The following is a 114862-nucleotide window of genomic DNA, read 5'->3' as shown; positions in this document are numbered from 1 at the left end:
GCCGGTGATGCACTCGGCCTGTTTGTTGCCGGGCCAATGGTCGACCGCGTTGGAGCCAGGAACTTGCTTTCTTTCATGAACCTCCCTCTCCTTTTGGGGATCGCCTGCTTGGGGCTGTTCGAGGGGAACTGGGCTCTGCTTGCGTTTCTCGGCTTGATGGGAGCATCGTCTGGTGTGGTTCAGACTACTGTATCGGCCGCCTGGGCAGAGGTTTATGGTGTGAACCGGGTGGGCACGATCAGAAGCTTCGTGATCATGCTAACGGTCGGAGGAACGGCGCTCGGTCCCGCATTGGTGGGCCTCATGCTCGACAGCATGCCAATCGCGAGCATCTGCAGCATGCTGATTGCGGCGGGCTTGGCCGCGGCTGCACTTGCGGCTGCGGAGGCTCGCCAAGGACGCCCCGCATAGATCGCGCGGCGATATGCGAATTCAACTTATTTCGCTGAACTCGAAGGCGGCATTTTTCACCTCGTATATTGAGGATTCGACCTGCTGCGCGCTGTCGAGCGCAAAAAGTGCCAGGTTATATCCGTCAGCTGAGAAGGCGCTTTTGTAAATGACACCGTCGTAGCCTTCGGCGCGAAAGACCTCGGCCAGGATTTGGGTGGCGGCATATTCGGCCGTGTTGTCACTGCGGGTGACAGGCTGTGAGAAGGCATAGTCGATATGGGTCCAAACCGCCTTTTCGATGTCCGCTGGCGTCAGGGAGATCGTGGGGGGCATATCCTGCCCGTAGAAGACTGAGCAGTCGACCACAGTCAGTTTACGGCTGGTCTGAAAACGCGCGAGCGAAACCACGGAACCGATCCAGGGTCTTACCTCCGACATCGCCACTTCCTTCGGGGTGGCGACATAGAGGCAGGGGATGCCCTTGGGGTTGACTCGTCCCTCATAAGCGCGGTCCTGCAGGGGCTTCATGCGCATTTCAGGATGCGGACCGCGGATCCGACGCCCCACTTCCGGATCCGCTATCCATTCGTGACCTATTTGTGCCCGCCAAAACACTGCGTCGGCAGGAACTTCCTTAAGACGCGCCTTGCAAGTTTCGGCAACTGCACGGAGAAATTGCTCACCGGCCGCAGAGCGCAAGTATCGCATCGAGAGAGAAACTTCCGATTTGAATTTCTGGAAGGCGCGGGGGTCGGAAAAGCTCAGTCGGTTCAGCGCCGTAGCTCCTCAGGCGAAGAATGGAGGAAAAATCCTACAGATTATAAATTTCAGCCGTGGAGTAGTAGGGCTGAAGATGCACCTTCCAACGATCGTATTGCCTCGACAACTTCCGTCCGGAGACGAAAAGACTGGCCTGAAGGATCACTTCTCTCGCGCACGGCAAAACTGAGCAATGACGCCTCCACACCGTTTGCGCCTTCGGCCTCCGGTGAGAAAGCGAGGACTTCCACAAGCTTCTTCCCAAGCCGTCGGTAGGCCGTGATCACCGCGCTCTCGTCTTTTTCCACGAGACTGGCGAGCTTCGCCACGCTGGCCGAGGCATTCGGACGTCGGCTATGGAGGCGCAGAAGAGCAATGGCAGGTTTCAATCCGGCGCCTTGCAGAGCGACGAAGGCCTCGCCGAATTCCGTGCTGGTCGGAACGCCATTGACCCGTAGCTGGCAGAGGTCCTTGACCCGATCATCAAGAGACAGTTTCAGCGCGGCGATGGCCTCCTCCAGTGTCTCGGCCTCGGCGGCTTGTATGGTTTTCAGTCCCAGATAGGCAATGGCCTTACAGCTCTCCTTTTGAGCTCCTGCGACAATCCGATAGAGGCCATGATCGATTTCAACGCGTCCCTCAACCAGGCGGGGTTTCATTTTCACTGGTGCCAATTTCATTCCTCAAAGCCGCTTAAATCAATTTCCCTGGTCCAAAAGAGGGTCCTAGGCCGACCCGTTTCTCTCTTTCCGATCGCCGCCTGATGCACAGCGAATGCAGTTCGGAATGGTCGGGTCGATTGCCAGCCTTTTGGCGCCGATCTGCTCGTCACAATTGACGCAGAACCCGTATTCCCCCTCATCGATGCGTTTGATGGTCGCTTTGATACGCTCGATTTCCTGCCCCCGCATCCGTTCGGATGCATGGGCCATCGCCTGCATCTGCAGGGCGTCCATTCGGGACAGGCGGCCAACCGACGCCTGATCAAGTTCGACGGGTTTGCGGCTATCGGCCGTGGAATCGATCGTCTGGCGAAGATCGACCAGCCTTTTTTCGAGACCTTCTCGTAGAATCCTTAGATCAGGATCCGACATTGAACTGTCCTCGTGTTTGTCGACCATCCATGCCGAGCCTCGATGCTAATTTCGGCCATTGTGAGCCGTTAACAGGCATACACACTCGACAAGTTAGAAGGGGTATGTTGCTGCCTCCAGAAGATTTTTTCACATTTTTCTCAGTCATCCGACGGACCGGCGGAATTTCTATGCGCGTTGCAGGCGATTCTGCCCGACAGCAAGGGAGAACACCGATCCCGTGGTGTTCTCCATGAACGACCGGCTAAGCCCCGCTTAGCGAAATGCACGATCCTAGCATCAGCGTTCCGGTTTTCGATCACTAGCGGACGAGCAACACCGGTACTTTGCAGGAGCGGACCATCTCGGTTGTTGTTGATCCGATGAACAGGCTGCGAATGCGGGAATGGCTGTATGCGCCCATCACCAGCAGATCGATCCCGTCACGCTCGATCGTCTGAGAGATTATGGCTTCGGGCTGTCCTGGAATGATCTTCGCTTCGACGTCGTAGCTGCCGGCTTTCAGCAGGCGCTCTGCATCTTCGATCTTGCGGCGTTGATCGGTCGTATCACTGCCAACAGTGAGCAGGTGACATTCGAGGCCCGCGAAAAGATCGCTCCGGGCAATGTAATCCACGGCCTTCATCGTCGTTGCGCCGCCATCATAGGCGATGAGAAAGCGCTTGATGGGTCTGAAGGCGCGGGAAGCCACCAGGACCGGCTTGTGGCTCGATCGGACAACCCGCTCGAGATTCGACCCGAGATGGAGCCGTGCAAAATCCGCTGCCTCGCCCCGCTTGCCGATCAGGATGAGGTCGGCGTCGCGTTCCAGTTCCGCGACGGTGTCGAGAAGGTCGCCGTTCCTGAGCTTGGTGGTGATCTGGGTGACACCGTTCTCTGTCATCCTGGCTCTGGCCTCATCGAGGATCATACGCCCTCGCTTCTGCGAGAGCTTGGCGCGCTGAAGATCCAGTTCAGCCAATTCGGAGAGTAGCGCGTCCTTTGTATCGAGGGTCAGGTTGCCTGAATAATCCGCAGGCACACCCTGCCCCTCCCGCCGCCCCAGCACATGGACGAGTTCGATCGTGGCTCCAGTCTGTTTGGACGCCCAGGCGGCGTGGTCGCAGACGCTCTGGGCGTAAAGCGACGCGTCGATCAGTGCCAATAAGCTCTTCATATCCCGTCTCCCTCAATGCCCCATGAGGCGCTCGAGGGCGCCGGGCTTATCGTGGATCGCCAGTCTGTCGACGATCGTTTCGCTCGCTTCATTTAGACCGATGATCTCCACTTCAGCGCCCTCTCTGCGGAACTTGAGGACGACCGTGTCGAGAGCCGCCACACTCGATATATCCCAGATATGGGCCCGGCTGACGTCGATGGTGACTTTTTCCAAGGCTTCCTTGAAGTCGAAGGCGCTCATGAAGTCGTCGGCCGAGGCAAAGAAGACCTGACCTTCGACGACATAGCTCCGCCCGGTTCCGTCGGGGGAGGCGGCGGATGTGACCCGGAACAGCTGCGCGATCTTCCATGCGAAGAAGATGCCCGACAGCAGGACCCCAATGAGCACGCCGATCGCCAGATTGTGGGTGGCGACCACGCCGACCACCGTCGCCACCATGACGATGCTTGAACTGCGCGGGTGGATTGCAAGGTTTTTGAGGGACTCCCAACTGAATGTACCGATCGACACCATGATCATGATGGCGACGAGCGCCGCCATGGGAACCACCCGCACCCAATCCCCCAGAACCCCGATCAGGAACAGGAGAAAGACACCGGCGCAAAAGGTGGAAAGGCGACCGCGGCCGCCGGATTTCACATTGATGATCGACTGCCCGATCATGGCGCATCCGGCCATGCCACCGATAAAGCCTGTCGCCAGGTTGGCCACGCCCTGGCCGACACATTCGCGGTTCTTGTCACTGGGCGTGTCCGTCAATTCGTCGACGATGGACGCCGTCATCAGGGACTCGAGCAGGCCGACGGCGGCAACAGCGGCAGAGTAAGGAAGGACGATCAGGAACGTCTCGAGGGTCCAAGGAACGTCAGGCAACAGGAACATCGGGAGTGTGGATGGAAGCTCGCCCATGTCGCCGACGGTCCTCAAGTCGAGACCAAGGATGATCGTCACCGCCGTGAGCAGTATGATGCAGACCAGAGGCGACGGGATAACCTTCGTCAGCCGCGGCAGCAGATAGATGATGGCAAGTCCGGCCGCCACCATCACATAGGTAAGCACAGGGACGCCGATGAGCTCCGGCAGCTGCGCCATGAAAATCAGGATCGCCAAGGCGTTAACGAAGCCCGTCATCACCGAGCGTGAGACGAATTTCATCACATATCCGAGCCGGAAGAGCCCCGCGAGGATCTGCAGCACCCCTGCCAGGATCGTCGCCACCAGCAGATATTGCAGGCCATGGTCCCGGACCAGGGTGATCATGAGGACGGCGGTGGCCGCCGTTGCAGCCGAGATCATACCGGGGCGGCCGCCGACAATCGCGACGATCACGGAAATCGAGAACGACGCATAGAGCCCGACCTTCGGATCGACGCCGGCAATGATCGAAAAGGCGATGGCTTCGGGAATAAGCGCCAGGGCTACCACGAGGCCGGCCAGAACGTCGCCCCGGATGTTGCCGAGCCAGTCGGAACGAAGGTCGTGAAAGTGAAAAGGAAATCAATACAGGCTCCAGGCCAAGGGCCGCATCGGGGCTCAGATCGATTAAATTCTAAGAGGGAGGAGAAGTCGTGACGTAGAAGAAAGGGGAATACTGCCCGCAGACATGAACGCGTCGCGGCAGAAAGGCGCGAGGCGTCAGTGTCGTCATCGGTGGAGGCAGCTCACATTGGTCAATTCATCCAGTCACGATTGCTGCGATGCAGCATAAGAACGTCTTAACGACTCAATGTGCAGCAGGCAAGTTCATTTTAAACTTCCCGCTCCCGGGCACATCATTTCGGAACGAAAGAGGCAGGCTTCCAGCGAAACTGCATCATCAGGCTACAGCGAAATGTCCTGCAGCTGCAGAGCGCCGCCTATAGCGAAAACAATCATCGTGAGGTTGACGAGGACGGCTCATTATTATGATATTCTAGGATCCGCTGGACCTCGTTTGCTGATCCGAGAATGACCCCTACACGCTGATGGAGCCCCTCAGGCACGATCTCGAGGATGCGTCGACGGCCGTCGATCGCCCTGCCTCCTGCCTGTTCGACCAGGTAGGCGATCGGGTTACCTTCGTACATCAGCCGCAGCTTGCCGTCCTGCATGTTCGGCCGTCCGTCGACCGGATACATGAACACTCCCCCGCGCGTCAGCACTCGATGCACGTCGCCCACCATCGATCCCATCCAGCGCATGTTGAAGTCGCGCCTGCGTGGACCGTCCTTCCCCGCAAGTAACTCCTCGATATAGCGGCTTAGCGGCGGCTCCCAGTGCCTCTGGTAGGCCATGTTGATCGCAAACTCGCCGGTCTCGGCTCGGACTGCCATGTTTTCCGCGGTCTGGACCCACGAGCCCATCTCTCGATCAAGGCTGAATGCGTGAACGCCAGTACCGACTGACAGTACGAGCATAGTCTGCGGTCCATAGATCGCGTAGCCGGCGGCGACCTGCTGCGTTCCCGGCTGCAAGAAGTCCGCTTCGGTCACATCACGACCCGACACACTGTCCGGAGCCTTAAGCACAGAGAAGATCGTGCCGACGACACCGTTGACGTCAATGTGCTGGAACCGTCTATCGGGTCATAGACGAGCAGGTATTCGCCCTTAGGAATCCGATACGGGATGGGATGGATAGCCTCCATCTCTTCGGAAGCGAGCGCCGCGAGATGGCCTCCCCATTCATTGGCTTCCAGAAGGATGTCGTTAGAAATGACATCAAGCTTCTTCTGCACCTCGCCCTGGATGTTTTCCTGATTCAGTGATCCAAGCAGTCCCGTGATCGCGCCCTTACTCACGATATGACCGATGACCTTGCAGGCGCGGGCCACCACTTCGAGTAGGAGCCGAAGCTGTGCCGGCACGACCTCTTCCTGGCGTTGCTGTTCTACCAGAAACTGGGTTAGAGACTTCTTCACGCATGTTCTCCTCATCGTGTAGACGGATTCTCGCGCAGCCGTGGCTACAGCAACAGCGCCTCGATCTAGACAAACCGCTTAGCCGCAGGCGCCCTCTCGTCCAGCTGGTTCCTTCATCAGCCCTTTGCAAACGCAAGTTGTTTCACCGTTAGATAACCTGTCTGGTGCAGTTACCAGGTCCATGCGGGACTCCATCTATGGCATTGCCACTGCGGGCGAAAATCGGACCAAGGTCAGCTCGATCGAACTACGTAGAGCCTAAGCGGGAAAGCAGCGACGGACAGTACGACCGATCCAATCAGGTATGGCGCTGCCTTCAACAGTTCGCCGCGCTCGTAGAGCGACTCGGCTTCCAACGAGAAGGTTGAGAATGTAGTAAAGCCGCCAATAATCCCAGTGGTCAGGAACAACCGGGATAAGTTTGGAGTGCCAGCGTTTGAAAAAGCCATTCAACTGCCGCCGCCATCGTGAATGATCCGATGAAGTTGATCGCCCGTTGTGCCAACGGGGAACGAGGCACCGAATAGCGTCAGCGCCAACACGCCTCCATAGTGCAGCGCCCCACCAATTCCGGAACCGAAGAAGACGAACCGGTATGCCGTCAACGCAATTTTCCATTTATCGGTAGGCGAGGCCAGTCCAACCGCCGCTGCAGCCATGCTCGCCGCTCGACGCCGGCGGACATGGCGTGGCGTGGGTTGTAACCCAGCTCAGCCAGTTCATCGTCGCCCCATGCCGGAACCTCCAGCAAGCCGATCGTAACCTCACTCTGCAACAATTCTAAATCCGGGAAGGCCAGGAAACCGATGAAGAGCGACATTCTGAAGCCCAATGTGCACAGCAATGCAAGGCGTCATCATTATGCATGTTTGGCAGATGACAAGCAGTAGAAGTTCAGCGGCTCCTTCGCCGATCAGGGAATCAATGGACGGATCTCCGGGCCGTGGAGACCCAATGTCGAATATCCGTCAAACGGCTTTTTTTGGGTCGCGATGAGCTCGGCTGAACGGCTACAATTTGGTCGGCAAGAGAACGGCAGCTAACTAATCCTCAATACCAAAACCGGACAGTCCGCGCTCGGCCGATATCCTACCTGATGGCACGGCGCCATCATTCCGGCCGCTTCAGTTGAGTTGGCCAGAGCCTTAACGCGGATGTACGCGGGGTAGTCGCCCGAATGGAGCGCGCGCCGTTGGCTGGAACGGAGTTTATCCCGTCTTCAACGGCAAGGCCGTTGAAGCGATCCATTTGGCGGCCCCCGCGCCTCACGCTCGCGCGCTCGCGAGTTGAACGCTTGCCTCGAATCCGCTCTGACTTTCGGGGCGTGGCGAGCGCAGCATGAGTTTGCTGCCCATGCGGCTTGCGATCGTCGAGACGATCGAAAGCCCGATGCCGCTGCCACGACCACCCGGATTGCCGCGCTCGAATCGATCTGCCAACCTTGCAAGTGTCGCAGCCGGCACGACGGGTCCATCGTTGGACACAGTCATGCGGCCATCGGGGGAAAGCGCGACATCGACGGGCCCTGACTGGATGCCATATCGAAGCGCATTCTCGACCAGGTTGCGGCAGAGAATTCCAACAGCGTCGGGGTCGGCGGTCGACATGACGGGGGTGGCAGGCAGGCTAAGCAGGATGCGGCCGGCGGATTCGGTCCGGCGCATGTCTGCGACTACGACCTCCAGCGTATCGCGCAGGTCGGACGCATGGTCGAGGTCCAGTCGTCCTCCCTCCGCCCGGGCTAACTGCATCAGCCGCTCTGCGCGTGCGGTGAGCCGTTTAAGCGTGGTCTCGATGTCTGCTCCGCGCTGGGCGGTCTGAGGCTCCGCGGTTTCCTTCCGGATCCGTTGGGCCTGGGCGATTGCTCCCGCGAGGGGCGTCCTGAGTTCATGGGCCGTGTTCGCGGCGAGACTCCGTTCTGCCTCGAACGCGGCCCTGAGGCGCTCCATCAAGGCGTTCATGGTAGCCGCCAACGGCGCCACCTCGCTTGGCAGGTCTCCGGACGCGATCTGGGCGAGGTCCTTCTCGCTTCGCGTCTCCAATTGCTCCTTGAACGCGCGCAACGAACGCGTGCTTTGTCGAACCGCGAAAGCAACAGCCGCAAATGCAGCGGGTATTACCAGCAGGACGGGAAGCCCTAACCCCATCTGCATTTCACGAATGACAGCGTCCTGATGTGACAGGGATTTTGCCACTGTAATGCGGATTGTGCCCTGCAGCGCCTCTTCGCTGTAAAGACGATGAGTTGCGGTCCGGCCGAAGCCAGCTCCCCCGTAAGTCGGGAAGTTTGAGAGGTCGGCAGCATGTGACCGAAGGAGAACCTCACCCTTGTCGTCCCGAACAACATAGGTGAAGAGTTCATCATGGCTGCGGATGGCTCCGAGCCTCTGGCTTGCGGTGTCACCATCCTCCCGGCCGACGATGTCAAGGACTGCAAGCGGAAGCAGGCGCTGGGCCGTTTCTTGCAGCGAGGAGTCAAAAACCTTCTCGATTTCGTGCCTCAGTAGGACGGCCGTTGCCCAGGCCGCCCCGATCCAGGAGACGATCAGAACTGCTCCAAGCCATATGAGAAGCCTGCCCTGGAGGCTCTTAGGACCCCTCATGCCTGAGCCAGCCTATAACCAAGGCCCCGCTCAGTTTCGATGAGATTGGTGCCGAGCTTCTTGCGAAGACGGCTGACGTGAACCTCGATGGTGTTGCTCTCGATCTCGGAACCGAAATCGTAGAGCTTCTCCTCCAATTGCGGCTTGGAAAGAAGTTGGCCGGGGCGGGTAAGAAACGCTTTCAGAAGCGCCCACTCGCGTGCAGTCAACTGAATGGCCTTTCCGTCGCGGTGCACGCTTCTGCGCGCAATGTCGATGTCGAGGCCGCGGTGGTGGATGATGGGGTTGGGGTTGCCTGAATAGCGTCGTGCAACCGAACCGATCCGAGCTGAAAGTTCGTCCAGGTCGAATGGCTTTACGAGATAGTCGTCGGCTCCGGCCTTGAGCCCCTCGATCCTGTCCGTAACCTGGTCGAGCGCGGTAAGGATGATAACGGGTGTGACGTCTCCCGAGTTTCTCAAAGCCCTGAGGAAGACGAGGCCCAAACCGTCTGGCAGCATCAGGTCGAGCAAGATCAGATCGTAGCCTGCGGTCGCCATCGCATCGCGAGCGCGGTCAAGCCGAGTGACCCAGTCGACGGAGTGGGCGTCAGCGGCGATCTGAGCGCGCACCGCGTCGCCGAGCACGTCGTCATCCTCAACAAGCAGGATTCGCATTCTGAAACGCCTTCTACGGCCTGACCTGTAAGGTACGAGCAGTTCCTGACAGGTTGCTGAAGGCAAGAATAGTTCGGCTTCAGGATCCCGTAAGGTTGGCCCTGCAGGGTCATTCCCAATTCTTCTAACGGAGCAATGCGCCATGCGGCTCATTCTGACAATTTTCGCACTCGTTGCGGCTTTCCCGGTCGGGGGTGCCATGGCCGATGACGAATGCTTCGTGCCGATGGCCGACTGGAAGCCGAGGGAGGCTGTTGCGGCCTTGGCGACCGAACAAGGCTGGACGGTGCGACGGATCAAGATCGACGACGGCTGTTACGAGCTCGACGGTACGGATGCTCAGGGACAGCGGATCGAAGCGACGATCCATCCCGCTACCCTTGAAATACTGGAGATAGAGCGCGGTGACGACGACGATGGTCAGCATCACGAGAGAAAAGGCGACGAGAAAGGCTGAAAACCAGCGTCTCCCACTAACTCTTTGACTATTCCCAAAACTTCGAAGGCCTCGCCATTGCGGCGGGGCCTTTTGCTTCCTGACGGCAAGCTGAAGCCGAAAGTTCGTTTCCGTCAGGAAGGGATCAGGCGTCGTCCCCAAAAAGGAGCCATCACAAAGGAGATCCCGCTATGAAGACGACATTTGCGATCCTGCTTGCATCGACCGCGCTGACGCTCGGCTTCGCAATTCCAGCCTGGAGCGTGATGCATGACGGACCGCGGCCGCAAGCATCGCGATACGCCACAGAGGATGCCTCTCGTGCGGGCGCGCACCTCCTTATAGCAAGCGATGACGACGACTCGGACGATGATGAGGGGCGTCGCATGAGCCGTGGTGGGGATGACGACGATGATGAAGACAGCGACGACGACGGCGACGAAGAGGACGACGGCTCAACAGGCGCTGCCGCACCCGCGCCGGCGGGCACCGTCGTCCCACCGAACAATGGCCTGTTCGGAAGTGGCGCTGCACCAAAGGTCAAAGTGAACTGAGCCATAGCCCTCTCGCAAACCCTGGAGACTGTCATGACAAAGATACTCGCCGCTTTGGCGCTTACCACTGCGCTGACGCTTCCCGGTATCGCTATGGCGCGGCCGGTGACCCTGACGACCACCCTGAACAGCTACGGTGGCCAAGGCGCCTACCTTGCCATCTATGTAACCGATCCAAAAGGTGCCTATGCCGGGACGCTTTGGATGGCGGGAGGCAAGTCCAAATACTACGAGCATCTGAGCGACTGGTACCGCGCCACGGTCGGCAACAGCGCAGAGATCAATGGGATCACCGGAGCTAGCGTGGGTTCGGGACGGACGCTGGAGATCACGCTCGACCTCGCCGATGCCCTCTTCGACGCGGGCTACACGCTGCATGTCGATGCTGCCGTTGAGGACATGCGCGACAGTCCGAACGAAGTCGCAGTGCCACTGACCGCCGGGAGCGCCGGCCAGACTGCAAAGGGCCGCCGCTACGTCGCCACCTTCGCCTTCGGTATGTGAGGACGATGCCATGATCCGCGCTTTTCACCGCTGGCCTGGTCTCGTGGCTCTGGCCCTGGTCGCCCTTCTCGCGGTGAGCGGAGCCGCGCTCTCGGTCTTCCCGACTGCGGAGCGACTGGGAGCTCCGCAGGCTGACGCGACCCTCCGAGTGGGCGAGCTCGCGACCCGTATTCAGATGGTCTATCCAGGGGTGGAACAGATCAAACGTTCTCCTTCGGGACGTATTACCGCGTACTGGTTCGACAACGGCACCCCCGGTTCGGCGGTGATAGACCCGGCTACAGGCGCTGGCGCTGGCTCCGCAGACCCGAACCCGGTCAAGCGCTGGCTGACCACCCTGCACCGCTCGCTGTTCCTGGATGATGCAGGCCGCATCCTCTCCGCCGCAGGCGCGACAGCGATGCTCCTGCTTTCACTGTCCGGGATCATGCTGGTTTCGCGCCGCACGGGTGGCTGGCGGCGTTGGTTTTCCCCGCTGCGCGGCTCCTTGCCAGGGCGTATCCATGTCGAGGTGGCGCGAATCGCCGTGGCCGGACTACTGTTGTCTTCGGCGACCGCACTCTGGATGACGGCCTCGACCTTCGGATTTCTCCCAAACCAGGCCGTCGTCCCGAATCTGCCGTCCACGGTGAGCGGTAAAACGGGCGCACCCTTGGCCGGCATGCCCATGCTCGCCTCAACACCAGTCTCCGTCCTGCGGGAACTCAGCTTTCCCTATCCGGGCGACGCGACCGACGTCTTCACGCTCAAGACCGACAGCGGCACGGGCTACCTCGACCAGGGTACAGGAGCAACGCTTGGCTGGTCCGACCTGAGCGGCTGGGAGAGTGTCTCCGAGACGATCTACATGCTGCACACCGGACAAGGTGCCGGGTTGCTCGGCCTGATGCTTGGCCTGATGGCGCTCGCGGTTCCCGTGATGGGCGCTACTGGCACCATCATCTGGTATGCAGGAAGCCGTGGGCGGCCGCGCATCCGCGACAACGCTACACCGTCGCGCGCAGAAACCGTCATCCTCGTCGGAAGCGAGGGCGGCAGTACGTGGGGCTTTGCGGCGACCCTGCATTGTGCCCTGACCCTGGCTGGACTTGCGGCCCACGTCGCGCCGATGTCGGCCTTCGATCCTGCGCGGACCCCGACCGCTCGCCGCTACCTGATCCTCGCTGCGACCTATGGCGACGGAAGTGCGCCAGCATCGGCCAAGGGATTCCTGGACCGTGTTGCCGGGCTGTCCATCATGCCGGCGGCGTCACTGGCCGTTCTGGGGTTCGGAGACCGAGCCTTCCCGGCTTTCTGCGCCTATGCCGAAGCCGTCGAGGCTGCCGCAAAGGCGAAGGGATGGACGACGCTTCTGCCGCTCGACACGGTGGACCGTCAATCTCCGCAGGAGTTCGCGCGCTGGGGCCGCGCGCTCGGTGATGCTCTCGGGATCGAACTGGAGCTGGATCACCAGCCCGTCCGTCCGAAGACGGCACCGCTGACGCTTGTTTCTCGCCGTGACTATGGCCAGGACGTCCAGGTCCCGACTGCGATCCTGCGCTTCGCCATTCCGACCCTTTCCTTCGTCCAGCGCCTGGTCGGTCAAGGATTCGCTCGCTTCGAGGCCGGCGACCTTATCGGTATCGTGCCGGAGGGTGCGACTGTTCCGCGCTTCTATTCCCTGGCGTCCGGCAGCAAGGACGGCTTCATCGAGATCGTGGTGCGCAAGCATGTCGGAGGCCTGTGTTCGGGAGCACTGATGGCGCTTGAGCCAGGGGATACGCTTGCCGCCTTTCTCCGCCGCAACCCCGACTTCCATGCCGCTAAGGATCGCGTTCCATTGATATTGGTCGGAGCCGGCACCGGACTCGGACCGCTGGCAGGCTTCGTCAGAGCGAACAGCGGGCGCAGGCCGATCCACCTCTATTTCGGTATGCGCCATCCCGACAGCGACTTTCTCTACCGCGAAGAGCTGGAGGCCTGGTTGTCCGAAGGCCGGCTTGCGGCCCTCACCACCGGACACTCCCGCGGGACGCTGCCGCGCTACGTGCAGGACGCGATCGCCTCACAGCCGCTGGAGGTCGTTCGAGCCATGCGCGAAGGCGCGCGCATAATGGTCTGCGGCGGCCGGGAGATGGCGGCCGGGGTTGCGGAAACGATGGCGCGGATACTGGAACCCCTCGGTATGTCGCCAGCGAAACTGAAGGCGGAGGGACGATATGTCGAGGATGTCTACTGAGTTCGTCCGTCACGCGCTGAACGGTCCGACGATGGGGACACGTTGGTCGGCACTGTTCTTCACGGCCCTCGGCTTCGATGAAGATGCTGCCCGCGAGGCATTGCAGCGGGCCGTCGACGAGATCGATATGCAGATGTCGACATGGAGCCACAACAGCGATCTGATGCGCCTCAACCGCGCGCCCGTGGGTGAAGAGGTGCCCGTTCCTGCCTTGCTGATGGAAGTCCTGCAACTGGCGATCACAGTCGGCAAGTCGTCCGGTGGCGCATTGGAAATCGGAGTTGGCGACGCTGTCTCCGCCTGGGGTTTCGGTCCTGCGGAGGCGGCCCCCGACCTGATCCGCACCGCAATGGAGGCGGGGCGGGTGCCGGCGCATGAAGCGCTTGAGTTGAAAGGCGAGTCGGTATGGAAGCGTGTCCCCATTGTGCTCGACCTTAACGGCATCGCCAAGGGCTTTGGCGTGGATCGGCTGGCGCAGGCGCTCGCGCACCTAGGCGTCCACCACGGGCTGGTCGGCATAGACGGCGAGATGCGCGCCATTGGGCTGAGGCCGGACGGCGAGGCTTGGACGGTCGCCGTGGAACTTCCAGATCCAGACCAGCGCGCGCCGCACTCGGTCTTGTCCCTGCAAGACTGCGCGGTTGCGACCTCCGGTGACTATCGCCACTGGGTAGAAGTGCAGGGAAGGCGGCTCTCGCACACCATGGACCCGTGGAAAGGCACTCCGGTCCTCGATGCCCCGGCCTCCGTCACGGTGATTGCCGCGACCTGCGCGGCTGCCGACGCCTGGGCGACTGCCTTGATGGTGGTGGGCCCCGATAAGGGCGGAAAACTCGCCCGCATAGCTGGGATCAGTGCATTGTTCTTGCTACGCGGCGAAGGAAAAAGCATCCGTGCATGTCGCTTCGGACGGGTATTCAAGGACGAAGAGTCGAATACTGCAGGCGCAGAGGGCTAGAACATGGAGCATTCAGCTGCGGACCGGGTGAAAGTATTCCTTATTGCAGCTGCATTGGGTGGGCTCCTTGGCGGGCTGGCACTCTATTTCAGCGGCAGAGCGGATCTCGCAGCGACGGTTTGGTTCGTCGGTGTAGTTCCCGTCCTGGCAGCCCTGCTCGTGGAGATTCTGCGCAGCCTATGGCGCGGCGAAGTCGGCCTCGACATCGTCGCCGCGCTTTCCATGTCGGCAGCGCTCCTCTTCGGCGAAACGCTGGCTGCTGCCGTCGTTGCGCTTATGTATGCGGGCGGCACATTTCTCGAAAGCTTTGCCGAGGGGCGGGCTCGCCGCGAGATGCGTGCCCTGCTGGAGCGTGTCCCACGAACGGCGACCCGGCATCGGGAAAACGGACTGGAAGACGTTCCGCTCCGCGACATCCGGCCCGGCGACCGCCTGCTCATCCGTCAGGGCGACGTTGTCCCGGTCGATGGCACGGTGGAGTCTGCCTCTGCCTTCCTCGACACCTCCGCCCTGACTGGCGAATCCCTTCCCAGCCGTGCGGAGGTTGGAGGCGACGCGATGAGCGGCTCCACCAATGCAGGCGAGGCCTTCGACCTCGTTGCGACGCGTCTCGCGAAGGACAGCACCTATGCGGGCATCGTTCGGCTTGTGGAGGAGGCACAGAAGTCGAAGGCGCCGATGGCAAGGCTTGCTGACCGTTGGTCTCTTGGCTTCCTGCTCGTCACGATCGTCATCGCTTTCGCCGCATGGTGGTTCACCGGCGATCCTATCCGGGCGGTTGCCGTCCTCGTGGTGGCAACTCCATGCCCCCTGATACTCGCGGTTCCGGTGGCGCTCGTAGCGGGCCTCTCGCGGGCAGCGCATTTCGGTGTGCTGGTCAAGGGCGCTGGCCCACTGGAAGCGATGGCAAGGACGCAGACTCTCATCCTCGACAAGACCGGAACGCTGACAGAGGGCAGACCGCAGATCGTCAAGATCGACAGCCATGACGGCACGGATCCGGATGAGGTTCTGCGGCTGGCTGCGGCGCTCGATCAGGCAACGAAGCACCCGATCGCACAGGCCATCGTGACGGCGGCTCTGGAGCGGGGCCTGTCGCTCTCTGTCCCGACTCATGTAACCGAAGCGCCCGGTGAAGGGCTCACGGGACAGGTTGAAGGAAAAGCCATTGTGGTCGGCGGGCACGGATTTGTGACGGGCCGTGTTGGCAAGTTGGCAGAGGAGTATCCGGAGCTCGCCGCCGGGTCGGTTCTCGTGGCCGTCGGCATCGACGGGCGGATGGCTGGCCATCTGGTGATGGCTGATCCGCTTCGGGATGGCACGCGCGACATGCTTGCCCGGCTTCGCCGTCAAGGCGTCAAGCGGATCCTGTTGGCGACAGGCGACCGCCGGGAGGTAGCCGAACGCGTGACCGAAGGCCTCGGGCTTGATGCAGTCCGCTCGGGACTCACGCCTGACCAGAAGGTGCTGCTTGTGCTCGCCGAACGCGAGCACGGTCCGGTCATGATGGTGGGTGACGGCGTGAACGACGCGCCGGCTCTTGCGGCAGCCGACGTGGGCATTGCCATGGGCGCGCGCGGTGCGGCCGCGTCAGCCGAAGCAGCCGACGTGGTTCTGCTGGTCGACCGTGTGGACAGGCTTGGGCCAGGGATCGAGATAGCCCGTGGCGCACGCCGCATCGCGCTGGAAAGCGTGGTTGCAGGCATCGGCTTGTCAGTGCTGGGCATGATCGCGGCGGCGTTCGGCTACCTCACTCCCGTTCAAGGCGCGCTCCTTCAAGAGGCAATCGACGTCGCCGTCATCCTCAATGCGCTGCGTGCGCTCCGCATCTCTCCAGCAGAGACGTAATCCCCGGACGTGGCGCCCGTTCCGTGATCTCGTCGGCGAATGAGCCGCTCAAGGCGGATCTCATGATGCAAATCAAGGTGCCGAAATCTCATAATGCTATGTTGAAGATCAGCCCGCGCCGTTGGGCGGGCTTACAAAGGGGTGCGTCTTGCTCGAATACAGGATCGAAGCCCGCCGGGTAGACGCTCATGGGGCGATTGCCACGGTCAAGAACGCGCAGATCGAACTCGATACCGATCCTGCTGGTCGCGCCGATGCCTTCAACCCAGCGGAACTGCTTCTCGCGTCGGTCGCGGCTTGCATGATCAAGGGGATTGAGCGCGTCGCTCCGATGCTGCACTTCGAATTCAAGGGTGCCAGCGTCGAAATCCACGGTGTCCGGGAGGACAACCCTCCGAAGATGCTTTGCATCGACTACGTGCTGACGGTCGACACCCGGGAGTCGGACCAGCGTCTCGAACTGCTGCACAAGAATGTCCGAAAATACGGCACAATCTCGAACACCGTCGCCGCCGCAACTGAGCTGAACGGAACCATCCGGAGACAGGCATGAGCAGGTTGCACCGGGAAAACCATCTCGTTTCGCGGATCGGCTGGCTTCGAGCAGCCGTGCTTGGCGCCAATGACGGGATCGTTTCCACTGCAAGCCTCATCGTTGGGGTAGCTTCCGCGACAGCCGGCACTTCGGAGATCCTCGTCGCAGGTGTGGCAGGGCTGGTAGCTGGTGCCATGTCGATGGCGGCCGGAGAGTATGTGTCCGTGAGTTCGCAGTCCGATACCGAGAACGCCGATCTCGACCGCGAGCGGCTGGAACTGGAAACCCATCCTGAATTCGAGAAGGCGGAACTGGCGCAGATCTACGTCAAGCGCGGCTTGACGGAAGAGCTTGCACGGCAGGTCGCGGTCCAGCTGATGGCGAAGGATGCGCTTGGCGCCCACGCCCTGGCTGAGCTCGGCATTTCCGAGATGACAGCGGCGCGGCCGATCCAGGCAGCATTAACGTCAGCGGCGACCTTCGCCGTCGGAGCGGGGATGCCGCTGGCGATGGTACTCGTTGCGCCGACATCGTCGCTGATCTGGGTCGTGTCAGCAGCATCCCTGCTCTTCCTGGCCTTTCTCGGTGCGATCGGCGCGAAGGCAGGAGGGGCAAACGTCATGAAGGCGACGCTGCGCGTCACGTTCTGGGGCGCCTTCGCGATGGCGTTGACCGCTGGGATCGGCGCGCTTGTCGGAACCGTTGTCTGAAAAGAGTTCAGCTTACGGACGTCTGCTTTGATCGTCTGAATTCAGTGCCGCCACGCCGCTAGGAGGTAGGCGCAGGCGAGGTTGACGGCGAGGGCGCCCAGCCCCTTGACCGATAGCGCGAAGGGCTGCGGCGGAACGGGATCGAGGAACTTGTCCCACGCCGTCCAGAGCGTGGCGATGGCTGGAACCAGAAAAATCAGCGCAAGTTCCCATTCGGAGGCGCGACCGGGCGGCTAACCAGCCGAGCGCGAAGAAGTCGAGAAGATTCACCGAGGCTTCTTCGAGCAAGTCGATGCTATCTGCGAAGAGGGAGACCGATCCGATCGATAGGGCGACCGAAAACTCGACGCCAAATAGGCGAGGTTCGCCAGAGCGACAATCAGGACACCCGGCGAAGTAAAAGATCGCACACGCCTTCCACCCGGTCACCCCTTGTAGGCGACGAGCACCGCGCCGAGCGCGATCAGGCAGATGCCGAGCCAGTTCGGCAGGGTCAGCTTCTCGCCGAGGAAGCTGACGGCGAAGATGGCCACCAGCACCACGCTAAGCTTGTCGATCGGCGCGACTTGCGACGCTTCCCCGAGTTTCAGGGCGCGGAAGTAGCAAAGCCATGACGCGCCCGTCGCGAGGCCGGACAGGAATAGGAACACCCAAGTCCGGCCCGGCACGGTGGCGGGCGGCTGCCAGTTGCCCGTAGCCCACAGGATCCCGCCCAGCAACACCACGATCACGCAGGTTCGGACCAACGTAGCGAAGTCCGAATTGACGTTCTCGACGCCCACCTTTGCGAGGATGGCAGTTAACGCAGCGAAGGCAGCCGACAGCAGGGCCCAAGCCTGCCACGGAAGAACATAGTTGCCCATATTGACCGTCTCCCTCAGTTGTTCGCGCGGACGAGCGAGGACAGCCGCCAGGATTGCAACACGACAGATACCGCGACGTAGCCGGCTACCGCATCGATCCGGCCCTCTTCGAAGAGTAGAACCGTTCCAAGCAAGAAGGTGGAAAAGGTTGTGACGCCGCCCGTCAGACCGGTCGTTAGAAACAGCCGCTATGCCTGAGGCCCGCCGCCCCTGAAGGCGAACCAGCCTGCCAAGATGCCCATGGCAATGCCGCCGATGACGTTGGCGGCCAAAGTCGCAACCGGAACCCGGTCCAGCCCAAGCGAAGCACTCCGACGCTAAGCGCGTATCGGAGAACCGACCCTATGACCTCCAAGGCATCGAGGAGCGGATCAGGAGTCTGCTTAAGCGCTGAAACCCTCCTAGGAGAATTGCGAGCGTCAGGAAAACCTGGTCGCGGCGGCGGCTGAGTTTTGAGCTCCCAATGAGGTTCCTGCCATAACAGATTTGTTCGCAGTGCCGCATCGTGGTCCTCTCCTCCTGCCGAACGTGAGCAACTCACTCCAGGGGGCATTTGTCCTTTTCAGAGATGGGTTGGGTCCTGAGCAGGAGCATCCTCGTCAGCGCGAACATCCCATCCTTGGCAATTTGGACTATACTCATCGCCCTAAACTATCGCTAAGTGGATGCTGGCACAGCTGGTGCTGCACTTCGTGCCAGAGTCCAATAACGCAATCGCTGAGATGAGAGGCGGTGTACTGGTCCGCCAAAGAGAGACCCCGCCGGTAAAGGCGGGGCTCAGTCGTATCAAGCTCGGGGAGTAAAGCTTGCCATACTACCGGGGATGGTCCGCCTGCTCAAACAAGTGCCCAGCCCCTCGAAGGTTCCTAAAGAGCGTTTTTATCCGTCGCTTGATGAATTCCGATTGCCAGCCAGTCCAGTAATTTCCCAGAAGGGAGATTATTGGAACCCGCCCATCTCCGTTCTAGGCCCTTAGCCGCTCCACTGTGGCGTCTAGCGCATCACGCTCTGTGCGATATGCGTATTGGATGAGGTCACTGGAGTTCCCCCGCCACAGGATTCGGCGATTAGTGGACGCTGGTGGCATGTTACAGTTCGCGGATCTAAATCTGGGATTTGCCAGGCTTAACTTTACTGCGCTTTGTTGTTGTCATGCTGACCTCGGCTTCTTTGGCCTCTCGTAGGCCGCGCAGACGCTTTGTGTTTGCGTCGCGCGTAGCCGTTTCGCTCTCGATCGTAGCGCGGGCAGTTTTGTTGGTTTGCTCGGCATTGTCGCGTCTTTGGGTCGGGGTCGTCTGTTTAGGCTTAGTTTCCATCGCTCGACCGCCAGCTTAATCTATCAGAATTTCGACCTCGAAGGCCCGACTTACAACGAGAAAAAACCATACCAGAGTTCACCTAACTTGTGTGTTGTTATCAGTTGGCCTCCGGCGGCCGAGAGCCTGAGTGCTCTCGCCCCACCCGGAGCGCAAAGTGACAGACGAGCCTTCCAACGACAATGTCCGAGCTGAAAGCAACCCGGGCCCCCTCGATGCCCCTGGTCAGGCTGCAATACTGCTTGTTGAAAGCCTGCTCCACGCCCTTATCGCACGATCGCTAATCAGCGTGTCAGAGGCGCTGGAAATTGTTGAGATCGCCAGCGAAGTTAAAACAGAGATATGGGAAGAGATGGGCACCCCAGCTTCCACCCTGCGCAAATCGCTTGCCATTCTCCAGGCCATCAGCACGAGCCTGAAGCATGATCTGCCGCCTGCCTAATGCACAAGGTGGCGATCGGGACTAAAAAACACCACAACAAACCGGCACCACAGCCCTTTTTCTCAAAACACTGATCCATGTTGCACTTCACAGTCCAGGCGCTGGATAAGATTTACATTGCATGTACAGCGTGGGCTCAACTTTGAAGCCGTTATCATGGCTGCAGTATTCCAGGTTAGATCTCACTGGATCGAGGACAAAATCATGAAAGAGAAAAAAATATTGGTCCGTCCGGTGGAAGACAGCTGGACGATCGACATTGATGGCCAGAACTACGATCTCTTCTCGACAGAACAAGAGGCAATGGAACGGGCGGCACGCTGGCCGCAAAACGCGGTGAAGCAAGGATATTAATCAACGGTCTTCATAAAGACGCAAAAGGGAGAGATCGCCGTCATTCTTACCCCCGACGAAGATTTGCCAGAGGCCGCAGCATAAATTCTGCGTGAATTCGTGGTCGACTTGCCCTGCCCTGGGCAGATGCGCCGGCGAGATCCAAGGATCCCTCCCCCCTTGTCCTGCATCTCGCCGGGGCGTGCATCTGTGTCGCCTTCTCGAACTCTACTTCGAAATACGATCGGTTATTTCTTGCGATGATAATCCGCTGCGTCAGCTCTGGAACTCGCGGCAGTCGTAAATTCAGATGATCCAGATACACGAAATCAGGGGGCTGATATAGTAAGTTGTCTTGCTGTGAGATGAATTCTCAGCACGGTAAATTCGCCCCGCGAGAGCCGAAACTTTCCAGACATCGCAATTAATTACAGGTGGCGACGCTCGGCCGCAGCCTCTGCGAGTTCAAGTTCATCCATGAGTCCCGGCATGTGCTCGGGGCGAGCGGATCACGGGCCACATCGCGTAAGCCCGCATAAAAGGCCCTCCGGTCTTTCTCCGCATATTCGAAAAAATTGGCTCATAAAGACGGAGTAGATTGATCTGCATCAACGACGACCGCTTGTCTTTCGAATTAATCTTACGAACAACTTAGAATAACCGGTCTTGGCAGGGATGGTAACGATGAAGAAAACTGTATTGGCGGCAAGTGTGGCGATCATAAGTATGGGTTTGCTTATGCCGCAGGCGAACGCACAGGGTGCGCCACAATCAGTTGAAATAGCCAAAGTTGATTTGCAGAGGGTGGCGGCAGGCTATCGAGCATCCAAAGTTATCGGCAGCAGCGTCCTAAACGACCGAAATGAAGCGATTGGGAAAATTGATGATCTCCTGGTGACGCGAGATGGCCAGGAGCCTTATGCAGTTTTGTCCATCGGTGGCTTCTTGGGCATGGGGACCCACATGGTAGTAGTTCGCTACGATAGCCTGAAGTTCGTGGACAAAAAGATTGTATTGCCAGGAGGGACAAAGGACGGGCTCAAGATGTTGCCGGCTTTTCAGTATTCTGAGGAGTAACTGACTGGTCGACTCATCTCCTGTCGGGCACCTCCAGCGAAATGACTACCAAATTTAAGCCTTCAGTAAGCTGAAACGAGTTGAAAGGCGAGGATCATTTTCCTATGCATCCCGCGTCGGAAGCCCGTAAAAGCTGGCGCTCATAGCAGAGATCATTGCGGATGGAGGTGGCAGCCATGGCGGACTGACCTGTCGCGCAGCAGATTTGGTCAAGACCATAAACAACATCACCCGCTGCGTAGAGGCCGGGCATCGAACTTCGCTGACCGTCGTCCACAACAATACATCCATCAGCAGATATGTTGACGCCGAGATCCCGCGCGAGCGAGGACCTGATCTTGGTGCCGAGTGCCGGGTAAAGGCTATCGAAGGCGGCGGTGCCAGATGGGACAGTTAATTCGATCTCGCGACCGCGCAGATGTATGGAGAGACAAGGGCCGGGGATCAAATCAATGCCGCAACGCTTTAGGCGCTCTTGCTGGTCTGAGGAGATCTCATGGTCTCTGTCGGCACTGACCAACGTTACAGAGCTGGTGTAGCTCCGCAAAAACATGGCTTCGTTGACGGCGCCCTCACCGGTTCCAAGCACCGCAATATGCTTGTCCGTGACCTCAAACCCGTCGCAGACCGGGCAATAGCGGACCAGTCCGCGGGAGAGAGCCTGTGCATGATCCTCCTCGCTCATGGTGGGTCGAAGATTCTCAACCCCCGTCGCCATGAGCACAGTGCGGCTCGTCAATGCAGCCAAACTCCCACATTGCGCAGTGAAGAAATCACCACTCCGCGTCAGGCCGACCACCTCTTCCTGTCTGATCGTCGCGCCATTCTTTTGCGCTTGTTCACACAGGCGCGCGAGAAGCTCCTTTCCCGAGATACCGTCGGGAAATCCTGGATAATTGTGTGTGATGGGAAATCCAGCTGGCACGACTTTTACCGTGATCCAGGATCACCGCAGAAAGATGATATCGAGCAAGATAAAGGGCCGCGGTCAGCCCCGCCGCCACCTATGATCAAACAGTCGAAAGGATCCTCTTGCATAAGCTTGGCCCTACAGGTGAATTAATGGAGAAAGCCAAGCGCCGCCGCCTGATAAGTCGGGCTAGCTCGTCGAAGGTCAAGATAAGCAAACTGTTCCCAGAGAAGGCCAGAACAAGGAACTCCCGGGAGGCCAACGGTTGCACACGGAAAAATTGTGGCGTCGCGCTGCGAGAAGCTCGCGCCTTGGGAAAACAGAGAGGCTGCGGCAGGCAACGAGTGCTGGAAGGGCAGAGAGGGAGCATCGATGCTCCGGCACTGTCGCTATCTTGAAGCCTTATACAACTTCGTCGCCATCTCGAACATTTCCTCAGGGGCTTAGTCAAGAGTGACCGCTGAAGGTACTCCAGTCACTTGATGGGTCTTGCCTCTTTCTGACATGCCATCGACTACTTCGAACTCGCCGTTAGGATTTCCAGGAAATGCCATTTCACCGTTACCTCAGATGCCCGACATGGTCCCGATAAGCAGTCTTATCGGAATTACGCGCTGCAGTGACTCGGAGCATCGTCGATGCCGAAGTTCTACGGGCCCCAAGCGTCACCTCCGGTCTCTTCAGTTCGAGTGGTGGTGCACAAGTGGCAACTCCAGAACTCTCACGCTTGAGGCCGCGTTAAGTCTTGTAGGCTAAAGCCCAAGCCTCAGCGCGTAAGCTGACAATGGCCCCAGGGCCATTACGGTTGCTATGGCGATTTCCAATAGTCTTTCGACACCAGAGTAGGAGACCCAGGCTTGAAAGTTTACTCATCGCGGGAGCCGCAAAACACCCCCCAGCTTCGTGCTCAGTCAAGGCGGCAACTCGGCTAGTCGGGTAAGTGGATTGGGAATTCACGCGATTGCTCCATTCATTTCGGGTTGACTGATTTGCCAATCATCGAACCTGCTAACGTTCCGTTATTGCCATCGCGTGCCTACTCTCCGCAACCCTACAGTCAATCTCGGACGGCTGTATTTGAATCTCCCGGGACTATCATCAAGTGTAAATTAAAAGGTCATACGACATGCAGACGCGAGAAGAATGCCGTAGGAAATTGCTTACACATGGCCCAACAATTCTGTAGAACTAGTACGATTCGGTGCAGATAACGGCTTTAAAATTTCCAAAATATAAGACTTTCTCTGCAGAAGAAATTGTCGAATTTGAATGATTAATTATAAAAATTTTGAGTAATATAGATCAGTATTTACATTAACCTCATAATGTATCCACCGTTGATCAATTAATTTATATCTAGACTGAAAAAATGGAATTTCATTGAAGATCCCTGTAAAATTTCTATGGGAAGACATCAGCCGATTTGGATAATTGTTCTCGCAAAATACTACATCGCTCGTTCTCTAGTCAACTTGCCCTCTTCGATAATTGCCTTTCTCACTGACGAAAAGCTTGTCTTTCCCTCCGCCTTCAGCGTCTGGTAAAGGGCCGCATAGCTGGAGCGGTCTAGACCTTTTTGCGTCGCAAGTGCTTCCAGTTGAACCTTCAATTCGTAATTTTGGCGCTGGCGAACACTTGAGTCTACCACATTTCCACTCGCACCAGTGTTAGGTCTGAAAAATTCGAGCTATGACACAGAGTTCCCACTTTGACGAAAAGAATTCGGTCAGTCACCTGCGAGCTCGTCTTTCTGGCAATCATTCAGGGGTCTTGAACTTCATAGCTCCGTAGCCTTGAAATACGAGGGCAACGGTCGTGTCGGGCTCAGTTGATGACTGGATCGCTAGAACAGGAGGTCGCTTCTGCGGTGGAACGGATGAGCAATTTCGCCAACGGAAGGCGACGATTTTCGCCCTCGAGACATGCTTCGGGCAAACATTACTGGGCACGGTGAACGCCGCAAATTGCTGCAGCTTCTCAACAATTTGGCGGAATAACATTACTTATCCTCCCGCACGCCCTTGAACGCCTGAATACCGCAGCAGGCGGTCGATTGGTAACCCGCGATATTCCACCGCTGCCAGCCTCGACAAAGATGGCCCGCTTGCGCGGCAGGACGCCATGCGGCGAGCGATGCCGGGCCGCCGTTTCCCACGGCCACTGGAAGACAACAACCTTCACCGCCGGCCTGCGATTGTCCGGCATGGCGGCGCCGATGCTGCTCGACGGCCCAATGAATGGTCCGGCGTTCCTCGCCCATGCCGAGCAGATTCTCGCACCAGAGCTTCGCCCCGGGACGTCGTGGTCATGGACAATCTGCCCGCTCACAAGATCAGCGGCGTGCGCGAGGCCATCGAGAAGGTCGGAGCGCGCCTCCTGTTCCTGCCACCATACTCGCCCGACTTTAACCCGACCGAGATGGCCTTCTCGAAGCTTAAGGCCCTGCTCAGAAAGGCCGCCGCCAGAACCGTCGACGAACTCTGGTCGAGCGTCGCTGATTGCCTCTCAGCCTTCACGCCAGACACATGTCGGCACTATTTCGATGCCGCCGGATATGACCCGGATTAAATCGATTCTGCTCTAGGCCAGATGGCGATGGGCCTGGATTTCCTTTTCTCCGAGATCACCGAACTGGTGGCCCAGTGCAAGTTTGGAATTGCACGCACTCCCACGAGCTGGGCTGCGCCATCCTAACCGCAACAACGGATAGGGAAAATGACGCCCGGCGCTTCGCACGGTCCCGTAATCGACCGCTGGACCTAAGGGGCGGCTGGCGCCAAACTTACCGGCAAGGACGCCTATAAAGCTGTATTTCAGCTCAAGACATTGCGGTTCAGAACGCCAATCAAAGCTATCCGAGCACATAAGCTCGCAAGCTTGAACGCTTCATCCCCGACCCAAGCGATGACACGGGGGACAAAGCAGATAGATGCTCGAACTCTGCACGCTCAGAACAAAAACACCCACCGAGAAACATTGCATGACCACTACTAACTCGGTCCGCATTAAAGCGCGTTAAGGTGCCGACATGGCCAGGCAATTATTGACAAGCCCGGAGAGAATTTTGTCGCGAGGCGCCAGCATCCAATGCGCGCGACTACGGTATAGTTGTGCGGTTCCATCATTTTTGTGGATGGGATTGAGCGTGAACTGTTTGAAAGGCGGTCCATTGCCAGGAAGGGGGCGTTTAACGCGCCTGGAATGTGTCGAGCAGACTCAAAGCGAGTGCTGCTCGCGGGTCACGGAGCCTTCTGTGAAGCGGGAGAGCCGGAACCTGCTCAGGTCGATAGACGGACTTCCACGCACTATCCATTCGGCGAGCTGCTTTCCAATAGAGGGACCGAGGGCGAAGCCGTGGCCACTGAATCCAACTGCGACGAAGATTGCATGCTCAGACGCCGGCCGGTCGATGATCGGAATGACGTCAGGTGTCAAGTCGATGCGTCCTGCCCATGTCTGGGCGAGTTCAAGCTTAGCGAGATGGGGGAATATGTTCTGAATCTCCTTCATGTTGCGGCTAACCTTCTTCGTATTGGGATGCGGCTCCGGAAGCGGCCGCGCCGCGGCCGCGGCGCTCAGTATGGCTTTGGTTTGGCTTAAGAAGTCCCTGCCGAGCGTCAGACGCAGCAGCCGCCAGTTGTCGCGATAGGCCGGTACAAAATGCCGAATGTTGCGGAATGAGGTTGGGGTGATGATGTAGTCCGCCCCCACGCCCCTATAGCCATTTCCGACTATGAGGCTGCCATCAGCCGCCGGCCGATAGGCGACTTTTGGCCCCCACATGGCTATGCCAGTGAATCGCTGGGCCCGTTGAGTACGGCCCACCGAAGACACAATGATCTGGATTGGAAGATTTAATCCGACCTTGCGCGCAAGCGCGGGAGTGCCTACGCCGCCCGCCAGCACGACCGTTGAGGCGGCGCAGCGTCCCTTGAGCGTGACGACGCCCGCCACTTGTCCGCCCGACATTTCGACTTCGAGCACGGCCTCGTTCTCATGAATCGTTGCGCCTGCCTCCCGCGCAGCGCGAGCTATGGTGCGGGTCGATGCCGCTGGGTCGCCGTATGCATCATCTGGCGTAAACAGGCCGGATCGCCAGTCGCCGCGTAATTCCGGTATCAATTTTTCCATGGCGCGGCGATCCAGAATGCGGGTCTTCATGCTGAATGACTTAGCGAGTTCGTGTCCCCGCTCTACCCGCTCCTGATCGACATCGGTGATTGCCGGAACCAGAATGCCACCCTCTGTGAATTCTGTTGCAGCTTGCCCGTAGCGCTGGGTGAGGTCAGCCCACAGCTGTTTGGCCTCGACAGCCAGCGGGATCTCCGCAGGATTCCTGCCCTGCTGACGGATAAATCCCCATGCGCGGCTGGACTGCTCTGACGCAATTGTCGCCCTTTCGAAAATCGCTACCCTGAGGCCGGCGAGTGCGAGTTGCCAGGCTGTGGAGCATCCGACGACGCCGCCACCGACTATCGCCACATCCACGGGCTCGAAGGTCTTTCGTTCCATTCTTAACCCCAGACCGTCTCAAATACCCGAAGGAAGTTGCCACCGAGCACCTTCCGGATTTCACAAGGGGAAAATCCCCGTCGCGCCAACGCCGAAGGCATTCCGGCAAAGTCGTCGACAACCCCGAAGCCTTCCGCATAGACGGTATCTATCTGGTACTGACCGACGATCTCGGGATAACGACGGCGGAAAAACCGTTCGAATCGTACATAGGATTCGCCTTCGAACATATCGGACCCGATGCCAACATGTTCGATGCCGAACCGTTCCGCCACATAGACGATGTGGTCGATCATGTCGTCGATAGTGGGGGGCCTGCCGCGCTCGTTCTCGCAGAACGGTGCAAAGGCCGTTATGCCGATGACGCCGCCGCGATCGGCGAGCGCCGTCAGCAAATCGTTGGTTGCATTCCGCGGATGGTCGCAGAGACTCCGCACATTGGCGTGACTGATGATTGGAATGCCGCGAGTGAGTTCGATAGCGTCGCGAGCGGTTTTCTGTCCTGCATGGGACATGTCAACGACCATGCCGCAGTCGTTGATCTCGCGTATGCAGATGCGCCCGAACTCGGTAAGCCCATCATCGACCACTTCAAGGCATCCCGACCCCAGAGAACTACGTTCGTTGTACATCAACTGCATGATGCGCTGGCCTAGTCGCGCCATTATAAGAATTAGCGCGGGATCGCCGTTCAGCTTGGTGTCGAGGCCCTGGCAGCCGAAAACGATACCTAGTCGGCCTTCGGCCTTGGCACGGGCGATATCCGCGGCTGATTGCACATGCAGAAGGCGTGGTTCGAGTTCGAAATAGGACAAGTAGCCATGCACGCTGTGGAGATAGGCACGAAAATCATCTGCTCCCTGCGCCACGCCCTTGATGCCCATGGTGACGTTAAGTGCTGTGATACCGGCATCTAGGGCGCGGTCGAGCCAAGTTTTCCCATCGCGCGCGGGCGGAGGTATCTGAGCCGCCGGCAACAGTGCGGAGGAACCCATTCCGTCGATTATTATAAGATCCGAAGTCACAGCTTACACTCCGTTCCTTCAGCAATTCTGAAAGAGCATGCCACTGATGCCCAGTCCTGCTCGGCGACGTTCTCGAAGCAAACCCAGACGGATTCGGCCTTTTGCATCTGCCTCCGTGACCATCGCTTCGGTGGTATCGTTCGCAACGGCTTCTTCGACCTCGATGCGATCCTTGATCAACTCTATATGCATAGATGTCACCGTTCTGTACCTGGCATTGATCTTCGAAAAACATAGGGTTAGGTGGATGGCTACCAACCAAGCGCGTAGGAAGGCCGTCGCGGGTCAGCACCGGCTGTGAGCACGCCCGTGGGCTGATCAAGGCGGATGGCGCAAACACCGCCGGCGCGCCAGTTTAGCTGGGGCCAGCACTGAGCGTCATGCCCGCGGCCGGCAAGCTCCGACGCTACTGCCGCAGCCAGTGGTTCCTCGATCATGAGCAGATCGAGTTGCACCTCGTGGGGTTCAAAGGAGCCGGGAAAGGAGAAAGTTGCGAAGCGAGGTGCCTCTACTGCCGACTGCAGGTCCATACCGAAGACGCGAACGTTGAGGAACGTCTGAAGCATCGCTTGGCTTTGCATGTCGCCGCCCGGTGTGCCGAAGGGCATGATTGATCCGTCCGCCTCGATGGCAATGAACGGATTGGGAGTCAGTCGAGGACGGCAACCCGGCGCAATCGCTGCGGGGTGCCCTGCCACTCCCCAGGATTGGCTACCCCGCGACGAGGGGCACAGGCCAGTGCCAGGGATGACCGGCATATTGTTGGAGGCATCACTGGGAGTCGCGGAGAAAGCGTTGCCGTGCCGGTCGACGACAGCTACGTAGGAGGTGTCAACCGTCGGATCAGCGCCTTCATCGTCGTGGGAGGCAGCCGCGGCCATCCAAACGGACTTTGCGGCGATCCCCGGTCGTGGCAGGCCGGAGATGGCGCGTGTAGGATCGATGGTGGCCACGCGTTCAGCGGCGTAGCTCTTGGAAAGCAGTTTTTCCGACGGAACCCCTACGCGGCGGGGATCGCCGAAAAATGCCTCGCGATCTGCGAAGGCGAGTTTCGTTATTTCCGTAATTATATGCAGGTAATCCGGCGAATTGTAATTCAGCGTCCCTACATTGGCCGCTTCGGCCATGTTGAGGGCCTGCAAAAGCGCGGGTCCCTGGCACCAAAAGCCGCAACTGTGCAGCGTCGTCGTTCCGAATGTGGAAGTAGTTGACGGCGCAATCTCCACCGAGAACTCGTCAAGATCGCGCATAGACAGAAAGCCGGCATGTCTCGTGTGGTAGTCGACAATCGTGCGGCCGATGTCGCCTCGATAAAACGCATTGCGTGCTGCTAGTAGCCCGTTCCTGCGTCCCCCGGACGATGCTGACCGCTCTTCGTCGGCCATATACTGTAGCGAGTGGGCAAGGTCGATTTGGCGAAAGATTTCGCCAACTTTTGGCGGACGGCCTTCCGGCAGATAGACTTGCCGGCTGGATTCCCATCGCGCGTAGCCCGCCTTGTTAGAGGAGATCATCTCTGCCATCAGCGGGTACATGACGAAGCCCTCCCGGGCGAGGCGAATCGCACTGGCGGCGACGTCACCGAAGTTCATCGTGCCGTAGTGTTCGAGCGCCGTTATCCAGGCGTCGGGAGCGGCGGGCACCACGGTCCGCAGAATGCCAGCAGGGATGCTGCCGCCGAAGTTCTTCAGAAAGAAATCCAAGCTCGCAGCTCGGGGCCACCATCCCAGGCCCGAAATACTAACCACACTTCGTCGATTCGCGAGGTAGATCAAAATGGGCGCCACGCCAGCGAAACTGACGAAATCGCTCTGCACGACGGAGAGCGTGATGCCGGCGGCAACGCCCGCGTCCACGGCATTCCCGCCCGCCTCCAGAATCTGGAAGCCTACATTGGCGGCGAGATAATGGCCGGCGGAGATCATGTGCCGTGTGCCGGCTATGACCGGGCGCATGGTGCTCGGGCTCGTTCCCTTCGTGCGATCGGTGACCCCAACGTCAACGCTGCTCATCGTGCGCCCCCTGGAAGAACCATGTCGAGACCTGCAAATCGCTGCGCAACGATTATGATAGCAGAGGAGGCGACCACGACGATTGTCGAAACCGCGAGCATGTCGGGCCGGAAGTCGAACTGCATATCGAGAAATATTTGTACCGGCAGCGTGGTATTGTCGCCGCTGACGAGGAACAGTGCGATTGGCACGTCGCCAAATGATATGATGAAGGCATAGAATATGCCCGCGGCCACGCCTGGCCGCAGTTGCGGAAAGGTCACTCGCCAGAAGGTCGACGAGCGTGTCGCGCCAAGGCTTGCAGCGGCTTCTTCGAGGCTCGGATCGACACGAACAAGCACAGCGGAAACGCACCCGACACAATAGGGAATAGCGACGAACAGATGCGCTAGCGTGATACCGTAGAGAGTGTTGTAAACGTTTATCCCAGTAACAGCGGCTAACTGGTAGTAAAATTGTAGAAATACTGCACCGGTCACCACCAGAGGTATCTGGACAGGCAGCCGAAAGAAGGACTGGAACAAGTCTTTAGGCCACACTCGTCCGCGCACGATGCCGAGCGCCGCGCATGTACCAACGATCGCAGAGAGGATGGACACAAAGACGGCAATCAGGAAGCTAACCCAAGCCGCGTGGAAATATTTGGACGAGATCGCCTCATACCACTGCAGCGATGGCGATCTCGGGGGGAAGGCCGTACGAAATCCATCGCCGGTATCGAAAGACGCCCCAATTACGACCAGGAAAGGGCTGAGCAGGAAAAACGTGGTGAACGCCGAAATGATGATCGAAAGGCGCGGGAGTGGAAGATGCCAAGGACTTCTCATGCAGCTCTCCTCAGCCCACGTCCAATCAACATTCCGACGGCGATATTGATCCCGAAAACGAAAACCATTAGAGTTGTCGCCAGTGCGGATCCCATTCCGTACTCAGTGCTCTGAACAAGCTTTTGCTGGATCAGCACAGGGATGGTCCTGACCCGCCCTCCGCCAAGCAGCACGGCGGAAGTGAAGGCGCCCATGCTCATATTGAAAATAATGAGCGAACCGCCGATGAGGCCCGGCATACACAGCGGTACGATAATGCGACGCCAGAGCGAAAAGCGGCTCGCGCCGTGAATCTCGGCTGCCTCTTCCAGATCAAGGGGGATCGTCTGCATCACGCTGAACAGCATCATTATGAAGATAGGCAGAGTATATTGGACAAGGCCTATAAGGACACCTTGTTCGTTGTTGATTAGCAGGATTGGTGATGAAATAACGCCCATGCCGAGAAGCAGAAAATTAACGATCCCGGACGGGCCCAATATGATGTTGAGGCCCATCAACTTGATCACCACTGTAATGAGAGAGGTCGTGAGGATCAATCCTAGCAGTAGTGTGGCAAGCCAGCGGGGCATCCGAGCCAATGCATACGCGGTGGGAAGCCCTATGAGCGTCCCGACAATAACGGTGCCGACTGAAAGATAGAAGGTCAACCAGATTGACTTGAGATAGAAGCTGTCTGTCAATATCGCACGATAATTCTGGAGGCTGAAGTTGTCGGACACGCTACCGAGGCCCAGATCATCATGGAAGCTCAACCACACAAATCCGATCTGTGGCAGAGCCAGTAGAAGCAGGGACAGCAGAGCAGCCGGCCACAGGAAACGCTCCCACGGTACGCGGAAAGGATCCATGATGCGGACATTCTTGGCGGCGGCGAAGGGACCGGATTCGTTGGCACGGTTGGCCTTCATAAAATCGCTCCGCTCCCCGGGGCTGATCGCTCATTTGGAGAAATCTCTTCGCTGAAGAGGATACCCGCCTCGACCTTCCAGCCGACGCCAACATGTTCGCCTTCACCGACCGAGACCCCGGTCATCGGGTCTTCAACAAGCAGATACGAAGCGTCAGGCAGTCTGACGGAGTAATAAACAACGTTTCCAAGGAAGCGTCGCGCCTCGACTGTGCCCGTCACGACATTGACGCCAGGGGAGGGGGGCAACATGAGTTGCAGGTGTTCCGGCCTCACTGAGATATCGACCATTTGTCCCGGTTGGACATTGCGGACTCGCCGCACCCTGACATCGAAGAACTCCGCCACCCGCACTATGCAGTCTTGTTCCGCAATCTCGGTGATGCGGCCCGGAATCAGATTGTTCTTCCCGATGAAACTCGCAACGAAGCGAGTGCGAGGTTGGGAATAGAGGGTCTCTGGAGTGCCCGCCTGCTCGATGCCGCCGCCGGCCATCACAACGATACGGTCCGCTAGACTCATCGCTTCCTGCTGGTCGTGCGTGACCATGATGGTGGTTATTCCGAGCGAACGCTGGATCCGGTGTAACTCCATCTGCATAGCCTCCCGCATCTTTAGGTCAAGAGCTCCGAGCGGCTCGTCCATTAGGAGAAGCTTGGGATAAAAGGCGAGTGCTCGAGCAAGTGCCACGCGTTGCTGCTGGCCGCCGGAAAGTTGCCCAACAAAAGCGTTTTTGCGCCCCGAAAGCTGTACCATAGCAAGCAGTTCGTCCACGCGGGCGGTGATTTCCGCCCTCGGGAGGCCTCTCTCGCGCAAGCCGAAGCCGACGTTCTCGGCCACGTCCATGTTCGGAAAGAGAGCGTAGTTCTGAAACACCATCCCGATATTGCGCAATCTCGGAGGAAGCGCGGTGACGTCGGAGCCTCCGATCCGTATCTCGCCGGTCGTCGGTTGAGCAAAACCCGCGATCATCCTAAGCGTCGTCGTTTTCCCACAGCCGGAGGGCCCAAGCAGAACGAGGAACTCACTTTCGGCTACATCGAAATCGAGCGGCCTGACGGCGTCGATATCACCATATCGTTTCGAGACCCCACGAAGGGACACGCTCGCCATTGTCGCTCACCTATCGCGGCCTTCGGTTACACCTGGAACGCGGGCGACGCGCGAGGCGCGTCGCCCGCTGACAGTACTGAAGTTTAGCGTTTGATGTCGCGCGCCCAGGTGGATTGCCATGCTTTGATGTCCAGCTTCGACCAGTCGATCTGGTAACAGTTCTGCATCTGCCGATCGCTCAGCATTAGGAGCTCGGCCGAGAGCGGGTCGGCGGCAAGCTCTGTCCGGGCCTTGCCGTCAACAGGCACCGAACCCGTGGCCTTGCCGTGGGTGAACTGGACCTCCGGCGACATCAATTGGTTGACGAAAGCCTCGGCTCCAGCCAGATTCGTTGTCTTCGCTACGATATAGCAGGGGACCGGCCACAAGGCGCCGCGCTTTTCACCGAATGGAGTATACCCCACCGAAACAGGGACGTTGGACCGCCGCAGCCGAGCGGCCCAGCCCGCATGCCAGGCTGCCGCCCAAATGTCTCCGGAACCGAAGCGTGTGGCTAGGTCCGTCGAGGCCGAAAAGAAATAGGCCGGTGAAATTTCGTTTACCATCGACACGGCGCCGCTTAAATTTGACTCTCCGCCGCCGCTTTCATACGCCATGCCGACGATTGCATTCCAATGTTGTGCATTTCCGATGTCCGGAAAGGCAACTTTGCCCTTGAGCTTCGGATTGGCTAGGTCCTTATAGGTCGTGGGCGGCGCGATGCCCGCTTCCTTGAACTTTTCTGTATTGTATACTACGCCGTCCTGGGTAACGACGCTGACGACTTCATATTTTCCCCGCACCCAATCGGGTGCCGCCTTGGCATTGGGCATCTTATCATAATCGAGTTCGTTGATAAGTCCGCCCTCAGACATCGGGCCGGTGATGTATGGGAAGCCCTCCATCACGTCGAACGGGATGGCGCCCTGTCGGGTAGCGGCGATGAGCTTGGCAAGATTGTCCTCAGGATTTCCCAGAGTGTATTCAATTTTGAGGCCTTGATCCTTGAGGCCCTTGCAAACATTTGTGTCTATGGAATCCCGCCAGCTCCCGCCCCAGGTTGCAACGCGTAATTCGGAACCTAGGCCCTGTGCAAGGAGCTGTGCTAAGGGGAGCGATGAAGCCACCGCCGCAAGCGGCGCGGCCAACCCAAGACGTGTAAATTCGCGACGCGTGAACTTGAGCATGTGATATGTCTCCCGAGAAACACCAATATAGGGAAAGTTAGGTTGAGCGACGAAGAGCCTAGCAACCTTCAATGCGGTTGTAACACCTCAATTTTTCAGCATATGAGGTAAAATTCACCTGTCGTACTAGAATGCTTGCTAAAGCCCTCCCACGCATACGTATTTAGTGGTCAGATATTCATCGAGACCCTGGCGCGCGCCTTCTCGGCCGAAGCCCGATTCCTTAACGCCGCCGAATGGAGCGGCCTCGAAGGCGGTAACGCCGACATTCACGCCGACAATTCCCGTCTCCAGCCCCTCGGCGGCGCGCCAGACCCGTCCGTGATCGCTCGTGTAGAAATAGCCGGTAAGGCCGTAGGGCGTATCGTTGGCACGCTGCAATACTTCCGCCTCCTCCCGAAACCGAAGCAACGGCGCGACCGGTCCGAACGTTTCCTCGCGCGCCGCCAGCATGCCGTCATTCACCTCACCGAGAACGGTCGGCTCGAAAAATGTTCCACCCAGCTGGTGTCTCTTGCCGCCACAAAGCACCCGCGCGCCCCCTTCTATCGCCTCAGCGATCTGGAGTTCGACCTTGCGCAAAGCGGCCTCGCTAATTAATGGACCGATCTGCACGCCGGGCGACGTTCCGTGCCCGACCTTCAACGCACCAACCAAACAAACCAGCTTACTCGCAAAGGCGTTATAGATGCTCTCGTGCAGATATATCCGGTTGGCGGCGACGCAGGTTTGTCCGGCATTGCGAAACTTAGCGGCAATCAGCCCTTGAACCGCCATGTCGAGATCCGCATCTGCAAAGACTATGAATGGAGCGTGACCGCCCAGCTCCAGCGAAACACGCTTCACAGTATTGGCACATTGCGCCATTAACAATTTGCCAACGGCGGTCGAGCCGGTGAAGCTAAGCTTGCGGACGGCTGGGTTGCAAGTGAGCTCGCCACCGATCCTCGCCGCGTCGCCGGTTACGATATTGATGACGCCGGCTGGCACTCCTGCGCGCTCGGCTATTGCGGCTAGGGCGAGGGCAGAAAACGGCGTCTGAGGAGCCGGTTTCAAGATGATGGTGCAGCCAGCCGCCAGGGCTGGGGCGCATTTGCGAGCAACCATCGAGCTAGGGAAATTCCAAGGGGTGATGGCGCCCACCACCCCAATGGGCTCCCGGACGACTATGGTGCGGCGGGTTCCGTCCGGCGGCGGAATGACTTCCCCATAGGCGCGCCGTCCCTCTTCGGCGAACCAATCGACGAAACCCGCTGAGCCGGTGACCTCGGCCCGCGCCTCTGCGAGTGGCTTACCCTGCTCGGCGGTGAGAATGCTCGCCAAATCATCGATGTTGACGAGGATGAGTTCGGCCCAGCGCCGCATGACGGCCCCGCGCTGTCGGGGCGTTAGTGTCCGCCATCCACGCGACGCTTCCTGGGCGGCCCGGACGGCTTCGCGGATCTCGCCGGTGGCGAACATCGGCACGCAACCTACTGGCGTGGCGTCGGCGGGACTTAGAATGGCCATGGAATCCCCCGATGCCGCGTCGCACCATACACCACCGATGAAGCCCTTCTGACGCAACAAGTCCGGATCGTTTAAGCGCAACGAGTCGTCTCTAAACTTCATTTCGTAATTTGCCTTCACGTGATGGACTTGAGCAGTCCAGTTGCATCGGCAGTGCATCTATGGCCAGAACCGCAGTCGCAACAAAAGATCGGGGCGGCGTCGTTCGCGAGCCGTGCTTCCATCTCTCCCGCCACGACTGGAATCGCATCAATGTGCGCAGCCGGCCCAATCCACGATGACCGCACCTCTAAGGCGACGGAATTGCTGCTCGTTTAGCGAATCTCGGACCTACGCGCGTCGCGAACAATTCCAGCGAGCGCATAACCCTGGCGTGAGGGGCGCCAAAATTCATATTGAGTTGCAATTGTCCGATGCCGAGTCTGGCATAGTCCTCCAGCCGTTCGGCGCATTCCTCGACCGAGCCGATGATAAGGTTCTTGCCGATCTCAGCTTCCGTCAAATCGGATTCATAAGGCGTGATGGCGCCCCGCACGACCTCGCCCTCGCCACCGAATACATTCAAAAAACGCCTGTGGCGGTTTAGCGCATGGCGGATCATGTCATCGGTCTCCTGCTGGCTCTCGGTCACAAAAAGCATGATCAGCATCGAGAAGTCTTGGTGGAAATCATGCGATTGCACCTTGCCGCGGCCGACCTTGAAGGCATTTGCTTGGGCGACAACATGGTCGAACGAGCTCCGGAGCGGCGTAGTCATAACCGAGAAAGAACGCCCCGCAGCGTATTCAATAGCCCCTGGCGTCGTCGCCGCGAACCATATTCTTGGATGCGGGTCCTGGACGGGACGGGGGGTGATGGTCGTGGGCCCCAACTTGTAGAATTTACTGTCCCAGCTGACGTCCTCTCCGCCGAGTAGAGCGATGAGCAATTCGAGCGAATCATCGAACCGCTCGCGCGCCTCCTCAAAAGGCACCTGTAGCCGGGCGAATTCATAACGATAGGCGCCGCGGCCGACGCCGATCTGGATGCGGCCGCCAGTGAGACAGTCGGCCTGCGCGATCTGTCCCGCAAGTTGAGGAATATTGTGAAACGGCAATACGGTGGTCGCAGTGACAATTGGGATATACTTCGTTTGCGCCGCAACATGGACGGCGCTTAGTAAGGCGTCAGGATGTACCAAAGCATTTGTGAAATGATGTTCCGGAATAGTCAGAGAGTGATATCCGAGCTCTTCAGCGTACTGAGCTTCCCGCACCATTTCTCTGTACATGTGGCGCATGGGGACCGATATATCGGGCCAATAACAGGGAAGATAGTAACCGAAATCCATAATCGTCCTCTTGTTGCTACGCCTCACGCCGTGTAAAGCGTATCGCTGTGAGCGGTATCTATTGAGACAATTGAATGATGTTCGCGCGTAATGTGCCAGTCAATCGAATTATTGTAATATGACAGTGTGGCAACCCTACTTCTCTGGATCCGGTAGGCACTATCGAAGCATCATCGATGCTCTGGCACGGGATATCGCATCGGGGCAGTTGAAGCCGGGGCAGCGCCTTCCGCCCCATCGTGAGTTGGCACTTAAGCTGGGCATCTCGGTCGGAACCGTGACGAAGGCCTATTCTGAAGCGAAGAGGCTCGGCTTCATTCGAAGCAGCATCGGTAGCGGCACCTTCGTCCGCGAGCACCCGCTTCGCGAACGCCGTCGGCTGATGACCGACCGCGAAGACGTCCAGCGAGCAGACTTATCTTTCAACTGCCCTGTACTAACGTCGAATCATTCTGATGTCCTACGACAGAGTCTGGAAGCCCAGGCTCGATCGGAAAACCTCGGCGGACTCTTGTCCTATCACCGACCCTGGTTTGGCCAGGAATCACATCGAGCTGTGGCTGCCCAATGGCTTCGTCAAATAGGCTTCGCGGCCGATCCGGCCGATATAGCGATCGTGTCGGGCGCTCAGCATGCCGTATCGGTAGCACTGCTAACAACCATCCGCGCAGGAGAGGTTGTCCTTACCGAGAAGCTGATCGATCCCTCCACCCGGCTTCTTCTCGGCGCATTAGGCCTCAATATCCGCGGCCTTGGGATGGATGATGAAGGTATACAGCTGAATGAGTTCGTCGATGCCTGTCACAATGAGCCGGTCCGCGCGCTGGTCTGCGTGCCCGACCACCACAGCCCCACACTGTCGGTTTGGTCGACCGAACGTCGCCAGCAGATCGCCGCCGCAGCACGCGAATTTGGTGTCTCCATCATTGAGAATGCGGTTTACCGTCCCTTTCTTGATAAGGCGCCGCCGCCACTGTCGAGCTTCGCCCCGGAGATCAGCCACTTTTGCACGAGCGTCTCGAAGATTGTGGCTCCGGGGGTTCGGGTCGGGTTCCTCGTCGCTCCCCCCGGTAGGGTCGATGAACTGGTGCTGGGTCTCGGCGCCACCTTGTGGATGACTCCGCCCCTCGCTGTCGAGATCGTCTGCGGCTGGATTGAGGCCGGCAAAATGGATGAGTTGGTGCGCTGGCAACGCAACGAACTCGCGGCACGCAACGAGATTGCCGCAGACATCTTCCGGGGGTTCGACTATTCGGCGCTCCCGACCGGCCTCAACATCTGGCTACAAATGCCGGAAAAATGGCGGTCGGGCACCCTAGAGCGCGAGACGCGGGCCGCAGGGGTGCTGATCAGTCCTGCGGAGCTCTTCTCAACAGGTAGTACCGGGGGGGGACGAGACGCGGCACGCATCAGCCTGGGCGGCGGCGCTCGCTCTCGGGAAGAGCTGGCGTCAGGCCTGCGCGTCATCACGTCGATCCTGAACAGAAAATTAGGTAACACTCTAGACTTCTAACGCAGCCGGCATCGCACTCTTCAATTTGCGGCAATGTACCGCCGTGGAGGGACGCGGTTTGGCTTGCGATCAATGTCTCACGGACCGCCAGTCGGCGCAGATTTTCTTGCTCGAAAAGCTCCAGTGCGTCGTTGACTCCCTGACGCAGCGCTGGGTGGTCTAAGCCAACGTGCCAGTCGCTGGGCCTGGAAGTGATATTCGGCTACCTATCGGGCTACACCAGCCGGGGAGCGAACTCGACAGCCGACTGATCGCATTTGACCGGAGCAGGTGCCTTCCGCTAAAAAGCCTACCGTCGCGACAGCGCCAATCGCCAGCAGGTCATGGCTCTCCTCGCTAGCAACGAGTTCACCGTCGTTTCCTGCTCAATGTCCTGCCGCGCGGCTTCCATTGCATCCGTCACTATGGCATGCACGCAGGTGCTTGCCGCAAGGCCAGAGCCGCGACCTTTCTCGTGTCGAGCCGACAATACCGCGAAAATGGAATGCGTGGTAATGGTACTGTTCGGTCGTTTTGTCATAGGCAGGCCCATACCGAGCCTCCGAAATCGTTGATCCAGTTGTTGGATGGACCGCCATCGGCGGCGGGGTCGCACCAGGGATTCCAGTCCCGCCGCAAAGCATCGCGCGACGAGCGGCTCTCGACGAACCAGGGGTGATGGTGGGAGGTGAGGTTGGGACGTAGTCAAGAAGGAGATAAACCCGAGCGCTTGAGCTTGCGCCATTAAATCATCGAATCCGCAAGCATTGCCGAAGCGAGGATCGATGTCGCAATTTTCGGCGACATCATAACCAAAATCGACCATCGGTGACGGGTAGATCGGCGAGATCCAGATCGCATGGATCCCTAGGTCGGCCCGATATCCAAGCCGTGCAGCGATGCTTCTGAGATCGTCTATTCCGTCATGTCGGTGTCTTGGAAGGATCGCGGTTAGATAGGATGGATGACGCCTGTCTGCCGCCATCGGCCATCATCGGGCCAATGGTGCTCAGGATAGGGAAGTCATGCTCTGCACGCGGCCAGATAAATTGGCCATAGGCCAAGCAACTGCCCATCCCACCGCTCCATCTCCTGCAGTAGCGAGGCGCTCCTTATCGTCGCAAAATTGCAGAAGGTTGTCCGCCGTCAGCACCAATGGCACAGATTTGAGGTTGTGAACTGAGGAGGATTTGGGTCTCGTCGCAGTGACGAAGGAACGAAGATGAAGCCCCAAATCCTCAAGTGCCAAAAAGCCTGCCGAGCAGGTGGTGAAGGATATCCGACGTGCGACCCGTCGGCATTTCTCGGCGGAAGACAAGATCCGGATCGTGCTCGATGGCTTGCGCGGCGAGGACAGCATCGCCGAACTGTGCCGCAAGGAGGGCGTCGCCCATAGCCTGTATTACACCTGATCCAAAGAGTTCATGGAGGCGGGCAAGCGCCGGCTGGCCGGTGACACCGCCCGTGCCGCCACCTCCGACGAGGTGAAGGATCTGCGCCGTGAAGCCAGCGCCTTGAAGGAGTGCGTTGCCGATCTGACGCTGAAGAACCGTCTGCTTAAAAAAGCATGATAGCGGGTGGGGGCGACGACGCATGAGGTATCCGGATCCGAGAAGCTTGAGATCAGGATCGTCGAGCAGTCGCACCTGCCAACCAAGCGGACTCTGGATCAGTTGGGTATTGCGCGCCGGACTTTCTATCGCTGGTACGACCGCTACATCGAGGGCGGCCCGGTGGCACTGGAGGCCGGCCCTCGGCACCCAGCCGGGTGTGGAACCGTTTGCCCGGCGAGATCCACAACGGGATCATCGAACTGGCGGTACGCTTCACCGATGAGCTGCGGTAGTTCGTGTCGGAAGCCACGGTCTACCGGTTGCTCAAGGCCCATGATCTGATCACCAGCCCAGCCTATGTCGTAATCAAGGCGGCTGATCGCTTCCATACCCCGACCACGCGGCCAAACGAGTTGTGGCAGACCGACTTCACCTACTTCAAGATTATCGGGTGGGGCTGGATATATCTGTCGACTGTGCTCGACGACTTCTCGCGCTACATCATCGCCTGGAAGCTGTGCAGCACGATGCGCGCCGAGGATGTCACCGACACACTGGAATGGTATTGGCCGCTTCAGGCTACGACCAGTCCCATGTCCGCCACAAGCCCCGGCTGCTCAGCGACAACGGTCCGAGCTACATCGCCGGTCAACCGGCCTAATACATTGAGGCCCAGCGCATGAGCCATGTGGGCGGTGCTCCCTGTCATCCTCAGACCCAAGGCAAGATCGAGCGCTGGCACCAGACCCTCAAAAACCGCATCCTGCTGGAGAACTACTTCCTGCCTGGCGATCTCGAAGCCCAGATCGAGGCGTTCGTCGAGCACTACAACCACCAGCGTTACCACGAGAGCCCGCCGACGCCTACTTCGACTGGGCCCCAGCCATCATCCAGCAGCGTGAAAGGATCAAGGGACAGACCATCGAACGTCGGCGCTTGCAACACCGCAAGCTCGCCGCTTAACATCCACCCTCAAGACGACGCCCGCACCCCGCTAATTTACGCCGCGAGTTGCGCCAAATGTTCCGACGACGGACAGGCTGTTGCCGGGAGATACCAGTGAAACTCGATCACAGTGGAGTGGACGCATTCTTGGTGCTGGAAGCGGCATCGGAAAGCATCTTGGTCACAACCGCCGATCTGGAACCGCCCGGTCCAGCGATCGTCTATGTCAACCCCAACTTCGAGCGCATTACAGGGTGGACAGCCTCCGAGGTTGTCGGCAAGTCGCCGCGCGTCCTTCAAGGAGATAAGACTGATTTATCGGTTTTTCTAGGGATGCGGGAGACTTTGAGACGGGGAGATCGCTGGGAAGGTCAGGCGGTCAACTACCGAAAGGATGGCACCGAATTTGTGATGGAGTGGTCGATTACGCCGCTGCGAGATGCTGCGGGGACCATGACTCATTTCGTCGCGGTTCAGCGTGACGTGAGTGCGCGTATCGAGGCTGAGAAGCGGCTTGCAAAGGCGCAAGCGGCGGCTCGCGAGTCGGATAGGAGGAAGACCAATCTGGCCCGCTACTTCTCACCGGGGATGGTTGAGACGTTGGCACAAAGAGATCGCCCCCTCGGCCCAGTGCGTCGACAGAAAATTGCTGTTCTCTTCGTTGATATCGTCGGATTTGTCGGGCTGAGCGAGAGCCTGCCGCCTGAGCGCGTCGTCGCCCTTCTTCGTTCCTTTTATCGACGCCTGGCAACTGTGATCTTCGTCAAAGGAGGCTCCGTCGCGAGCTTCTCCGGTGATGGGCTGATGGCGCTCTTTGGAGTACCCAACCCGTCACGGTTGGAAGCCACCAATGCATTGCACGCGGCGATCGACATGATGGATGAGATGGAGCGTTGGAACGCGAAGCGACTCAACGCCGGTCGCAGCCGCATTGATTTTGGAATCAGCGTCAATTTCGGCATGGTTGTTCTCGGAGATATCGGAACGCGCGAATCGATGAGTTTTACGGCCATCGGCGACACAGTAAATACTGCAAGCCGAATGCAGGAGCTGTGCCGAAACCTGAACGTGCGGCTTGTGGCTAGCCAGTCTTTGCTGGAACAAGCGTTTGACGAGACCGGCAAACAGCCAATAGGTGTGACAAGACTTTCCGACGCCGGCCGCCACCATCTAAGGGGTGTAAGCTTGCCCGTTCAGGTGTGGACGTGCGCCTGATCCGAGGACCGAGTTTGGAATGCGACACGCGTGCAGCCGGCCGAAAGGGCCAAGAATGCGGCACGGGCGTTGCGCGTCGGGTAACTGAACCACTCAGCCTACGTCATGGCCTGCTGCAGGAGCGTTCGCAAAGCCGGGTTCGGAAAGCGCCTTTCCATCGACACGGCGTAGAAGGTCTCCTTGATCCCCAACGGCTCGTCGCCCTCGACGAGGATGCCCGCCGCCAGCTCGTCTTTGACGACGATAGGCGGCAGGACGGCAAGGCCGACATCTTCGCGGGCGAGAAGTCGCATCATCGCCATGTCCTCGACCTCCGCGACGATCTGCGTGCGCACCCCCAGGCGATCGGCAAGAGCGTCGAAGCCGGCGCGCACGCTGCTCTCCAGCGTCGGCACGATGACGGGATGATCGCGCAAGAGGTCGACCAGGCCCGCTCTGCCAGCGAACCGATCCGGCGTGCCGACGAGGCCGACCGGCTGTTCTGCAATCCGATGAGCGACGAAGGACGTGAGCACATCGCGCGCGGGGGCCTGGTTGATCAGGACGACGTCGAGGTTCAGCGCTTCCAGCGCTCGCAACAGTTCGGCGGCGCCGCCGGAGCGCAAGACGAGCTCGATGTCGGTCCGGCCGAGAACGGGCTGCAGAAACTCCATCTGGAAGTTGCGCGACAAGGTGGCAAGCGCCCCGACCCGCAGGGCCTGGCGCGTCGTACCGGTGTCGCGCAGTGTGCCGAGCAGTTCCTCCCCCGTGGCGAAGATCGCATCGGCATGGTCGAGCGCGATGCGGCCAGCTTCGGTCAGATGAAGCTGTCGCCCGCGCCGATCGAAAAGCGCGTGGCCGAGTTGCTCCTCCAGTTTGCGGATCTGCACCGATAGCGCCGACTGGGTCAGGTTTAAGCGCTCGGCCGTGCGCGTCAGGTTATCGTCATGGGCGACGGCACGGAAGTATCGCAGATGGTGATAGTTGAGCGCTGCCATGACGTTCGATAATAGCGAACGGAATTGAACCAACAATGCATTTTCTTTCGGTCTTCGCCTCGGCTAGCAGCAGGGATGTCGCCACCGCTTCCCAAGGAAACCACCTTTTCGCTCAATCTACTTCCGCTCGCTGCACCCCTTCTGCTGCTCCTGGCCGCGCTGTTTGCGTCTTTTCGTCAGGGTCGCCGGCCGCCGCATGTAGCGGCCGTCGCTGAGAGAGCCGCCATTTCGGCTCTCGCCATCGCGGTGGGGTCGCTGCTTCTTCTGCTGCTCCGAGGGCCGGGCGACAGCGCACTGATCGGCTGGGCTGGTATAGGTTTCTCCGCGCAGCTCGACGCGATCAGCGTGACGATGATGCTGCTGGTCTCCTTCGTCGGGTGGATCGTGCTGCGCTATTCGCGGACCGATCTCGACGGCGAGGCCCGCCAGGGCACCTTCATCGGCTGGCTGTGTGCGGCGCTCGCCGCAGTCCTCCTCCTCGTCCAGGCCGGCAATCTCGTTCAGCTGCTCGGCGCGTGGATCGCCACGAGCTTCGCGCTCTATCGCCTGCTGTTGTTCTATCCAGAGCGCATCCGAGCGCAGCGCGCGGCCCGCAAGAAGCGGCTCTTCGCGGCCCTAGGCGCTCTGTCGCTGGCCGGCTCGGTGCTGCTGATCGGCATGGCCTTCGGCACGACCGACATCGCAGCAATCAACGCCATGGCGCGGGCAGGCGATGCTTCCTGGAAGGCGCTGGCAGCGGCGGGATTGCTGGCGCTCGCGGCGCTGTTGAAGTCGGCGCAGTTTCCCACCCATGGTTGGCTGACCGAGGTGATGGAAGCGCCGACGCCGGTCTCGGCACTGCTCCATGCCGGGGTCATCAATGCGGGCGGCTTCCTCCTCATCCGCTTCGCCGACGTCATGCTGCTCGCGCCGGGCGTGCTGGCAGTGCTGGCGATGGTCGGCGGCTTCACCGCCCTGTTCGGCGCGCTCGTCATGCTGACCCAGCCGGCGGTCAAGACCTCGCTCGCCTGGTCGACGGTGGCGCAGATGGGATTTATGATCCTGCAATGCGGGCTGGCACTGTTCCCGCTGGCGCTGCTCCACATCGTCGCCCATTCGCACTACAAAGCGCATGCCTTCCTGGCCTCGGGCGGCGCCGTGGAGCAGGTCGATTCCATCCGCCGTCCGGGTCCGGTCGCCATACCCAACGGTGGCGCGGTGGCCCGCGCCTTTCTCATTGCGCTCGCGATCTATATTGCGATCGGCGCGGCCTTCGGGCTTGGCTTCGGGTTCGAGCACAAGTCGCCGCAGGCGCTCGCGCTCGGTGCGATCCTCATCTTCGGAGTCGCCTATCTGCTCGCCCAGGGGCTGGCGGATGCCGCGCCCCGCGCCCTGACGATGAGAACGGCGCTTTACGCGACCGCAGCCGCCCTCGGCTATTTCGCGCTCCAGACGGCGGCCGAATGGCTGACGGCGGGCGTGCTGCCCGCGCCGCCCGCGCCGGGCCGGCTCGAATGGACCTTGATGGCCATCGCCATCCTGACCTTCGGCCTGGTCGCGGTCGCGCAGGCGCTGTTCCCGCTCTGGGCGGGCCATCCGGCGGCTGCGGGCCTGCGGGTCCATCTTTCCAACGGGCTTTATGTCAACGCCATGCTCGATCGCATGCTGGGGGGCTGGTCCGTACGCAAGCCTTCGTGACGCTCAAGGATCAGGGAAAACCCACATGCTGATGACTGCACCCAACCCCCAACTTGCCGGCCCCGAAGCGATAATGGCTGCGGCACATGCCGCGTCGCGCGCAATCCCGCCGCTCTGGCCGCTGGCCTCGAGCGTCGCGGTCAATCCGTTTCTCGGCCAGACGAACGAACCGCTGGCCGTCGCCGCAGCGCGTCTGCGGCGGTCGGCCGGAATCCGGCTGACCATGCCGCGCCGCTGGTATCTGGAGTGCCACCAATGTGGCGAACTCACCGACGGCGACCTTGCCGAAGCGCTCGAGGCAGCGCCGGCATCGCAACGCCCGGAGACGGTTGCCGCGCTGAAACAAGCAATGCATGTCGAGCAGGCCGAGGAGCGGGCGTTGCCGACCGTCGCCGAGTTGGCGGGCAAGGCCAGCGGCATCGACTGGAAGGCGGTGGTCGATGAGCGCATCAGCTACTGGGCGGCAGGCTATTTCGATCAGGGGCAGGCGCTCTGGGCCGCTCCCAACGGCCGCAGCGCCTATTCCTCCTGGCGCACCGTCGTCATGCATGACCTGACCCCGGAGATCGTCGGCCTTGCCGGCTTCGCCGGCACCGTAGCCGACACGCCCGATAGCGCCGAGGCCGCCCTGATCGACGCCGTCGAGGCGCTCGGCCTGTCCGAGGCGGCTCTTGAAAACTGCTTCCACCGGCTGCTGACTGGCCTCAGCGGCTGGGGGCAGCTCGCGCGCTACCGCCTCTGGCAGGCCGAGCTGGCAGGCGGAACGGACGCCACGCTGACGGACCTCCTCGTCATTCGTCTCGTCTGGGAATCCGCGCTGCTGCGCCAGTACGAGCAGGAGATCGGGTCAAAGTGGCGCGAGGCCGTGATCGCCCATGCCGAAGCGGTAGCTGCAAGCGCGGAGGATCATGTCGATGCGATCCTCCAGGAGGCCATTGAGCGCGCGGCCCAGCGGCGGCTGCGGGTCTTTTTCGCCGAAGCGGGGCCTGCCACTCCGGCTTCGTCGCGTCCTGTAATGCAGATGGCCTTTTGTATCGACGTGCGCTCGGAGGTCTTTCGCCGTGCGCTGGAAGCGCTGGATGACGGAATCAGCACCCTGGGTTTCGCCGGTTTCTTCGGCATGGGCATCGCGCACCGCCGCTTCGGCTCGGACGTGGTGGAAGCCCGCTTGCCCGTGATGCTCCGACCCGGTCTCTTCACCTACTCGGGAGAGCCGAAGCCTCAGACTTGGCGCGCGGATCGGGCGGCACGGATCGCGGCGCGTGCCAAGCGTTCCTGGGGCCGCTTCAAGCTCGCCGCCATCTCCTCCTTCGCCTTCGTCGAGGCAACGGGGCCGGTCTATATCGGCAAGCTTCTGCGCGACGGGCTGGGGCTCACCGGCAATACCGCACCGAACGATCCGTCGCCGCGGCCAGTCGACACGATCGATCTTGACCAGCGGATCGCAACGGCGGACACCGTACTCAGGGCCATGTCGCTCACCGATTTCTTCGCAAGGCTTGTGCTGATCGCCGGTCACGGCGCCAATGTCGTCAATAACCCGCATGCCAGCGCGCTGCATTGCGGGGCCTGCGGCGGCTATTCGGGTGAGGTCAATGCCCGGCTGCTCGTCTCAATGCTCAACGAACCCGACGTGCGCAATGGCCTTGTCGCGCGCGGCATTGTGGTTCCCGAAGATACGTTGTTTCTGGCGGCCCTCCACGACACGACGACCGACGACGTCACCATCTACGACGCCGATCATCCATCGGCGAACCATGCCGCGGACCTAGCAGCGGCCAAGGGTTGGCTCCAGACCGCGGGCGGGCTCGCCCGGGCCGAACGGGCGAGGCGCTTGCCCCGCGCCGAGACGGAAGCCGATATCGCCCGCCGCGCCCGCGACTGGGCCGAGGTACGGCCCGAATGGGCGCTCGCCGGCTGCAAGGCCTTCGTCGCCGCACCGCGTTGCCGCACCACAGGCCGCGATCTGGCCGGCCGCGCCTTTCTGCACGACTATGACTGGCGGCGGGACGAGGGCTTCGGCGTGCTGGAACTGATCCTGACCGCGCCGGTCGTGGTCGCGAGCTGGATCAGCCTGCAGTATTACGGCTCGACGGTTGCGCCCGAACTCTTCGGCGCAGGCAACAAGCTCCTGCACAACGTCACCGGCGGCATCGGCGTGGTCGAAGGCAATGGTGGCCTCCTGCGCGCAGGGCTGCCTTGGCAATCCGTACATGAAGGCGAGCAGCTGGTGCACGAGCCTCTGCGGATGTCCGTTGTGATCGAAGCACCGCGCGAGGCGATCACCGAGATTCTTGTGCGCCATCCACAGGTCAGCGCACTGTTCGACAATCGCTGGCTGCATCTCTTCGCGCTTGATGAGCGGGGCCGCATGGCCTGGCGTTATGTTGGCGGTCTAAAGTGGACTGAAGCGTCAAGGTATAGGACACAACGGGCCTGCCGACGAGCTTGGCAGCTACATCAGAGGCGGAGTAAGCGCCGCGCGACAGCGCTGCAAGATTGTAGTCGCACATTCCTGGCTGTCTGCCTCCAGCGATTTCACTTCAAGCAAGTCAATACCTCCTCCCCCAGCTCCACTGTGCCACTCAGCGCTAATGAAGCCCAGAGGGTGCCAATCGTCTCCAAACAGTCACGGCGACAAACCTAGGTGGGGCAGCTATTCGCCTCTCGACGCCTAGAAGCCGACTGTCCGCAAACGGCCCCAAGGCTCCCAGTCTGCAGAGCGCCTTCATTTTAGTTGTCCAGGCGGGCTTGGCGATTTCATGAAAGCTGCAGGTCCGGTCAGATCAATGATGGTCTGTAATGGGTGGAAGCGGACTGGCAGGGTTTAGCTTGCGCCCTGAAAGGCTGCGCTTTAGCTGGTCAAAGAGCTTGGTCCAATCAGCGACAGCGCCGGCAATTGATGCACAGCAATCACATAGACGGGACTTTAACGAGTCCCAAAGCGTTTTCCGAACTGTGGCAGAGCGACCGCCAGCGAGCGGCTATCAGCTGGTTCTGACTAACGCCCAAGATAGGAGCACTCTCAGTCGTTCAGAATGGATGCCATCGATGCGCCAATCTGTCCGCCGGCATAAGCATCCCCGTAGTCACGCATTGCTTGTTTCTTCAGCGTCGCTAAGGCGGGGAGAGCAGATATTCGTCGCGACAGCGCATAGGTGTGCGGCGCTGTTTCCGCGAGAAGCGCCTCAATCCTGTTGAAGCGGTCGGCGATGGTGGTCCACAGCGTTGCCGTGATGACATCTGCTATGCCCGGGCCAGCTTCCCCCAGCAGATATCCTTCTCCTTTCGTGAGTCCGTTTCGCTCGCCGAGCTCCTCCCACATCATCATCCATTTGCAAAGGCGCGGTATAAATTGCTGCCACCGCTCTTCCGTCCACATGTCGCGACCACCGTTGAGGCTCAACTCGTCGATCACGTCATTGGCATCATTGACCACCTTCATGGTCAAAGCGCGCAAATGGGCGTTGTCCGGCATGAGATCCAACGTCTCGCCAAGATAGAAAATAATGGCCGGCATTTGGGATATTGCAAAGCCGGTTTCGGTATCGATCAGAACAGGGGGACCCATAAAAGGGACCGGCATTTTGCCGATAGGTCCCTCCATCAGCTCCGATATCAGGCCGTCGTCCCTTTCCGTCCAGTCTTTCCCGGCGAAAGCGAGCACGGCGCGAATAAACTGGCCGCGAAACGGTACGGACCAGTAAAGAAGGTCGTATTGAGCCACAAGGAAACTCCTTTACACTCAACAAAGAACAATCTGCGCAAGAGGCCGTTCCAATACATGAAGGACCGAATGATGAGCCTTGAACGCAACAAGACGAACGCAATCGCCTTCTAAGCACAGAGGTTCAACGACTCTGTCCAAAAGCTGATCGGGAGCTACGTTGGTGCCGTCTATCCGGCACAATCCGCAATGTCGCAACCGGCAAGACCGCCTTTATCGCTTATCGTGAACGCATGGCGCGAGGATGGCCTGGCAAGTGGGTCGGGATAAAAAAGGGCAGTGGCTGAGTACAACCTGGTTGTTCAGCTTTGGTCGAACGGCTCCGACTGCGCCGGGATAGATATTTTTCGAGACCATGAAGGCGGTAAAATCATCAAACTGTGGAATGTTCTTCCGGTCATCGCGGCAGCTCGGCTAAGTCGAATGGCATGTTCCGAAGCCATCAATAGGTGACTATACTCGGCAGTGTGGTCGTCACACCCGTTAACTAACTTCAAGGTGAGCCATGCCAGTTTGCAAGTTTGCTTTCGCCGACGCGATACTGCAACGTTCACCAGGGCAGGATGGTGAAGTCTATGCGGGCAATGTCGTAGACCAGCGCCACGGCGCACCGGTGACCATCGGCTTCGGCCGCTACGGACCCGAGCAAAGTCTGACAGAGACAATGGCCGTAGACGATATCATGGTAATTATCGAGGGGCGGTTGTCCGTCTCCACTGAGGCTGGAACGGTCACGGCTGGCCCTGGCGAAATTATCCACATGCCCAAGGGTGAGAGGGTGATCATCCACTCCCACGAACAAGGCGCAGTTACCGCCTACGTCACTTACCCGCATTGGCAGGAAGCACTGTAGTGAGATGAAAGGCTCGATCGCCAAGGGCGCCTCCATTCACGCGTGAGAGGTCGGACCTTTTCAGTTTTCCTAGAAGCTGCCATCCGGTTTCGGTCGCCCGGTTGTCGATGAATGGTGGGAAGCTGACCGGCGGCCTCCGTGACCTAGCAGTAGCAAGCGGACGTTGGCGGCATCTTGATGTCTGTGCAGTAATAGACAATCAGGCGAAACGCTTTGCTCCGGCGACACACGCGACAATGACCACTGTAGATGCGATCATCGTCCACGCGATCGGCTCGCCCAGAAAGATCGCCGCCAACAGGAACCCGAAAAAGGGTTGCAGGAGCTGCAACTGGCCAACCCCCGCGATACCGCCTAGCGCAAGGCCGCGATACCAGAAGATGAAACCCACCATCATACTGAAGATCGACACATAGGCGAGGCCGGCCCAGGCAGGCACGCCGATCCTCCCCCACGTTTCGGGCAAGGTAAACAAGGCGATCACGGCCATGATGGGAAGCGATAGCAGCAAGGCCCAAGAGATGACCTGCCAGCCGCCGAGGCGGCGTGAGAGCGTCGCTCCTTCCGCGTAGCCGAGCCCGCACACTAGAATCGCGGCGAACATCAGCAGCTCGCCAATCAGCGTTCCCCCCTCGCTTCCGTAGAGCGCGAAGCCAGCGACAGCGGCCGCACCGACGACCGAGAACAGCCAGAAGGCAGGCTTGGGACGCTCGCCTCCGCGTACCACGCCGAAGATGGCCGTTGCGAGCGGCAGCAGGCCGATGAAGACGATGGAATGCGCTGCGGTCATGTGCTGGAGCGCAAACGCCGTCAGCAACGGAAACCCGATGACGCCGCCGATCGCTACCAGTGTCAGCGGAAGGATGTCGTTTCGCTCGGGCCGCATCTGGTGCCGCGCCAAAAGGAAGGTTGCCCCCAGCAGTGCGGCGATCACCGCGCGGGCGGATGTAAGGAACATCGGCGAAAAGTCCGCCACGGCCACGCGGGTGGCCGGTAGCGACCCGCTGAATATGATGACGCCCAGGAGACCGCTGCCCCAACCCGCTGCTGCTCTTTCCATATGTCCTCACTTTCCTGCATCGTCGGAATAGCGGTCCGGGCCTAGCTTGGACAGAAACAGTGGAATACAATTATCCGAATCCGTATGGATAGAGTGAGCCATACAATCGAGCTTTGGATGGATAGCGGGGCGACGGAGAGATGACGCGGACGGAAGCATTGATGAACGCCGTCCGCACCAGAATCGCGAACAGAGCGCTCAATGCTGGGGATCGCTTAACCTCAGTTCGTCGCCTTGCCGAAATCATGGGTGTCTCGCCTTCCACTGTGGTCGAGGCTTACGACCGACTGGAGGCGGAAGGCGTCATTCGCGCGCGGCGCGGCTCGGGCTTCTATGTGACGGGCGCGAATCTGCCGCCGATGGCTTTGGCCGAAATGGGGTCGCCGCGCGAGCGCGCAGTCGATCCCTTCTGGGTTTCCAGACAGTCGCTCGATGCCGACCCATCTGTTCTCAAGCCAGGCTGCGGATGGCTGCCTTCGGACTGGATGCCGAACGCCGCGCTTCGCAAGGGACTGAGGGCGCTTGGCCGTGCTGACGACACGCTGCTGTCCGGCTACGGCAGCACGCGCGGTTCACTGGCCTTGCGCCGCCTACTGCTCGGCCGGTTTGCTGATGAAGGCATCACGGCGACCACGGATCAAATCATCCTGACGGCCTCAGGGACTCAGGCAATCGACCTGATTTGCCGTTTGCTGTTGCGGCCCGGCGACACGGTCCTGGTCGATGATCCCTGCTATTTCAATTTCCATGCGCTGTTGCGTGCCCATCAGGTCAAAATCGTCGGCATCCCATTTACGCCGACGGGTCCAGACGTATCCGCTTTCGAGCAAGGGATCATTCGCGAGAATCCGCGCCTCTACATTACCAACTCAGCCCTTCATAACCCCACCGGTGCAAGCCTTTCGCCGCAAACCGCACATCGCGTGCTGAGCGCCGCTGCGGCTCATGGGCTAACGATCGTGGAAGACGATATTTTCGCGGATTTTGAGCCGGCACTGTCGCCTCGCCTCGCCATTCTCGACGGCCTTAATCGCGTCATCAAGATCGGCAGCTTTTCAAAAACGCTCTCCGCCTCCGTGCGTTGCGGCTATATCGCCGCGCGGTCGGACTGGATTGAAGGACTGATTGACCTTCAGGTCGCAACCAACTTCGGCGGCCCCAGCCCTGTTGCAACGAAGCTGATCGAAGGGGTGCTGGCGGGAGGCTCGTATCGAAAGCACCTGGACGATGTGCGTAAACGCCTCGGCCACGCCAAGGGCAAAGTGGCAGAACGCCTCGCTTCCCTCGGAATTACGCCCTGGATCATGCCGCGCGGCGGCTTCTATCTTTGGTGTCAACTGCCCGACGGACACGATTCGACCGTGATTGCAGGCCGTTGTATGGAGCATGGTGTCGTTCTTGCGCCCGGCAATGTCTTCAGCACATCACAGTCGCACGGGCCATTCCTTCGTTTCAACGTGGCGCAAATGGACGACGGCCGAGTGTTCTCTGCCCTTGAGCAGGCAATGAGAGGCCGAGGCTGCAAATGACCGCTTCTAGGTTCGCGCAGTCAGGTTGGAAGGTATGTAGAGTCGGCTCGTGCCAATTCAACGGTCGCGGATCGAGTCGCCACCCGGATGTTCTCTACATGGTGGGAGAGAGACGGTCGGATTTTGGTGCAGGTCGGGGCGAATAGCCGACGTCATGTGGGGTGTCGTAGGATAGCGAGAATGCGCTCTCTCGTCTCGTCGACGGTCTGCGATACTTCTGTTCTCCGAAGATGTCGATCGTCATCCCTGTCACCAAGATAAGCATCCCGCGCAAGTGAGTGGGTCCGTGCCGCTTGATCGGGCAATCGCGGATCTGCGCAAGCAGCAGCCAGAAGCGGACCTTCAGGCTAGTTCCGACGAATGGCAGCAATGTGCGACTCGTCCATCACGCGAAGTTCTTCCGTTGCCTATCACCTATTGCCTACATTCTGGTTGCTGCCAGCGCCATCCGACGCACGTGCGCAAATCACGTGCATGGCCTCTTGCCACGGCGCGTCAGCATTGAAAGTGTCAGGTACCAACACCGGGAAAAGCCCTCGCCTCCCGGCTTTCGAGAACACGATCGTCCGGGGCATGAACTCCTTGAGCAGCGTTTTGTTCTCAGTGAGGTAGACCTGGCAAAAAGCTCGAAACCGAAGCGAGATGCTCGTCGAAGCGCTCGTCGAGCGACGTCGCGGCGATCGCTCGCTCCTCATCGGTCATCGGCTTATCGTCGTCGTCCAGCTCTTCCCATTACGCGAACAGCGGCGAGTCCAGTACCAAGAACTCAGGGTGAGGCAGCCCTCGCGCATCCAATAGACCGCGTAGGCGACCGAGAACGCGGAATGCAGCAGCGCCTGACGCCGTTGCCGTGGCGGCCGCGAGCCCTAGGCCCTTCCAGAAGCGGCCGCGGCCGGAGTCTTGTAACGTTTGATCTGTTTTGTCTCTGCTAGAATCGCAAAGTCTTTCAACAAGCCGAGGGTTAGAAGGACAACTTATTGCAAACCTGCACTTGACAATTAGTGTCTGCAATTAGACCGTACAGGCCAATCGGAGGCGAAGGAGAGGCGGCTGCAGCAGCAGCCAGAAACTACTCAGAATCCTCGAGGAAATCGTGACATTACCCGACTCGGGCGCTCCGAGCTCAATTCCACGGAGGCCTGTTGTGGTCCGGGCTGGATTAGGCCGGCTGGTCCCAAAGAGTTTCATCCGGGTCGGCGTCGCGAGTACGCTGCCAGGCGTGTTGTTCGACCTCGGCATCCAACCCAATGAAGTGTTCGGAAAAGTCGGAATTTCGGCTAGCGTTTTTTCAGATCCGGACAATACCATTCCCTTCTCCCTATTTGCTGAGCTGATCGCACTTTCTACTCGGGTCACCGGTCGCGACGACCTTGGACTGCTGATCTGCGAACGGACCAGCGCCTCCTCCCTGGGCGTCGTCGGCTTCTATCTTCAACAGGCGCCCGACGTAAGGACAGCCCTCGGCGACCTGGTTCGCTACCTGCATCACCATGATCGTGGCGCCGTGCCGTTCCTGGCGACGGATAATGACACTGTTCGGCTCGGCTATCTGATCTATGAACCCGATGCCGCCGGTTGTGACCAAATCTACGATGGCGCTTTGGCGATCGGCCGCAATATCATGCGTGCGCTGTGCGGGCCCCAATGGGCACCAAGCGAAGTTCTTCTGTCGCGGCCTACACCCCCGGCCCGGGGGCGCTATGAACGATTCTTCAATGCGCCGGTCCGCTTCGAGGCTGAGCAAAGCGCAATCTTATTCGACGAGAAATGGCTGGACATCAAGCTGCCGACTGCGGACGCGGCACTGCGCAAGATGCTGCAAGAGCAGGTTGAGCTGCTGGATATCGAGGATACGGGCAACTGGTCGGAACAGGTGAGGAGGCTGCTTAGGGTGGCGCTTCTGACACATCCGGCTACGATGGGCGAGATAAGCACGATGCTCCGGCTCAAGCGCAGAACCTTGGCGCGTCGCCTCGAATTAGAGGAGGCGACATTTTCTGGATTGGCCGACGAAGTTCAGTTCGAGATCGCACGGCAATTGTTGCGCAATACCTCGCTTTCAGTCACAGAGGTCGGTCTCGCGCTTCACTTCTCCGAGCTCAGCGCATTCAGTCGCGCCTTCACGAAGTGGTCCGGCTCGACACCGATGAAGTGGCGCGCCGATCATCGCGCCAAAAGGTGATCCCTTCGTTCACGTGCCTTGTGCTGGAAACAGCTTTATTGCCAGTCGCTATTTTGCTGACGTCTCTCATCGACCGGCGAAGTCTGGCATAAAAACGAATTTCGGCCAGCAACGTGTATTTTCCATCTCGGAAACCCCATCGAATGAAAATCTTGCAGATTGTGAGGTGTGGCACCTGCGGTCGAATTCTCGTCTTCAACTGTCGAGCCTCGCCACCGAAGATTACTCTACCTGGAGAGTGTCTCTGAAAGGTGCTCGCGCCAGAGTTCGAGGAAATCAATGAAAACATCACGGAGAAGTATTCTCTTAGCAGGAGCTGGCCTTGCGGCTGCTTCTTTGTCGAGCAATTCGGCTTTTGCCCTGGACGGGCCGATCCAAGATCTGGTCGAGGGGTCGGAAGAGTTCTGGATTGCGGTTGAGGCCTATACCTTCGGGTACCCGCTGGTCACCATGGAAATGACGCGCCGAGTGCTGACGAATGTCGCTGCACCGGAGGGGACCAAGGCCCCCATGGGCCAGATCATCAAGCTTCGCCGTTATCCGGACGCCAGTTTTCGGGACGTCACGGCGCCAAATGCCGACACGCTCTACACGACGGCCTTCGTCGATGTCAGCGATGAGCCCTGGGTGTTGAGCATCCCCGACATGAACGATCGTTACGCCTTGTTCCCATTGCTGGACGGCTGGACAAATGTCTTCCAGGTTCCGGGCAAGCGGACGACGGGGACGGCAGCCCAGGTCTATGCGATTACGGGACCGGGCTGGGAGGGAACGCTGCCTGAGGGCGTGACCCAGTACAAGTCCCCCACCAGCATCGTATGGTTCCTAGGGCGCATTTACTGCACCGGGACACCCGAGGACTACCAAGAGGTTCACGAGTTACAAGACAAGTTCAAGCTCGTCCCATTGAGTGCTTACGGCAAGGAATGGGCGCCTCCTCCAGGAAAGGTCGATCCATCTGTCGATATGAAGACGGCGGTTCGGGAGCAAGTGAACCGCATGGATGCGTTGGAGTATTTCACGCTCCTCGCTGATCTCCTGAAGAAAAATCCGCCCGCGGCGGCCGACGCGCCGGTCGTGGAGAAGCTCGCGCAGATCGGAATCGTACCGGGTCAAGATTTCGACAAGAGCAAGCTTGATGCAGTTTTCATCAAACGTATCCCCGAGGTTGCGGTCGCGCGTATCATGCTGCATTTCAAGTTCAGCGATGGGGATCTCAACGACATCAACGGTTGGGCCTATACAACCAAGACCGGCCTGTACGGCACCAATTATCTGCAGAGGGCGCTGATCACCGCGATCGGCCTTGGGGCCAACCGGCCGCAAGACGCGGTTTACCCGACATCGGAAAAGCAGAAGGAAGGCCTGTTCAGCCGGAGCTATGACGGATCGCAGGATTACACGATGACCTTCGCAAAAGGTCAGCTGCCGCCTGTGAAGGGCTTCTGGTCCTTGACCATGTATAATGAGAAATTCTTCTTCGTTGCAAACCCGATCAACCGGTATTCCATCAGCGCACGGCAGGATCTCAAAGCCGAAGCCGACGGCTCCGTTGTTATCCGCATACAGAGCAAATCCCCCGGTCCAGACAAAGAGGCGAATTGGCTGCCATCGCCTCCAGGAAAATTTGTATTGATGTTGCGGCTCTACTGGCCCGATGAAAACAACCCTTCGATCCTGGATGGTTCGTGGGTCATTCCTGCCGTGAAAAAGGCTGGGTAGGCATCACACACCGCGGCTTGCGGCACATCGTTGCCGTGAGGTGCGAGATACCGGCAAGCCCCTCGCGGCGCCGAACGGACAATCTTAAAGGTGATGGGTGAGGACCGTGCGGAAGGGTTGGGTTTTCGTGGTCAAGCAAGACGTTGGCTGGGCGTATAAGTCCTCCAACATCTATTCGCGGAAATACGACACCCGAGCCGAAGCCGTCGCGGCAGCCTTAAGCGCTGCGCAGGTAAATTTCTCGAATGGAAAGCTGACACAAGTGATGTCACAGGCGGACGATGGCACTTGGCAAATTGTATGACGCTGCCGCCAGCTGGTTTCGAACGTTAGTACGAACTTGACGAGCGGGGTGATGATCGGTGGTTTCGGCGCCGGGTCCGAGCTGATCTGGAACCTCCTGGGCGGGCTTGGCTACAAGGTCTTCGATTCCATATCGGCGATCGCCGGCTTACGCGCCGTCAGCATCGACTACTAGAACAATGACTGTGTACTCGCATCGTGCAGCAGGGGCCCATCATAGAGCCGCCTCACAGTTCTGAGGCTCGGCGTCCGGCCCGCGGGTCGAGCAGGCGGGGATCGATACGATTGCGCGCCGTCATGCTTAATCGATCCTCGGCTGTGCTGCTGGGCGGCCTCGCCCTTCTGTCGACGGCCAAGCCTGCGCTAAGTGATCAGCTCGAAGAGCTGCGCGCCGAACTGAGCAGCTTGGAGACGCGGATCATGACCCTTCAGATGGCATCTCCCACGCCTGCGCCGCCGCGTCGCGCGAGCCGCATCTCCATCATCAGCGGTTCGGCGGCCCTTGCCGATTGGCCGACAGACAATCCAAGCGATGCCGTCCCGCCCTCGGCCGGCCTCACCGTGGCCATTGCGCCCTCGGCCGATCTCCCGGTCCCCGTCCACCAGCTGACCATCGCCGGTTACGTCAAGGGCGCGGTCATCTACGATTTCAACCAGAATCTCGGTGACCAGTTCAACTATAACGAGATCGTCGACATCGAAGACCAGCATCACGTCCAGCTGCAGGCCACACGATCCCGATTTGATATCAAGTCCCGATCCCAAACGTCGATCGGCGAGATCCGGACTGTCGTCCAGACCGACTTCTTCACGTCCGATGCCGATCTTCGCCTGCGTTACGCGTGGGGCGAATGGGAGCTGGCGCCGGGCTGGACTTTAGGCGCTGGTCAGTTCGACCGGAATTATCGGTCCAATTTCAACGGAACGCCGAAGGTCGATCCGAAGCCCTCAGCCGGCCTCGTCGAAACCCAGCGCAACGCGCAAGTCAGGGCGAGCTGGCGATCGGGAGCGTCCGAGTTCGCCATTTCCATCGAGGACCCGACGGGTGATACGGGCGATTTGGCAGCCGCCTCCGGCAGCGCGGGAGGTGGGAGTTACCAGACCGGTGCCCAGACGACAGCGGCGGGGGCGTCCGACACGATCCCTGATCTCGCGGCACGCTGGACTTACGCGGACGGAGAAGGCAGCGAATTTCTGCTGTCGGCCATGCTGCGCAATTTTCGCACCGATGGCGACGCGTCCGGCCGCGCTAGGAACGACTGCGCCCTCGGATGGGGCCTCAAGGCCAGCGGAACCTTGAAGCTATCGAGACTGCTCAGTCTCTACGGCTCTGCCCAATACGGATCCGGCCTCGGCAATTATCTGGTGGGAACGAGCTTCGGCGCCTATGTCGATCCGGCGAGCGGAAAAATCGAAACCGTCGATCAACTTGGTCTGTTCGCGGGCATTTCGGTCGCTCTGTCCGACAGCCTGTCAACCAATCTCGGTTGGGGCTATGCCACACAGAAGCGTAACGATGTCGTCGACTCTGGAATCACCGATGCGACGGTCGAGGTCATGGCGCTGCATGCGAATGCGATGTGGCGTCCGGCCAGCCTGCTCCGCTTCGGTTGGGAGGTGATCTGGGGCGAGCGCGAACGCACGATCTCTGTGGCGCCCGACGTGCTGGGCACTGAGACCAATAATAATGTCCGCGCCCATTTTGGCGCCTGGTTTTACTTTTAGTTTATTCAATGCATGTTGATAGAACCCCAGCCCCGCTTTGGTATTGTCATGGAACAGAAGATACGCTGTCGAGCTTCTAAAAACGCGAAGGAGCAGTGGTCAACGAAGCTGTTTTAACCATTTACTTTTTCAATGGTGTGGCGCTTCGCCGACTCGGCGCTCCTGCGATTTCTTGGTGAACTAGTGTCTGATTTCGCAGCTGAAATTTAAGCAGCGGACGGTCAGCTACCGGCCCCCAAGCCGAAAGTCCGATTGGCAAACAAGCCTCCATCTACGCACCTGATTTTCCGAACTGCTTGACACGAACAAGAGCGGCTTCGGCTTCAGCCATAATTCTGCCGATTGTTTCGGAGGCAGATGGCACCGCATCGACAAAACTTGCGCTTTCTCCGGCGTACAGGGCCATAGCCTCAAGGTCGCCTTCGGTTGTTCTTAGTGGCGAGTCAGTCGAATAGCGCAGCAGGGGCCGTCCATCTTCGCTTGCAATCACTTCGTGAGAAAGGTCGGCGGGATCATGTCCGGTAAGATTGTGGCCGAGTGCTTGAATGATGCTGTTTCTAAGGACCCGTACGGGAGCACCCTTTGGCCAGTTCAGTACATACGCGTCTGTGAAGACTGTATCCTCGGCGCTTGCTGCCACAACTCGGTGCTTGTGGTATTCATGAGCATAGGACTCCTGAGTGGCAAGGAAGGCTGTACCGCATTGAATGGCTTGTGCGCCGAGGGCAAGTGCAGCCACCAGGCTGGCGCCTGTGGCGAAGCCGCCGGAGGCTACGACCGGGACCTTGGCTTCTCGTGCAATCAGTTCGGTCAAGACCAGAGCACCGATAGTGCCATGGATATGGCCCCCGGCCCCGACGCCTTGTGCAATGAGCACGTCGGCGCCTGCCGCTTCAGCCAAACGTGCTGCCTCTAATGATCCGACTTGGTGGAGGACGAGAGCCCCTGCCGCCTTGGCGCGGGCGATCTCCCTGGGGATGGGATCCCAGAAAAAGGTGAAGGCGGCAACTTTGAGTGAGAGCGCCACATCCATCTCTGCTTTGAGCAGAGCAGGATCAGTGGCAGCAGGGATAAGATTCACTGCGAAAGGGCGGTCTGTGAGCGCCCTGAGCGCTCTGATCTCCTGCTCGATCAAATCCGCGCTTTCACGGACCATTCCAAGCATTCCGAACCCCCCGGCTTGAGCCACAGCACCGGCGAGTTCATGGCGCGCAGGCCCGCCCATGCCGGCCTGAAGAATAGGAACATCGCAGCCTAGAAGGTCGCAAAGCGGCGTGCGGAGCCCAGCGGTCATAGTCATCTCCCATTGATGTTTGGCGATGATGTTATCGCATTGTTGTCAGCGTGCCAGGAGCGGCGCAGCTCAACAGGTCCGGTGAACGATCAAGACTCTTGAGTTGTAACCATGAGCAGATTACCCACATCGGCGGTCGCATACATCCATCACGGTCAACTGCAATCAGGCGATGAGCTAAACTAAGGTCTTGGACTTCTACTAAAGATGAAATCTGCCGCACCTTGTGAGACGTCCAGCCATTTTTTATGCGATCAGATGGCTGCAAAAAGGACAGCCTACGCGAATAGTTAGAATTTAGCATGAGCATCATCATCCTGTTGCCCATCGCCGTTTCTCATCGGCAAGGATCACTCCCGATATGCCCAGCCCGAATCCTGCCAGAGCTTGTCTATGCGCCGCCCGGCTTCGAAGCCGACGTCGCGTGCAAGGCATTCGGTCGCCGGTCGACGCAGTCGACGCGCAGACGTCGACATGGAAACCTGACAGTGACCAGATGAGGCTCAACGGTGCGCCGGTCGGAGACTGGGTGCCGGTTCCATCCTTGCTGATGGAGGTCTTGCGGCTTGCACAGGCGGTTGGCAGGGCGTAATGGCGCGTTTGAGGATCATCGTGGGCGATGCGGTGACAGCCTGGCGCTTCGGCCAGTCACCGCTGCTCCGGATCTCATCCACACGCAATGACGGCCCGGCGCGTTTCAACGCATGTAGCGCTTGAGTTGAGCCACTCGGAGATACGCAAAGCATGTGCCAATAGCGCTCGACCTCAACGGCCTCGCAAAGGGCTATGGGGTCGAATGCATGGCCCAAGCGCTAGCTGCCTCGGCATCCGCGATTGACTGGTGGTGTAACCGACGAAATGCGGGGGATGGGGTTGCAGCCCAACCGCAAGGCCTGAACGGTTGCCGTGGGGCAGCCGGACCAGACGAGCAGTGCGCCGCACTAGATCCTGTCGTTGCAGGAATGCTCCGTCGCGACCTCGGGCGATTGCCGCCAGTGGGTCGAGGTGCAGGGACGGCGACTCTCGCACACCATCGACACGATCAGAGGCACTCCGCTTTTCAGTGCCCCTGCCTCGGTCACCGTGCTTGCCCCGACGAGGGCCGAAAACTGGCGCGGAAGATCGAGATCAGTGTGCTGTTCCCGCTTCGAGGCGAAGAAGATAGCATCCATGCGTGCCGCGTCGGGCGAATATCCGGGGACTAACAACCGGCAACCAGAAACCCAGAGGGTTGAGTGCATGGAGAATTCGCGTGTAGACCGGCTAAAGGCCGCGCTGTTGCTGGCGGCCCTGGGCGGGCTCCTGGGCGGACTTGCCCTCTTCTTCGGCGGCCGGCCGGAGCTAGCCTCGACGATCTGGCTCATGGGCGTGCTCCCCGTGCTCGCCGCCCTGCTCGTGGAGATCCTGCACAGTCTGTGGCGCGGCGAAGTGGGGCTGGATATCGTCGCCGCGCTTTCCATGTCGGCCGCACTCCTCTTCGGAGAAACTCTGGCGGCGGCTGTTGTCGCGGTCATGTATTCCGGTGGCACGTTTCTCGAAAGCTTCGCTGAAGGGCGGGCGCGCCGCGAGATGCGCGACTTGCTTGCGCGTGTGCCCCGCACTGCGACCCGGCATCTGAACGGCAGCCTGGAAGACGTTCCGCTCGACGACATCATGCCTGGCGACCGCCTGCTTATCCGTCAGGGCGACGTCGTCCCGGTCGACGGCACGGTGGCGTCCGCCTCCGTGTTCCTCGACACGTCCGCGCTAACCGGAGAGTCCCTACCGGTCCGCATCGAGATGGGCGGCGATGCTCTGAGCGGGTCGACGAACGCAGGCGAGGCGTTCGACCTCGTCGCGACGCATCCCGCGAAGGACAGCACATATGCGGGCATCGTAAAGCTCGTGGAAGAAGCGCAGCGGTCAAAGGCGCCCATGTCGCGGCTGGCCGACCGCTGGTCGCTCGGTTTCCTGCTGGTCACGGTCGCCATCGCCTTCGCCGCAGGGTGGTTCACCGGGGACCCCATCCGGGCAGTCGCGGTCCTGGTGGTCGCCACGCCATGCCCGCTGATCCTGGCGGTTCCGGTAGCGCTGGTGGCGGGCCTTTCGCGGGCGGCGCATTTCGGCGTGTTGATCAAGGGCGCGGGTCCTCTGGAGGCCATGGCAAGGACGCAGACCCTCATCCTCGACAAGACCGGTACGCTGACGGACGGCAGGCCGCAGATCGTAACGATCGACAGCCATGACGGAATGGACCCTGACGAGGTCCTCCGGCTCGCCGCGGCGCTCGATCAGGCTACGAAGCACCCGGTGGCGCAGGCGATCGTCGCGGCGGCAAAGGCGCGTGGCCTGTCGCTCTCGGTCCCGACGAACGTGACCGAAGCTCCCGGCGACGGATTGACGGGACAGGTCGAAGGCAGATCCGTCGTGGTCGGCGGGCACGATTTCGTCACCGGCCGTGTCGGCGCAGCTGCAGCTGAGAATCCGGCACTCGCCGCCGGGTCGGTCCTCGTCGCTGTCGGTGTCGACGGGCGGCTGGCGGGCCATCTGGTCATGGCAGACCCGCTCCGCGGGGGGACGCATGACATGCTGGCCGGACTTCGCCGCCAGGGCATCAAGCGGATCCTGCTGGCGACAGGCGACCGCCAGGAGGTGGCCGAGCGCGTGACCGAGGGCCTCGGGCTCGACGGCATCCGGGCAGGTCTCACGCCTGACCAGAAGGTGCTGCTGGTGCTCACCGAGCACAAGCGCGGTCCGGTCATGATGGTGGGAGACGGAGTCAACGACGCGCCCGCACTCGCGGCGGCGGACGTGGGCGTCGCCATGGGCGCGCGCGGCGCGGCTGCTTCGGCCGAGGCCGCCGACGTCGTCCTGCTAGTCGACCGCGTCGACAGGCTGGGTCCCGGCATCGAGATCGCGCGCGGCGCGCGCCGCATCGCGCTGGAAAGCGTGGTCGCGGGCATCGGTCTCTCGGTGCTGGGCATGGTCGCAGCCGCTCTGGGCTACCTCACGCCCGTGCAGGGTGCGCTGATTCAGGAAGCTATCGACGTCGCCGTGATCCTCAACGCGCTCCGCGCGCTCCGCATCTCTCCCGCTGAGACGTCGTCAGCTCGACCCGCAGCCTCGGGGCAACGACAACCAAGCCTTTTGCAAGGAACCCAAACATGAGCCGTCATCCGCAATCCGAAGCCCGCATAGTCCACCGCATCGGCGGGGCTCGTGGCCGACTTCGACTTCAAAGGTGCCCGTGTGGCCATTCATGGCATCCGGAAGGATAGCCCGCCGAAGATGGTTTCGATCGACTGCGTGCTGACGGTCGATACGCAGGAGACGGACCAATGTCTGGAACTGTTGCACAGGCGCATCCGCAAATACGGCACCATCTCGAACACGGTCGCTGCAGCCACCGCGCTGAACGGCATCGTCAGGAGGCCGGCATGAGCAGGCTGCACACGGAGAACAATCTCGTTTCACGGATCGGCTGGCTTCGAGCTGCCGTACTCGGAACCAATGACGGCATCGTCTCCACGGCCAGCCTCATCGTTGGAGTGGCCTCTGCTACCGACGCAACTTCAGAAGTGCTTCTCGCGGGTGTGGCCGGGCTCGTCGCAGGTACCATGTCCATGGCGGCAGGCGAGTATGTCTCGGTGAGTTCGCAGTCAGATACCGAACATGCCGACCTCGAACGCGAGCGGATGGCACTGGAAACACAGCCCGAGTCCGAGAGAGAGGAACTGGCGCAGATCTACGTCAAGCGCGGTTTGACGACTGACCTTGCACATCAGGTCGCGGACCAGCTGATGGCGAAGGATGCGCTTGCCGCCCACGCACATGATGAGCTAGGGATTTCGGAGATTACGACGGCGCGACCGATCCAGGCAGCCCTGACATCGGCAGCGACATTTGCGGTCTGAGCCGCGATGCCGCTGGCGATGGTCCTCGTGGCGCCCACCGCTTGGCTGGTCGGGGTCGTGTCGGCTGCTTCACTGCTGTTCCTGGCGTTTCTGGGCGCGATCTGCGCGAAGGCAGGCGGAGCCAACGTCATGAAGGCAACGCTAGCGAGTCACCTTCTGGGGCGCCTTTGCGATGGCGCTGACCGCGGGCATTGGAGCACTGGTCGGCACGGCCGTCTGAGTGAGGGGGCAACCCGCAGCGACGCTCACCAGCATATAGACGCCGGCGCCAATGGTGACGCCCAGCGCGTAGAGGACGACATGGGTCAGCGCGAGGGATCGGGCGAGCCATCGCGGGGGGATGCCGGGCGATGATCGTCAGGGCTGCCAATGGGAAATCCCGTTGTCCCTCTCGCGGTCCGTTAACACGCCGATCTTCGAGCTCCTCGTCAAAGCCCGTCAACCGCCTGCTTAAGCAACTCCCGCACATCTCCCGCGATCGACGCAAGGCCAGGATTGTCGACCCCTTGCATCGAGGCGGCCGGATCAACGGCGGAGACCTCGACGAGGCCTTCGTCGACCTGCTGCAGGATAACGTTGCATGGCAGCATCGTGCCGATGTGGCTCTCCTGCTGCAGGGCTTTGTAGGCGAATCCCGGGTTGCAGGCGCCGAGGATGACATAGGGGCGAAATTCGACATCCAGCTTCTTCTTCAGCGTCGCCGCAACGTCGATCGTCGTCAGAATGCCGAAGCCCTTGGCAGCGAGAGCTGCAGTAACATGGTCAATCGCCCTCTCCATCGGCAACGCGACGGTCTTGCTGAAGTGGTAGCTCATCGAGATCTCCTGTCGTCCGGTACAAAAGCCTCAGAAGCCACCGCAATCGCCTCCGATCAGATCGTCAGCGATGACCTTCTGCTCATCGGTCAGCCCGGCGTAGAGACGTTCGGTCGCCGGCTTCATCGCCTTCATGGACTCCAGCATGGCTTCCATGCCTGAAATCCGCGCATCCATGCGCTCTATCGCCGTCCCCGTCTGCATGGTCTTTGCCATCCCCTGATGCATGCCCTGCATGAGTTTGACGCGTTCGGTCACCGCCGCGGCATAGGCGTCCCATGCCGCCAGCTGCTCCGCGGTGATGTTCAGCTCGCCCTTAAGATAGGCCAGGCGTCCCTCGACCATGGCGCCCATCTTCGGCTGGCGTCCCCTCATGCCGCCAAACCAGCTGCCGCCGCCCCAGCCGCCCTGGCCCATGCGTCCGTGCCCCATCATGCCAACGGTCGGGCACCCGCCGCCCATCATTCCCATCATGCCTTGGGCATGAGACGGTGAAACAAATGCCGCTCCAAGCGCAATCATGACGGCGATAGAAGTCGAAAACTTTGACATCTTACGTCCTTTCAACCCTCGCTTTCGGGTGTTCAGAAAGAGATTGGGCGCCTTGCAGTGCGAGTTCACTGATCTGGATCAAGGGACCTGAAACAATTGGCCTACGATGGGCATCACCACATAGGACCAAAGGCGCCCGGGAGGACAAATGAGGGAATAACCCTTGATCCTTTGAGCGCCCGAGTTCCAGGTGACGATCTGCGCAAAAGGATCAATTTGGAAAATCGCGTAATCGATCACGGCTCCGAGAACTGCCTGTATTGCGCCTCACTATCCACCTGCCGCCGCCGCGCCTCTTCCCGCTCCGTCATGTCGCTGGTGACCTTGGCGAAAACCGATGAGCTCGCCACTTTCATCGCGCACGGCGTCAATGACCGCCAGCGCCCAGAACCGAGTACCATCCCTCCGGATCCGCCACCACTCGGCTTCAAACCTCCCGCTCTTTCGTGCAGCTTCTAAGGCTCGCTGAGGCACCTGCTGTTCCCGGTCCTCGGGGTGAAGAAACTGGAATGAGGTCGGCCGATAATCTCTGTTGCCTCGTAGCATTTCAGCCGCTTGGCACCGGAGTTCCAACTCACGACGGTTCCGTCCAATGACATCATATAGATGGCGTAGTCGATGACGCTGCCGACAAGGAGCTGGAGCCGACGCGCATTGTCCAAATCTTCTATTTTCTTGGGAGACATGTATCCCCGCAATTCAGGCCAACCTCATCTGAGCTTTACCGCAGGCAACTGAATAAGCCATGAGGGAAACTCCATTAGAGGATCCGAAGTTGCCGAACCTCGTAGTCGCTATCGGCATGAAGCATCCCGTGTGCCGCCGCATATGAAGATGTGGCGCGAAGATGCAGATCTAGCAATATCTCCCTGGTTGAGGGGGAGACAATGCCGTTGCGATCATCAGGGCTGCCGGGCGTCACAAATCAGTTCGGGGTAAGATTCATGATGCTGATTTTAAAGGGAGATGTTACCTGCTCGGTCACAGACGAAGCACTCTCAAAGCTTCAGAGTCCCGATGCTTTCCTCGATTGGCTTACCGCCTTCGCGCAGCATCGGGCGACGATCGAAGCTGCTGCCGTTGCAAGGTTCCGGTCAGGACTGCAGCAGTCAGGCGGCACGATCGTTGTGGATGCCAATGATTCGGTAAAAGCAGCTCCCGCTGCACGTCGCGATCTGCGGCTAGCCTTCCTGTTAACGCCCTTTCTAAAAACTGATCGAGGCGCTGATATGCGAACCGCATGCTGACTTTGGAACCGCATGCTGAAGAACCTCGCTCGCGTAAGTGGACTGATCTATTCCCAGTGCGTCGGCTGGCTTTCATCTCGGGGAGGTGCGCCAAACCTGCGCCGCCCTACTGGAACTAATGGCCACAGCCGACGAACTTCATACGTCGGCGATACGGGCAGCGTTGTGGCTTAAGGCACCAAACGGATGAGTCGGATCAGGAAAAAAGGACCTTCAGCGGCCCATGGCCGGGCCGGCGCTATTCGCAGTTTTCAGCTGTGGGGGTGCTCACCACCCCATCCCGTGAAATGAAGCGCCGCCTTACTCCGCAGCGTCTGTTCTCTATCTTGATACGCTGAGGGCAAAGGCAGGCGGGCCTCGAAATGTTGGCTTCGTCCAAGTCCACCAGAATGCGACTGAACCCGCTCATGCTCCCCAGCCGTGAGAACAGGAGCGCAAAGTTAAGGAAAAGCTCTGTGCCAATTTTGTGCTAATCCATGGCGCGTGTTCTTGCGCCGTTCTACTTTTCCATGCATCAACGCGCACATACCTCCTGCGCGGTTCTGCGGTTTTCCTTACAGACGGAATTGGGACACCCTCCCCCTGAGGGAAGAGGTCGGCCTTACAGGCTGCGATAATCCGGCGGGCCCTCCGCGGCGCTTCCTCGACATCGCCTGACCAATTCCGAGACTCATGAATGTTCGCAGCTTCGATAGTTGTTAGATCTGTCTGACGTGGCCGGGCCGGCTGCCTTCGGTCTTGGGCTGACGACGGCGATCGAGGGATGCCCAGAGCAGACCGATCAGCCGTCCGTCGGTTACCGCCAGCGGATCAACCTTCCAAACATTGTGGGTAGGTGGATGGTGCGCGTAGGGCTGCTGGTGTGCATCCCGAGCGCAGTATCATCGTGGGTGATGACATAGGCGATGTGCTCAGGGGCCTCGGGATGAAGGCCTGAACTGCAGAGCGATGCCAAGGCCATCTTGATGCCCTCGGACGCGCCACCGCCGCCGGTAAAGGAATTGACGATTATTTCCTGCCTCATTCCCCACTTCTAAGAATGGGAGTGGGGTTGCCAATCCGAGAAGAAAGCGTTCGGGATCAACGGGGCTCTTGCGGTTGTAAGAACTGGCAACAGCGTTGATGCGACAATAACTTGATACTCCCCTAGGGAGCGCCAATAATATCAGTCGCTTAGACTATATTTTGGTGAAGTCATCAAATAACCGTAAATTATTACCTCTTCGGACGACATTAGACGTGGCCGATCAATACCCCGAATTGCATCAACATGGCACTCAGGCGATGCAGGTGTTTTGGTCGTTGCTTTTTGTCTGATCTGAAGGGGCGTGCGGGTGACGAACGACATCATTGCTCAAGCTCCTAAAGAAGGCCTCGCCATTCGAGACCGTGGTCCAACGGATCGGCGGCGTAGTCTACGTGAAGGACGCGGCGTCGGCGCGGAGCTCTGGCGGGCTCCGAGGCATGGAGGATGGCGGTGGCATAGAGCCAGACGTCACCGCGCCTTGCCTCACATATTTTTGTGGGTCCCGCGGTGACAATCTCAGGCACATCACCTACAGGGATACGGCCGAGCCGGTGAGAACCGGGCACGATCATCAGCGGCGCGTTGTCTTCGTCGCAATCGTCGAGATGCGCTCGCAAGGTTACCATGCGGTCAATGACGGCAAACGGCGGCTCGACTTGGATTAGACCATCCTTGATGGTCCATGGACCATATCCGGGAGCCGACCGGTGCTCAACTACCACAACTGTGCGATCCTGATGCCAGCCCACGGCCCAATTGATCGCTGCCGTCTTGTCAAACATCACAGCCCGCACCGGGCGCCCCTTCGGTCCCAGCGCCCCCTTGGCGATGCGATCCATGGCCGACCCCTCCCGTAATGATAACGTGAGCGGCCGTGCATCGGTGATACGTGCGCCAGGTCGCGCGCTGAGCAGCGATCCCGATATCGCATCGAGTGAGTCGAGATCGGCAGGCGACAAGGCAGCCGCGAAGAGCTCGGCGCCATCCTTGTCCCAGCACAGGGCCGGCGAGAAGCCAGTGGAAGAATGTTCGGGCATGGAAAACTTTTGAGTTTATCGGCTGATGGCAACCTTAGCCGACCACGGGCTTCTGGGTCACGAGCTGAATTTTCTTACCTGCTCGACGAAAAAGTGCTCCGCCCTCCGGCGCCGTTCAGGCAGTGGGCAGGGTACGGCTGTCTCAAACAGATCCCGGGCGGCATCGAACTCACGATCGATAAATGCTCCGATGGACGGCGGCAGAGGCTGGGTGCCGAGCTCTCGGGTCACCGCCTTTTTGGTTATAAGATCGGCGACGATCTCTGCAATGTCCCGTGGTGGGTCGCATTCGGCCATGAGTGTCGGGAAATGCATCGGCGGCACCGGCTCATCTGGGTGGATCCGCAGCCAACGCAACGCCGCGGCAGGTCTCAGGGCATAGAAGATCTTCTTCTGCTGGACCGCCGTACTGTCACCAAAGTACGTCCGACGCTGCCGCTCGCCCAGATGCAGATAATGTCGGCCTATGAGAGCATGATCCGTCACCTCATGGGCAAGCGTCAGAAACTCATCCCTGAAATCCGGTTCGACGGAATAGTGAACGGGAGAAGTCAGCCATTCAATGATGACTGCATTGCCCTTGAGCAGCAGCTTGAGCGCCTTACCAAGATCCCAGCCGTTCACATCCAACTCTCCGGCCAACGGGAGCTCAATTACGTCCCGCCGCTGCCAAGGTGAGAGATAATCGTCGATCTGGCGGATGAAGATAAAGCGACAGTCATAGTCACTGTCTGGCGATGGAAAGCCCCAGGCACGACTACCGCTCTCAATCGCCAAGGGAATGGACACGCGATCCGTCGCGCAGACGTCGCTGAGCGCCTTGCGGATCTCTGTGGTGACGGCTGGGTTGAAGCCGCTGATAGTGTCAACGGTGGCGCTGTCGGACATCCTTCCCGTTTACCCTCGGTTAGCTTAAAGTCAATCCGCCACAGCAGCAGCCGCTAGCGTGGCTATCTCTTAGCCGTCTTGACCTCGCCCAGACCTATGATTTTCTGACCAGGGCCGTTTCTCCATGTCATCGAGCTTCATCTGAACATCGGCCGAAGTACTTATTTTGCTCGCTGATTGCTTCCTTCGTCGACTGATCATTCGGCCTGTACGACCCCTTATGGCATCTGACTTCACTCCCGCCCCTCGGCTGCCATTTGCTCGACCGCTTGAATTATGTGAGTAGGTGAAGTGTTTGGTTGAGAGTGGGCCGGTACCATCCGTCGGCGCAAATGATTATCTTTCGCCCAAAATGCCAGACTCGAATGAGAGAGTTTGTGTCCCTGCTCTGCTACCATCCCGCCTAAAATATGCCGTGACCGCTTTGCGCCCTCATTTTAGTCGTCCAGGCGGGCTTGGCGATTTCCTGAAAGCTGCAGGTCTGCTCAGGTCACTGGTGGTCTGTAATTGGGTGGAGAGCAGCCAGTCTGCTTTTGGCTTCCAAACTTCAGAAGCTGCCGCGTATGAGCCGATCAGCCTTCCAGCCTGCTTGTAGCGCATCGACCAACTCATCAGCACAGTCATGACGTCGGGAAACTGGACCCGACAATGCGGGGCAAGTCGCGGACTTGGCCTCACGGCTTTGGAAACAAGGGTATACCTGCTGCGACCCTGGTTCCCGCTAATGTCTTCGAGTCGAAGTGTTGATTGCCGAACTTCTTGAATAGCTTCCTACTTGCTCTCGGTAGCAGCGGGGCAATGCATTTCGCGATCGCAAGCAGGGAAGCCGACAGGCTCAACAAGGTGTCGTGCAACTTGGCCTCGCCCGCCGCAGCCGCTTCCCCATCGGGCGAGGCTGCGACCTTGGCCAGATCCCAAGGCGCTTTTTCTGATACGTATCGGTTGGCATCTGCCACGAACGCCCAGATATCATCGATAGCGCGGTCGAAGGCAAAGGCGTGCAGATGCGCCGCCACCATGTCAGGAAGCCGGTTGGCCGCTTGTAATAGCCTGTCGCTCTCGACAAAGCCTTCGGAAGGTGTAGGCACTACTCCGTCGCAGTAGCGCTCGATCATGCTGAGGACACGGTGCGCGAGATTGCCCAGTTGCCCCGCAAGCTCGGAGTCATAAGCCTGCCGGAAGCGCGCATATGAGAAGTCGCCGTCGCCCGTCGAGCGGATGTGCCGCAGCAGAAAGTAGCGCAAGGCGTCCGGCCCCAATTCCTCCGCAAGGGGTACGGGGTCAATGGCATTGCCCGCCGACTTACCTATCTTGCGCCCCTCGACGGTGACATAGCCGTGGACAAGAATTCGTGTCGGCACGGGCAAACCGGCAGAAAGTAGCATGGCGGGCCAGTAAACCGCGTGGAAACGGGTGATACCCTTGCCGATGACGTGTTCTCGCGAGATGGCCTGCGTCCACCACCTGACAGGGTGTCGCCGTCGTCGCTGCCATAGCCCAATGCGGTGATGTAGTTGCCGAGTGCGTCGAACCAGACATAGATCACTTGCTCGGGGTCCCCGGGCACGGGTATGCCCCAGCCACGCGCGCGAGCCGCGCTGCGCGAAATGCTGAAATCCTCAAGCCCGTGCTCGATCCACGACAGCACCTCGTTGCGCCGGGCGTCGGGAACGATCTCGGTGGCGCCTTTGACATAAAGGTCGCGCAATGTGCATTCATACCGTGAGAGGCGGAAGAACCAATTTTCTTCTTCGATCAGCTCCGGCTTGGTGCCATGCTCAGGACATTTGCCGTCGTCAAGATCCTCTGCGTTGTAGAACTGCTCGCAGCCGGTACAGTAGAGGCCGCTATAGGCGCGCTTGTAGATGTCGCCGCGCTCGAAGCACGCTTTCCAAAGGCGCTCGACGCCCCGTCTGTGGCGTTGATCGGCGCTGGTACGGATGAAATCGTCGTAGGAAAGGTCGAGGCTTTCCTTCAGTGCGAGGAACCGAGCCGCGTTGCGCTCCACCAGATCCACAACCGAAAGGCCCGCCGTTTCCGCTGCCTGCACGTTCTTAATGCTGTTCTCGTCCGCTCCTGCCTGAAGACGGACATGCCATCCCTGCTGACGGTAGAAGCGGGCAAGAGCGTCAGCCTGTGCCACCTCCAAAGCAAAACCGATATGGGGCACAGCGTTCACGTAAGGAATAGCGGTAGTGAGATAGCGGCCCGCGATCAGAACGCCTCGCGGCTGTTCGGTTGGCATGTTGGAAACTCCTCTCAAATGGATGAGGCGGTTCCCGGACAAGGAAAAGCCGCCTCGGATGGAAGCGGCTCTGGCGTGTCGGTTGATCTGGTGAGGTCACATGCCGAAACGTTCCGCTTCCAGAATGGAGAGCGGCATCATCATCGTCGAAATGATGGTCGACACGTTGCTGATCATGGCCTGAAAGTAGCCGATCGGTGGCGTCTGATCAACCTCAGGCTGGTGCGCCCGAACGCACTATCGCGAAACCTGTGACAAAATATGAAGCAAGACAACGGTGTCTTACAAGGTCCGCTTTCGACCTCCTTACCTCCTGCCATGAACGGCGGCAAAGGAGTCGGCTCCGAAAGCGGTCGGTCCGTTCCCGGCCCCCAAAAAGCTATCTTGCTTGGACTGCTGAGACGAATGAGAACGTGGTCGGCATACGAGCGTCGGCAAAACTAACATGTGACGCTGCGGCCCCTTGCGTGGCAGCGGGTGAGATGGTTTGAGGCGGCTCCATCCTCGCACCGACCGGAATCCAGCATGATCCGCTTCGAAAGCATCGGCAAGCAAAACGGCAACCAGATCGTCTTCATCGAAGCGTCGGCGGCACTCCAGCGCGGCGAGAAGATTGGCCTTGTCGGCCCAAACGGTGCCGGCAAGACGACGCTGTTTCGCATGATCACTGGTGAGGACATGCCGGACGAGGGCCAGGTCGCGGTGGATCGTGGCGTGACCATCGGCTACTTCAGCCAGGATGTCGGCGACATGGCGGGCCGCAGCGCGGTGGTCGAGGTAATCGACGGAGTTGGACCGGTCGGCGCGCTGGCAGCCGAGATGGCGGAGCTGGAAGCGGCCATGGCCGATCCAGACCGCGCCGACGAGATGGACGACATCATCACCCGCTATGGCGACGTGCAGAGCCGCTACGATGAACTCGACGGCTACGCGCTGGACGGGCGTGCCCGCGAAGTGCTGCACGGCCTTGGCTTCAGCCAAGCGATGATGGATGGCGATGTCGGCACGCTGTCGGGCGGCTGGAAGATGCGTGTGGCATTGGCGAAGATTTTGCTGATGCGCCCCGATATCATGCTCCTCGACGAGCCGTCTAACCATCTCGATCTTGAAAGCCTGATCTGGCTCGAAGGTTTCCTCAAGGGTTTCGACGGCGCCGTACTGATGACGTCGCACGATCGCGAATTCATGGACCGCGTCATCAACAAGATCATCGAGATCGACGGCGGCGCGCTGACGTCCTATTCGGGCAATTATGGGTTCTATCGCCAACAGCGCGCCATTGCCGAAGCGCAACAACAGGCGCAGTTCCAGCGCCAGCAGGCCATGTTGGCGAAGGAAATCGCCTTCATCGAGCGGTTCAAGGCGCGCGCCAGCCATGCCGCGCAGGTGCAGAGCCGAATCAAGAAGCTCGACAAGATCGAGCGCGTCGAACCGCCAAAGCGCCAGCAGACGGTGCGCTTCGAGTTCCAGCCAGCACCGCGTTCGGGTGAAGACGTCGCGACGGTCAAGGGCGTGCACAAGAGCTATGGCGACCGCACCATTTATGACGGTCTCGACTTCCAGGTGCGCCGGCGCGAGCGCTGGTGCGTGATGGGCGTCAATGGCGCGGGCAAGTCAACGCTGCTCAAGCTGATCGCCGGCGCGTCTGAGCCCGATTCCGGCACGGTGACGCGGGGCCCTAGTGTCAAGATGGGCTATTTCTCCCAGCACGCCATGGAGTTGCTCGACGCAGAGCGCACCGTGCTGCAGTCGCTGGAAGATAGCTTTCCGCTGGCCGGACAAGCCGCCTTGCGGGCGCTCGCGGGCTGCTTCGGCTTTTCCGGCGACGAGATCGAGAAGAGGTGCCGCGTGCTGTCAGGCGGCGAGAAGGCGCGGCTGGTGATGGCCAAGATGCTGTTCGACCCTCCGAACTTCCTGGTGCTCGACGAGCCTACCAACCATCTCGATATCGCCACCAAGCAGATGCTGGTCGAGGCGCTGTCGCGCTTCGAAGGTGCCATGCTTTTCGTCAGCCACGACCGCCATTTTCTGGCGGCGCTCTCCAACCGCGTGCTTGAGCTGACACCGGACGGCCCGCATCTCTTTGGCGGCGGCTATACCGAATATGTCGAGCGCACGGGCCAGGAAGCGCCGGGACTGCGGAGCTGAGGCTTGTCGCTCTGGCAGCTTATCGCCAGCCCTCGCCGATACCGGACGGCCTGTTTCGGGCCCCAACTCCGTCGTTCAGTGCGCGCTCGCAGTCGCCCGAATACGGACGTTCAACGAGAGGCCGGTCGGGTGCGAGCTGAAATAAAGAAGGCGAGGTCCCAAACGATCATGCCACCCGCGGCGCGATGCTCGTCCTCGATCCGCTGCGACAGCGTGTCGAGATCGATATGCTCAACGCTAGCGATGCCGCGCTCGACTATTCGCGGGAGCATCGTTCGCGTCAGTGTAGGCAGGAATGAGGGCTGGTCGGGATGGAGCAAGATGGCCTCGCCGCGCGCTTCCTCGACCGAAAGCCCCAGCTGCTGCATAAGCTCGGCGAGCCGGAGCGCTAACTCCACATCACCTCCCTCAGCTGCAATTGTGCTCCAGTTCCAATTGTAAAGTTGGCGGTGTAACGTGAGATCTCCAAGTCCCGAAGGAAGGCCGGCGCGTGCGTGCTCCTGAAAAGCAAGGATTGCATTTGGCTTGGCGAGCGCCGCTAACCGCTCCAGGGTCTTGGAGGCATCGGGTAGGTACATCAGCACGCGACGGCCGACGATTACATCGAAATGACCTAGATCGGGAAAGTCACCCGAAAGATCGACCGCCCGGTACTGGATCTGCGCGATATCCGAAGCTGCGTTCGTCATTTTCGCCATCGCCAGCGCCTGTTCGCTCCGGTCGATCGCGACTACTTCGCCGCCCGGTCCAGCAAGCTCAGCTACATACCGACTGAGGTCACCATTGCCGCAACCGACATCAAGTACCCGCGCACCGGGAGCTATGCCGATGTCGGCGAAGAAGCGCCGGCTGGGAGCGTTGGCCGGGTTGGGCGGGGAGCTTAGAGGTGAGGGAGACATCGTCTAATGTTACCGAAGGCCGCGTGCATTCCAAGTGCCCAGATCTGTTTCTGGGTAAGAGATCGCTTTGTGCCAGCGGTCTTGCAGGCGTGCCATGCCGCGCAACCTAATTGGCCGAAGAAGGAAACGGCTGACGGGCTGAAAGCTCGGGGGACGAAAGCCGTCAGTCCACTAAACCGTCCCGCTTGCGAATTGCTGCCGCTCGGCTAAAGGCCTATTTTCAATCATTGCTGCCTAAGCGCGCCAAATGTCGAAGTGGTCACTCACAGAAGCGGGAAGCGAATTGATTAGCGCCCTCACTCAAGACAGTCAGCTGGCGAACACGTTGAAGGAATGTGCCATGTGAGCATCAGCAGGGTCCAAAATTCATGTCTTGATGCGACCGTTCAGAAGTCATTCCGCAGCTTCCGATAATTATGTGCGTGTCCGACATTGGTGCGCGCTACGTGTTCGGAGAATGCGGTCACGTCAATCGTCACCTGAGGGATGCCAGCGAGATCGGAATCTGAGTGGACCGTCGTGGTCGAGGGCACATGGAAGCCAGCCGGAAGATGGCAGCCCTCGACGACCGAGTTGTGCCGGATCGGGGCGCCGTCACCAATCGTGCAGTTGAACACGACCGAGTTGAAGCCGACAAAAACGTCGTCGCCAATCGTGCAAGGCCCATGAATGATCGATCGGTGGGCAATCGATGTGCGGGAGCCGATCGTGACCGCCTCGCCGGATTTCGAGTGGATGACGACTCCGTCCTGGATGTTCGTCCCCCGGCCGATGCTGATCGGCTGCAGATCGCCGTTGTCATCGGTCTCGTCGGCCCGGATCACCGCATAGGGACCGATAAAGACATCCTCTTCGACAATGACGAGGCCGCAGATGATCGCGGTGGGGTCGATAAAGGCGGTTTCGGCGACGGTCGGCCAATCTCCGCGAGGATTGCGCCTGATCATTCGGTGTTCCTCCGCAGGACAAAGCATCGGCATGCGAACTGCGCGTGGAAAGAAGGGGCCCTCATCCGAACGTCTCCCGCCGTCCTGTGATCGACGACAGGAACTCCTGGCGCAGTTCTCGATCGGTGAGGAATTCTCCAAAAAAGCGGCGCGTCACCATGTTGACACCCGGCTTCTTGATGCCGCGCGTCGTCATGCACATATGCGCCGCCTCGATCACGACGGCGACGCCGCGCGGCTCCAGCACTTGGTGGATGGCTCCGGCAATCTGAGCCGTCAGAGTTTCCTGGATCTGCAGGCGCTTGGAAAAGACCTCGACCAAACGGGCGAGCTTGCTGATGCCGACGACGCGGCCTTTCGGCAGATAAGCGATATGGACTTTACCGAGGATTAGCACAATGTGATGCTCACAATGCGACTCCAGACGGATATCGCGGAGCACAACCATGTCGTCATAGTTGTTGGCCTCGTCGAACGTCTTTCCCAGAAGGGCAATCGGATCGACGTTGTAGCCTTCGAAGAATTCCTCATAAGCACGGGCGACACGGTCCGGAGTGCCGACAAGACCCTCCCGATCCGGGTCGTCCCCCGCCCATTCGATCAGGGTCCGCACGGCCGCTTCGGCGTCTGCGCGCGTCGGGCGGCGCCGGACAACAGTCGCCCCTGACGGGGCTGGCGCCGGAACAGATACATTCATGGTAAACCTCCAAAAGGTTGAAATTATGTAATGTAATAACATTACATACAATCGCGATCTTCCTGAGATGTGACGTGAAACAACGCGGCTCTCATCCGAGCAGGGCGCCAGCCGAGAGGCACGCCGCATTTTGAGAGGGTGTTTACGCCCCACCGAAGTGCTCGTTGACGACGGTTGGCCTTATGATGAGATGGTTCAGATCATTGCAGAGTGAGGACGGGGTAGGGGACGTTCACTGGGGGTCAGCCGGTCGTCGGATCAGTGCAGACCGGCTGGCTTCTTCTACATCCCCTTCGGTTACATCGGTGATGGGCCGGAAGAGACGCAATTTCTGCACGGGTTCCCCCGGTCTGAAGATACCAATAACTGTCTCGATGTCGGGGCAACCGGCTTCTCGGCACGAGATCTGATTGACTGACACGACGACATCGTCCGGCAAAGGAAGATATTTGCGGACCCAATGCTTGATCCTGGTGGAGCTGTCGCCGGCGCCCCGAGCTTTCGGCGCGAAGGGATTGAAGAAACCGCTCATCGTCCGTTGCCCGTTGTCGGAATGAGGCCTGCGCCTCCGCTCTCGCACCCATAACCAAAGAGCAGGCCGTCCTCGCTGACGGCCATGTCAGCGATCGGGGAGCCGTTGGGCTTGCGGACAAGGATCGCGTCGTTTTCCTCCGGGTCGAAAAACAAGATCGATCCGTCGCGGTGGCCGGCGGCCATCAGTTTGCTCCTCGGATGGTAAGCAATCGCGCAAACGGGTGTCGCTGAGCTCATCGAAACCCTGGCCGAACTGCCGATCGGTCCATTCTTGCCGACGAAGGGCCAGAAGACGATGCAATCGGCACCCGACGTCGCGAGTTCATGGCCATCAGCCGATCATGCGAAGGAAAGCGGCTTGGTCGGATATCTGCCCATTTGACCGTGCATGCCGCTCCCCATTTTCCAGACATGGAGTTCATTCTCCAGCATCGCCGATACGAGAAAGCGTGAATTGTGGGACTCCAGCGCACTCTGAGATGGGCTCCCTTCCATTCGAGGATGGGGGGCTTCTTCTTCGGTCGCTGGAGATCGATCAGCCAGATGCCGCCATATTGAGCGATTGCCAGTCCCGAGCCGTCAGGCGAAAAAGCCAATGATTGGCAGGACGAGGCTGTCTCGATGACGATCTCTGCCCCGCCGAGCTTGTGAAGACGGACGGTCTTTCGGCTTGACCAGGCGATCCATCCCGTAGACGAGGCGGCAACTGAATCAATCCAATGAGGCGACGTCGCAATCGTCTCCGACTCACCATTCAGTCCTGTTAGACGCAGAAGCACGTCGTCACCGGCCGTCAGAAGCGCTTGTCGGCTTGGGAAGACAGTGGCCGAAAGGATCGCGCCACCATGCACCTGAGCCAGTCGGAGTGGTGAATCGGATTCAACAAATCCAATCTTGCCGTCACCGGTCGCAGCAACGAACGTATCGCCAAGAAAGCCCACCATCCGAACGGGGGCGGAAAAGTCGAGTTCCCTGCCCTCCAAGTCGAGCAGGGCGGATGGCTGAGAGGCCAATGTGAGTTCCCGTGGAGCCATGGCTACGCCCGGCACCTCAGAAAGCCTTCTTCGATCACGTCCTTCGGAAGATTGCGGCCGATCAGCACGAGCCGACTGACGCGCTCCTCGCCATTCTTCCATGCTCGCTGGTGATCGCCCTCCAGCTTCGCGCCTCGCCGGTTTTCGGCCGTCAGAACTGGCCTTCGATTGGATTGCCAACAGCCGACCGGCGCGTTCGCATCGTTGACGAGGCCGGCGAGGAACTTTCACCGGGCGAAGTCGGCGAGATTGTCGTCGGCGGGTTTCCAGGCCGAACTGTGATGAAGGGATATCTCAATGATCCCGAAGCGACCAAGCGAACCCTGAGGGGCAACTGGCTGCATACGGGCGACCAGGGGATGGTGGACGGGGCGGGTTACCTGTTCTTCGTGGATAGAAATGTCGACCTCATCAAGCGCGCGGGAGAAAAACGTTTCGGCCACAGAAGTGGAGTCCGTTCTCTACGAGCATCCATCGTTGAAGGAAGTTGCCGTGGTAGGGGTGGCAGACCCAATTCGAGACCAGAAGATCAAAGCGTTTGTCGCCGGCCGGGACTGCGTGCCCGATCCGGTCGAGTTGGAGACGTTCTGCCGCCAGCGGCTGGCCCCTTTCAAGGTGCCGACGGAATGGGTGGTCATGGACGCCCTCCCGAAGACCGAGATAAAAGGCGATATCGACAAGAAAGTTTTGCGCAAAATGACTTAAAGTTCGAGTGAACGATCGACGATCTAAATTTTCGATCGTCCACATCTCGAAAAAACGGCCACTTCCCTTGCTGATTAGCATCCTGGAATGGCGATCCTGACGTCATAGGACCGGAGGAGCATTGCGTCGACCGTCGACCGCGAAACTCATTTAGCTTTCGCCACGTCGTTCCATGCCGCGGGACAAGTAAGTTGTGGCCGTGCAGCAGACCCAAGTCAGTTGTAGATCTCGCGCTTCCATTCGCGGCGTCGAGAGCTTGGAGTCGTGGCGGATGCCTGGTCATTACAATGATTATGTCGGCTATTACCTACGCGGCGACCTTCACGATTGTTTAAAAAGAGCCGCCGCTGCCCTTTCTTTGAACGCGTATTCAAAATCCGATTTGACCTAAATCCCGTCCTAAAAAAGCGGTGGGAGGCCCACTTTATAAAGGTTGGCGGCAATCTACGTGTTTTCCATGTCTCAGTTAGTGGCGTCGTCCGCCCACCGCTGGTCTGTTGCGAACAAAACAAGAAAGGTGTTTCTGTGCAGCATGCCGTTGCACAGCGAATCGCCATTAGAATCCTTGGCATATCTCGAAAGGCTCAATCCCGAGCAACGACGAGCAGTCGAGCATGGGATTGATGCCCAGGGTATGCCCACGGCTGCTCCTCTTCTCGTCATCGCCGGGGCCGGCTCGGGCAAGACCAATACCTTGGCACATCGCGTCGCTCATCTCATCGTAAGCGGCGCCGATCCAAGGCGCATTCTGCTGATGACGTTTCTCCCGTCGCGCTGCCTCGGAGATGGCCACCGATGCCCTCGCATGGGCCGGAACATTTCATGGGATCGGCGCAAGGCTGCTGCGCGAATATGCCGAGCAGATCGGACTTGACCCAGCCTTCACCATCCACGACCGCGAGGATTCGGCGGATCTCCTGAATCTGATGCGGCATGAGCTCGGACTCTCCAAGATGGAGAGCCGCTTCCCAACTAAAGGAACCTGCCTTGCGATCTACTCACGCGCTGTCAATGCGGAGATGCCCCTCGATGAGGTACTCCTGAGGGCCTTTCCTTGGTGCGCTGGCTGGGACAAGGAACTGCGCGAGCTCTTCGCGCGCTATGTCGAAGCCAAGCAGGCGCACAACGTCCTCGATTTTGACGATCTCCTGCTCTATTGGGCACAGGCGATCAGCGAGCCCATGATCGCCGAGGACATCGGATCCCGGTTTGATCATGTGCTGGTTGACGAGTATCAGGACACGAACCGTCTTCAATCGTCCATCCTCCTCAGTCTTAAGCCGGATGGACGGGGCCTGACGGTGGTCGGAGACGATGCCCAATCGATCTATTCCTTTCGAGCAGCCACGGTGCGCAACATTCTCGACTTTCCCAATGCCTTCGACCCCGTTGCCGACATTATCACGCTCGACCGGAACTATCGTTCGACCCAGCCTATCCTCGGCGCGGCCAATGGGGTGATCGAGCTGGCGACAGAGCGATTTACCAAAAATCTTTGGACAGATCGGATGTCCGCGGATCTTCCGAAGCTCATTAGTGTGCGCGACGAGGGTGACCAGGCTCGCTACATCGTCGAGCGGGTGTTGGAGAACAGGGAGGCGGGCACCGTCTTGAAACAGCAAGCCGTGCTGTTCCGGACATCGCATCACAGTGGCCCGCTTGAAGTGGAGCTCACTCGGCGCAACATTCCCTTCGTAAAGTTCGGTGGCCTCAAATTTCTCGACAGTTCTCATGTCAAGGACCTGCTGGCGGCGCTTCGCTTCGCGCAAAATCCGCGCGACCGGGTCGCGGGATTCCGCCTCATGCAACTTCTCCCCGGCGTAGGTCCAGGCTCAGCGCAGCGCGTTCTCGACCTCATGGCGGAACAGCCGGAGCCGCTTTCGGCGTTGTCGGACATCCCGGCACCTCCACGGGCTGGGGCGCATTGGTCCGGTTTCGTCGAGACCATGCAGCAGCTTCGCGCCGGCACTATGGGTTGGCCGGCCGAGATCGAGCGGGTCCGTCACTGGTATGAGCCGCATCTCGATCGCATTCACGAGGATGCTGTCATGCGGCAGGCCGATCTCCTGCAGCTCGGACAGATCGCAGCGGGCTACCCCTCGCGCGAACGCTTCCTGACCGAGCTGACGCTCGATCCTCCAGATGCGACAAGCGATCAGTCGGGCGTACCACTGCTGGATGAGGATTATTTAAACCTCTCCACGATCCATTCCGCCAAGGGCCAGGAGTGGAAATCCGTCTTCGTGCTCAATGTGGTGGATGGCTGCATTCCCTCCGATCTCGGCGCCGGGACCACCGCGGAGATCGAAGAAGAGCGGCGGCTGCTCTATGTTGCCATGACAAGGGCGAAGGACGATCTCCACCTTGTCACCCCGCAGCGGTTTTTCACCTATGGGCAGAATCCCCAAGGCGACCGTCACGTCTATGCGGCACGGACCCGCTTCATCCCCCCGTCTCTGCTGCCGCTGTTTGAATGCCGGAGCTGGTCGATCATGACAGCCTCCTCAGCGAGCCGATCAGATGCAAGGCAGGTCCGCATCGATGTGGCGAGCAAGATGCGGGGGATGTGGCGAGGATAGGTCCCGGCGCAATAGCCTGCTAAGGCCTTTTGCGTACCCGGACGCCTATCATCGTCGATGCCGATACTGGTTATGGCGGGCTGCTCAATGTGCGCGACTAAGAACGAGCCGGCGTCTCGGCGATCCAGATCGAGGACCAGTCTCACAGAAATGCGGGCATACGAAGAATCGGCGAGTCATTCCTCCGCAGATGGTCGACAAGATTAAGATCGCCGTTGACACCCGCGACAGCGACGACTTCATGTCATCGCCAGCACGGATGGCCCGTACAGCCTTGGGGTTGAACGAGACCTTTGATCGGAGCCATGCCTATGCGGAATCTGGCACCGACCTCCTGTTCATTGAGTCGCCCGAGACGGAAGAGGAACTGGCTAAGATCAGCCGGAGCTTCTCGGTGCCGATGCTGGCCAACATGGTCGATGGCGGACGCACTCCATTCCTATCTGCTGACCGGTAAAAGGAACTGGGTTTTGCGCTCGCTATTCATCCGGGCCTCGGCGGCTTTCTCTCCGCCGGCAGCGCCCTGCGTGACGCCTATTCCATCTCCAGACCCATGGCACCAGCACCGACCTGAAGCTTCCGCCTATGAGTTTCAGGCGTTCAACAAGTTGATTGGCTTCGAGGACATCCGGGCGTTCGAAGAGAAGAATCGCCAGGACTGATCGTTCGTGACGAGATCAAAGTTTGTAGCGAGGTGATCGGCCTCATTGCATGGCGGGCGATCGCTAAGATGCGGCGGCCGGATGAGCCAGGACCAGAGGGTGGATACGATCAGGCCGGTTGCCACGATGGTAACCGGCCTGGAAGAACTACAGTTCTAATCCGAGATCCTGGCGAACTCCGGTGAGAAATTCGTTCATTGCAACCTGGAACAGGAAAGGGGCGCCCTGGATCATGATGAACCGTACGCCGGCATCGTGCAAACGTTTCACCCGCTCGCGCATTTCCTTCATCGTGTAGGCGTAGCTCGTATTGGCGCCGATGACGATGCCGCGCTCCTTGCCCTTCTTCACCGCCCTGTCGACAAAGCTCCAAAGTTCCGGGCTATCCCAATTCGGCTTCTTGGAATTACCCAAGACCTTGCTCAGATCGGTCATGGCGAAGAAGAACATTTTCAGATCCGGAAGGTCGAGGGTCTCCTCCAAGGTGTCGACGGAGCCCTGGCTTTCGGCATGGGGGATGATGTAGGAGCCGTCGATCATTTCGTCCGTCCGCTGCTCCCAATCGCGGCTCTTGAAAGGATGGACCCAGAGGGCGCGGCGATGCCAATCCTTGGCGACTTCGAGCGCTTCCTGGATCTCCTGGATGCCGGAATGGGAGACGAGCACGAATTGCGCGCCGATCCCCTGGAGGCGCGAGAGGTCCACGGCGATGCGGTGGTCGTAGCCGAGCCAGGGGTTGCTGTGGGCGCGCACGACGGGGGTGATGCCGGCCGCCTCGCAGGTGCGGATCATGTTCTGAACGTCACCGAAATCCATGCCTGTGAACATCATGTCGATCATGATCCAGTCGAAGCCGAGATGGGCGCAGAGTTCGACCGTTTGCGGATCATTTGCCCAGACGCCGAGAGCCGTACGGCCGGATTTGACTTTCTCGAGAAGGGGATTGCGGGGTGCCATCAACTGTCTCCTAGGGTCTGGCGCAAAGCTGCGCTGGCTGGCGAAAAGCGGCTGGGTGCCACTGGTTTGAAATATTTAAATGTCAGCTAGTCTTGCTCCCAAAGAAGAGCTTGAGGAGAGTCATAAACAACACGCCAATCGCCATCTGCAGGAGCGAGTAGCTGGCAAGCTTGGAAAAATCGCCGACGTTCCAAACCTCAAAGGAAAGCACCGAAAATGTCCGGCTGGCGGCGGTGTACAGGATCACAACCATGGAAAGCTCGGTCATGAAGAAGCTGAACAGGAGGAGCCAGCCGGCAAGGATGCTGGGAAGGATCAGCGGAAGGGTAATGCGGGCGAAGGTGAGAAGAGGACCATAGCCAATGATGCGGGCGCTCTCCTCCAGCTCCGGGTGAACCTGAACCAGGCTCGAGGAAATGGAGCGAACGGCGTAGGCGGTGAAGCGGCCGACAAAGGCGAACACGATGATGATCGCGGTACCATAGACAGTGACGGGGGCGCCGATCCAGACCAGCATGACACCGACTCCGAAGGCGATGCCGGGGATCGAGATCGGCAGGAGGATGAGGTGCTCCAGAACATGACGACCTGGAAGCCGGGTGCGGATGGCGATCCAGGATATGCAGATGCCGAGGACGGTGGCGATAGTGGCGGAGACAATGGAGATAATGACGCTGTTCTGCATGGTGAACCAGACGTCATCGGAGGAAATCGCCTGAACAAAGTTGTCGAAAGAGAAGTCGGCGGACCAGGTATATTGCGACAAGGCTGCAGCGATCAGGACGGCGATTGGTGCGACAATGGTGAAAAACACATAAAAGATCGCGATCGCGAGACTGAGCCAGCCCCAGCCGCCTAGCTCCACCAGTCGGGGCCGGAAACCCTTGCCGGTGATGGTAACGTAGTTGCGGTCCTTCAGGAGGGCACGCTGGATAAGAGCGGCGATGCTGGACAGCAGCAAGAGGTAAATCGACAGCACCGCCATGACGCCATAATCGGGCGGGACCTCTTGCGCACTAATCCAGATGCGTGAGGTGAGCAGAAGGATCTGGCGCGACCAGCCGAGAACGACCGGGGTCCCGAAGAGACCGATCGCTATGGTGAAGGCGAGAACGGCACCGGACAGAATGGCGGGCGCCAGGACGGGGCCGGTAATACGGAGCGCAGTCTGCATCTTCGTGAGGCCGGCAACCTGTGCGGCTTCCTCAAGGCTCGGATCCATGCTGCGCAGGCTGCCGGCTACGATCATCATGACATAGGGCGCGAGATAGAGGCCGATGACGCTGAGCATGCCGCCATGGGTATAGACGTCAAGCCCGCCTGGGATGCTCAGCTCCATCAACATACGGTTCAGTATGCCGACCCTAGGGGCAGCCAGGAGTACCCAAGCTACGGCGCCGACGAAGGGCGGAATAAAGATCGGCAACTGGCTGATCTGTTCAAGGACGGCGCGGCCGACGGTGTTGGTTCGAACAAAGACCCAGGCGAAGAAGGTGCCGAGCACGGTGGCGATGACAGCGGCACCGCAGGAGACCAGAAGAGTATTGCCAAATGCATGCCAATAGATGTCTGTCGTGAGAACCTCCACTATGTGGCGATCCGTCAAGTGTAGAGTTCCATCCTGAACGTCGACGAAGGCGCGATAAAGGATAGCGAACAGGGGAGCCACTACGAGGGCGAGGATGACAAGGGACAGGAGGGCCAGGAGCAACACTGTCGGCAGGTTCTGTCTGGCGGTTCCTGCATAAGCTGACATGGCTAATCCCTTCCGATCACCTTAATATCGGCCGCGGTGACCATGAGGCCCACTGGATCGCCAGGATTACGGTCGGGGGCATTAAGTTCCATAACCAAGACTTCCCCCAGCGGGCTGTCGATCCGGCATTCGGTGCGGTCGCCAACAAAACTCGTGTCGATGACACGGCCATTCAGGGAACCAGGATGCCCGGGGCTGACAACACGCCATTTTTCCGGGCGGATGCAAAGCACTGCACCGTCAGGCGGCGGTGCGTCGGAAGGCGCAGGCAATGTTGTGCCACCAGGAAGAGAAATCACCGCCCCGTCGGGCGCTGAACTCCATGAAAACTCAGTCAGAATGTTCGCCCGGCCGAGGAACTCGGCGGCATAGCGGGTTGCGGGATTGTCGTAGAGAGCTTTCGGCGGGCCCTTCTGGATGACCTGGCCTTCGCGGAAGAGATAGACCGTGTCTCCGAGAGACATGGCCTCCTCCTGGTCATGGGTCACGAACAGGATCGTGCGCCCAAGCCGCCGCTGAAGGGCACGAATCTCACCTCGCATGGTAACGCGCAACTTCGCATCGAGGTTGCTTAAGGGCTCATCCATCAGGATCACAGGTGACTCGGATACAATGGCGCGGGCAAGGGCGACGCGTTGCTGCTGGCCACCGGAGAGCTGAGTGGCGCTGCGGTCGGCAAAGGCATCCAGATTGACCTGCTGGAGTGTCGTCTGAACTGCCGCCATGATCTTTTCGCGCGACTGCCCGGCCGCCTTCAGCGGCAGGCTGACATTCTCGAAGACTGTCATGTGGGGCCAGATCGCGTAGGACTGGAAGACCATGGAGATCCGCCTCTGTTCCACTGGCACCCAAACCGGGGGGGTTGCCCGGTAGACGAGGCGACCGTCAATTCGGATCTGGCCGGCGGAAGGTCGTTCGAGGCCGGCGATACAGCGTAAGGTGGTTGTCTTGCCGCATCCGCTCGGCCCCAACAGCACCGAAATCTCGCACTCCGCAAAGGTCTCGGTGACAGATTTAAGGACCTTGTGGGCACCGTAGGACTTGTCGAGCGCCTCGACACTCAAGGACATGAGCTGGCGTTCAACGAATGCCGGTGGTCTTCTGCCACCAGGCGATCAACTGCTCCTGATCGGCGAGTGCCTTACCGACGTCAAGGGGCAGCAGCTTGACACTGTCAAGGGCCGGCATGCCCTGGGGCGGTTGAGAGCCGTTCTTCAGGGCATACTCGTTAGCCTTCTGTACTATGACCTGCACCTCATTGAGCATGAAGTCAGCAAAAAGCTTGGCTGCTGCGGAGTGCGGGGCACCATCAAGGACGGAGACTGCGAACGGCAGAGCGACGGTGCCAGACTTTGGAACAATAAATTCGATGGGGGCACCCTTGGCGACCGCACCGCTATAGTGGTTGTTGACGATATAGAACATCAGCGGCTTTTCGCCGGACAGGAGTTTAGACATGCCGGCCGGGGTGGTCGGCGCAAGCTCCGCGCCAGACTTCACCAAGCCCTGGTAGATCGCTGCAGTCTTCTCCTCGCCAAAGTTCTGATAAAGAAGAGCAAGAAGCGAGAAAGCGGCGGAGGAGGTGCGCGGATCGTAGAAAGTGATCATGTCCCGCCATTCCGGCTTCGGACTGGCAAAGTCAAACCAGTCGCGGGGCAACGGCATGTCCTTCACGAAATCCTTGTTGGCAGCCATGCCGAGAATCAGAACTTTGACGAGTGAGTAGTTTTTTCCCTCCGGCGCCGCCATTGCTGGGAAGTTAGCGAGTTCGGGCGATTTGTAGGGCGTCAGCAACTGCTCAGACTGCATGCGGGTCAAGACATCCTCAAGTGAGAAGAAGACATCCGCAACCTGCTTGCCGGCCCCGCGCTCCGTAACGTGACGATTGTAGATCTGCCAGCAACCGGCCAAATAAGAAGTGACGTTGATCTCTGGATAGAGCTTCTTGAAGGCCTCGATGTAGACCGGCGTCTGCCCTGGATCGCACCCATAGACTGTGAGTTCACCTTCCTTCTTCGCGGCCTCGATTAATGCCGGGTCGGCGGCGTCCGCCTTGGGTGCCATGACCAGCGACAGGGTCAATCCCACCAGCGCCGCGATCACGCGGGTCCGAAACAGGTTCATATCTTTCCTCCCTTGGCCGGCGTTGCCTCGCCGAATTCATGTCGTAGAAAGATCCTTCCGTATATTGAAGTGCAGTTTTATGGAGGTGTCAACGAAAGGTGGACGGAGGCCACATTTCCGGCCTCGTGAATACACTTCCACCAGTTGAAACATTCTACAGAATGTGGAAGCATGAACTCCCTGGATGAGCAATGGGAGGCCTCATGGACTTGCGGGAGGTGGCGAGCGGATTGCGTTTTCCCGAAGGGCCCATCGCCATGCCCGATGGGTCGTTTCTAGTGGTGGAGATCCAGGGCAAGACGCTCAAGCGCATTACTGCGGATGGCCGCCAGGAGGTCGTAGCTGAGCTCGGCGGCGGGCCCAATGGCGCAGCGATCGGGCCGGATGGACGCTGCTATGTCTGCAACAACGGCGGCTTCAGCTTTCATCAAGTGGGGGATCTCACCTTGCCCGGCTTGGCGCCCGAGGACTATGCCGGCGGCTGGATCGACGTGGTGGACCTTAAGACCGGCGCCCATGAGGTGCTCTATCGCCAGTGTGGGGATCAGCCCCTCCGCGGGCCCAACGACATCGTCTTCGACCAGTATGGGGGCTTCTATTTCACCGATCCCGGCAAGGTCTATGCGCGATCGCGGGACCGAGGAGCGGTGTTCTACGCCCATGTCGACGGATCCTTCATCAAGCAGGTGATCTTCCCCGTGGAGGGTGCCAATGGAATCGGCCTCTCGCCGGACGACCAGACGCTCTATGTGGCGGAGTCGCCTAGTGGGCGGATGTGGGCGTTCGAGTTGACGGGGCCGGGACAGATCCGCCGCGTCAAGGGGCCGGTGCCCTGGGAACGGGGTCATTTTGTCGGCGGCGTGTCCACCTATTCGATCTTCGATTCCCTGGCGATCGACGCCGAGGGGAATATTTGTGTCGCCGATCTCCCCCATAGCGGCATCACGGTGATGACGCCCAAAGGCGAGGTGATCGAGCGCCATGCCATGCCTGATATTTTCCCGACCAACATCTGCTTCGGCGGCGAGGATCTGCGCACCGCTTACATCACTCTGTCCTCGGCCGGGAAGCTGGTCGCCATGGATTGGCCCCGGCCGGGGCTGCCCCTGCATTGGCTGAACAGAAGGCCAGAGGGGGCCGCTTCGTGACAACGCCCACGCAACAGGCGTGCATCGTTGGCGTCGGCGAGACTGAATATCGACGCTGGGGCGGCTTCGCTGACCAGAGCGAATTACAGCTCACCTGCGCCGCGCTCGCGACAGCGGCGGCGGACGCGGGCCTGGCGATAGACGAGATCGACGGGCTCTGCTCCTATGCCGGTGACCGGAACGAGCCGTCCTATATGCAGGACAATCTCGGCCTGCCCAAGCTGCGCTATGCCTCGCTGGTGTGGGGCGGCGGCGGCACCGGCTCGTGCGGCGCGCTGCTGCACGCAAAGACGGCGATCGAATCCGGCGCGGCCGACGTTGTCGCTGTGTTCCGCGGGCTGTGTCAGGGCCAGCAGCGTCGCTACGGCCAGTTCAACGCGGCGCGCCCCGGCAACAACTTCCTGGCACCCTTCGGCATGTTCTCGCCGCCCAACATGATCGCGCCGCTCGTTCAGCGCTATATGCATGATTTCGGCATCAAGCCGGAGGAAATGGCGGAAATCGCTCTCAGTGGCCGGGACAACGCGACACGCAATCCACGGGCGGTCATGGGCAAGAAACCGATGACCCTCGAGGATTATTTGGCCTCGCGGATGATCGCCAGTCCGCTTCGCCTCTATGATTGCTGTCAGGAAAATGACGGCGCCTGTGCCGTGATCGTGACCAGCCTGGAGCGGGCCCGCGACCTCAGGCAGAAGCCGGTCCGCATCCTGTCGGCCGCCCAGGGCACCAATGCCGGCTGGGGGACGGGCGCTCTCGGCACCCACAACATGCCGGTGGAGGAGTATGGCACAGGCAACGGCACCATGGTGGCACGGCAGGTCTATGAGGGAGCCGGTGTCACTGCGACCGATATCGATGTGGCGCAAATCTACGATCACTTCTCCGGGCTGGTGATGATGAGCCTCGAGAATTACGGCTTTTGCGGCCGCGGCGAGGCGGGCGGCTTCCTGGCGGATGGATGCATCCGCTGGCCGAACGGAAGGCTGCCAATCAATACCTCGGGCGGCCATTTATCAGAGGCCTATATCCACGGCATGAACCTGATCCTGGAAGGTGCACGACAGATCCGAGGGACATCGACGTCGCAGGTGCGGGACGCGGAACTGTGCCTGGTGACGGGAGGCCTTGCCGGGCCGCCCTCAAGCGCTGCTATATTGGGGGCCTGAGTTGATGTCCTATCTTCCTGCCGAGATCCCTGGACCCGAGCCGCTCTTTGACGATGAGGGCTTCTGGGCCGCGTGCCAGGAGCGACGGCTATGCTTTCAGCACTGTACCGCGTGCGGCCATTTCCGCCATCCGCCGCGGCCGGTTTGTCCGAAGTGCAAATCCTTCAAGTTTCAATGGACAGAAGCCGCGGACGAGGGTGAACTCTTCAGCTTCACAGTGGTGCATCACGGCGCCCATCCGGCGATCGGGCCGGCGCTGCCTTACAACATCGCCATCGTGCGATATCCGTCCTTCGATGATGTGCGTGTGATCAGCAATGTTGTCGATGTGGCGCCCGAGGATCTGAGGATCGGAATGCCGCTCAGCCTCCTCTGGGAGCGCTGCGGTAACGGCATGCTGGTGCCACGCTACAAGCGGCGGGAGTGACGGCAGATGAAGGTCGAGACCGCATTCTTCAGTAAGGTTCTGACGGCACGCTGGGACGGCGAACCCGATGCGACCCTGGACGATGAGATGGTGTCGGGCCTGCATGACGCAATCGCCGAGGCGGAGGCCAAGGGCGCGGCGGTACTGCATCTGAGATCTGGAGCCCGAAGCTTCTGCGCGGGTGCCGACGCCGCCCGTCTCAAGGCCTGGATCGCTCCGGAGAACGGACCGTCAGAGATCGTGAAGGACAGCCGAGCCTGGACCGGCTTGTTCGAGAGACTGGATCAATGTGGGCCTACGGTGCTGGCTGAGATCGACGGCGCCGTGCTGGGGGCGGGGGTGGGTCTGGCGCTCGCCTGCGATCTGCGCATTGCTTCAGATCGCTGCGTCATGGGCGTGCCCGAGGCGCGTTTCGGCGTGCTGCCAGCGGGGTCGACGATCCAGCGGCTGGTGGCGACGACCAGCACCCAGCTGTCGCGGCGGCTGCTGGTGACCGGCGAGGTGGTGAAGGCTGATGAAGCGTTGCGGCTGGGACTGGTAGATTGGGTGGTCCCGGCCGCAGAGATCGCAGAGCGGGCGCAGCAGATGGCCAGCCGCGTCTCGCGGTTGTCCGTGCCGGCGGTGACGGCGGCGAAAGCAGTGATCAGATCGATAGCGGATGGGCCTGAGGCGGCCCGGGAGGCGGAGGAGCATGCGCTGAGCTGCCTCGTCCAGCTTTCGGAGACCCGCGCGAGCCTCCAAGCTCTGGCCAACCCTGCAGCGAAGGCGTAACCCGACAGATGAGCAAAACACCGACAACCAAGCTCTGCCGATATACAAATGACCAAGTGTTCGTGCACAATGTGGACCTATGCAAAGATCTGATCGGTAAGATTAGCTTCACAGAGATGATCTTCTTCCATCTCATGGACCGGAGGCCGCGGGTCGCCGAGACTGCCATGCTGGATGCGATCCTGGTGACACTCATGGAGCATGGATTGACACCGAGCGCCATCACCACGCGGATGATCGCGCTATCTTCGCCCGAGGCACCGCAGGCGGCCGTGGCGGCCGGGCTGCTGGCGGTGGGGAGCCAGTTTATCGGGACCATCGAGGATTCCGCGCGGCTGCTGCAGGCTCTCGTCGCGGGAAAGGGTTCGCTCGAGGAGCAGGCGCGGGAGACGGTGATGCGCTACCGGCAGGAGAAGCGGCTGCTGCCCGGCTTCGGCCATCATCTCCACAGGCCGGATGATCCGCGCACACCGGTGATCCTTGCAGTCGCACGCGAACACGGGCTGGCGGGGCGACATGTGGATGCGCTCATGATCCTGGGGAAGACGGTGGACGAGGCCGCGGGGCGGCATATCACCATCAATGTAACGGGTGCGATTGGTGCGATCCTGTCGGACATGGAGATCCCCGTCGATATCATCCGGGGAATCGCTGTGATCAGCCGCGCGGCCGGACTGGTGGGACACATCAAGGAAGAGCGCGAGAGCCCCGCGGCGCGGTTCATTTGGGAGCTGGCGGAGGAACATGTTCACCACGCCGGCGATGTCGCCGACACGGGAGCTTAGAATGAATCTGGGCCTTACGGACAAGGTCGTCATCGTCACGGGATCGGCGCGGGGCATCGGTGCCGTGATTGCCGCTGAATTCGCAGCCGAGGGCGCGCGCGTGGTGATCTGCGACATCAATGCGGAGGCGGCAGAGGCGACCGCGCAGACGCTGCGCGACAAAGGCGGGCAGGCGATCGCCGTGGAAACGGACATCGTCCGAGCCGACAGCGTCGCCCATCTGGTGGACCGCACGATGGAGACCTTCGGCCAGATCGACGTGCTGGTGAACAATGCCGGGGTGGTGAAGGATTCGCTGCTGATCAAGATGACCGAGGAGGCCTGGGACGCCGTCGTGGACGTGACGCTCAAAGGCACCTTCCTGTGCACCAAGGCGGTAATGCCGATCATGGCGGAACGCCGGTCGGGGCGCATCGTCAACATCGCCTCAAGAGCACATCACGGCAATCCAGGGCAGGCCAATTACTCCGCCGCGAAGGCCGGACTGATCGGCTTCACCGGCTCCCAGGCGCGCGAGCAGGGACGTTTCAATATTACCGTCAACTGCGTGGCCCCGGGCTTCATCGAAACACCCCTCGTGCGTGCGTTGCCGCACTACGAGAAGATCAAGGCCAAGACGATCGAAAACACGCCGATCCCGCGGCTCGGCCGAGAGGAAGACATCGCGGACGCGGTGTTGTTCCTCGCATCAGACAGAGCCTCGTGGATTACCGGCGAGGTCGTACACGTCACCGGAGGGCGCTACTCGAACTAGAACTGCAGTCACAACACATCGCCCGACACAGGCAGAAGACCAACAGGGCGCAGTCATTGGGGATGGAAAATGCTTAGACGATACTTGATTTCAGCCGTGACAGCGGCTCTGACTTTGATCGCCACGTCAGTTCATGCCGAGGATGGCGTCACCAGCGACACTGTCCTGCTCGGTGCGACCAATGCCACGACGGGCCCCGTGGCAGCACCCTGTTCAGGTGTCGCCGCAGGTGCCCAGTCCTATATCGCCAAGATCAATGCCGCCGGCGGCGTCGTGGGTCGCAAAATCCAATACGATTTGCTGGATGACGGCTATTCAGCCCAACGAGCCACGGGCAATGTCCGGCGGCTGCTGCAGCAGGACAAGGTCTTCGCCGTCCTCGGCGGCTGCGGCACGGCGACAGCGGCAGCAGCGCTGGCTGCCCTGGAGAAGACGGAGGTCCCGTATCTGTTCCCTTATGCCGGGCTGCAGCGCATCGTGGAGCCGCCAAAGCCGAATGTGCTGGCCCTGCTGCCGCTCTATCCGACGCAGCTCTCGGTGCTGCTGCCCTATGTCATCGAGCAGGCCAAACCGAAGACGGCCGCTCTCTTCACTTTCAACATCGCTGGGCATGAGGATGTCCAGAAGACGATGAACGACATTCTCGCCAAGGCCGGGGTCAAGGTCGTCGTGGACGCGCTGATGGAGGTCTCCTCGCCCGAGCGCGGCGCCTTTGCCCTGCAGGCCAAGGACGCCAATGTGGATCTGGTTGTACTCAACGACAGCTCGCCGGGTGCTGCCCGCTTCGTGATCGAGATGCAGCGGCAGAACTGGAAGCCCAAGGCGATCACCGGCGTCTCCACGCTGACGGACGAGGCCTTTCTGCGGGCCGTCGGTAACGGCGTCGATGGCATCCTCATGGCCCCAGGTGTGGTGCTGCCGCCAAATGCGCCCGAGGCCAAGGACTGCGTCGATGCGCTCACTGAATTCGACAAATCCGTGCCGCCATCGCACTATACCATGTTCGGCTGCCTCACGGCCAAGGTCATGGCCGAGGGACTCAAAAGGGCGGGAACGGATCTTACCCGAGCCAGCCTACTGGCGGCCTTTGATGGGCTCGACGGCTTCGATCCGGGCATTGCCGGCAAAATCGCCTTCTCGCCCGAGCAGCGCATGGGGCTGGGTGCACTTTACGTCTTCAGCGTCGAAGGCGGCGCATTCAAGGTCGGAGATTCGCTGCCGATCCCGAAGTGACCTGACCGGACGGAGCGAGCATGAGCACCTCCCTGATCGGCTCGACGATGGCGACGGGCATCTTGAACGGCGGCATCTACGCGTTGCTGGCCCTGGCGATCGTCCTCATCTTCCGCACCACCGCGGTCGCCAATTTTGCGCAGGGGGACATGGGCACATTCAGCGTGTTCATGCTGCTCATGTTCTTCCTGCCGTTAGACATCCCACTGTGGGCGGCATGGCTGGCGACCATCGCGCTATCGGGTGGGCTCGGCGCGATAGTTTACTTCGTGCTGCTGCGACCGCGACCAGCCGCCAACCACTTAAACCTCACGGTGCGCACTCTCGGACTTTACACCCTGATCTACGCGGTGGTGGTGTTCCTGTGGGGCGCCCAGGAGCCTTACCGAATCCCCAGCCTGTTCCAGCAGGGTACGGTCACCATTGGGGGCTTCTCCATCAGCTACGACCAGATCGGCACACTCGCGGTGATGGCCGTGGCGGCAGCCGGCTTCCTGGCCCTGTTCCGCTATACTCAGCTGGGGCTGGCGATGCGGGCCTCGGCGATGAACCCCGAGGTCGCCTCGCTCCTGGGAGTCAACGTCCAGGTGATCATGATGTCGGTCTGGATCCTAGCGGGCATCATGGGCGCCGTAGCGGGCATGCTGATCGCGCCGATCTCATTCCTAGAGACGGGGATGATGCGGCCCTATCTGTTCAAGGCTTTCACTGCGGCAATCATGGGCGGGCTCTACAGCTTTCCGGGTGCCATCGTGGGCGGCTTCATCCTCGGCGTGGCGGAGGCCTTCGCCGCGGTCGCGATCTCGATCCATATGCGCGAGCCATTCACCTTCATGATCCTGCTGCTTGTGCTGCTGATCAGGCCCGCGGGCCTGTTCGGCAGCAAGCAGCGACTGCGGGTGTAATGGGATGACCACGAACCGCACGCCTCTTCTCATTGCCGCCGCCGCGCTTGCAGTCCTCGTGTTGGCACCCTTCGGGCTCGACGCCTATTGGATCTATGTCGTGTCCATGTGGATGGTGATCTCGATCTCGGCGATCGGGCTCAATATCCCCATGGGGCTCGGCTCCATCTATTCCTTCGGCCATGGCGCCTTCATGCTGGTGGGGGCCTATGGCACGGCGGTGGCGATGATCAACTGGGACTGGCCATTCCTGCCGGCCGTCCTCTTGTCGGTTGCCATGGCGGCATTGATCGGAGCGATCATCGGCCTGCCGTCGCTGCGGCTTTCCGGCTTCGCCCTGGCCATCGTCACGTTCTCGTTCGGCTTCCTCATGTTCAACCTGGTGAAGGCGTCCAATTATACCGGAGGCCCCCAAGGGATGTTCATGCCGGAAGTGGCCATCGCCGGCCTGTGGAACGGCAAGGGACTCTACTACCTCATCCTGGCCATCGCGATCGCCGGCCTGCTGGGTTTCCTCAGCCTCTCGACAGGGAAGACGGGGCGCGCGCTGAGGACCATCGGGTCGAGCGAGCTCGTGGCACAGAGCCTCGGCATGAGCCTGCTGAAATACAAGGTGCTGGCCTTCGTGCTCAGTGCAGTCTACGCCGCCGTCTCGGGAAGTCTGTTGGCGGTCCTCACCAGCTATGTCGGGCCGGAAAGCTTCTCGCCGGAGCTGTCGGTGAATATATTCGCCGCGGTGATCATTGGCGGGGCGGGCACGTTGATCGGGCCGCTGTTCGGCGCCATGTTCATCGTGCTGGTGCCGGAACTGACCCAATCGCTGCAGCATGTGAGCCAGATCGTCTATGCAATCCTGTTCTGCCTATCGGTGACCCTGTTTCCGGGCGGACTGGTGGGGATCTTCAAGACACTGGCCCAGCGTCAACGCGGCAAGACTCAGCCAGGGGCCGCCTCATGACCGGCATTGCCCTGGAGGTCGAAGGCATATCCCTGCGCTTTGGCGGCGTGGTGGCGCTGCAGGACGTAACCTTCGGGGTCCGACAAGGCGCAGTGCACGGCTTGATTGGGCCAAACGGGGCAGGCAAGACGACGTTGCTGAACTGCATAAGCCGGATCGTGGAGCCACAATCCGGCGCCATCCGGTTTGGGACACAGAATGTCCTGAAGGTCCACCCGGAAAATATCGCTCACCTCGGGATCGCCCGCACCTTCCAGAATTTCGGTCTGATTGGCGGGCTGACGGTGCGGGACAACGTCATGGCAGGGCTTCATTCGGTCCATCCCTGCCGGCTCATGGACGAGTTGGTCCTGCTCGGGCGCCGGAATCGGTTCGAGAGGGAAATGCGGGTGCGGGCGGAGGAGGCCCTGCAGCGGACAGGGCTTGTCGAAATCGCCGACCAGGAGGTCTCCAGCCTGTCCTATGGCATGCGCAAAGCGGTGGAACTGGCGCGCGCCATGGCGGTGGAGCCGAAACTCCTGTTGCTGGACGAGCCAACCGCCGGGCTCAATGCCGGGGAGATGAATACCTTGCGCGATCGACTGCTCGCCCTGCGAGCCGAGGCTGCGCTCACCATCATCGTCATCACTCATCATCTCGAGTTTCTGGCGGGCGTCGCGGATGCGGTGACGGTGCTCGATCTCGGCCGCACGATCGCTTCGGGCACGCCGGCGGAGGTGCAAGCGGACCCTCGGGTCATCGCAGCCTATATCGGCGAGGGGGACTGAATGCTGCTCGACATCAGCAAGATCTCCGTCGCCCATGGTGAGGTGAAAGTCCTCGACAGCCTGTCGATTACCGCGGATGGCGGCGAAGTAGTGGCCATCCTCGGCCCCAACGGCGCCGGCAAGACCACTTTGCTGCGGACGGTCTCGGGGCTTCTGCCGGTGTTGTCAGGATCGATTGCCTTTGATGGTGGAGCCATTCACAATCACCGACCGCATCAAGTGGCCCGGATGGGCGTCGCACATGTTCCGGAGGGGCGCGGCCTGCTGCCGGAACTGACGGTCACGGAGAATCTTCGGCTGGGCACCTATGCGCGCGGCAGAGACAAGGACGGGTCGGATTTCGACCGGATCTATCGTCTTTTCCCGGTGCTGGAGACGCGTGGCCAGCAGCAGGCGGGCATGCTGTCGGGCGGCGAGCAGCAGATGCTGGCCATCGCCCGCAGTCTTCTGGCGCGACCCAAGCTCCTGCTGATCGACGAACTGTCATTAGGATTAGCGCCCAAGATTGCGCGTGAGCTGCTGTCGCTACTGAGGGATCTGGCGAAGGACGGGTTGGGGATCCTGCTCGTCGAACAAAACGTGCAGCAGACCCTGAAAGTCGCGGACCGCGTCTACGTCATGGTCAATGGCCGCATCACCTTCGCCGGCACGCCTGTCGAACTCGCGGCGCAAGGCGAAATCATGCGCCTTTATATGGGCATGGATTAGACGCATCCCGGCGTAAGGAGACAGTGCGATGAATTACAACGCCGCCTATGCTGCAAAACGGAGATCAGAGAGCCAGATCCTCGATCTGATCAGCGATGGGGAGACGGTGCTGACCAACGGCGGACCGGGTCTGCCGAACCGCTTCCTGCAACTCCTCGCGCAGAATGCCACGCGCTACCAAAATGTGCGGCTGTGCCATCCGATGCGGCGCGAAACTCTGCCGCTGGAGCCCGAGTTGACTGCGGAAGCAAATGAGGGCCACATCTTCCATGTGTCCGAGTTCACCTTCGACAAGCCGGTGATCGAGGCCGTGCGGGCGGGGAGAGCGACCTACAGGCCCAACCATCCGTCGGACAGCGCCCGGTTCTTTCCCTATGAGATCGACCTGCTGGTGGTGCCAGCCAGCTCCATGGACCGACACGGCTTCTTCAGCCTGGGGGCCTTCGGAGGATGGGTCATGGGGTTCGTTTCCAAAGCGCGGAGGCTCGTGCTGGAGGTCAATTCCCATCAACCAAGAGTACTTGGCCCCTGCCAAGTTCATATCAGCAAGGTCGAGGCACTGTTCGAGGCGAATTATCCACTCTCGACCATCTCCCTGGCGGGCATGGTTCCAACGTCAGAAGAAAAGGCGATCGCCCAGCATGTGGCCGGCGTGGTGCTCGATGGCGCCACGCTGCAGGCAGGGGTCGGGCAGATCCCCGAAACCATGCTGAAGCTGCTCAAGGAGGCCGGTAAGAAGGATCTCGGCGTGCATTCGGAGGCCATGTTTGATTCCATGGCCGATCTTTACGATGCGGGCGTCATCACCAATTCGCGCAAGACGATCCACCGGAACATGTTCACCTTCTCTCTGGTGGTGGGATCGGAGCGCATCTACAGCTTTATCGACGACAATCCGGCCGCCGAGATGCATGACATCGCCTATGTGGCCGACCCGCGGGTTATCGCGCGCAACCATCGGCCTTTCTCGGTCAATGCCACGATTCAGATCGACCTATCGGGCCAATGTGCTTCGGAGACCATCGGGCACCAACATTATAGCGGCGTGGGAGGGCAATGGAGCTTCCATTACGGCGCCGCACTGGCGGAGGAGGGACGGGCCGTCATTACGCTCAGCGCCACCGGCAAAGGGGGGAGCGTGTCGCGGATCGTACCGATGCTCCCAATGGGAAGCGCGGTCACCATCAGTCGCAACGACATCCAATATGTGGCGACCGAATTCGGGATCGTCAATCTGAAGGGGACGACGCTGGAAGAGCGGGCTCTCCTTCTCATCTCCATCGCTCATCCGAAGTTCCGAGATGCGCTGGAGCGGTCGGCCCGGGAGGATCTCAAGCTGCTACGCCGCGCAGCGGCGATGCCGGGGGTCGCCGCACAATGACCACGGCTGTCACCCAGGTCGGGGCGCGGACCATTCCCTGGCGAACCCTGAGCGAGCTGCTCCGCGACAAGGCCTGCCGCTTCGGCAATAGACAATTTGCCGAGATCGATGGATCGGCCATTAGCTATAGCGCCCTGGAGCAGCAGGCGGCGCGACTGGCGGGCGGGCTCGCCTCAGCCGGACTCGGCAAGGGCGACAGAGTCGCGACCTTCATGTTCAACGGACCCGAACAGCTGATCAGCCTGTTCGCCGCAGCCCGCATCGGTGCCATCTGGACGCCAATCAATGGCGGACTGGTGGGCCGCGACCTAGCGTATACGCTTGAGGATTCGGGGGCGAAGCTGCTCATCGTCGATCGAGAGAATTACGGCAAACTCAATGCTGTATCGCCGGAGATCCTGAAGCAGGTGCATGTGCATGTGACGGGAACAGGGCCGCTGCAGCCGGGGCATCAATCCTATGAGGCCCTGGCGAGGTCTTCCGACTTGGGCACCGAGCCGGGCGTGGAGGCGGAGGATGCGGCGATCATCCTCTATACCGGCGGCACCACCGGCTTGCCCAAGGGAGTGGTGCTCTCCCATATGAGCTTCATCCTGGCAGGGCTTCGATATGGAGAGACCTTCGGGGTAAGGGCGGGAGAACGGCACTATACGACCCTGCCGCTGTTCCATGCCGCCGCCCTCCAATTTGCCGTGATGGGCCCGCTGGTCAACGACATGACGACCGTGCTTGACCGACGCTTCAGCGTCAGCTCCTATTGGGCGCGGGTGCGCGAGACCGGGGCGAACGTTATCGACCCGATCGGCAGCATGCTCACATTGCTCTGCCAGCAGCCAAAGAGCGACCGAGACCGCGATCACGGGGTCCGGATCTCCATCGGCATCTTCGCCCAGATCCCGCCAGAGGTTCCACAACGGTTTACAAAGAGGTTCGGCGTGCCGCTGGTGTCGATCTACGGACTGACCGAGGCGGGCGGCGCGATGATCACCAGCAATCGGCTCGACGATCCCATGGAGGGCTCGACCGGCAAGACCCATGGCTGGGCAGAGTTGCGAATCGGGGACCAGGACGACCTGCCGGTCCAAAGCGGAGAGACGGGTCAGATCCTACTGCGGCCGACCCATCCGCACATGTTCATGCTGCGCTACCATAACAGTCCGGACAAAACCCTTGAGAGCTTCCGCAATCTGTGGCTCCAGACGGGGGACCTGGGCCGCGTCGACGAGGATGGAAACCTTTTCTATATCGGACGGAAGGCGCATTGGATCCGGCGGCGCGGAGAGAATATCTCGGCCTTCGAGATCGAAGCGATCCTTGCGGAGATGCCTGGTATCCAGGAAGCCGTGGTCATCGGCGTGCCCTCCGAACTGGGCGAAGACGATATCAAAGCGTTCATCATAGGTACGGCGGAGGCGCGTGCGCCAGAGGCCATCATCGCCTGGTGCCAGACTCGAATGGCGGGGTTCAAAGTGCCACGGTTCATCGAGTTCGTGGAGGATTTTCCCCGGTCGGTGACAAAGCGGGAAGTGGAGCGCGCGGTGCTGAAGACACGTCCAAACGACCAGGCTTGGGACCGCGAAAGGGTCATGGGGCGGTTGAGCGGGCAGGCGCGGTGCTAAGAGGGAGCCAAGCAGCCCGAGCCGACAGGCGTCACTTCAGCTCGTGGGCGAGCCGGCGAATGCAGTCGGCGTAGCCCTGGGCGAGGGAGGCTGGAAGCGGGCGGGCGCCAGCGGTCTCCTTGATGCGCCTGAGCACCAGCGATGTCACCTGATAGTGCAGGCGAGCGGCATGGATCGCGCCGGCATCGGAATTTTCCCGAAGCCAGCCGCGATGGCTGTCGATCGCTGCGCCCAAAGCAGCCCAGCTGTCGGGCTGACGATCACTGGTGGCCAGGATCGGTGGCTGCCAGGCACCGCGAGGGCGCTGCCCAGCAAGCCAGCGCATCTCAGCGAGAGCGCGGCCGGCGCCGGGCAGGTCGGCCTTATTCACCACATAGATGTCCGGCAGTTCGATGATGCCCGCTTTGATGGCCTGCACTGCATCCCCCGCCTCCGGCGGAACGATCAGGACCATGGTGTCAACGAGGAGGCGTATCGCGTGCTCGGCCTGACCGACACCGACAGTCTCCAAGATCGTCTCGGAGAAACCGAAGGTGTCGATGAGGCCGAGGATATCGGAAATGTTGTCGGAGAGGCCATCCTGAGCCGTGCTGCTGGGGAGCGAACGGATGAAAACGCGAGGATCGTCCTGATCGGTGTCCATGCGGATGCGATCGCCGAGAATCGAACCGTGGGAGATCGGGCTGGTGGGATCAATGGCGATAACCGCGAGACGTGCCGTCGGGCCCATCGTCGCGAGGCGGTTGCGGATGAGATGGCCGATCAGGGTGCTCTTGCCAGCGCCCGGCGGCCCGGTGATGCCGATGCGATCGGCGGCTTGGCCGGCGGCGGGGATGCGCGTCTGGTGGGCCAGCACTTCGTCGACCGTGGCGCGCATGATTCCGCTGAGCGCCCGGCTGAAGGCGCGGCGTTCAGCGACATTCATGAGTCACTCCATGGCCTCCAACTCGCGGAAGATCTCGTCATTGTGCTCCCCGAGGAGCGGCGGACGAGCATAGCCGACCGCCTCGGCATTGCCCTTGATCGGACAGCCGATGACACGCAGGTCGCCGTCACCGCCGGGAATGGTTACAACCATTGCACGGTCAACCACCAGTCTCGTCTCGACCGACTTATCCAAGGTCGTAACGCCGGCGATGACGACACCCAAGGGCCGCAATCGGTCCACCCAGGCCTGAGTGTCGTCTGTTCGAAGCACAGCTTCGATCCCGGCAATTACCCGGTCGCGATGGACAGAGCGTCCGGCCATAGTGGCAAAGTCAGGATCGGTGAGCCAGGCCGGCTGTTCGAGCTCGAGGGCGAATTTGTGCCAGAACTCGTCATGGGTGATGAACAGCGCGAGGTGACCGTCGCGGGTGGGAAAGATCTGGGCTGGGACGATATAGGGATGGGCACCGCTGGACTGGCGGGCTGGGACCTCTCCGGCGTTCAGATAAGCGCCGGCCAGATAGTTCAGCTGCGACAGCATAGTGTCATGCAGCGAGACCTCGATCTGGCCGCCTTTGCCCTCGAGGATCGCGGACACCAGAGCCAAGGCCGCCATGATACCAGTCGAATTGTCGACCGCGGAGTACCCAACCTTCGTGGGCGGTCCCCCCGGATCGCCGGTCAGAGCCATGACGCCGGTCATGGCCTGGATCGCGTAGTCATAAGCGGGCATGTCCGCCTCCGGGCCCTCAAGGCCGTAGCCCGTCAAGGCCAGGCAAGCGATGCGGCTATTATGGGCTTTCAGGCTCGCATAGGTCAGCCCCAGCTTGCCGATGGCGGCCGGGCGCATATTCGTAATCAGGCCCCGGGCGGTCGTGGCGAGCTTGCCCAGCTTCGCCTGGCCATCGGGCGTGGCCAAGTCAAGGCAGACGCTCCTCTTGTTGCGATTGAGGCTGGCGAAATAGACATTATGCGGGCCGATAAAATGCGGCCCCACCCGCCGTGCGATATCACCGCCAGGTGGTTCGATCTTGATGACATCGGCGCCGAGATCGGCCAGCAGCATGCCGCAATAGGGCCCGGCAAGCATGTGGGTCGCCTCGAGCACCCGGATGCCGCTGAGCGGTCCTCGCGACGAGTTCGCCATTAGCCCAGCTCACCCGCGATGATCGCGATGACATCCTTGAGTTCCATCTGGGCCGTGAAAATGCCATCGACCCCCAGCGCCCGAAGGGCGGCATGATCGGCATCCGGAATAGTGCCGCCGACGAACAGCTTTATGTCGGAGGCATGACGCGCACGGAGACAATCAACGGTTTGGCGCACCAGTTCCTCATGGCTCCCCGAGAGGAGACTGAGTCCCACGGCATCGACGTCCTCATCGACCGCGACACGGGCGATGAAGTCAGGGGTTTTACGCAGGCCCGTGTAGATCACATCGGCGCCCGCATCGCGCAAGGCCAGTGCGATAACCTTGGCCCCCACGTCATGACCGTCAAGGCCGGGCTTCGCGATGAGGATGCGTTTTCCCCTCAGGCTCATGGATCCTCAGTCCTTGTTAGAGCCGCATGGGCTCCTGGAATTCGCCCCAACACCGTTTCAAGGCCTGCACCATTTCGCCGACAGTCGCATAGGCATGGCAACACTCGATCAGTCGCGGCATGAGGTTTTCATCCTCGCCGGCGGCCGCCGTCTCAAGGGCGGCGAGGCTGCGCTGTACGGCGGCGTCATCGCGTTGGGCCAGTACGGCTTCGAACTTCACGCGCACTTTTTGGGCGGCCTGGGGATCGACCTGGAAGACTTCGCCGAAATCATCGGTCTGATTGTCCCGGCGGAAATAGTTCTGGCCGACGATCACGGTACTGCCGTCGTCGACGTCCTGCTTGCGCTCATGGGCGCGCTTGGCGATGCGCATCTGCAAGATGCCGTCCTCGATCGCCGGGATGACGCCGCCATAAGCGTCGATCTCTTCGATGACAGCGCGAATCTCGGACTCCATCCGGTCGGTGAGCCATTCGACAAAATGGCTACCCCCCAGGGGATCGACCGTGCGGGCAATGCCGCTTTCGAAGGCAATGATCTGCTGCGTGCGCAAAGCGAGCTCGGCACTGAACTCGGTCGGGATCTGGAAGGCCTCGTCGTAGGCGCAGGTGAAAATCGACTGCGCGCCGGCCATCACAGCCGCCATCGTCTCGGTACCGACGCGGACGACGTTATTGTAAGGCTGAGCCGCCGTCAGGGACGAGCCGCCACAGACCACGCCGAAGCGAAAGCGCCGGGCATTGGGATCGGTGATGCCAAAGCGCTCTTCGAGCAGTTTCGCCCACAATCGTCGACCCGCGCGAAATTTGCAGACTTCCTCGAAGAAGTCCATGTGGACGTAGAAGAAGAAGCTCAGGCGCCGGGCGAACTTGGAGGCATCGCCGCCGCGGCGCAGAAGCTCGTCCACATAGGCGAGGCCGTTGGCGAGGGTATAGCCCATCTCCTCGACGGCGGTTGCGCCCGCATCGCGGACGTGGGCACCGGCGATAGAGATCGGATTAAACCGCGGGGTCTCCTCATTGGAAAATAGGATTGTATCCGCAATAAGCCGCATGGAGGGGCGGACCGGAAAGATCCAGGTGCCACGCGCCACATATTCCTTGAGGATGTCATTCTGGATCGTGCCGGTGAGCTTCGCCCGGGCTACGCCCTGCTTGTCGGCAATGGCGCAGTACATCGCATAGATGATGGCCGCCGTCCCGTTGATGGTGAAGGAGGTGGAGATCGCTCCGACATCAATGCCGCGGAACAAAATCTCCGCCTCGGCCAGCGTAGAGAGGGAGACGCCAACCTTGCCGACTTCGGGGCCCGCCATGGGGTCGGTGGGGTCATAGCCACACTGGGTCGGTAGATCGAGGGCCACGGAAAGGCCGGTCTGTCCGCCGTCGATGAGAAATTTGTAGCGCTGGTTCGTGTCCTCGGCTGTCCCAAAGCCCGAATATTGCCGGATGGTCCAAAGCTTGCCGCGATAGCCGTCCTCGAAAATGCCGCGGGTGAACGGGGCCTCGCCCGGCATTGTGCCGTCACCGGAAGCCATGGCCGCGGTGGCCACGATGGGAATCTCAATGCCCGAGGGGCTCGTCGCACTGAGTCTGGCCTTTGGAGCGGACCGCGCGTTAGTCATGATGGTTTGGTGCGGGTTAGGACGCGAGTGGCCGCATCCCAATGATCATCATGGATCCACGTCTGTACGAAGCTCTGGGTCTCGGTCTCCATGAGTCCGGCGCGGCCTGCGCCCTGTGCGTAGGCGTGATTGACTGCTTTGAAGGCCCGGAGCACCTGTGGACGCTGCACGTCGAAGCGGGCGATGAAGGCCGAAACGACTTCATTCAGGGTCTGATCCGGAGCCGCGACCTCGTCGATTAGGCCAAGCTGGAGGGCCCTGCTCGGTTCGACGATCTCGGCGGTCGCCAGCAGCTTTAACGCGTGGCGCCGGCCGACAAGCTCCATCAGATCTATGGCGCCACCCCAGGCAGTGGAAATGGCGAGCCTGCCCTGTACGAAACCGATGCGCGCATGGGCGGCGGCGATACGGAAGTCGCAAGCGACGGCAAGTTCGGCGCCGCCACCGAGGGCATCGCCATTGAGGGCGGCGATGGTGGGAAGCGGAAAGCTGCGGATCGCATCGAGAGCATGTTTGGCGCGCAGCGCCATGGCCGCCGCCTCGTCCGCGGTTTTCACGGATTCCAGGTCCTTCAAGTCGCCGCCGGCCGCGAAGCTTATGTCGCCGGCCCCGGTGATCACCGCGGCACGCAGATCCTGGCGGTTTCGGTGACTTGAGAAGGCGACTTCGATCTCAGCCAAGGCCGCTCGGCTCAAAGCGTTGCGCTTGTCGGGCCGGTTGATCAAGACCGTGAGGATTTGATCGGCGGTGGAAACCGCCAAACACTCGTAGCGGTCGACCGCAGGTGCTGAAATCGCCAATTAAGCTCGACCTCTGAACTTCAGAATTCCGAATGAGTATTTCTTCTGCTGAAGTTCATGTCAACTGATGCTAGCCTGTCCAAGTCAACGACGTGGCAAATGCTGACAGAAATCTCCCATTTCGATATGACAGAGCGGTTTGGTCGGGGACGCCGGCTTTAGCCGGAGATAAGTTTGATGAGCGAAAGCGAAAACAGCGCAGTGAAGACTGCGGCACGCACCTTGGATATCTTTGAAGCCTTTGCCCAGGCCGGCGAACCCTTGACCCTGACAGAGCTTGCGGACCGCATCGGCATCCCGCTCTCCAGCTGCCACGCACTCGTGCGCACGCTGCAGGCGCGAGGCTACGTCTATCTTTTCGAACGGCGACGGTGGATCTTTCCCACGAAGCGGTTATTCGATATCGCCCAGGCGATCACGCGTCATGACCCGCTGCTAAAACGGATTCAGCCGCTTCTCGTAAAGCTACGCGATCAGACTGGCGAGACCGTCATCTTGGGCAAGCGCCAGTTGGACGAAGTGATCTATCTCGACGTCGTAGAGGGCCACCATACGATCCGCTATTCGGCGCAACCCGGTGCGGCAAAGCCGTTGCACTCATCCGCGGCCGGCAAGGTGATCCTGAGCCGGCTCAGCATCGTCGAACTGGAAAAGCTGATCGGTCGAATCGGTCTCAGACCCATGACCGCCGGGACCATAGTCGATTTCGACACGCTGCGTGCCGATCTAGAGGAAGGCCGGGGCCGTGGATATTTTTCGACGCGCGGCGAAAATGTCGTCGATGTGGGTGCCCTTGGGATGCCGCTCACCATGACGGGCGAAACTCTGGCACTGACAGTGGCTGGACCCCTCGATCGCATCGAAGCTCATCTCGAGGCCAATCTGTCGGCGATGCGCGCGGTCCTCGACCTCCTGTCGGATATCGATCGGGAGGCGGCGCTGGAGGCCTAAGTTTGCGCCTTATTCTGCCGCCGGATCACCAAGCTCCAATCGCTTTCAAGCACCGTCTCATCGCGCTGGTTTACGGCGGTGCGGCGCATGACAATCGTGCCCCTGTCCGGTTTGTGGGATGGCTTCTTGTCGATGATTTCCAGTACTATATGGAGCGTGTCGCCGATGAAAGTGGGGCGCTTCCAACGGCATTCCAGATTGGCGAGGCCGAGAATGGTCCGCTCCATGCATTTCATCACTGGAAGGCGCGTGCACAGGCCAGACATGATGGACAAGACCAACATGCCATGAGCCAGCCGCTGCTTGTGAAGCGTCCCTTGGGCGTATTCCGCATCAGTGTGGAGGCTGTTGAAGTCGCCTGACAGGCCAGCAAACGCCACGATGTCCGCCTCGGTAACGGTTCGGCCGGCGGTGACGAACTTATCTCCAATTTCTGGCGTCTCGAAGAATACTTCGTAGTGTTCGATCTCTCGGAGTAGGGACATGCTCACTCCCCCTTGTCATCTAACTCTTGCGTGTAGTGAAAACGGCAACGTTTGAACCTTCCGTTGGTCGCGGCGGTTTGGCCAGAGGGACCAACGCATGTAATTCCCCCGAAGCCCCTCTCCACCCGGATAAACACAGGGAAGGTTCCGCGGTGCAAAATCCGTGCGACGTCATTTGATCGCAACCCTGTTCTGCTGGCGTCCGGTTCCTCTGCGACCAACTGACCGCTCTCTGCAGTATTGGGGATGGAAGTCCAGTCCAAGTCCACATCCTTGCTTTTTCTTTCGACAGAAAACGTGCCTACACGTGCAATTCGAATTGAGGAGCGATAGTCACGCGAACATCGGAGTTTTAAGGTGCCACGGTTATCGAGGTTTGGGACGCGAATGAGATTGTCGTTGAGTCTCAACGAGCATGTCTGTTCCCAAAAATAGAGCTAAGGGGTTCTATTGCCTGAATAATACCACTCCCCTAGGGAGCGCCAATAATCCAAGTTCCCTAGACCCGGGGGACGGGCCTGTCTTCGAGGATGCGGCTGTTGAGGATCCGGTCGCTCACGCCGATGCGGGTGGACGCGTTCTGCGCGAGTTCGGCGCGCGCCTTTTCGAGCTGCTCGGGAGTGCGGACCGACTGCTCTTCCTCCATCCATCCGCGCGAGAAGCTGTAGACGAAAGCGCAACGGGCGTAGCGCTGTTCCGAGTAGCGCATCAGACGCGCCTCGATCGGCACGTCGGTCTCCAGGACTTCTCTGGCGAGAATGTAGCCGTCCTCGGCGGCCATCGCCGCCCCCTGGGTCAGATGCGGCGGAAAGGTATGCGCCGCATCCCCGCCGATCACCACCCGGCCCCGAAACCAGGGCCAGGGCAGCAACATAGGCTCGATCGGGCTGTAGACGATGTCGGAGTCGCCAGTCAGCGAGGCGCTGATCTCGGCGACATAGCTGCCATACTGAGCCAAACGTTCCCTGAACAGATCTACAAGCTGCTCACGCGGAAAATAAGCCTCCGGATCCTCCGGCCGAATGTGGAAGAGATACATGAGATGACGATTGAGCGGCATCGCCCCGGTCTTGCTGCCGACGCCCTGCAAGAACTCCATGCCCCGCACATAGTCCGGCCGCGGCACCTGCACGCGCCAGGCGCTATATCCGGAGGGACGCGGAACAAAGGCCGTGCCGACCAGATATTGGCGCGTCGTCGACCGTATCCCGTCGAAGGCGACGACGAGATCGAATGTGTCACTCTCGCCGTTGGAGAAGTCTACAGTGACGCGATCTCCCTCGTCATGGAGCGCCTTCGTCGACACGCCGAGCCGGACCTCGACCCCGGCACGCTCGGCCGCGCCCAGCAGGATGTCGTGCAGATCTGACCGGGACAGGGCGCAGTTTGCAGGAATGCGGTGGTCGCCGAGGAGAAATTTGTGGTCGACGATCAAGCTCCTGTTCGGATCGAAGATATACATATGGTCATAGGTGAACCCCGCCGCGAGCACCTGATCCAGCAGTCCCAGTGCATCATAGACGCGCAACGCGTTGGCCGGCTGGCCGAGACCGATCCCGGGAACGTTGAAGGCCGGACGCTGCTCGATCAGAATGACCTCGACACCTCGCTGCGCGAGGGCTGTGGCTGCAGTCAGACCGCCGACCCCGCCACCGACCACCAAGACACGTCGAATGTTTTGCATTCCGATCCTCGACTTTGGTTCTTTTTGATTGTCCGCGTGCACCGGCCGCTCAATGGGCTTCGGGGGCGCACCGGATCAGTGATTGGCCTGGGCGAAACGCGTCTGCGCAACCAGAGCGTAGGAGGCGCGTGCATCCGCCGGCAAGTCTCGGACAGTCCGCATGTATGACTTGCAGGCGCGGAGCACCCCGGCATCGCGCAGGCGCAGCTCGGCGATCATGTCCTCGACTGTGGCGGCGAGCTGACCCGCCGGGGCGCAGCGCGAGAGCAGCCCTACCTCGAGGGCCTCGTCGGCTCCGAATTCGCGGCTCAGCAACACGACGTCAGCCGCCCGTTTGGGCGTGAAGTGCTGCAAGATTTCCTCCATGATGAACATGGGGGGAAAACCCAGCTTCACCTCGTCGAGGCAGAAGCGCGCATTGGCATCGGCGACGGCAAGGTCGCAGCGCATCGTCAGGCCCACGCCGAGACCGAAGGCACGGCCCTGAATGGCGGCGATGGAAATGCCCGGAAAGGCGGCAAGGGCGCGGTTGACGCCATCGATCTTCGAGAAGGCGTCGAACGGACTGCCGGTCTTCGGCTCCGCCCGGTCACGGCCGAGCGTGAAATCCGCGCCTTGGCCCGTGATCAGGAGGATCTGGCAGGAACCGGCTGCCTCGGTGATCGCAGCCGCCAGGCGGTCCACCATGGCTCCGGTGAAAGCGTTTGCAGCCTCCGGCCGATGGATCACGATGCGGCCGATCTGGTCGGCAATAGCGAACTCAATCACGCTGCAGTCCCCCGATCGATCCGCCACCAACCGCTTGGCTGTCGATGGCCTGAAGCCATGCCGGCATGCTCGATGCGAAGGCGTTGACCTCCGACATATAGGATAACCCCTGGTCGATCAGTTCCAACTGCAGTTCTCTCCTCTTCGCAGGCTCGGGCGCCACCGCTCGGCATCGTCGACACTTGCCACAATGGCAGACTGTTGAGCAATCGAAAGAGAGTCAACGCCGGCCCATCACCTGATGCGAGGCCTCGGCGGCGATGCCGAAAAGGGCGGTTGCCGGACGGCCTAATCCTCCAGGCCGTAAAGGGATCGGGCGGCGTGGGCGCTGATCTTGCCGTCCAGGAGATCATCCTGGACCAGTTGCCGGTCCCGGGCCCGCGGATCGCCATAACCGCCGCCGCCAGCGGTCTCGAGCACCATGAGATCCCCCGCCGAGATGGTCACATTCGTGATCTTCGAAGGGAGCGTCTCGACCGTGCCGTTGGCGCGCACCAGGGCATGTGCCGACGGGCGGCCTGGCCCGCCGCCCAACACGCCTTGCGGGGGAAATTTCTGCCCATCGGAGCGATTGGTGAAGTAGCCGCTGCCTTGCAGGTAGCGGATGTCCTTGCGAATGCCCATTCCCCCCCGATGTGCGCCGCCTCCGCCGCTGTCGGGGATGAATTCGTAACGTTCAATCATCAGGGGATAACGCAATTCGATCGCCTCGATCGGATTGTCGAACGAGTTGGCCATCAGTCCGAATGTGGCATCCAGCCCGTCGCTGCGGGACGTGCCGCCCCAGCCGCCGCCGTGATACTCGAAGAGCACGAAGGTTTCTCCGGATCGTGCATGGTCACCTTCCGGCATCCGGCCCGACGTGGAGAAACTCGTCAGATGATTGTGGCCGTTGCCGACCGCTTCGGCGCCCCGGGCGCCGTTGAAGGCCTGGACGATCGTTCCGGCGATGCGTTCCAGCGTATGGAAGCGACCGCTCAAGGGTGCCGGAGACTCAGGGTTGACAACGGAGCGCGGCGGCAACAGGAGTTTGATCGGTCGGTAGCAGCCCGCATTCTGGAGGATCGCCGGGTTCACCATATAGCGGACGGCACAGAAGCAGGCCGCCTCGACCGAGGAGATCGAGGCATTGAACGGCCCCTTCAACTGCGGGCTGGATCCGGCGAAATCGATCGTCACCGCACCTCGATCGAGAGTGACCGTAACGGCAATCGTCACCGGCTCCTCGGAGATGCCGTCGCTGTCCATATAGCCGGTGGCGCTGTACTGACCGTCCGGATAGGCTGCGAGATCGCGACGGACCATCGCCTCGGAGTGATCGAGAAGACCGTGCACGATTTCGGACAGCCGGTCGGCTCCGTACCGTTCGCAGAGCTCGATGTAGCGCCGCTCGCCAACCGTCGTTGCTGCGATCTCGGCGCGGATGTCACCCAATGTCTCGCGCGGCACGCGAATGTTCGCAGCGATGATGTCAAGCACCTCCTGCACCAGCACGCCGCGCTTGTAGAGCTTCAGAGGCGGGATGATCAGTCCCTCCTCGAAGACGTCGCGAGCATCTGTGGCAACGCTGCCAGGCGATCGCCCGCCCACATCGATATGGTGTCCCAAGGCTGCCGCGATGGCCACGCAACGCCCGTCGTGAAACACCGGCCGGAAGATCATGATGTCGGGATGGTGGGTGCCGCCACGATAGGGGTGGTTCAGCACAACGACATCGCCGGGATCGAGCTCGAAGTCCGCAGCCACGTAGCGCGCGGCATAGGCAAGGGTCCCCTGATGCGAAGGCACGTGATCGGCTTGTGCGATCAACTGGCCCTGCGGATCGAACAGGGCAGTGGTGCAGTCCATCTGTTCGCGTAGAATGACCGAATAGGCGGTACGCATCAAGGTTGCGCCCATTTCGCGAACCGTCGATACGAGATAGTTTCCGACGACCTCCAGAGTGACGGGATCGATGTTGTTCATGACGGGGCCTTCACAAGATCGCTGGCGGAGACTTTTTTGCGCTGTGTCGCCTTCGTGTCGATGAAGATGATTCCCCAGTCATCGACGGTCGCCTCATGATCCGGGAGCAAGGGGATGGAGGCACCGCGATCCTCGATCACGGCGGGCCCGACGAGACGCATCCCCGGAGCCAGGCCATCACGGTCGTAAACCGGACAGTCGATCCAGCCGGTGACCTCGTCGAACAACATGGACCGGCTCGTGCGCGGCGCAGGAGCCCGGCCATCGGAGGCAGGCAATCGAGGCAGACTGGCCTTCTCGACCCGTCCGATGGCACCCAGGCGCAGGTTGACGATCTCCACCGGTTCGGAAGGTGAGCACTGGCCGTAGAGGCGCTCATGCTCATGATCGAAGGATTGCCGCAGGCTCGGCATCTCTATGCGGGGCTGCGCACCCTCGACCGGCAGGCGAACGTTGATCTCATAGGCTTGGCCCTCATAGCGCATGTCGCAGGAGAACTCGTAAGCCACGCGGCTCTCATCGATCTGATCCCGCTCGAGGTCGCCAGCGGCATCGATCTTGAGACCGTCGAAGATTGAGGCGAGGGTTGCCGGTTCGGTCTCGGCCAAGGCCATCAGGCGGGTCTTCACCCGGTCATGGCGAATATCGGTGAGCAGCATGCCGAGCGCCGAGAGCACGCTGGCATGGGGTGGCAAGATGATCTGGCTCATACCGGCCTCCACGGCGACGGCACCGGCATAGATGCCGCCTGCACCGCCAAACGGCATCAGGGCGAACCCCCGTGGATCTTTCCCGACATCCACCGAAACCTTGCGGATGCCTGACACGATGTTGGCGACTTGGACCTTGATGATGGCCAGGGCGGCAGCATCGATGCCAAGCTTGAGCGGGCCTGCAACCTTCTCCGCGATCGCGTGCCGCGCCGCCTCGCGGTCGAGCGCCATCTCACCGCCCAGAAAATAGGCGGGATCGATGTAGCCCAAGGCGACGGCAGCATCCGTGCCGGTCGGCTCCGTGCCGCCATTGCCATAGGCCACAGGACCGGGCATGGCCCCCGCGCTCTGGGGTCCGACCTTCAGCAGGCCGAGTTCGGGGCGGGCGATGCTGCCGCCCCCAGCCCCGATCGTATGCACGCGGACCTGGGGGACTTTGACGGGATAGCCACCGATTCCGCCCTCGGCGCTGAGCCGAACTTCGCCGTCTTCGACCAGGGCGATATCCGTGCTGGTGCCGCCCACGTCGAAGCCAAGGACGGTGTCGACGCCTCCCAACCGACCTAAGGCTGCGGCGGCGACCACCCCGGCGGCGGGCCCGGACAGCAAGGTGTTCACCGGATGACTGCGCGCCTTCGCCAGGGACATGACGCCGCCATTGGATTGCACGATGGCGAATTGGCCCCTGAAGCCGAACCGCTCCAAAGCCTGCTCCAGGCGCATCGCGAGCGCATGGATCTTCGGCATTGTATAGGCGTTCATCACCGTCGTGGCGGAGCGCTCATACTCTCGGAACTCAGGGCTGATCTCCGAGGAGATCGAGACGTGAAGATGGGGCAGGCGCGTGGAGATCGCTTTTGCGATGCGGCGTTCGTGGTCAGGCCGGAGGAAGGAGAACAGCAGGGAGACGGCCACCGATTCCACCGCCATGGCGCTCAAGCGATCAACCAGCCCATCGATGGCGTCATCGGTCAGTGCGACATGGATGTCGCCGGAGGCCGTGACTCGCTCTGCGATTTCCACCCGATGGCGACGGGCCGCCAGGGGCGCCGGTTTCGTGAGATAGAGATCGAAGAGCCGATGCCGCCATTGGCGCTGGATTTCGAGGACGTCGCGCGTGCCCTGGGTGGCGACCAGCGCAGTCTTCGCACCGCGTCCTTCGAGCACGGCATTGGTGGCGACCGTAGTTCCGAAGATCAGACGCGCCAGGTTCTCGCCGGTGACGCCATACTCATCCTTCAGGCGCTCGAGGCCCCGTTCAACCGCTTCTCCGGGATCATGCGGTGTCGACCGGATCTTGAAAGTCGAAATGGATGCGGTTGAGTGGTCGAAAAGAACGAAATCGGTGAATGTGCCGCCGGTATCGACGCCAAGATAATACATGCGGACTTGCCTCGAGGGGGCGAACAAAAATCTGGTAGTCTTAGGCACTATCGTTGGATAATCGTTTTTAGGTGTCAAGAACGATATTTCCCACCTTTATCGATAATGAGAAAGCGGATGACGCGAGCCAAGGCGGCGGAAACTCTGGAGTCGATCGCCCATCAGAGGCTTCTCGACGACATTCGGTCCGGCGAACTGCCCCCAAATTCCCGCCTCAAGATCCGGGACCTTGCAGCGCGATACGAGATCGGCGCCACGCCGCTGCGGGAGGCGCTGTCGAAGCTGGTTCCTGAGGGGCTGGTTTCGGTTGAGCAAAATAAAGGCTTCCGGGTCGCGCCCTTGTCGCTGCGGGAGCTGATCGAGATCACCGAGATGCGTCAGATCATCGAGGCTGAGGCGTTTCGACGGTCGCTTGAGCGTGGCGATGACACCTGGGAGAGCGAGGTGGTCGCTGCCTTCCACCGTCTGTCGAAATCCATCGCCACCTATCCGGCAGGCAAGACCAACGAGGCGCGACTTGAGTGGGAGGAGCGCCATCGCGGTTTTCACCGGGTCCTCGTTTCAGCCTGCGGTAATTCAAAACTGATCCGCGGCGTGGAAATGCTGCACCAGAATTTGATCCGCTATCGCTCCGTGTTCCTGATGACCGAAATCAGCACCGACGAATTGCGCTTCATGCACCAGGACCTGATGCGGGTTGCACTCGATCGGGATCTAGACGCCGCCATTCCGATCATGCGGCGACATGTGAAGGTCAATGTCGACCAGGTGAAGGATGGGCTCAACAAGAACCCCAATTTGGAGATTCTGGTAGAAGACGGTGATGCAGGGCTGAAGTTGCATTCACACAGAACAAGTGACTAAAATTGAGGCACAGCGAGCATAATTATCGATATTGCATATGTTTCTCGACCATGTGAAGCTTCACACCTCCCAGGCCGAAGCCACAGGCCGGCAGGGAACCTGACCGCCCCGCGCAGGGCGTCATGACCGAAGAGGGAGTTGTCAATGTCGAGCCTCAAGCTTCTTTTCGCCGCCCTTGTTGCAAGTCTGGTGTTTGCCTCTGCCGCCCGCGCTGACGACGATCTGCTCGAGCGCGTCAAGGAGCGTGGAACGCTCCGGGTCTGTACGATCAACTACACCCCGTGGAACATTCTCAATCCTGTCGACAACTCGTGGACGGGGCTGAACGTTGATATTGTCGCGGAGATTACCAAAGGCCTCGAGGTGAAAGTCGAATGGGTCGATTCCGCATGGTCGACCATCATTCAGAATCTGAAGAGCGATAAATGCGACCTTGGCGCTGCTGCCTTGTGGACGTCGACCGGCCGCGCGAGCAATGTCTCCTTCACCCGGCCCATCGGGGGCGACGGCTCGACCCTGTTCGTGCCGGAGGACTCAGCAATTGCCAGCTATGAGGAGATCGATAAGGCCGGGAACATCATCACGGTGTTGTCGGGATCGGCCGATGAGAAGCTGGCCAAAGAAAAGTTCAAGAATGCCGAGGTCAAGAGCCTGGTGACCGATCAGGTCGCAGCGCATATTCTCGAAGTTGCTTCGGGCCGAGCCAATGCGGCATTTGGCGGCTTTGCGGGCAATGCTCAGTTCATCTCGAACAATCCAAATATCAAGGTGAAACCGCTGCCCGACCTGCTGGTGAATTTCGTCCCCTTCGCCTATGCGGTTCCCGCCAAGGAATATTTTTTCCGCGACTTCGTGAACATCGTGATCAGCAATCTCGAATCCACGGGAAAGCTGGATGAAATAAAAAATCGCTGGATCAAGAAGGACTAGCTGCGACGCCCGGTTGCGCTGGAATGAGGCGGACCATGCAGGCGAGGCGACATCGATCATGGCGGTGAAACCCTCGCCGACGCGCAAGCCGCTGTTTCGGCGCAACCGCATCTTTACGGACTATGTTCCGGCTCTGATTGCCCTTGTCATCATCTTCTGGGTGGCGACCGCAATCCGCTGGGACTTTGTCGCGACCCTTCAGTTCGAGTTTCTGTGGCAGTTTCGCTGGGCCCTGTTGCAGGGTTTGGGGATCACGCTTCTGTTGACCGGGGTCGCAATGACGGCCGGGCTGCCTGCGGGCTTTCTGCTCGCGGCCATGATGCAGAGCCCCTGGCCTCCCATCCGCTGGCTGGCCTTCGTCTATGTGGAATCCCTGCGCAACACGCCATTGGTGCTGCAACTGTTCTGGATCCACTACGCACTCCCGTCCTTCACCGGCTATTCGACCACGGTGCTGCAGTCCGGCATGATTGCCATGACCATGCAGTCGAGCGCCTATCTGGCAGACGTGGCCCGCACGGGCATCCAGGCCATCGGCCATGGACAATGGGAGGCGGCCAAGGCGCTTGGACTGCCACGGCGTGTCGTGTGGATGAAGGTGGTCCTGCCCCAGGCCCTCAAGATCATCATTCCGCCGCTGGCCAATATCGCGATCGGCTATTTCAAGGCCAGCGCTGTTTTGGCCCTGCTTGCGGTGGGTGACTTGATGACGGTGGGCGTTCGGATCGCGAACTTCACCTTTAAGCCGATCGAGACGCTGACCGTGGTCGGGATCATCTATCTTGTTCTGGGTTACATCTTCTCGAGTCTCACCTATCGCCTCGAGGCGCTATACGGAAAGTCGGAGGTCGGGCGATGAACTTCGACACTCGCTTCTTTCTCGAGGCGATGCCGCTGCTGGTCGATGGCCTCTGGACGACCATCGTGCTGGTACTTGGATCGCTCGCCATCGGCATCATGCTTGGGCTCATCGGCTGCTATGGAAAACTGCTCAAGCGGGGGCCGCTGTCCTGGCTCGCCTTTATCTATGTCGGCGTTTTTCGCGGCCTGCCAGAAACGGTGCTGATTTTCTGGATCTATTTCTGTGGGCCCCTGATCCTGGATGTTCGCCTATCTCCCCTGGGAAGCGGCATACTGGCCTTGTCCGCAGTCTCGGGCGCCTATCTGACGGAGATTTTTCGGAGCGGGGTTCTGGCGCTTCCGCCAGGCCAGATCGAAGCAGCTCGGGCGCTGGGTCTCAGTCCGTACCGGCGGATCCGCCATGTGATGGCACCGCAGGTGGTGAAAATAATGATGCCGACATTCATCGGCTTCATCGCGATCCTCATCAAGAATTCGGCTCTGGTTTCAGCCATCGGGCTTGGAGAACTTTTCTACCAGGCGATGACGCTGTCGGCGACGACCTACAAATACTTCGAAATCTACACCGCGGTGGGTCTGATATATTTCGCGCTGATCTTTCCGCTGAGCGCTTTGTCGCAGCACATCGAGCGTCGGCAGAGGCGGCAGAGGTCGTAGGGGCCGAACCGATTGTCGATAGAACCTTCAGTCGGTCGGACGTCCTCCGGTCCCCCTTTTGGCACGCCGGCACGGTCCAGGGCCTCAATCACCCGACCATCAGGGAAAGATTGGCGACTTCGCAAGTCCAAGGGAACAAAGAAGGGCGCTTACCGCTTAATAAGCCGAGGCATTGTTTGCGCAGAATTCCTCCTGCCTGGGAGACTATTAATGACGACGATGAACCAACAAGAAGCTTCCTTGGACGACCTAGAGCGCCAGGCTGAGCATAGGCGAGTGGAGCTTGCGAAAACTGTTGATGAACTTCGCAGCCGCGTGACCGAAACCGCCACCGACTTGCAGCACCGTGTTTCTCCTGAGGTCATCAAGGAGGACGTGAAGGAATATGTGAGCCGGCGCAGCCAGCAGGCGC

General features: G+C 60.2%; 107 protein-coding genes and 10 pseudogenes (2 of these 117 cut by a window edge). 58 read left to right on the top strand and 59 right to left on the bottom strand.

Annotated features, from left to right (window positions below; all coding sequences use genetic code 11):
• Positions 1–411: the 3' end of an MFS transporter gene (locus FKM97_RS11605; RefSeq protein ID WP_144292563.1), read on the top strand. It extends 804 nt beyond the left edge of the window; the window shows 411 of its 1215 coding nt (coding positions 805–1215); its start codon lies off the left edge, out of view; it ends in the stop codon at positions 409–411.
• 21 nt (positions 412–432) lie between these two features.
• Here the strand turns inward: FKM97_RS11605 and FKM97_RS11600 are convergent, their stop codons facing one another.
• The 11 genes and pseudogenes from FKM97_RS11600 to FKM97_RS11560 form a co-directional block, all read right to left on the bottom strand.
• Positions 433–1092, bottom strand: coding sequence for an RES family NAD+ phosphorylase (locus FKM97_RS11600; protein ID WP_170240874.1), 660 nt, complete (start codon positions 1090–1092; stop codon positions 433–435).
• A 128-nt stretch (positions 1093–1220) separates the two neighbouring features.
• Positions 1221–1817, bottom strand: coding sequence for a hypothetical protein (locus FKM97_RS11595; protein WP_144292561.1), 597 nt, complete (start codon positions 1815–1817; stop codon positions 1221–1223).
• Positions 1818–1877: 60 nt separating this feature from the next.
• Complete coding sequence (locus FKM97_RS11590; protein ID WP_144292560.1) at positions 1878–2246, bottom strand: TraR/DksA family transcriptional regulator; 369 nt, start codon at positions 2244–2246, stop codon at positions 1878–1880.
• A gap of 301 nt (positions 2247–2547) precedes the next feature.
• The gene (locus tag FKM97_RS11585) at positions 2548–3402 is read right to left on the bottom strand and encodes a universal stress protein (protein ID WP_144292559.1); all 855 of its coding nucleotides are present in this window, start codon (positions 3400–3402) and stop codon (positions 2548–2550) included.
• Between the two features lie 12 nt (positions 3403–3414).
• Positions 3415–4857, bottom strand: coding sequence for a SulP family inorganic anion transporter (locus tag FKM97_RS11580; RefSeq protein ID WP_144292558.1), 1443 nt, complete (start codon positions 4855–4857; stop codon positions 3415–3417).
• 419 nt (positions 4858–5276) lie between these two features.
• Positions 5277–6319, bottom strand: a pseudogene (locus FKM97_RS11575) (class 1 fructose-bisphosphatase).
• Positions 6320–6537: 218 nt separating this feature from the next.
• On the bottom strand, positions 6538–6753 hold the full coding sequence (locus FKM97_RS27230; protein WP_246105042.1) for a CrcB family protein: 216 nt from the start codon (positions 6751–6753) through the stop codon (positions 6538–6540).
• Positions 6754–6909, bottom strand: a complete 156-nt coding sequence (locus FKM97_RS27225) for a hypothetical protein (RefSeq protein ID WP_246105041.1) — start codon at positions 6907–6909, stop codon at positions 6754–6756.
• Positions 6906–7124, bottom strand: coding sequence for a hypothetical protein (locus FKM97_RS26285; protein ID WP_170240837.1), 219 nt, complete (start codon positions 7122–7124; stop codon positions 6906–6908). Before FKM97_RS26285 ends, FKM97_RS27225 begins: the two co-directional genes overlap by 4 nt.
• A gap of 445 nt (positions 7125–7569) precedes the next feature.
• On the bottom strand, positions 7570–8907 hold the full coding sequence (locus tag FKM97_RS11565) for a sensor histidine kinase (protein WP_144292557.1): 1338 nt from the start codon (positions 8905–8907) through the stop codon (positions 7570–7572).
• Positions 8904–9563 (bottom strand): response regulator transcription factor, encoded by a 660-nt coding sequence (locus FKM97_RS11560; protein ID WP_144292556.1) that lies wholly within the window; start codon positions 9561–9563, stop codon positions 8904–8906. The genes FKM97_RS11565 and FKM97_RS11560 overlap by 4 nt, the downstream gene beginning before the upstream one ends.
• A gap of 142 nt (positions 9564–9705) precedes the next feature.
• Between FKM97_RS11560 and FKM97_RS11555 the strand changes: the two genes are divergently transcribed.
• The 8 genes from FKM97_RS11555 (at position 9706) to FKM97_RS11520 (ending at position 17326) form a co-directional block, all read left to right on the top strand.
• Positions 9706–10020, top strand: a complete 315-nt coding sequence (locus FKM97_RS11555) for a PepSY domain-containing protein (protein WP_144292555.1) — start codon at positions 9706–9708, stop codon at positions 10018–10020.
• A 170-nt stretch (positions 10021–10190) separates the two neighbouring features.
• Positions 10191–10553, top strand: coding sequence for a hypothetical protein (locus tag FKM97_RS11550; protein ID WP_144292554.1), 363 nt, complete (start codon positions 10191–10193; stop codon positions 10551–10553).
• A gap of 33 nt (positions 10554–10586) precedes the next feature.
• On the top strand, positions 10587–11057 hold the full coding sequence (locus FKM97_RS11545; RefSeq protein ID WP_144292553.1) for a DUF2271 domain-containing protein: 471 nt from the start codon (positions 10587–10589) through the stop codon (positions 11055–11057).
• A 10-nt stretch (positions 11058–11067) separates the two neighbouring features.
• The gene (locus tag FKM97_RS11540; protein ID WP_144292552.1) at positions 11068–13275 is read left to right on the top strand and encodes a PepSY domain-containing protein; all 2208 of its coding nucleotides are present in this window, start codon (positions 11068–11070) and stop codon (positions 13273–13275) included.
• Positions 13256–14233 carry an FAD:protein FMN transferase gene (locus tag FKM97_RS11535; RefSeq protein ID WP_144292551.1) on the top strand — a complete coding sequence of 326 codons (978 nt, stop codon included), beginning with the start codon at positions 13256–13258 and terminating at the stop codon, positions 14231–14233. The genes FKM97_RS11540 and FKM97_RS11535 overlap by 20 nt, the downstream gene beginning before the upstream one ends.
• Before the next feature lie 3 nt (positions 14234–14236).
• Positions 14237–16081, top strand: coding sequence for a heavy metal translocating P-type ATPase (locus FKM97_RS11530; RefSeq protein WP_144292550.1), 1845 nt, complete (start codon positions 14237–14239; stop codon positions 16079–16081).
• A gap of 148 nt (positions 16082–16229) precedes the next feature.
• Positions 16230–16634, top strand: a complete 405-nt coding sequence (locus FKM97_RS11525; RefSeq protein WP_144292549.1) for an OsmC family protein — start codon at positions 16230–16232, stop codon at positions 16632–16634.
• Positions 16631–17326: a VIT1/CCC1 transporter family protein gene (locus tag FKM97_RS11520; RefSeq protein ID WP_144292548.1), complete on the top strand. Its 696-nt coding sequence runs from the start codon at positions 16631–16633 to the stop codon at positions 17324–17326. The genes FKM97_RS11525 and FKM97_RS11520 overlap by 4 nt, the downstream gene beginning before the upstream one ends.
• 44 nt (positions 17327–17370) lie before the next feature.
• On the opposite strand, the pseudogene FKM97_RS26690 reads toward FKM97_RS11520, so the two are convergent.
• The 3 genes and pseudogenes from FKM97_RS26690 to FKM97_RS26685 form a co-directional block, all read right to left on the bottom strand.
• Positions 17371–17736: pseudogene (locus FKM97_RS26690) on the bottom strand (cation diffusion facilitator family transporter); the annotation flags it as partial.
• Positions 17737–17751: 15 nt separating this feature from the next.
• Positions 17752–18189 carry an EamA family transporter gene (locus FKM97_RS11510; protein ID WP_144292547.1) on the bottom strand — a complete coding sequence of 146 codons (438 nt, stop codon included), beginning with the start codon at positions 18187–18189 and terminating at the stop codon, positions 17752–17754.
• A gap of 14 nt (positions 18190–18203) precedes the next feature.
• Positions 18204–18323: a hypothetical protein gene (locus FKM97_RS26685; protein ID WP_246105040.1), complete on the bottom strand. Its 120-nt coding sequence runs from the start codon at positions 18321–18323 to the stop codon at positions 18204–18206.
• Positions 18324–19662: 1339 nt separating this feature from the next.
• Between FKM97_RS26685 and FKM97_RS11500 the strand changes: the two genes are divergently transcribed.
• The 3 genes from FKM97_RS11500 (at position 19663) to FKM97_RS11490 (ending at position 21357) form a co-directional block, all read left to right on the top strand.
• Entirely contained in the window at positions 19663–19947 is a 285-nt protein-coding gene (locus FKM97_RS11500; RefSeq protein WP_144292546.1) for a hypothetical protein, read from the top strand.
• A gap of 156 nt (positions 19948–20103) precedes the next feature.
• Positions 20104–20301 carry a hypothetical protein gene (locus FKM97_RS11495; RefSeq protein ID WP_144292545.1) on the top strand — a complete coding sequence of 66 codons (198 nt, stop codon included), beginning with the start codon at positions 20104–20106 and terminating at the stop codon, positions 20299–20301.
• Positions 20302–20964: 663 nt separating this feature from the next.
• Complete coding sequence (locus FKM97_RS11490; protein WP_144292544.1) at positions 20965–21357, top strand: PRC-barrel domain-containing protein; 393 nt, start codon at positions 20965–20967, stop codon at positions 21355–21357.
• Positions 21358–21451: 94 nt separating this feature from the next.
• On the opposite strand, the gene FKM97_RS11485 is transcribed toward FKM97_RS11490, so the two are convergent.
• Complete coding sequence (locus FKM97_RS11485) at positions 21452–22282, bottom strand: NAD(P)/FAD-dependent oxidoreductase (RefSeq protein WP_342783549.1); 831 nt, start codon at positions 22280–22282, stop codon at positions 21452–21454.
• Between the two features lie 2071 nt (positions 22283–24353).
• Between FKM97_RS11485 and FKM97_RS26680 the strand changes: the two are divergent.
• Positions 24354–24835: pseudogene (locus FKM97_RS26680) on the top strand (IS630 family transposase); the annotation flags it as partial.
• Positions 24836–25483: 648 nt separating this feature from the next.
• Here the strand turns inward: FKM97_RS26680 and FKM97_RS11475 are convergent.
• The 9 genes from FKM97_RS11475 to FKM97_RS11435 form a co-directional block, all read right to left on the bottom strand.
• Positions 25484–26779, bottom strand: coding sequence for an NAD(P)/FAD-dependent oxidoreductase (locus FKM97_RS11475; protein WP_144292542.1), 1296 nt, complete (start codon positions 26777–26779; stop codon positions 25484–25486).
• A gap of 2 nt (positions 26780–26781) precedes the next feature.
• Positions 26782–27774 (bottom strand): dipeptidase, encoded by a 993-nt coding sequence (locus tag FKM97_RS11470; RefSeq protein ID WP_144292541.1) that lies wholly within the window; start codon positions 27772–27774, stop codon positions 26782–26784.
• 281 nt (positions 27775–28055) lie between these two features.
• A complete protein-coding gene (locus tag FKM97_RS11465) occupies positions 28056–29729 on the bottom strand; it encodes a gamma-glutamyltransferase family protein (protein ID WP_205014912.1) in 1674 nt (557 codons plus the stop codon).
• An 83-nt stretch (positions 29730–29812) separates the two neighbouring features.
• The gene (locus tag FKM97_RS11460) at positions 29813–30643 is read right to left on the bottom strand and encodes an ABC transporter permease (protein ID WP_144292539.1); all 831 of its coding nucleotides are present in this window, start codon (positions 30641–30643) and stop codon (positions 29813–29815) included.
• Entirely contained in the window at positions 30640–31554 is a 915-nt protein-coding gene (locus tag FKM97_RS11455) for an ABC transporter permease (RefSeq protein WP_144292538.1), read from the bottom strand. Before FKM97_RS11455 ends, FKM97_RS11460 begins: the two co-directional genes overlap by 4 nt.
• Positions 31551–32666 carry an ABC transporter ATP-binding protein gene (locus tag FKM97_RS11450; protein ID WP_144292537.1) on the bottom strand — a complete coding sequence of 372 codons (1116 nt, stop codon included), beginning with the start codon at positions 32664–32666 and terminating at the stop codon, positions 31551–31553. Before FKM97_RS11450 ends, FKM97_RS11455 begins: the two co-directional genes overlap by 4 nt.
• Before the next feature lie 83 nt (positions 32667–32749).
• Positions 32750–33832 (bottom strand): ABC transporter substrate-binding protein, encoded by a 1083-nt coding sequence (locus FKM97_RS11445; RefSeq protein WP_144292536.1) that lies wholly within the window; start codon positions 33830–33832, stop codon positions 32750–32752.
• Positions 33833–33970: 138 nt separating this feature from the next.
• A complete protein-coding gene (locus tag FKM97_RS11440; RefSeq protein WP_246105039.1) occupies positions 33971–35443 on the bottom strand; it encodes an NAD-dependent succinate-semialdehyde dehydrogenase in 1473 nt (490 codons plus the stop codon).
• Positions 35444–35630: 187 nt separating this feature from the next.
• Positions 35631–36671 (bottom strand): LLM class flavin-dependent oxidoreductase, encoded by a 1041-nt coding sequence (locus FKM97_RS11435; protein WP_144292535.1) that lies wholly within the window; start codon positions 36669–36671, stop codon positions 35631–35633.
• Positions 36672–36789: 118 nt separating this feature from the next.
• Here FKM97_RS11435 and FKM97_RS11430 point away from each other — a divergent pair, with 118 nt between their 5' ends.
• Positions 36790–38184, top strand: a complete 1395-nt coding sequence (locus tag FKM97_RS11430; RefSeq protein WP_144292534.1) for an aminotransferase-like domain-containing protein — start codon at positions 36790–36792, stop codon at positions 38182–38184.
• Positions 38185–38329: 145 nt separating this feature from the next.
• Positions 38330–38629: pseudogene (locus tag FKM97_RS27220) on the top strand (transposase); the annotation flags it as partial.
• 71 nt (positions 38630–38700) lie between these two features.
• Here the strand turns inward: FKM97_RS27220 and FKM97_RS27040 are convergent.
• Together FKM97_RS27040 and FKM97_RS27035 are read right to left on the bottom strand one after the other, a co-directional pair.
• A complete protein-coding gene (locus FKM97_RS27040) occupies positions 38701–38802 on the bottom strand; it encodes a hypothetical protein (protein ID WP_342783552.1) in 102 nt (33 codons plus the stop codon).
• Between the two features lie 139 nt (positions 38803–38941).
• Positions 38942–39148: pseudogene (locus FKM97_RS27035) on the bottom strand (alpha-amylase family glycosyl hydrolase); the annotation flags it as partial.
• Positions 39149–39431: 283 nt separating this feature from the next.
• On the opposite strand from FKM97_RS27035, the gene FKM97_RS27215 reads away from it, so the two are divergent.
• Genes FKM97_RS27215 through FKM97_RS11415 form a run of 6 tightly spaced genes read left to right on the top strand, consistent with a single transcriptional unit; the run spans position 39432 to position 41876 of the window.
• Positions 39432–39575, top strand: coding sequence for a transposase (locus FKM97_RS27215; RefSeq protein WP_428977907.1), 144 nt, complete (start codon positions 39432–39434; stop codon positions 39573–39575).
• 12 nt (positions 39576–39587) lie between these two features.
• Positions 39588–39734 (top strand): hypothetical protein, encoded by a 147-nt coding sequence (locus tag FKM97_RS27210; RefSeq protein WP_428977906.1) that lies wholly within the window; start codon positions 39588–39590, stop codon positions 39732–39734.
• A gap of 6 nt (positions 39735–39740) precedes the next feature.
• Positions 39741–40058: a helix-turn-helix domain-containing protein gene (locus tag FKM97_RS27205; protein ID WP_428977905.1), complete on the top strand. Its 318-nt coding sequence runs from the start codon at positions 39741–39743 to the stop codon at positions 40056–40058.
• Positions 40013–40399 (top strand): DDE-type integrase/transposase/recombinase, encoded by a 387-nt coding sequence (locus FKM97_RS27200; RefSeq protein ID WP_428977904.1) that lies wholly within the window; start codon positions 40013–40015, stop codon positions 40397–40399. The genes FKM97_RS27205 and FKM97_RS27200 overlap by 46 nt, the downstream gene beginning before the upstream one ends.
• A complete protein-coding gene (locus FKM97_RS27195; protein WP_428977903.1) occupies positions 40396–40779 on the top strand; it encodes an integrase core domain-containing protein in 384 nt (127 codons plus the stop codon). Before FKM97_RS27200 ends, FKM97_RS27195 begins: the two co-directional genes overlap by 4 nt.
• Positions 40776–41876 (top strand): adenylate/guanylate cyclase domain-containing protein, encoded by a 1101-nt coding sequence (locus FKM97_RS11415; protein WP_170240871.1) that lies wholly within the window; start codon positions 40776–40778, stop codon positions 41874–41876. The genes FKM97_RS27195 and FKM97_RS11415 overlap by 4 nt, the downstream gene beginning before the upstream one ends.
• A 98-nt stretch (positions 41877–41974) precedes the next feature.
• Here the strand turns inward: FKM97_RS11415 and FKM97_RS11410 are convergent, their stop codons facing one another.
• Entirely contained in the window at positions 41975–42853 is an 879-nt protein-coding gene (locus tag FKM97_RS11410) for a LysR family transcriptional regulator (protein ID WP_144292532.1), read from the bottom strand.
• A 75-nt stretch (positions 42854–42928) separates the two neighbouring features.
• Here FKM97_RS11410 and FKM97_RS11405 point away from each other — a divergent pair, with 75 nt between their 5' ends.
• Together FKM97_RS11405 and FKM97_RS11400 are read left to right on the top strand one after the other, a co-directional pair.
• Positions 42929–44530 carry a proton-conducting transporter transmembrane domain-containing protein gene (locus FKM97_RS11405; RefSeq protein ID WP_144292531.1) on the top strand — a complete coding sequence of 534 codons (1602 nt, stop codon included), beginning with the start codon at positions 42929–42931 and terminating at the stop codon, positions 44528–44530.
• 25 nt (positions 44531–44555) lie between these two features.
• Positions 44556–46946 (top strand): annotated as a pseudogene (locus FKM97_RS11400) (YbcC family protein); the annotation flags it as partial.
• A 609-nt stretch (positions 46947–47555) separates the two neighbouring features.
• Here the strand turns inward: FKM97_RS11400 and FKM97_RS11395 are convergent.
• A complete protein-coding gene (locus FKM97_RS11395; RefSeq protein WP_144292529.1) occupies positions 47556–48257 on the bottom strand; it encodes a glutathione transferase, Atu5508 family in 702 nt (233 codons plus the stop codon).
• A 505-nt stretch (positions 48258–48762) separates the two neighbouring features.
• Here FKM97_RS11395 and FKM97_RS11385 point away from each other — a divergent pair.
• Positions 48763–49110: an ethanolamine utilization protein gene (locus FKM97_RS11385; protein WP_144292528.1), complete on the top strand. Its 348-nt coding sequence runs from the start codon at positions 48763–48765 to the stop codon at positions 49108–49110.
• 199 nt (positions 49111–49309) lie between these two features.
• On the opposite strand, the gene FKM97_RS11380 is transcribed toward FKM97_RS11385, so the two are convergent.
• On the bottom strand, positions 49310–50170 hold the full coding sequence (locus FKM97_RS11380) for a DMT family transporter (RefSeq protein WP_144292527.1): 861 nt from the start codon (positions 50168–50170) through the stop codon (positions 49310–49312).
• 161 nt (positions 50171–50331) lie between these two features.
• On the opposite strand from FKM97_RS11380, the gene FKM97_RS11375 reads away from it, so the two are divergent.
• The 5 genes from FKM97_RS11375 (at position 50332) to FKM97_RS11360 (ending at position 57631) form a co-directional block, all read left to right on the top strand.
• Positions 50332–51699 (top strand): aminotransferase-like domain-containing protein, encoded by a 1368-nt coding sequence (locus FKM97_RS11375; protein ID WP_144292620.1) that lies wholly within the window; start codon positions 50332–50334, stop codon positions 51697–51699.
• Between the two features lie 1144 nt (positions 51700–52843).
• Positions 52844–53881, top strand: coding sequence for an AraC family transcriptional regulator (locus FKM97_RS11370; RefSeq protein WP_144292526.1), 1038 nt, complete (start codon positions 52844–52846; stop codon positions 53879–53881).
• A gap of 279 nt (positions 53882–54160) precedes the next feature.
• A complete protein-coding gene (locus FKM97_RS11365; protein WP_144292525.1) occupies positions 54161–55603 on the top strand; it encodes a DUF1254 domain-containing protein in 1443 nt (480 codons plus the stop codon).
• Positions 55604–55958: 355 nt separating this feature from the next.
• Positions 55959–56081, top strand: a complete 123-nt coding sequence (locus FKM97_RS26920) for a hypothetical protein (protein ID WP_281290091.1) — start codon at positions 55959–55961, stop codon at positions 56079–56081.
• A 122-nt stretch (positions 56082–56203) separates the two neighbouring features.
• A complete protein-coding gene (locus tag FKM97_RS11360) occupies positions 56204–57631 on the top strand; it encodes a hypothetical protein (protein ID WP_144292524.1) in 1428 nt (475 codons plus the stop codon).
• Between the two features lie 271 nt (positions 57632–57902).
• On the opposite strand, the gene FKM97_RS11355 is transcribed toward FKM97_RS11360, so the two are convergent.
• Positions 57903–58925 carry an NAD(P)H-dependent flavin oxidoreductase gene (locus tag FKM97_RS11355; protein WP_205014911.1) on the bottom strand — a complete coding sequence of 341 codons (1023 nt, stop codon included), beginning with the start codon at positions 58923–58925 and terminating at the stop codon, positions 57903–57905.
• A gap of 361 nt (positions 58926–59286) precedes the next feature.
• Here FKM97_RS11355 and FKM97_RS11350 point away from each other — a divergent pair, with 361 nt between their 5' ends.
• The 4 genes and pseudogenes from FKM97_RS11350 to FKM97_RS11330 all read left to right on the top strand — a co-directional run bounded on the left by FKM97_RS11350 (position 59287) and on the right by FKM97_RS11330 (position 63038).
• Positions 59287–59517, top strand: coding sequence for an FAD:protein FMN transferase (locus FKM97_RS11350; RefSeq protein WP_144292522.1), 231 nt, complete (start codon positions 59287–59289; stop codon positions 59515–59517).
• Positions 59518–60164: 647 nt separating this feature from the next.
• A complete protein-coding gene (locus FKM97_RS11340; RefSeq protein WP_144292521.1) occupies positions 60165–62072 on the top strand; it encodes a heavy metal translocating P-type ATPase in 1908 nt (635 codons plus the stop codon).
• 51 nt (positions 62073–62123) lie between these two features.
• Positions 62124–62345: a hypothetical protein gene (locus tag FKM97_RS11335; RefSeq protein ID WP_205014909.1), complete on the top strand. Its 222-nt coding sequence runs from the start codon at positions 62124–62126 to the stop codon at positions 62343–62345.
• Positions 62342–63038: pseudogene (locus FKM97_RS11330) on the top strand (VIT1/CCC1 transporter family protein). The gene FKM97_RS11335 and the pseudogene FKM97_RS11330 overlap by 4 nt, the downstream one beginning before the upstream one ends.
• 208 nt (positions 63039–63246) lie before the next feature.
• Here the strand turns inward: FKM97_RS11330 and FKM97_RS11325 are convergent.
• The 3 genes from FKM97_RS11325 to FKM97_RS26670 all read right to left on the bottom strand — a co-directional run bounded on the left by FKM97_RS11325 (position 63247) and on the right by FKM97_RS26670 (position 64731).
• Positions 63247–63633 carry a DUF302 domain-containing protein gene (locus tag FKM97_RS11325; protein ID WP_144292520.1) on the bottom strand — a complete coding sequence of 129 codons (387 nt, stop codon included), beginning with the start codon at positions 63631–63633 and terminating at the stop codon, positions 63247–63249.
• A gap of 30 nt (positions 63634–63663) precedes the next feature.
• A complete protein-coding gene (locus tag FKM97_RS11320) occupies positions 63664–64185 on the bottom strand; it encodes a Spy/CpxP family protein refolding chaperone (protein WP_144292519.1) in 522 nt (173 codons plus the stop codon).
• Positions 64186–64455: 270 nt separating this feature from the next.
• A complete protein-coding gene (locus FKM97_RS26670; protein WP_246105036.1) occupies positions 64456–64731 on the bottom strand; it encodes a PAS domain-containing protein in 276 nt (91 codons plus the stop codon).
• Between the two features lie 398 nt (positions 64732–65129).
• Here FKM97_RS26670 and FKM97_RS11310 point away from each other — a divergent pair, with 398 nt between their 5' ends.
• Positions 65130–65432, top strand: a complete 303-nt coding sequence (locus FKM97_RS11310; RefSeq protein WP_170240869.1) for a DUF1488 family protein — start codon at positions 65130–65132, stop codon at positions 65430–65432.
• Between the two features lie 796 nt (positions 65433–66228).
• Here the strand turns inward: FKM97_RS11310 and FKM97_RS11305 are convergent.
• The 5 genes from FKM97_RS11305 to FKM97_RS26910 form a co-directional block, all read right to left on the bottom strand.
• Complete coding sequence (locus FKM97_RS11305; RefSeq protein ID WP_144292517.1) at positions 66229–66456, bottom strand: hypothetical protein; 228 nt, start codon at positions 66454–66456, stop codon at positions 66229–66231.
• 338 nt (positions 66457–66794) lie between these two features.
• Positions 66795–67496 carry a phytanoyl-CoA dioxygenase family protein gene (locus tag FKM97_RS11300; RefSeq protein ID WP_144292516.1) on the bottom strand — a complete coding sequence of 234 codons (702 nt, stop codon included), beginning with the start codon at positions 67494–67496 and terminating at the stop codon, positions 66795–66797.
• Positions 67497–67553: 57 nt separating this feature from the next.
• Positions 67554–68384, bottom strand: a complete 831-nt coding sequence (locus FKM97_RS11295) for a nucleotidyltransferase domain-containing protein (protein WP_144292515.1) — start codon at positions 68382–68384, stop codon at positions 67554–67556.
• A gap of 674 nt (positions 68385–69058) precedes the next feature.
• Positions 69059–69802 carry a class I tRNA ligase family protein gene (locus FKM97_RS26915; protein WP_281290094.1) on the bottom strand — a complete coding sequence of 248 codons (744 nt, stop codon included), beginning with the start codon at positions 69800–69802 and terminating at the stop codon, positions 69059–69061.
• Positions 69691–70629 (bottom strand): methionine--tRNA ligase, encoded by a 939-nt coding sequence (locus FKM97_RS26910; RefSeq protein WP_281290090.1) that lies wholly within the window; start codon positions 70627–70629, stop codon positions 69691–69693. The genes FKM97_RS26915 and FKM97_RS26910 overlap by 112 nt, the downstream gene beginning before the upstream one ends.
• A 525-nt stretch (positions 70630–71154) precedes the next feature.
• Between FKM97_RS26910 and FKM97_RS11280 the strand changes: the two genes are divergently transcribed.
• Positions 71155–72777: an ABC-F family ATP-binding cassette domain-containing protein gene (locus FKM97_RS11280; protein WP_144292513.1), complete on the top strand. Its 1623-nt coding sequence runs from the start codon at positions 71155–71157 to the stop codon at positions 72775–72777.
• A 110-nt stretch (positions 72778–72887) separates the two neighbouring features.
• Here FKM97_RS11280 and FKM97_RS11275 read toward each other — a convergent pair whose 3' ends face one another.
• The 6 genes and pseudogenes from FKM97_RS11275 to FKM97_RS11250 form a co-directional block, all read right to left on the bottom strand.
• On the bottom strand, positions 72888–73676 hold the full coding sequence (locus tag FKM97_RS11275) for a class I SAM-dependent methyltransferase (protein ID WP_144292512.1): 789 nt from the start codon (positions 73674–73676) through the stop codon (positions 72888–72890).
• A 386-nt stretch (positions 73677–74062) separates the two neighbouring features.
• A complete protein-coding gene (locus FKM97_RS11270; protein ID WP_144292511.1) occupies positions 74063–74623 on the bottom strand; it encodes an LbetaH domain-containing protein in 561 nt (186 codons plus the stop codon).
• 61 nt (positions 74624–74684) lie between these two features.
• Complete coding sequence (gene folE / locus FKM97_RS11265; RefSeq protein ID WP_144292510.1) at positions 74685–75320, bottom strand: GTP cyclohydrolase I FolE; 636 nt, start codon at positions 75318–75320, stop codon at positions 74685–74687.
• A 232-nt stretch (positions 75321–75552) separates the two neighbouring features.
• Positions 75553–75852: a nitrate reductase gene (locus FKM97_RS11260; RefSeq protein WP_144292509.1), complete on the bottom strand. Its 300-nt coding sequence runs from the start codon at positions 75850–75852 to the stop codon at positions 75553–75555.
• Positions 75849–76037 carry a hypothetical protein gene (locus FKM97_RS11255; protein WP_144292508.1) on the bottom strand — a complete coding sequence of 63 codons (189 nt, stop codon included), beginning with the start codon at positions 76035–76037 and terminating at the stop codon, positions 75849–75851. Before FKM97_RS11255 ends, FKM97_RS11260 begins: the two co-directional genes overlap by 4 nt.
• A gap of 853 nt (positions 76038–76890) precedes the next feature.
• Positions 76891–77013 (bottom strand): annotated as a pseudogene (locus tag FKM97_RS11250) (GTP-binding protein); the annotation flags it as partial.
• On the opposite strand from FKM97_RS11250, the pseudogene FKM97_RS27190 reads away from it, so the two are divergent.
• The 4 genes and pseudogenes from FKM97_RS27190 to FKM97_RS11230 form a co-directional block, all read left to right on the top strand.
• Positions 76999–77172, top strand: a pseudogene (locus tag FKM97_RS27190) (hypothetical protein); the annotation flags it as partial. The pseudogenes FKM97_RS11250 and FKM97_RS27190 sit on opposite strands and share 15 nt — an antisense overlap.
• 115 nt (positions 77173–77287) lie before the next feature.
• Positions 77288–77593, top strand: a complete 306-nt coding sequence (locus FKM97_RS11240) for an AMP-binding enzyme (RefSeq protein ID WP_144292507.1) — start codon at positions 77288–77290, stop codon at positions 77591–77593.
• Positions 77594–78125: 532 nt separating this feature from the next.
• Positions 78126–80172, top strand: a pseudogene (locus FKM97_RS26905) (ATP-dependent helicase).
• A 190-nt stretch (positions 80173–80362) separates the two neighbouring features.
• Positions 80363–80629, top strand: coding sequence for a hypothetical protein (locus tag FKM97_RS11230; RefSeq protein ID WP_144292506.1), 267 nt, complete (start codon positions 80363–80365; stop codon positions 80627–80629).
• Positions 80630–80981: 352 nt separating this feature from the next.
• Here FKM97_RS11230 and FKM97_RS11220 read toward each other — a convergent pair whose 3' ends face one another.
• The 4 genes from FKM97_RS11220 to FKM97_RS11205 all read right to left on the bottom strand — a co-directional run bounded on the left by FKM97_RS11220 (position 80982) and on the right by FKM97_RS11205 (position 85650).
• The gene (locus FKM97_RS11220) at positions 80982–81791 is read right to left on the bottom strand and encodes an aldolase/citrate lyase family protein (protein ID WP_144292504.1); all 810 of its coding nucleotides are present in this window, start codon (positions 81789–81791) and stop codon (positions 80982–80984) included.
• An 82-nt stretch (positions 81792–81873) separates the two neighbouring features.
• Positions 81874–83547, bottom strand: coding sequence for an ABC transporter permease (locus tag FKM97_RS11215; protein WP_144292503.1), 1674 nt, complete (start codon positions 83545–83547; stop codon positions 81874–81876).
• A gap of 2 nt (positions 83548–83549) precedes the next feature.
• The gene (locus FKM97_RS11210) at positions 83550–84617 is read right to left on the bottom strand and encodes an ABC transporter ATP-binding protein (protein ID WP_144292502.1); all 1068 of its coding nucleotides are present in this window, start codon (positions 84615–84617) and stop codon (positions 83550–83552) included.
• A 10-nt stretch (positions 84618–84627) separates the two neighbouring features.
• On the bottom strand, positions 84628–85650 hold the full coding sequence (locus FKM97_RS11205; RefSeq protein WP_170240868.1) for an ABC transporter substrate-binding protein: 1023 nt from the start codon (positions 85648–85650) through the stop codon (positions 84628–84630).
• Positions 85651–85874: 224 nt separating this feature from the next.
• Here FKM97_RS11205 and FKM97_RS11200 point away from each other — a divergent pair, with 224 nt between their 5' ends.
• The 13 genes from FKM97_RS11200 to FKM97_RS11140 all read left to right on the top strand — a co-directional run bounded on the left by FKM97_RS11200 (position 85875) and on the right by FKM97_RS11140 (position 98296).
• Complete coding sequence (locus tag FKM97_RS11200; RefSeq protein WP_144292500.1) at positions 85875–86819, top strand: SMP-30/gluconolactonase/LRE family protein; 945 nt, start codon at positions 85875–85877, stop codon at positions 86817–86819.
• The gene (locus FKM97_RS11195; RefSeq protein ID WP_144292499.1) at positions 86816–87988 is read left to right on the top strand and encodes a thiolase C-terminal domain-containing protein; all 1173 of its coding nucleotides are present in this window, start codon (positions 86816–86818) and stop codon (positions 87986–87988) included. Before FKM97_RS11200 ends, FKM97_RS11195 begins: the two co-directional genes overlap by 4 nt.
• A 4-nt stretch (positions 87989–87992) precedes the next feature.
• Positions 87993–88415: a Zn-ribbon domain-containing OB-fold protein gene (locus FKM97_RS11190; protein WP_144292498.1), complete on the top strand. Its 423-nt coding sequence runs from the start codon at positions 87993–87995 to the stop codon at positions 88413–88415.
• Between the two features lie 6 nt (positions 88416–88421).
• Entirely contained in the window at positions 88422–89186 is a 765-nt protein-coding gene (locus tag FKM97_RS11185) for an enoyl-CoA hydratase/isomerase family protein (protein WP_144292497.1), read from the top strand.
• A gap of 8 nt (positions 89187–89194) precedes the next feature.
• Positions 89195–89971 carry a citryl-CoA lyase gene (locus FKM97_RS11180; protein WP_144292496.1) on the top strand — a complete coding sequence of 259 codons (777 nt, stop codon included), beginning with the start codon at positions 89195–89197 and terminating at the stop codon, positions 89969–89971.
• A gap of 1 nt (position 89972) precedes the next feature.
• Positions 89973–90725, top strand: a complete 753-nt coding sequence (gene fabG / locus FKM97_RS11175) for a 3-oxoacyl-ACP reductase FabG (protein ID WP_144292495.1) — start codon at positions 89973–89975, stop codon at positions 90723–90725.
• Positions 90726–90794: 69 nt separating this feature from the next.
• Complete coding sequence (locus FKM97_RS11170; protein ID WP_144292494.1) at positions 90795–91958, top strand: ABC transporter substrate-binding protein; 1164 nt, start codon at positions 90795–90797, stop codon at positions 91956–91958.
• A gap of 20 nt (positions 91959–91978) precedes the next feature.
• On the top strand, positions 91979–92863 hold the full coding sequence (locus tag FKM97_RS11165) for a branched-chain amino acid ABC transporter permease (protein ID WP_144292493.1): 885 nt from the start codon (positions 91979–91981) through the stop codon (positions 92861–92863).
• 4 nt (positions 92864–92867) lie between these two features.
• The gene (locus tag FKM97_RS11160) at positions 92868–93821 is read left to right on the top strand and encodes a branched-chain amino acid ABC transporter permease (protein ID WP_144292492.1); all 954 of its coding nucleotides are present in this window, start codon (positions 92868–92870) and stop codon (positions 93819–93821) included.
• Positions 93818–94588 (top strand): ABC transporter ATP-binding protein, encoded by a 771-nt coding sequence (locus FKM97_RS11155; RefSeq protein WP_144292618.1) that lies wholly within the window; start codon positions 93818–93820, stop codon positions 94586–94588. The genes FKM97_RS11160 and FKM97_RS11155 overlap by 4 nt, the downstream gene beginning before the upstream one ends.
• Complete coding sequence (locus FKM97_RS11150; RefSeq protein WP_144292491.1) at positions 94589–95296, top strand: ABC transporter ATP-binding protein; 708 nt, start codon at positions 94589–94591, stop codon at positions 95294–95296.
• A gap of 28 nt (positions 95297–95324) precedes the next feature.
• Positions 95325–96677, top strand: coding sequence for an acetyl-CoA hydrolase/transferase family protein (locus FKM97_RS11145; RefSeq protein ID WP_144292490.1), 1353 nt, complete (start codon positions 95325–95327; stop codon positions 96675–96677).
• The gene (locus FKM97_RS11140) at positions 96674–98296 is read left to right on the top strand and encodes an AMP-binding protein (protein ID WP_144292489.1); all 1623 of its coding nucleotides are present in this window, start codon (positions 96674–96676) and stop codon (positions 98294–98296) included. Before FKM97_RS11145 ends, FKM97_RS11140 begins: the two co-directional genes overlap by 4 nt.
• Before the next feature lie 31 nt (positions 98297–98327).
• On the opposite strand, the gene FKM97_RS11135 is transcribed toward FKM97_RS11140, so the two are convergent.
• The 5 genes from FKM97_RS11135 to FKM97_RS11115 form a co-directional block, all read right to left on the bottom strand.
• Positions 98328–99221, bottom strand: a complete 894-nt coding sequence (locus tag FKM97_RS11135; protein ID WP_144292488.1) for an ArgK/MeaB family GTPase — start codon at positions 99219–99221, stop codon at positions 98328–98330.
• 3 nt (positions 99222–99224) lie between these two features.
• A complete protein-coding gene (locus tag FKM97_RS11130) occupies positions 99225–100370 on the bottom strand; it encodes a CaiB/BaiF CoA transferase family protein (RefSeq protein WP_144292487.1) in 1146 nt (381 codons plus the stop codon).
• Positions 100370–100765 (bottom strand): cobalamin B12-binding domain-containing protein, encoded by a 396-nt coding sequence (locus tag FKM97_RS11125; RefSeq protein ID WP_144292486.1) that lies wholly within the window; start codon positions 100763–100765, stop codon positions 100370–100372. The genes FKM97_RS11130 and FKM97_RS11125 overlap by 1 nt, the downstream gene beginning before the upstream one ends.
• Positions 100766–100781: 16 nt before the next feature.
• Complete coding sequence (locus tag FKM97_RS11120; RefSeq protein ID WP_205014905.1) at positions 100782–102317, bottom strand: methylmalonyl-CoA mutase family protein; 1536 nt, start codon at positions 102315–102317, stop codon at positions 100782–100784.
• A gap of 68 nt (positions 102318–102385) precedes the next feature.
• Entirely contained in the window at positions 102386–103189 is an 804-nt protein-coding gene (locus FKM97_RS11115; RefSeq protein WP_144292484.1) for an enoyl-CoA hydratase/isomerase family protein, read from the bottom strand.
• A 177-nt stretch (positions 103190–103366) separates the two neighbouring features.
• Between FKM97_RS11115 and FKM97_RS11110 the strand changes: the two genes are divergently transcribed.
• Positions 103367–104140 (top strand): IclR family transcriptional regulator, encoded by a 774-nt coding sequence (locus FKM97_RS11110; RefSeq protein ID WP_144292483.1) that lies wholly within the window; start codon positions 103367–103369, stop codon positions 104138–104140.
• On the opposite strand, the gene FKM97_RS11105 is transcribed toward FKM97_RS11110, so the two are convergent.
• The 6 genes from FKM97_RS11105 to FKM97_RS11085 all read right to left on the bottom strand — a co-directional run bounded on the left by FKM97_RS11105 (position 104137) and on the right by FKM97_RS11085 (position 111138).
• On the bottom strand, positions 104137–104625 hold the full coding sequence (locus FKM97_RS11105) for a MaoC/PaaZ C-terminal domain-containing protein (RefSeq protein WP_144292482.1): 489 nt from the start codon (positions 104623–104625) through the stop codon (positions 104137–104139). The genes FKM97_RS11110 and FKM97_RS11105 overlap by 4 nt on opposite strands.
• Positions 104626–105124: 499 nt before the next feature.
• Positions 105125–106309, bottom strand: a complete 1185-nt coding sequence (locus FKM97_RS11100; protein ID WP_144292481.1) for an FAD-dependent monooxygenase — start codon at positions 106307–106309, stop codon at positions 105125–105127.
• A 75-nt stretch (positions 106310–106384) separates the two neighbouring features.
• Positions 106385–107077 carry an enoyl-CoA hydratase/isomerase family protein gene (locus FKM97_RS11095; RefSeq protein WP_170240867.1) on the bottom strand — a complete coding sequence of 231 codons (693 nt, stop codon included), beginning with the start codon at positions 107075–107077 and terminating at the stop codon, positions 106385–106387.
• Complete coding sequence (locus tag FKM97_RS26900) at positions 107070–107204, bottom strand: hypothetical protein (RefSeq protein ID WP_281290089.1); 135 nt, start codon at positions 107202–107204, stop codon at positions 107070–107072. The genes FKM97_RS11095 and FKM97_RS26900 overlap by 8 nt, the downstream gene beginning before the upstream one ends.
• A 161-nt stretch (positions 107205–107365) precedes the next feature.
• On the bottom strand, positions 107366–109042 hold the full coding sequence (locus tag FKM97_RS11090; protein WP_144292479.1) for a hydantoinase B/oxoprolinase family protein: 1677 nt from the start codon (positions 109040–109042) through the stop codon (positions 107366–107368).
• A complete protein-coding gene (locus FKM97_RS11085) occupies positions 109039–111138 on the bottom strand; it encodes a hydantoinase/oxoprolinase family protein (protein WP_144292478.1) in 2100 nt (699 codons plus the stop codon). The genes FKM97_RS11090 and FKM97_RS11085 overlap by 4 nt, the downstream gene beginning before the upstream one ends.
• Positions 111139–111255: 117 nt before the next feature.
• Between FKM97_RS11085 and FKM97_RS11080 the strand changes: the two genes are divergently transcribed.
• The 5 genes from FKM97_RS11080 to FKM97_RS11060 form a co-directional block, all read left to right on the top strand.
• Positions 111256–112002, top strand: a complete 747-nt coding sequence (locus FKM97_RS11080) for a GntR family transcriptional regulator (protein WP_170240866.1) — start codon at positions 111256–111258, stop codon at positions 112000–112002.
• A 144-nt stretch (positions 112003–112146) separates the two neighbouring features.
• Complete coding sequence (locus tag FKM97_RS11075; protein WP_144292476.1) at positions 112147–112932, top strand: substrate-binding periplasmic protein; 786 nt, start codon at positions 112147–112149, stop codon at positions 112930–112932.
• Between the two features lie 58 nt (positions 112933–112990).
• A complete protein-coding gene (locus FKM97_RS11070) occupies positions 112991–113791 on the top strand; it encodes an amino acid ABC transporter permease (protein WP_144292475.1) in 801 nt (266 codons plus the stop codon).
• On the top strand, positions 113788–114450 hold the full coding sequence (locus FKM97_RS11065) for an amino acid ABC transporter permease (protein ID WP_144292474.1): 663 nt from the start codon (positions 113788–113790) through the stop codon (positions 114448–114450). The genes FKM97_RS11070 and FKM97_RS11065 overlap by 4 nt, the downstream gene beginning before the upstream one ends.
• A gap of 210 nt (positions 114451–114660) precedes the next feature.
• Positions 114661–114862 carry the beginning of a hypothetical protein gene (locus FKM97_RS11060; RefSeq protein ID WP_144292473.1) on the top strand. 998 nt of this gene lie beyond the right edge of the window, so only the first 202 of its 1200 coding nucleotides appear in the window; the start codon lies at positions 114661–114663; its stop codon lies off the right edge, out of view.

Origin of the sequence: Rhodoligotrophos appendicifer, from assembly GCF_007474605.1 — a bacterium.
Lineage (GTDB): Bacteria > Pseudomonadota > Alphaproteobacteria > Rhizobiales > Im1 > Rhodoligotrophos > Rhodoligotrophos appendicifer.
Note: the sequence above shows the minus strand (reverse complement) of the source record. Positions and strands in the feature narration are given on the sequence as shown.

Coding starts and splice junctions, on each gene's coding strand:
- FKM97_RS11590 (WP_144292560.1), bottom strand. CDS start 2,246: ATGTCGGATCCTGATCTAAGGATTCTACGAGAAGGTCTCGAAAAAAGG.
- FKM97_RS11585 (WP_144292559.1), bottom strand. CDS start 3,402: ATGAAGAGCTTATTGGCACTGATCGACGCGTCGCTTTACGCCCAGAGC.
- FKM97_RS27230 (WP_246105042.1), bottom strand. CDS start 6,753: ATGGCTTTTTCAAACGCTGGCACTCCAAACTTATCCCGGTTGTTCCTG.
- FKM97_RS26285 (WP_170240837.1), bottom strand. CDS start 7,124: ATGTCGCTCTTCATCGGTTTCCTGGCCTTCCCGGATTTAGAATTGTTG.
- FKM97_RS11565 (WP_144292557.1), bottom strand. CDS start 8,907: ATGAGGGGTCCTAAGAGCCTCCAGGGCAGGCTTCTCATATGGCTTGGA.
- FKM97_RS11560 (WP_144292556.1), bottom strand. CDS start 9,563: ATGCGAATCCTGCTTGTTGAGGATGACGACGTGCTCGGCGACGCGGTG.
- FKM97_RS11555 (WP_144292555.1), top strand. CDS start 9,706: ATGCGGCTCATTCTGACAATTTTCGCACTCGTTGCGGCTTTCCCGGTC.
- FKM97_RS11550 (WP_144292554.1), top strand. CDS start 10,191: ATGAAGACGACATTTGCGATCCTGCTTGCATCGACCGCGCTGACGCTC.
- FKM97_RS11545 (WP_144292553.1), top strand. CDS start 10,587: ATGACAAAGATACTCGCCGCTTTGGCGCTTACCACTGCGCTGACGCTT.
- FKM97_RS11540 (WP_144292552.1), top strand. CDS start 11,068: ATGATCCGCGCTTTTCACCGCTGGCCTGGTCTCGTGGCTCTGGCCCTG.
- FKM97_RS11535 (WP_144292551.1), top strand. CDS start 13,256: ATGTCGAGGATGTCTACTGAGTTCGTCCGTCACGCGCTGAACGGTCCG.
- FKM97_RS11530 (WP_144292550.1), top strand. CDS start 14,237: ATGGAGCATTCAGCTGCGGACCGGGTGAAAGTATTCCTTATTGCAGCT.
- FKM97_RS11520 (WP_144292548.1), top strand. CDS start 16,631: ATGAGCAGGTTGCACCGGGAAAACCATCTCGTTTCGCGGATCGGCTGG.
- FKM97_RS11510 (WP_144292547.1), bottom strand. CDS start 18,189: ATGGGCAACTATGTTCTTCCGTGGCAGGCTTGGGCCCTGCTGTCGGCT.
- FKM97_RS11495 (WP_144292545.1), top strand. CDS start 20,104: ATGGCTGCAGTATTCCAGGTTAGATCTCACTGGATCGAGGACAAAATC.
- FKM97_RS11490 (WP_144292544.1), top strand. CDS start 20,965: ATGAAGAAAACTGTATTGGCGGCAAGTGTGGCGATCATAAGTATGGGT.
- FKM97_RS11475 (WP_144292542.1), bottom strand. CDS start 26,779: ATGGAACGAAAGACCTTCGAGCCCGTGGATGTGGCGATAGTCGGTGGC.
- FKM97_RS11470 (WP_144292541.1), bottom strand. CDS start 27,774: ATGGGTTCCTCCGCACTGTTGCCGGCGGCTCAGATACCTCCGCCCGCG.
- FKM97_RS11465 (WP_205014912.1), bottom strand. CDS start 29,729: ATGATCTCCGCCGGCCATTATCTCGCCGCCAATGTAGGCTTCCAGATT.
- FKM97_RS11460 (WP_144292539.1), bottom strand. CDS start 30,643: ATGAGAAGTCCTTGGCATCTTCCACTCCCGCGCCTTTCGATCATCATT.
- FKM97_RS11455 (WP_144292538.1), bottom strand. CDS start 31,554: ATGAAGGCCAACCGTGCCAACGAATCCGGTCCCTTCGCCGCCGCCAAG.
- FKM97_RS11450 (WP_144292537.1), bottom strand. CDS start 32,666: ATGGCGAGCGTGTCCCTTCGTGGGGTCTCGAAACGATATGGTGATATC.
- FKM97_RS11445 (WP_144292536.1), bottom strand. CDS start 33,832: ATGCTCAAGTTCACGCGTCGCGAATTTACACGTCTTGGGTTGGCCGCG.
- FKM97_RS11440 (WP_246105039.1), bottom strand. CDS start 35,443: ATGAAGTTTAGAGACGACTCGTTGCGCTTAAACGATCCGGACTTGTTG.
- FKM97_RS11435 (WP_144292535.1), bottom strand. CDS start 36,671: ATGGATTTCGGTTACTATCTTCCCTGTTATTGGCCCGATATATCGGTC.
- FKM97_RS11430 (WP_144292534.1), top strand. CDS start 36,790: ATGACAGTGTGGCAACCCTACTTCTCTGGATCCGGTAGGCACTATCGA.
- FKM97_RS27210 (WP_428977906.1), top strand. CDS start 39,588: ATGGAGGCGGGCAAGCGCCGGCTGGCCGGTGACACCGCCCGTGCCGCC.
- FKM97_RS27195 (WP_428977903.1), top strand. CDS start 40,396: ATGAGCCATGTGGGCGGTGCTCCCTGTCATCCTCAGACCCAAGGCAAG.
- FKM97_RS11410 (WP_144292532.1), bottom strand. CDS start 42,853: ATGGCAGCGCTCAACTATCACCATCTGCGATACTTCCGTGCCGTCGCC.
- FKM97_RS11405 (WP_144292531.1), top strand. CDS start 42,929: ATGTCGCCACCGCTTCCCAAGGAAACCACCTTTTCGCTCAATCTACTT.
- FKM97_RS11385 (WP_144292528.1), top strand. CDS start 48,763: ATGCCAGTTTGCAAGTTTGCTTTCGCCGACGCGATACTGCAACGTTCA.
- FKM97_RS11380 (WP_144292527.1), bottom strand. CDS start 50,170: ATGGAAAGAGCAGCAGCGGGTTGGGGCAGCGGTCTCCTGGGCGTCATC.
- FKM97_RS11375 (WP_144292620.1), top strand. CDS start 50,332: ATGAACGCCGTCCGCACCAGAATCGCGAACAGAGCGCTCAATGCTGGG.
- FKM97_RS11365 (WP_144292525.1), top strand. CDS start 54,161: ATGAAAACATCACGGAGAAGTATTCTCTTAGCAGGAGCTGGCCTTGCG.
- FKM97_RS26920 (WP_281290091.1), top strand. CDS start 55,959: ATGATCGGTGGTTTCGGCGCCGGGTCCGAGCTGATCTGGAACCTCCTG.
- FKM97_RS11360 (WP_144292524.1), top strand. CDS start 56,204: ATGCTTAATCGATCCTCGGCTGTGCTGCTGGGCGGCCTCGCCCTTCTG.
- FKM97_RS11355 (WP_205014911.1), bottom strand. CDS start 58,925: ATGACCGCTGGGCTCCGCACGCCGCTTTGCGACCTTCTAGGCTGCGAT.
- FKM97_RS11350 (WP_144292522.1), top strand. CDS start 59,287: ATGCCCAGCCCGAATCCTGCCAGAGCTTGTCTATGCGCCGCCCGGCTT.
- FKM97_RS11340 (WP_144292521.1), top strand. CDS start 60,165: ATGGAGAATTCGCGTGTAGACCGGCTAAAGGCCGCGCTGTTGCTGGCG.
- FKM97_RS11325 (WP_144292520.1), bottom strand. CDS start 63,633: ATGAGCTACCACTTCAGCAAGACCGTCGCGTTGCCGATGGAGAGGGCG.
- FKM97_RS11320 (WP_144292519.1), bottom strand. CDS start 64,185: ATGTCAAAGTTTTCGACTTCTATCGCCGTCATGATTGCGCTTGGAGCG.
- FKM97_RS26670 (WP_246105036.1), bottom strand. CDS start 64,731: ATGCTACGAGGCAACAGAGATTATCGGCCGACCTCATTCCAGTTTCTT.
- FKM97_RS11310 (WP_170240869.1), top strand. CDS start 65,130: ATGATGCTGATTTTAAAGGGAGATGTTACCTGCTCGGTCACAGACGAA.
- FKM97_RS11305 (WP_144292517.1), bottom strand. CDS start 66,456: ATGAGGCAGGAAATAATCGTCAATTCCTTTACCGGCGGCGGTGGCGCG.
- FKM97_RS11300 (WP_144292516.1), bottom strand. CDS start 67,496: ATGCCCGAACATTCTTCCACTGGCTTCTCGCCGGCCCTGTGCTGGGAC.
- FKM97_RS11295 (WP_144292515.1), bottom strand. CDS start 68,384: ATGTCCGACAGCGCCACCGTTGACACTATCAGCGGCTTCAACCCAGCC.
- FKM97_RS26910 (WP_281290090.1), bottom strand. CDS start 70,629: ATGCCAACCGAACAGCCGCGAGGCGTTCTGATCGCGGGCCGCTATCTC.
- FKM97_RS11280 (WP_144292513.1), top strand. CDS start 71,155: ATGATCCGCTTCGAAAGCATCGGCAAGCAAAACGGCAACCAGATCGTC.
- FKM97_RS11275 (WP_144292512.1), bottom strand. CDS start 73,676: ATGTCTCCCTCACCTCTAAGCTCCCCGCCCAACCCGGCCAACGCTCCC.
- FKM97_RS11270 (WP_144292511.1), bottom strand. CDS start 74,623: ATGATCAGGCGCAATCCTCGCGGAGATTGGCCGACCGTCGCCGAAACC.
- folE (WP_144292510.1), bottom strand. CDS start 75,320: ATGAATGTATCTGTTCCGGCGCCAGCCCCGTCAGGGGCGACTGTTGTC.
- FKM97_RS11260 (WP_144292509.1), bottom strand. CDS start 75,852: ATGAGCGGTTTCTTCAATCCCTTCGCGCCGAAAGCTCGGGGCGCCGGC.
- FKM97_RS11255 (WP_144292508.1), bottom strand. CDS start 76,037: ATGGCCGCCGGCCACCGCGACGGATCGATCTTGTTTTTCGACCCGGAG.
- FKM97_RS11240 (WP_144292507.1), top strand. CDS start 77,288: ATGTCGACCTCATCAAGCGCGCGGGAGAAAAACGTTTCGGCCACAGAA.
- FKM97_RS11230 (WP_144292506.1), top strand. CDS start 80,363: ATGGTCGACAAGATTAAGATCGCCGTTGACACCCGCGACAGCGACGAC.
- FKM97_RS11220 (WP_144292504.1), bottom strand. CDS start 81,791: ATGGCACCCCGCAATCCCCTTCTCGAGAAAGTCAAATCCGGCCGTACG.
- FKM97_RS11215 (WP_144292503.1), bottom strand. CDS start 83,547: ATGTCAGCTTATGCAGGAACCGCCAGACAGAACCTGCCGACAGTGTTG.
- FKM97_RS11210 (WP_144292502.1), bottom strand. CDS start 84,617: ATGTCCTTGAGTGTCGAGGCGCTCGACAAGTCCTACGGTGCCCACAAG.
- FKM97_RS11200 (WP_144292500.1), top strand. CDS start 85,875: ATGGACTTGCGGGAGGTGGCGAGCGGATTGCGTTTTCCCGAAGGGCCC.
- FKM97_RS11190 (WP_144292498.1), top strand. CDS start 87,993: ATGTCCTATCTTCCTGCCGAGATCCCTGGACCCGAGCCGCTCTTTGAC.
- FKM97_RS11185 (WP_144292497.1), top strand. CDS start 88,422: ATGAAGGTCGAGACCGCATTCTTCAGTAAGGTTCTGACGGCACGCTGG.
- FKM97_RS11180 (WP_144292496.1), top strand. CDS start 89,195: ATGAGCAAAACACCGACAACCAAGCTCTGCCGATATACAAATGACCAA.
- fabG (WP_144292495.1), top strand. CDS start 89,973: ATGAATCTGGGCCTTACGGACAAGGTCGTCATCGTCACGGGATCGGCG.
- FKM97_RS11170 (WP_144292494.1), top strand. CDS start 90,795: ATGCTTAGACGATACTTGATTTCAGCCGTGACAGCGGCTCTGACTTTG.
- FKM97_RS11165 (WP_144292493.1), top strand. CDS start 91,979: ATGAGCACCTCCCTGATCGGCTCGACGATGGCGACGGGCATCTTGAAC.
- FKM97_RS11160 (WP_144292492.1), top strand. CDS start 92,868: ATGACCACGAACCGCACGCCTCTTCTCATTGCCGCCGCCGCGCTTGCA.
- FKM97_RS11155 (WP_144292618.1), top strand. CDS start 93,818: ATGACCGGCATTGCCCTGGAGGTCGAAGGCATATCCCTGCGCTTTGGC.
- FKM97_RS11150 (WP_144292491.1), top strand. CDS start 94,589: ATGCTGCTCGACATCAGCAAGATCTCCGTCGCCCATGGTGAGGTGAAA.
- FKM97_RS11145 (WP_144292490.1), top strand. CDS start 95,325: ATGAATTACAACGCCGCCTATGCTGCAAAACGGAGATCAGAGAGCCAG.
- FKM97_RS11140 (WP_144292489.1), top strand. CDS start 96,674: ATGACCACGGCTGTCACCCAGGTCGGGGCGCGGACCATTCCCTGGCGA.
- FKM97_RS11135 (WP_144292488.1), bottom strand. CDS start 99,221: ATGAATGTCGCTGAACGCCGCGCCTTCAGCCGGGCGCTCAGCGGAATC.
- FKM97_RS11130 (WP_144292487.1), bottom strand. CDS start 100,370: ATGGCGAACTCGTCGCGAGGACCGCTCAGCGGCATCCGGGTGCTCGAG.
- FKM97_RS11125 (WP_144292486.1), bottom strand. CDS start 100,765: ATGAGCCTGAGGGGAAAACGCATCCTCATCGCGAAGCCCGGCCTTGAC.
- FKM97_RS11110 (WP_144292483.1), top strand. CDS start 103,367: ATGAGCGAAAGCGAAAACAGCGCAGTGAAGACTGCGGCACGCACCTTG.
- FKM97_RS11105 (WP_144292482.1), bottom strand. CDS start 104,625: ATGTCCCTACTCCGAGAGATCGAACACTACGAAGTATTCTTCGAGACG.
- FKM97_RS11100 (WP_144292481.1), bottom strand. CDS start 106,309: ATGCAAAACATTCGACGTGTCTTGGTGGTCGGTGGCGGGGTCGGCGGT.
- FKM97_RS11090 (WP_144292479.1), bottom strand. CDS start 109,042: ATGAACAACATCGATCCCGTCACTCTGGAGGTCGTCGGAAACTATCTC.
- FKM97_RS11085 (WP_144292478.1), bottom strand. CDS start 111,138: ATGTATTATCTTGGCGTCGATACCGGCGGCACATTCACCGATTTCGTT.
- FKM97_RS11080 (WP_170240866.1), top strand. CDS start 111,256: ATGACGCGAGCCAAGGCGGCGGAAACTCTGGAGTCGATCGCCCATCAG.
- FKM97_RS11075 (WP_144292476.1), top strand. CDS start 112,147: ATGTCGAGCCTCAAGCTTCTTTTCGCCGCCCTTGTTGCAAGTCTGGTG.
- FKM97_RS11070 (WP_144292475.1), top strand. CDS start 112,991: ATGGCGGTGAAACCCTCGCCGACGCGCAAGCCGCTGTTTCGGCGCAAC.
- FKM97_RS11065 (WP_144292474.1), top strand. CDS start 113,788: ATGAACTTCGACACTCGCTTCTTTCTCGAGGCGATGCCGCTGCTGGTC.